Source organism: Pseudofrancisella aestuarii, assembly GCF_003574475.2.
Lineage (GTDB): Bacteria > Pseudomonadota > Gammaproteobacteria > Francisellales > Francisellaceae > Francisella > Francisella aestuarii.
Genome location: NZ_QLIS02000003.1, coordinates 229,540 through 344,882, shown reverse-complemented (window position 1 = coordinate 344,882; position 115,343 = coordinate 229,540). Strand labels below are relative to the sequence as shown.

The following is a 115,343-nucleotide window of genomic DNA, read 5'->3' as shown; positions in this document are numbered from 1 at the left end:
GGAACTATTTAGCTAGGTTGGTTTTTCCTGAGAAGACTGATGAATTTAGTATTGATGTTGAAATTATAGCAGACATGATTACTATTAACCCTTTTGATTTCTTCGTAGAAGATGGAGCTAAAGATTATCCTTTCCAATATAAGAAAGATCTAAAAAAAGAGCTAGCACCATATTTAGAAAAAGAAGAAGATTCTAAGGAGTTACAAGACTTCGTAGCATCAATAGATACATCGAAAAAATCAATAATAGACTTTTTAGTAGATATTAACCAAAAAGTTTATAGCTCTCTTAACTATACTGTTAGGCTTGAGCCAGGTGTGCAAACCCCTAAAGAAACTTTAGACAAAAAACTTGGTAGTTGTAGAGACTTTGCTTGGTTGTTTGTACAGGTATTAAGACATCTTGGCTTGGCTTCAAGATTTGTTTCAGGCTACTTAGTGCAATTAAAAGCAGATGTAGAGTCGTTAGATGGTCCTAATGGACCAGAAGCTGACTTTACTGACCTACATGCTTGGACTGAAGTTTATGTGCCGGGAGCGGGCTGGATTGGTTTAGATTCTACTAGTGGACTTTTTGCTGGTGAAGGACATATTCCTCTAGCTTGTACTCCTCACTATAATAGCGCACATGCTATTGAGGGAGCTTCAGATAAGTGTGAAACCGAATTCTTCTATGAAAATAAAGTAACAAGAATTTTTGAGTCGCCAAGAGTAACAAAACCTTACACTGAGGAACAATGGGAAGGTATTTATAATTTGGGTTTCAAAGTAGATAGAGATTTGGTTGAAAATGATGTTCGTTTAACTATGGGCGGAGAACCAACGTTTGTATCTATAGATGATATGGAGTCAGCTCAATGGAATACAGCTGCTGATGGCCCACATAAAAGAGAGTTGGCTAATAAATTAGCTAGAAAATTATTAGCATCTTCAACTAATGGTGGATTATTACATCACGCTCAAGGCAAATGGTATCCTGGGGAGCCTATACCTAGATGGCAAACTACAGTTTATTGGAGAAAGGATGGTAGTCCAGTATGGAAAGATCCTGATCTATTAGCAGATATGAATAAGTCATATCCATATAAAGCTTCAGATGCTAAGAAGTTTCTATCAACTCTTTCTCTAGTTTTAGGAGTAAGTGATAAAAATATAATTCCAGCTTTTGAAGATCCTATTTACTACATAATGAAAGAAGCAGAGCTTCCTATAGATGTAGATCCAATGAAGTATAATTTAAAAGATCCTTTAGAAAGACGTACTATTGCTGAAAAACTTAGCCTTGGTTTAGGTGAGGAAGTTGGTTATGCTCTACCACTAGATTTTGGAAAAACAAAATGGATTAGTTCTAAATGGGAATTTAGAAGAGGAAACCTATTCTTATTAGCAGGTAATTCTCCTTTAGGATTTAGACTACCTTTAGATTCGTTGACTCTTAAACCACATGTGGAAATAGAGAAATCTTTTGAAACAGATTTGTTTGCGTCACATCCTAATCTTGGAGACTATATAACACCAGTTGAACAGAGAGCAAAAGATATTAGCTCTAAGACTACACCGCATAATAGTTATAGTGCTTTCGTTAGAACGGCAATCTCTACAGAAATTAGAGATAAGAAACTTTGTATTTTCTTACCTCCTATCAAAGATACAGAGGTGTTTTTAGACCTTATAGCATCTATTGAAACAACTGCTAAAAAATTAAATATGGCAGTTATTATAGAAGGCTATGAACCACCTCAAGATAATAGAACAGATAGAATAAAAGTAACTCCAGATCCAGGTGTTATAGAAGTAAATATTCAGCCAGCACACTCTTGGAAAGAGCTAAGTGATAACATCTTAGGTTTATATGAAGATGCTAGACAATGTAGGCTTGGTACAGAGAAGTTTACTATAGATGGTCGACACACTGGTACTGGTGGAGGAAATCATGTAACAATTGGTGCAGCAGAACCAAGTGACTCACCATTGTTAAGAAGACCTAACCTACTCAGAAGCTTAATAACCTTCTGGCAGCATCACCCTGGTCTATCTTATTTGTTCAGTGGCGCATTTATTGGGCCTACTTCTCAAGCACCAAGAGTTGATGAGGGGAGATTAGAGAACTTATACGAGCTAGAAATAGCATTTTCTCAAATACCTGAAGATGAAGAAGTTCCATTCTGGTTGGTAGATAGATTATTTAGGCATATGCTTACTGATATTACAGGTAATACTCATAGAAGTGAGTTTTGTATAGATAAGCTTTATTCTCCAGATAGTAGTTCAGGAAGACTAGGTATTTTAGAACTTAGAGCATTTGACATGCCTCCTCATTCACAGATGGCTCTTTTACAAATGCTACTAGTTAGAGCGTTAGTATCTTGTTTTTGGAAAAAACCATATAAGCATAATCTAGTGCGTTGGGGAACAAGATTACATGATAGATTCTTATTAGAATATTATGTAAAAGAAGATATAAAAGAGGTCGTACAATTTTTAAATGATGAAGGTTATGAGTTTAAACTAGAGTGGTTTAATCCTTTCTTTGAATTTAGATTCCCTCTTTATGGTATGACCACTATAAATAATGTTCATTGTGAAATAAGAGCTGCTATAGAGCCATGGCATGTATTAGGTGAAGAATCTAGCTCTCAAGGAACTGCTAGATATGTAGACTCCTCTATTGAAAGGTTGCAGTTGAAGCTAGAAAACTTTGATGAAGAAAGATATCTAGTAGCTTGTAATGGCGTTCAGATTCCTTTAACAAGAACAAATGTTGAGGGTGAGTATATTAGTGGCGTAAGATATAAAGCTTGGCAGCCATGGTCAGCATTACATCCAACTATAGGTGTAGATACTCCTTTAACTTTCGATATAATCGATAAATGGAATAATAGATCTATTGGTGGATTTAATTACTTTGTCTCTCATCCGGGTGGAAGAAGTTATGATACATTCCCTGTTAACTCTTATGAGGCTGAATCTCGTAGGATTAATAGATACTGGGATTTTAACCACTCTCAGGGAGATATAGTTAATCATGATCCTATTGTATCTGCTACAGATAATGCTACTTTCTCTAATGAAACAAAAAGAGTTATAGTTAATAAAAATGGTGGATCTAAGCAGTTTAAATATCATGCGATGCCTAAAAATAAAGAGTATCCATTTACTTTAGACTTAAGACAAAGATGGGTAAGAAATCCTTAAAACTTTTACCCATTTTATTATTCTGATTTAAAAAAAAGAAAAACTGAAATATTCTTTAAGCTTTTTGCTTTGTAGCAGCAATAACTATTTCTCTGATACAAACATTTTGAGGTTGTTGATAAGCATATAATATAGCATCTGCTACATCATCTGCTTTTAATACACCACCCATTTCTTTTTTCCAGTTTTCATAACCATCTTTTATCTCTGTAGATGTAGTATGACTAAGTAGTTCTGTATCTCCAGCACCAGGAGCTATCGTTATTACACGAACATTTTTATCAGCTACTTCTTCACGAGTGTTTTCACTAATAGCATGTACAGCAAACTTAGTTCCACAATAAGCAGGATGATCAGGGAATGTTTTACGGCCAGCAATAGAGCTTAGGTTTATTATTGTTCCAGTATTACGCTTTATCATACTAGCTAAAACGATATGCATACCATTTAAAACACCTTGGACATTTACATCTAACATTTGTTTAAACTCTTTAGGGTCTTGTGTAGATATATTTCCAAGAAGCATTACACCAGCATTATTTATTAAGCAGTCGACAGGTCCAAACTTTTCTTCAGCTTTTAATATAGCTTTCTTAAAAGTCTCATAATCTGTTACATCAACCTTTTCGCATAACGTGTTTGGTAGATTCATTTCTTCTAAGCGCTCGACTCTTCTAGCTAATAAAAGCAATGGGTGACCTAATGCACTTAGTTTTTTAGCTGTAGCCTTACCAAATCCAGAACTTGCTCCAGTAATTACGACTAATTTTTTCATATATTAATAATCCTCATTAATTTTTTGTATAAAAGATTATAACATTATAGAGAGACAAAGTGTTTTATATAAAGGATTTAAATATGAAAATATTGATAGTTGGAGCAGGCCCTACAGGACTTTCTTTAGCAACAGAGTTAGCTAGACAAGGTGTTGTTTCTAAGCTTATAGATAAGAGAGAAAATATCTCAAATTTTTCTAGAGCAGTGGGTATAGTTCCATCAACTTTAGAAAAATTTAAACTAATTGGTATACACGATGAAGTAATAAAAGAAGGTGTGCATATAAATCATGCTAAGATTTTTCATGATGACAAACTACTTCTAGATATATCTCTAGAAAAAGCTAAGACAAACACAGAATACAATTTTATTATTTCATTACCTCAAGATAGAACAGAAGCTCTTATAGAGAAAAGATTTGAAGAGTTTGGTGGAAAAGTTGAATATGGTGTGGAGTTACTTAGTGTAAAACAAAACTCTAATAATACAGCCACAGCTATATATGCTAGTGGTGAAGAAGAAACTTTTGACTATATAGTGGGTGCAGATGGCTCAAGAAGTAAAGTAATGCAAAGCATGGATGTTAAAAAAGTAGGATATGACCTTCCTGAGACTTGGCATATAGCGGATTTTTATACAAAAGAAAGTGATGAAATAAATACAGCAACTATTTCTAGAAGTAAGAATCTGTTTTTTATGATAAGGATGGCTGAAAAAAGATATAGAGCTGTTTCAAATGCTGAAATAGATTTGTCTCGCTTACCATATGGTTTAACAGTAGATAGAGTTTATAGAGAAGGTAGTTTTAAAATATCTATTAGACAGGCAGAAATCTACTATAAAGGTAACATTATCCTTTGTGGAGATGCAGCTCATACGCATTCTCCTGTTGGTGGTAGAGGAATGAATTTGGGGATAGAAGATGCTTTTGAGTTGGCAGAGGCTCTTATAGGCAATAACTTAGATGGTTATAATAAAAAACAACATGCTAGAGGCAAGCAGATTATAAAAGCGACTGAAGAAGCAAGAAAAATGTTTACAGCTAAAGATTTTTTCAGGAAAAATTTATTAAATATGATTCTTCATGTAGTAGCAAAAATTCCAAAGCTACAGTCTAAAATAGCAAAAGGACTTTTAACCTTTTAAATACTTATTTGCTTTTTTGTATATATATCTTCTGTCTCCGCAGAAAAGCTCTAATTCTTTAGACTTGTGATTATAAACCCCGCCAGAATCATGGCTCATAGGAAGAGCGAAGACTATTTTAGTATGATCTTTATTTATTATAATGTGACCAGTGAAAGCATGTTTTTCACCATCGAGTAGATAATAGCCATTTAAGCAATCACCTGTTACCTCTATAAACATTTTGACATTTTGTCTATTTCCCCAAGGACCTATCCAAAAGCCATTTAATTCATTTATAATCTGCATTTTATTTAAAATAAAAGATTGGGTTTATTAAATTCTAAGTAATTTTTTAATGAAAAAAGTAAAGCTCCCCAGCGAGCAAAACAAAAGCTCATTTCATCATCATTAAGTTCCCAATTATTATGAATTAGGGATACTTTTGTTTGATTATCTATCTCTTCTAGTGAGTAAATAGCTTCTTTATTTTTAGCATTTTTAGGGCCGTTTACACATTTCCATATAATGTCGTCATTAGATTCATGGATTTCCCAATCAAACTCTATATTATTTGAATATTTTAGCTTTAAAATATTGTCTTGTAGATTTACGTTAGAAGTATTCCATTTTTGAATATCATTTTTAGTTGTAAGGGCATGCTTAACTTTATTTTTATCAGCTTTTATTATTACCGCTAGTTTGATATGTTCGTTATCCATCAAACTTCCTTAAAGCTTTACACAATAAAATCAGTATAACATATGGATTTTGTAGATATTAAAAGTGTTATTGCAAAAATATTAGGTATAAATTAATCCATAAATTTATATGGATACCAAGGAGATTGATTTTCTCTATTTAGTTTATTCCTTAAGTTTCCAAATGCTCTATAAATATTAGGATAAGGTTGTCCATGGTAATGTTTTAAAATGTCATACCATGCTCTAGGTTTTTCACGAATAAAAGCCTCCATATCTATAGTTATTTCTTCTTCTGTCATGGTTTTTATATCTTTAGGAGGTTCACCTAAATTTGTTAAGCTGCTTTTTTCAAATTCATCATGATTCCATTCAGGTCCATAAGGAATAGTACAATCTAAGCCTATTTTAGAGGCCACTCCAGCTGGTTTAGACTTTGGATCAACGGTCATGGTATTACAGCCATTAATGATGACAGTATCTCTATCAGGCATATAGCAGAATGCCATAGCCGAATTAATAGCATCATCATCCCAAATATCAATATTTTCACTAAAAACCATAGCTATTTTAGGAAGAGACTGTTTTGAGCAAGTTAGCATTATTCCTAAAGCTTGTTTAGCATCACCAGCACCTCGAGGAGATATCTTTGCATATGCGATATTTGATAAACCGCCTTTTGGGCAACGGACTTCTTTGACATCTATACTAGCGGCTTTTAACCCATTGTATATGTCAGCTTCTATAGCTGGTAGTTGTAACATATTGTCAGAATACCATGGTCGTAATCCACCGATTGTTACATGTTGGTATATTCCATTTTTCACATATGTCATTGCTTTTACCTTCAAGCGGTAGTTTTGCTTTAAACCACCTCCATATGTTCCAGTGAACTCTCCATAAGGACCTTCATCATATACTAGACCTTCTGTTGCCATCAGCTCACATTCTAGAACAATTTCTGCATTTGCAGGAACTAGTATATCAATAGTCTCACATTTGATTAATTTTGCAGGAGCTTCATAGAAGCTACCTAATACTTCAAAATCATCCGTATCAACGGGTACTCCAGAAAGAGCTGCAAGCTTATCTAAAGTTGGACCACCAATTACTATCGCAACCTCTAGATTTTGCCCTTTTGCAGCAGCAGCCATAGCATTTAGCCTCTGTCTGTGAGAGGTACAAGTCATATCTACTGATTTTTCATTTTTTGTACGAAACATTGAACGGTAAATACCCCAGTCATAAATACCGGTATTAGGATCTTTGCTTATAAATAAATTATCATTTGTATAAGCATGACCATCTCTGTCATGATGTAAAAAATGAGGTAGTTTAGTTAAGTCGACATCCTCACCTTTTAGAATGACTTGCTTACATGGGGCATCATCAACAATTATAGGTTTGATTCGGCCTTTTGATTTTTCTGTTAATTTTATAGGGACTTCAGTTTTGTCACACTCCATTGCTTGAGCATACATCTCATGATTAGAGTAGGCATTTGTTAAAACAGAAAATTCTGAATCAATTATTTTTTCAATAAATATAGCTTTAGTAGGGTTTTGCTCCATAATTTGTGGAATTTGATCTACTCGTTTTGGTTCTTTTATACGAATTAATAAATTTGATTTTTCGAGAGATTGAATGAAGCTTGATAATGATTGCTGCTTTGACATAATTAATCCTTTTTCACTTCTAGTAAAAACTAGACTTTATATCTATATGATAGTTTTATAGAGAATTATTAACAAAGAGATATGCAGCAACTATTTTTAAAGATATTAATCTATTAGATCATTCCCTTTCCATCTTTTGTTAGAGTCTAAATTAATTCCCATCAGATCAAGAGCTCTAATAACGGTATATTCTAAAAGTTCATCAATAGATTGAGGCTTTATATATAAAGAAGGTACCGGAGGCATAATAATGCCACCAGCAAGAGTTACTTTTTTCATATTTTCTATATGAATCAAACTTAAAGGAGTTTCTCTTGCTAGAAGGATAAGGGGTTTTCTTTCTTTTAACATTACATCTGCTGTACGTGATATAAGATTATCAGCAATGCCATTTGCTATTTCTGCTAATGTTTTCATAGAGCATGGAGCTATTAGCATGCCAGAAGGTCTATATGATCCGCTAGAAAGACATGATGCTAGGTTATTTACATGATTTACATGTGTAGCTAATGCTTTTACTTCATCTAGAGTGTAATCAGTCTCCATTGAACGAGTAAGCTCAGATGTTTTAGAAAGAATTAAATGTGTTTCAATATTATGTTGTTTCAATAACTTTAGAGCGATTACACCGTATTGGTATCCACTAGCTCCTGTTATTGCAATAATAATTTTTTTAGGTTCCATAATTAATAAGTCCAACACTGTTATATATAATCAACTTTATCTAAATCTTTAGGCAAGGAGCGTTTAAACACTTCTTTTTGACCTTTAATTGGTCCATTGCATGGTGTAGTTGCATCAATTCCCCACTTATCCATAGTTATTAAGTTTAAAGGAGAAGGATATATTAACACATCCTTGCTTGCTGTTGTTCTTGTAACTATAGCCCAATTCACTTCATCACAATTATAGATATCAATATCGTCATCGACAACTACAACTTTGGTTATAATAGGTATAGTTGTTATAGCATGGATAATTCTCTTAGCCGTATCCATATCTGCATTTTTTATTGAAACGACGGCATATTCTCCATGCATTACATTAGCTGCAACAAAATCATCTTTACACTTTAGTTGTGTGATAACTATATTACGTATAGCCATAGTGGTGAAATATTTGCAAAGAGACCTATCTTCAGCTTCTCCAAAAGCAGTTGTCATTGCTAAATAAATAGGTTTTTTCCTATGAGTAATAGCTTTTACTTTAAAAGTATATCCTACCAATTTCGTAGAACTATTGTCATTAGTATATTGGCTTTCTAAGAGAACATAATTTGCTCTTTCTGTTCCCCACTTACCTTGAAGCACTCTATCTTTAGTAACTACACCTTCTATTATTACCTCTGAGTCTGCAGGCACATATAAATCTAGAGTTTCACACTTTATAACGTTTACGGGTTCTCCTTTTATTCCGCCTGCAAGCTCTAAGCAGCCAGCTCCTTTTTTATTGGGAAATTGACTTGTAATATATATTTCTGGATCAACGCTTATAGCAATTGCAACTTCGGTATCTTTGTTGTTACGTTCATTTTCATATATTAAACGAGAAAAATTACTATATTGAGAGGTGTATATTCCCATAGTATTAGAGTCTAATACTTCGACTCTCTTTATAGTTCCTTTATTGATATTATTATCATTATCTTTTGTAAAAATAATGCCTGAGTGATGGTATGAGTTTTCATCATCTTCACAGTATGTTAAAAATGGAATAGTTAATAAATTGACCTCATCATTTTTCATTATTACATCTTTAACAGGACTTGAATCTACTCTATTAGTCTTTATAGGTTTATTACTTATATCTAAATAAGTATTAAGTAAATTATCTTCTCTAGTATTGAGGGCTAATGCAAGTAGAGAATCTGTTGCAAAAACTCCTCCAGCAACACTCCAATCAGGAAAGTTTTCTACTGAATTAAATAAAGTGGCATAGCCATTATCTTTTGTTGAAGCTTTATAAATACCCGCAGATATTTGATTATCCGTATTCAATTTCTTAGAAACAGTTATTAGTTTATTCTTTTCTTTTAATTTTTCGAGGTGTTTTCTAAAACTACTCATATATGTGCTCTCTTAATTTTTAAATTAAACTATTTTTAGTTTAAGTGAAATGTTTAAAACATTTATTTGTAAGCAAAGAAAAATGGAATGTAACTAAATTAAAAATATATAATTAAATTAATTTAGCTTAATTAGCATTAATCAATGCATTAAGAAAGACTCGTTAAGGAATGAAAAGGCTCTTTTTTTTAATAGGTTTTATAGAGTTATCAAAGTAATACATGTTAATTAAAATTAACCTGCTAATATACAAATTTAAGCATAAGGTTAGTTAATAAGTCAACGCCCCAGTTTAGAAAAACCTGTTTTTAACAAGACTTATAACGTATAGTCCACAAATAATAGATGTAATAAAGAAGCTTATAGGAACATCAATATAGTAAGCCGCTATTATGGCTGACCAAACAGATATAATAGATATAATTGTGCTTAGTATAATAGGTTTGTAAAAACCATCTACCCATTGAGTAGCTATTGCTGCAGGACCTATTAGTAGAGAGAAAACTAATAATATACCCACCACTTGGCATGCCATTGATACAGTTATAGCGATAGCAACAAAAAGAAGTATTGATAGAAACTTGTTTGGGATATTTTTAGATTCCGCAAACACTGGATCAAGTGATGATATAAATAGTGGTCTAGCAATAGAAATAAGTAAGATAATAGTAAAAATAGCTAGTCCTAATAGTATATATATTTGCTCAAGTGTAACGGTTAAAATATTTCCTACTAAGATGCTCATAACAGAGCCAGAGTAACCGGTTTGGTATAAAAATAAGAAGTATGTACCTAGTCCAAGAAAGAATGTGAGTACTATACCTATTGCGATATCATTCTTTTTTATCTTATCTCCAAAAGCACCCATTAATAGCCCAGCTATGAGGTTGATAAATAACTGGCCTGTCATAGCAGAAATGTTAATAAGAACCGCGCCAGCTGCTCCTGTAAGGCTTATATGACCTAATGCATGAGAGGCAAAAGATAATCTACGGATTATTACAAAAAAGCTAATAATTCCGCAAATAAAAGCAATAATGGTTCCGGCAATAAAAGCATATTGCATAAAAGTATAACTAAACACAGATATCCTCCTGTAAGCAAGGAAACTCATCACAATAATGGCATGTTTTATTTTTGAAATGTATGAAAGCATCAAGTTGATCACTAATCTCTTTCATATCATGCGAAATCATTAATAGAGTGATATTTTCTTTTTCATGAACTTCTTTTAAGCAAGCAATGAACTGTTGCTTAGCTTCAGGGTCAAGATCAGATAATGGCTCATCTAACAGTAATATTTTAGGATCATTTATAAGAGCTTGAACTAAATAGATACGTTTCTTTTGTCCTCCAGAGAGCTCTTTAAAAGGTCTTTTTATATATTCACCTGTTTGTGTTAGTTTTATGAGGTATTCAAGTTTCTCTTTAAAGTTCTTGTTAAACCAAGGTAAGCCAAAACAATTTGCTTTATAACTGTATTTAATAAGCGTTAAACCAGAAGTTTTCTCTTCATGGTTTATTTCCCTTTCTTGGGGGATGTAGCTAATTAAATTTGTGTCTATCTGCTTTTTTTCATTAATTAGAATTTCACCAGATATAGGAGGGATTTTTCCTAAAAGAGTTTTAAATAAGGTTGATTTACCAACACCATTTTTCCCAACTATACCAATCCACTTATTAGCAGGTATATTCAAGTTTAGAGGGTAACTTATAGGATCGTTTTTATACCCTATAACAAGATTAGAGCATTTTATCATAAATCTACTATTGGTTATTTTGAGTTTTTTCTAAGGCTTCTTTTGTTTTGTTTAATGTATCAATCATCCAGCTGATAGCATTTTTATCTGTAGGCATAGTTTCTGTCAGACCTACTATTTGGATATTGTTTTTCTTCGCTAAACTTAATATGTTTTTAGTAATGTTATCGGTTACTTGTTCGTTGTAAAATAATACTTTGACAATATTATTGTTGAATAATTCTTGATACTCAATCATTAATCTTGGGCTTGGTTCAGAATCGTTCATAATGACCCATTGGAAGTTTAAGCCATACATGTTTAAGCCAAGAGCATTTGCCATGTACCCAAATAAAGGTTCTGTAGCTGTTACAGGAGTATCTTTATATTTTTCTTTTATTTCATCTACAAGACTATATACACCATTATACTGTTGTTGAAAATTTTCAAGATTATTTCTGAAGTACTCACTATTTTCTGGATCTAGAGAAGAAAAAACATTTGTGAGTTTTTCAGCCATCTTAGGGAATGTTTCTGGCTGATACCATAAGTGAGGGTTTATACCATACTTATCTGTGGATATATAATTAAGTAAATCTTGAGCAGCCACAATCTTAGCTTTTTTATTATTTTTTACAATTGAGTTTATCCATGTATCATAGTCTGCACCGTTATATATGATAACGTCGGCATTTTCTAATAGAGTTGCATTTTTTACAGATGCTACAAAAGAGTGAGGGTCACCATCAGCATTGGTTATAATGCTTGTGACATCTACTTTATCTCCACCAATCATTTCGGCAACACTACCATATTGGTTTTCTGCAGCTATAACACTTATTTTTGCATTAGCAATGCTAATCATGCTTATTAGAGATAAAAAGCCAATTAATATTTTTTTCATAATGTATTAAAAAGAATAATATTTTATAGTGTTATATTGTAACAGTTCAGTATGGTTAAGAATAGATAAATTTTAGGGTTTTATTTATATTGCTCTTCTTTTATAGGATATAATGTTATTGTTGAGAACTTAAAATAAGTTATATGAATGTCATTTATTAAAGTTGCTAAAAACTTTTGTGATGAAAATAAATTTCGCTTCACAAAGCCAAGAAAGCAAGTGCTAGAATTACTATTATCTAGATCTAATCCAATGGGTGCATATGACATTTTAGAAGAGTTATCTACAGAAAATCATAAGCTAAGTCCACCAACAATTTATAGGGCGATAGATTTTTGGGTTGAGCAGGGGTTTATTCATAAAATAATGTCTTTAAACTCATATATTGCTTGTAAGGATAGACATACAACAAATCATATCATCTTGTTTATTTGTGATAGCTGTAAAAAAGTAAATGAAGTTCATATAAAAGAAGATATAGATTTTTTTAATATCAATGATTCAATTAAGAATTTTCATCCAAGGCAAGCATTTACAGAAGTGAATGGTCTATGTGCAGCGTGCACTAACTAAAAAATAAATCTCGTGATAAAATCAAAATTAAATGATAATTGTGTTATTTAGTTATGAGAAAAATAATTTTCCTTCTTTTTACGATCTTTTTTTTGACTAGTGCATTTTCAGAAACAAAAGAGCTTAGTTGTCCAACATTTAAGTCAGGAGCGCTTTGCCTAAGTGAAAAACCTTTTTGTGGTGATACTTGTAGCAATACGCCCTTTTGTCGTACAAACTGTTGGCCTACAGAACATGGTTCCGCTTGGTCAGGAGGAGGCGTAGATAGTCAAACAAAACAGTTGTATTGTGAAGAGGCAACTTACGCAAATTGCCATTTTTCAGGACCTCCATATCCTACAGGATCAAATTTAGATAATCCTAGCCTGCCTTGTAAGGTGAGTGAAGATGGTAAAACAGCTAACTGTAGATGTAAGGTTTTTAAAGGTCATAATTATGTAAATATAGATGGCATTATGAATCTAGGTGTCTATTATGAGACTGTGAAAGTTTGTGGTGAAGATGGTTCAAAATGTAAAAATCTATCGACTTGCTTACCAGATGGTAGTGGTAAGTGTGAAGGAGTAGAAGCCCCTGTTTGTAAGTATATAGCAGCACAAAATAGTAAAGATGATGATGTTTCATTTATACCTGGAGCAGATTTAATTTCAACTTATGGTTTTGGGATGAATGAAGCCTATGCTGCGGCTGGCCCTAAAGGCGGAACTCAATGTAATAATATAGATGTTGCAGGTTGTATGGCTCAACCATGTAAATATGAAGAGGGATCAGATAATAAATATGCTATTTGTAGCTGTCCGATTACAAAAGGAGCTTCTTTGAATTTACACCAAAAAGGTGCATCTTGTGATATCCCTAAAGGCTATGTTTGGGAGTAATAACTAATCTTTTACTTTATCTTTTATTAATAAACCTATTATAAAAGATAATACCATAAGAGCTGGTACAAAAAGCATAGTTACTTGGAAAGCATAAAGAGGATCATTCGTTTGTTTTAAGTGTCCAATAATAGCTCCTGTTATTGGTTGTAAAACTCCTCCACTTAATGGTAGGAATAAATTAACTAAAGCTAAACCTGTAGCTATTTGTGTAGGAGAAACTGTATTTCTAAGAGCAGAATAGTTTAAAACATGTACAGCTTGTACACCGCCAAACAAAATACACAGAGCATAAGCAATGTAAGGATTAGAGTTTAGGTATAAAAGGGTAACAACTATAAATAAACCAAATATTGGAGCTATAATTAAAAATCTTCTTTCTCCATTAAATATGGTTGCTACAACTCCCCATATAGGACTGAATATTGCAACACCAATAAATATCATTGATGTACATAGTCCAGCGCTAACTTCTGAAAATCCTGATAGCTGTAAGTATCTTATTCCCCATAGATCAGCAAATAAGACTGTTGTGCCATAGATAGTGAAGCAATATAAGCCGTTCAACCAAATTTGTTTATTCTTTAATATTTCAGTTAGATTTTTTAAGACATTAACCTCAGGTCTATCTTTTTTATTTTGTTTGTTAAAGTCAGGGTGAATTTTGATTACAAAAATACTAAACATCAGCAGTATTAATGAAATTATAAAAACTCCTTGCATAATTGTAGAGATACTATAATGTCCAACAAGGATAACTAAGGGAGCTGCAGAAAGAGTGGCACCTATATATAAAAGCAATTGGGTAAAGCCTGTAAATAAAGGGAAAGCCCTATTTGGAAGCCATATGGAAATAGTTTTTAGAGTACATAAAAAGGCAAACCCTCCTCCAAACCCCGCTAATGCTCTGTATATAGTAAGAGAGTGTACGTTTGTTGCTTTTGATGCTATAAGTATCGCAATAGAAAAAATAAATGTACTAACTATCATTACTTTCTTGACACCAAATTTATCAACCAATATTCCTGCTGGAATTTGTGATGCTACATAGCTCCAATAAAAAGCTGAACTAAATAAAGCTATAGATGTTGTATTTAATTCGTATGGAGCGAGCATGAAATTATCTAAAAGAGCACCTGTTGAGGATCTAATAAAATATTCTAAGGAATAAAAGAAAGCACATGTGAACCAAATTATTAGAGCTAAAGACGTTATTTTCTGCTTATGCATAATTACTTTTCTCCTATTAGTTTTAAAAAAGAAAATATGAGAAAACTCTCATATTTAGCTTATTCTAAATCAGTTTTTATAGCAATTAAATTATTGCATTGAGATCTATCAAGGCTATATAATATAAAAGGTTTATTTAATTTGATTTTTTGTTTTTTTGAAGGAGTCTCTTATGAGGGTTAGTAAAATAATTGTAATCGCTATTTTAGGGTTTTTTCTTTTTATAAGTGGCTGTGCAACTACTGATCAAACGGATGCTACATATGAACAAGGAAATTACACTGTCAATATAGATAGTAGTGTGAAGCAAGTTTATGATGCAACATTAAGAGTGATAGAAACTGGGCAAACTTATGATTATCAAGGAAATCCTTATGTTATAAGTGTAAATAAAATAAATGATAAATCGGCTTTGATTAAAGCCCAAAGTAGTGTAGAGAGTTCAGAGTATTTATATATTGTAATTGGTAAAATATCTGATGATTCATCAAGGATTAGAATAAAATATGGGCAAGGTGGAGATGAAATAAGATCATCAGCATTGATCCCAATTATTAAAAAGAATTTAAATAACTTTAATGTTGATAAAGTAAATATAGAACCAGCGCTTTAAAGGCTTGTGGAGAATATGGTGAAACTTAGTAAGTTTGTTTATGTAGTATTTATAGGGATATCAATATTATCTTTAAGTGGTTGTATTACGGCTGCAGTTACTGGAGATGGAACAAAAGCATATCTTGATGGTACATATACTATGAATGTCAAAGGTAGTATTACCCAGGTTTATAATGCTGCATTAAAAGCTGTGAAATCTAATGATTCCTATGTGTTGGTATCTAAATCACTTATTGATTCAAATGCAGAAATTATTGGCGCTACAAAGTTAGATTCTACAGACTTTTATGTTGATATAGATAAACTCGATAGTAGTGCTTCGAAAGTTTCTATAAAATTTGGCCATTTTGGTGATCAAGCTCAATCTTCGACCTTGATGGATGAGATTCAAAAAAATGTAGTTTCCGTTTCAAAACTTTAATTAATAAATTGTTAAGAGCATTATGAAAAAAATATGCTTAGTGTTTTTTGCTTTTCTTGTAGCATTTTCTCTAAATAGTTGTATTACGGCTGCTATATTGATTGGAGGAGCTGCTTTAGCTGCAGGAGGAGTTTATTATTATCAGGATGGTAATTATGTAATTGAAGTTCCTAATACAATGAGAGATGTGTATAGTGCAACAATAAAAACATTTCAAACAAACTCAAGCTTTTATACACTTAAAGATAAGTCAATTGGGTCTGAAAGTGCTACAGTTACTGCAGAGACAAAAAATGATTCTGACAAAATTACTGTTACTATAGAATTATTGGGACCAAAATTAACAAGTATAACAATCAGATATGGCATTTTGGGGGATGAAAAACTTTCTGCAAAAATTGCTGATCAGATAAGTGGTAATTTAGTTAGAAGTTAAACTTTAGGTATAAAAACTTCTTTTGTAATATTTTAGATGTATAATTTCAAATATTATTTGCAGACATTAGCGCTGTTTTTATGAAATTTATCATTTACAAAATCCTAGATAGGTATTATACGCAACATAGGCACATATGGGTTCTTGTTTTCTTAGGAGCTTTATGCGGACTTATCATAGGCTTTGTTGGAACTTCATTTCAGTTAGCACTGGATAAAATATTTGAGTTAAAAAAAGAGATATTTAAATTGGCTAACGGTAACGTTTGGTTGGAAATTATCTTATCTATTTTTATAACAACTATTATGGTTTGTATCTCAATTTGGATTGTAAAAAAATTCGCTAAAGAGGCTGGTGGTAGTGGTATTCATGAGGTTGAAGGTGCATTAAAAGGATGTCGTAAGCTTAGACCAAGAGTTGCTCCAGTTAAGTTTGTTAGTGGTATTTTTTCTCTTGGATCTGGTTTGAGTCTTGGAAAAGAAGGTCCGACAGTTCATATGTCAGCAGTTATTTCTCAGATATTTATTGATAGATTCAAGTTAACAAAAAAATATGCAAATGCCTTAATATCTGCGGGTGCTAGTGCTGGTTTAGCAACAGCATTTAACACACCTTTATCAGGAATTGTTTTTGTGATTGAGGAGATGAATAGAAAGTTTAGATTTAGTGTGACTGCAATAAAATGTGTAATTATTACAACTATAGTAAGTATTATTGTTTCTAGGATGATGGTTGGTAACCCTCCGGCTATCAAGGTAGAAACTTTTTCATCAGTTCCTCAAAACACACTATGGTTGTTTTTAGTGTTAGGAGCAATATTTGGTTATTTTGGATTATTGTTTAGTAAAGGTCTTATCAAAGTAGCAGATTTTTTCGCAAATGGATCAAGAAGACGGTTTTGGGTATCTGTTGTTTCAATTTGTATAGTGTTTGGTGTGGGTGTTGTGCTTATGCCAAATGCTGTAGGTGGGGGTTATGTGGTTATAGCAAACTCATTTAGTGATAACTTAACCCTAAAAGGCTTAATAATTCTAATAATTTTAAGATTTATTGGGGTTATCGTATCTTATGGAACCGGAGTTTCAGGTGGTATTTTTGCACCAATGGTTGCCTTAGGTACAGTTTTTGGTTTAGCATTTGGAATAATAGTTACTAATCTTTTTCCCCAGTATAATATTGCACCAGAAGTTTTTGCTGTGGCTGGCATGAGTGCTTTATTTACCGCTACTGTTGGAGCTCCTTTAACGGGGATAGTTTTAGTTATAGAAATGACTTGGAATTATCAGCTATTGTTACCTCTTATGATAACGTGCTTTAGCGCCTCAATGGTTACGTATATACATCATCAAACCCCTATTTATGATACTCTTTTGAGAAGAGTATTAACTGCTGAAAGAAAAGCAAAAATGAAAGGAAATTAAAAAACAGTATGGATACAAAACAAGCATTAAAAAGTTTAAATAATATTTTAAGTGAGAAGAAAAAATATAATCATGCAATTTCGTTAATGCATTGGGATTTAGAGACAGGAGCTCCAAAAAATTCAGTTAATACGACGTCAGAGGTTATAGGCTTCTTCTCTCAAAAAATTTATGAAATAATGAATTCAGAAGAGCTTGATAAAAGCTTACAAGTTTTAAATAAAGATATTGGTGATTTAGATGAAGTTAGTAAGCGCATTGTTTACTTAACAACAAAAGATAAGGTTAAGTTAAATAAAGTTCCAAAGCAAGAATATGTTGAATATACAAAACTAATATCTCAAGCTCAGAATATTTGGGCAGAAGCAAGAAAGAATGATGACTTCGCTACATTTGCACCATATCTTGAAAAAATAATAAAGTATCAAAAAAAATATGTAAATTATATAGGCTATGTTAATCATCCTTATGATGTGCTGTTAGATGATTATGAGGAAGGGATGACAGTAGCAAAGCTAGATCCTTTTTTTAATGGATTAAGAGAAAAAATAGTTCCCTTGTTAGATAAAATAAAGAAACAGTCTCAAGTCAGAGTCGACTTTTTAAAAAAAGGTTATTCTGTTGAAAAACAGAAGCAGTTTTCTAGAGATGTAGCAAAATACTTGGGGTTTGATTTTGATAGTGGATTATTGAAAGAGAGTGCACATCCATTTACGTTAAATTTTAATAAATATGACGTAAGAATGACAACGCGTTATATGGAAAAATTATTTGCGTCATCTATTTTTAGTACAATCCATGAAACTGGTCATGCTATGTATGAGCAAAATATAGGCGATAATATTTACAATACTATTCTTGGGACGGGGGTAACATTAGGCATCCACGAATCTCAGTCTAGATTTTACGAGAATTTAGTTGGTAAAAACAAATCCTTTTGGATAAATCAGTATTCAAATCTTCAGAGTATTTTCCCAGATAACTTATCAAAAGTGTCCTTGAATGAGTTTTATAAAGGAATAAATTGTGTTGAGCCTGGGTTTATAAGAGTAGAAGCTGATGAGTTAACTTATCCCTTACATATTTTAATTCGCTATGAGATAGAGAAGGAAATTTTTGAGAAAAATATTTCAATAAGTGATCTACCGACTTTATGGAATAGTAAATATGAAGAATATTTGGGAATAAGCCCAAGAAACTTCAAAGAAGGGGTATTGCAAGATGTTCACTGGTCAGCAGGATTATTTGGATATTTTCCAACTTATGCGCTAGGAACTGTTTATGCCTCTCAAATATTTAGTGCGATGAATGAAAAAATTGATATTAATCAATGTTTAGAGAAAGGCGAGTTAAGTAGTATTTTAAAGTATCTGAATGAAAATATTCATCAATATGGCTCATTAAAAACAGCGGATGAAATTATATACAATCTATCAGGAGAATATTTGAATCCTAATCATTATATAGAGTATCTAGAAAAAAAATATAATAGTATTTATACTGATAATTAAGAATATCAATAATAGAGAGATACGATAATGAAGAAAGTTTCTAAAATTGGTTTAATAATAACTATGTTCATAAGTGGTATAGGTTTTGTATTTGCAGCAGACGATACAAGTACTTCAGCAGCGCAACAGATGACAGTTGATCAAGAAAAAACATTAGTAGGGAATAATCCAGCAACTCAAACACCTGGCTATTTAAGTGTTAAAGGTTTTAAAAAATGTCTTCAAGTTGAAAATATGAGAGGATGGAGTGGGTACTGTATGCCAGAATCTAGACCAGAAAAATGTCCAAAAGACTCATGGAAAGAGCTTAGTAAGATAAATATAATTGATTGCAGTAAAGAGGCTAAGGAGAAATCATCATGGTTTTAAACTTTCTTATGTTATTTATAACAGCTATATGTATTTTAATAAAAAAAAATAGGTGGGCCGTTCTTTTTTTCTTGCTTACAATATTAGTTCTTGAGCTAGAATTTATACATCATGCTACAGATCCTTTAGGTCTGCAATATTAAGAGGTAGTAAATATGACAGAAGCTTTTAAAAGAAATGAATCTTATATGTTGAGTGCTCTTGGATTGCTTGGTATTACCGGTATTTCTTTAGGAGCTGTAGTAATCCAAATTATACTTCATGAATTACCATGCCCATTATGCTTGCTTCAAAGAGCAGGGATTATGGCTATAGGCATTGGCTATATGATGAATATGAAGTTTGGTAATAAATCAAGATATTATGCGGTGTCAACATTTGCGTGTTTGTTCACAATGATTTTTGCTGTCAGACAAGTTCTTATTCATATAGAGCCAGGTAGCGGCTTTTATGGAGATGCAGTTTTTGGGCTACACTTGTATACATGGGTAGTAGTTATAGCTGGATTAGCTATTGCATGGAACTGTTTAGTTACGTTATATTTAGATGATAAATATGATGTTCCTGAAAAAAGCCTTATGACAAAAATAGGAAATATTATCATTTGGCTTTATGTTTTGACAATTGCTTTAAATATAGTTTTAACCTTTTTAGAGTGTGGAGTTGGACAGTGTCCAGATTCACCAATGAATTATTTGTTGTTATCTTAAATTATCACTTTTTTTTGTTATTTTATACATAAACAGTATTACCATCCCAACAAATATCGGTAAAAGTATTGAAGGGAATAACATTAAAGTAAAAAGGTCTCCAGAAATCCTAACCCATATTACTCCAGCAGCATTACCTAATGTGAAAACAATAATACATATAGTAAAGAAAGGGATTTTCCATATATTTTCAAAGCGACCATTTAGTGCTCTTCCTATTTCTATGCCAAGGTCTGTTGTTGTGCCTGTCATATGAGTCGTTCTAGCGAATCCACCAAAAAACAATGTTGTAAAGCTATTTTGCATACCCATAGATACAGCTAAGAATATATCATCAATAACTATGTGATTGTGGTGAATGTCAATAAAAATAGCACCCATAAGGACTATGTAGCTTTGCAAAACTAAGGCTTTTGTATGATTTTTGGAAATGATGTAGCTGTCTTGTTTTATAATAGCTCCATTTATAGCTGATCCTATTATAAAACCTATGATAAGAACCATTACATGGTAAGCAAATACCCAGTCTGAGTCTGATATGCTATGCCCTAGAATTCTATAGTTTCCAGTCATCGCTGCAACAGAGGCACCAAAAGATTTATATAGAACTATACTATCTATCCATCCGGAATTAAAAATGAGTATTATACAGACAAAGTATGTAAGTATTAATTTCTTATTTAACATTTCTTATCTAAGTAGACCTCTTTAAAAGCATTATTTTAATATATAAATAGGTAGATGTGGAGAGTTTAAAGTAGATTAAGATTATTTTTTCTGATTATCTTTAGAGCTAGAACTATTTAAATCTGTTGTTTTCACAAAGCTATTTAGAGAGACTTTCTTACTAAAAGATTTAGATAAAGAAGGTCTTTTAGCTAATATTTTTGATAATTGTGTCATTTTATTGCCTCCTTTTAACGTTAAAATTATATTGTTTTTTGCCGTTAAAGTAATTTATTTAACGGGGAAAGATCAAATTATAGGTCTTTTTTTATATAAGTCAATATTTTTTCTAACCACTTAAAATAAGATATGTGCTATAATTTTTTTTAGGTTTTTAGCTTAGGAGGTCCAGCTTGCATATGGGTAAAAATAAAGGTGTATTTAGTAATTATAATCCTTATGAAAATGTATATGATGAAATATTCTTAAGTAAGGGAATTATTAGGAGTGAAGTAGCCCCTTTTGTAGAGGTGCTAGGTAGTTTTTCAGCTAATAAGTTATATGAAAAGCAGAAATTTGTTGATGCTTCTTTCTTGAAAAGTGGTATTACATTTACTGTTTATAGCGATAATCAAGGTACTGAAAAGATATTTCCTTTTGACTTAATTCCTAGAATAATTTCAGAAGAAGAGTGGACTCAGTTAGAAAAAGGATTAAAACAGAGATTAAAAGCACTTAATGCTTTTTTAAATGATATTTATGGGGATCAAAATATACTTAAGGATGGTGTGATTCCTAGAGAGTTAATCGAGTCATCAGATGAATATTTACCTGAAATGAGAGGAATAAAACCTCCTCATGGTGTTTATTGTCATATAGCAGGGTTAGATCTTATTAAAGATGAAAATGGATTTATGGTTCTAGAAGATAATGTTAGAACTCCATCTGGCGTTTCTTACGTATTAGAGAACCGTCAATCTTTAATCAAAGCTATTCCTGAAGTTTTCTCTGACTTAAATGTAAAAAGAGTTCTAGATTATCCAACAGAGTTAAGAAAAGCTTTGGCAAGTATTTCTCCAACAAAAGAAGTAAATGGCAAGAAACAAAGAGGTCTAACCGTAGTACTAACTCCTGGTCAGTATAATTCCGCATACTTTGAGCATAGTTATTTAGCTAGGAAGATGGGGTGTGAATTGGTACAAGGCTCAGACTTATTTGTTCATGATGATCATGTGTATCTAAAAACTACAAAAGGTCCTAAATTAGTATCAGTTATATATAGAAGAATAGATGATAAATTCTTAGATCCTGAATTTTTTAATCCAGAAAGTATGCTTGGTGTTCCAGGAATAATGAAAGCATATATAGCTGGAAATGTTGTCTTAGCTAATGCTGTAGGTAATGGTATTGCTGACGATAAAGCAATATATCCATACGTTCATGATATGATTCGTTACTATTTAAAAGAAGAGCCATTACTTGCTCAAGTAAAAACTTATTTTTGTAGTGAAGAAAAAGATAGAGCTTATGTTATAAATAACATCCATAAACTTGTTGTTAAAGAGGCTAATGGCTCAGGTGGTTATGGTATGTTGATTGGACCTCAAGCAACTCAGGAAGAATGCCAAGAGTTTGTAAATAAAATAAAAGCTAAGCCAAGAGCTTATATCGCTCAACCGTTGGTTGAATTATCGACAAGCCCGACATTTATTGATGGTAAAGTTGTACCTAGAAGAGTTGATTTAAGAGCATTTTTAGTGACTGGAAAGGAAACGTGGATTTTACCAGGAGGCTTAGCAAGAGTAGCTCTTAAAGAAGGTTCTTATGTTGTAAATTCTAGTCAAGGTGGCGGTTCTAAAGATACTTGGGTTTTAGGGGGTGACAAATGATTTCTCGCACGGCTGAAAACTGTTTTTGGTTAAGTAGAAATATTGAAAGAGTTCTGATGCTAACAAATGCTATAGATGTAGCGTATAACGTTGAGTTAGAAACTTTTAAAGATGCAAAAGAGGTTTGGTTTCCTTTAGTAATTGTTACAGGAGGAGAGAAACTTTTTATTGAAAAATATGGAAAAGAAGCTAAAACAAATAGCAGAAAAATCCAAGAGTTTTTAATTTGGGATAAAGAAAATCCTTCTTCAGTTTATGCTTCATTTTCTTTTGCTAGAGAGAATGCAAGAATTGTTAGAGATTTAATTTCTGCAGATATGTGGGAAGAGATGAATGAGATTTGGTTATGGATAAGTAATCCAGAGACTCAAAAGATTTCTATGATAGACCTTTTAAACTTTGGTAAAAGAATAATTAAATTCTGTTTTACATGGATAGGATATTATCACAACTTTATCTTAAGAGATGATCCATATAATTTCATGAAGTTAGGGATGCTTATAGAAAGGGCTGATTTTACACTAAGATTAGGCGATGTTTACTATCATAGAAATATAAATTTAGGGTCTATGCACAAATCAATGAGTGAATCCCAATATTGGCAAGAAATGTTACTTTATAGTATGTCAAATGATGCTTTTATGAGGAAGTCTGAGCTTGAGTTGACAAGAGCAGATGTTGCTAAGTTCTTATTAAGAGAGAGTGATTATCCTAGGACAATACCTTTTTGCCTTAAGGACGCACTATTTATTTTGAAGAAAATGTCTAGAGGAACTTCAGACGTTGGATCAGAATCAAAAGAAAGATTAACAGAAATTGTTGACTATATTGAAGAAACTCCAATAGAGGAGTTATTGCAAAATATTCATAATTTCGTTACACATGTAATAGATAAATTAAGTGAACTATCTTCATGTATATCAAAAGAGTTTTTCGTTGCAGATGTTAGCTATTATGTAGCCATGTTAGAAAATGATGAATAATTTCCTATAAAAGTGTAAAATTCCTTCTTAATATAAGGTGAAAAATCATCTTAAATATTCTCTACGAATTATTTATATAAAATTATTAAGGCCTAAAGTATGCTTAGTAAAATTATTGCTATATCTTCAGACTGCCCCATTACTCCTAGGATTGGTTTTTATAACCCTAATCCAAGCTTAAAGTTTGATAAAGATTTTATGTGGGGAGTGGGTTGGTACCATACAAATTATAATGCTGCTACTGTGATAAAAGATACACAAGTAGATAATGTATATGCACTAAAAACAATGTTTGAGAAAAACTCTAATTTTTTATCAAATACATTTCTTGGGCATATTTATGATACTAATCAATCTCGGACTGATTTAAATATTCAGCCATTCGTTAAGCCATATGCTGGAAAAGAATGGACTCTTGTACATAACGGGGATCTGAATCATGGATACAAAAACACACTAACATTAGATGCTAATGATTTTGAGCCGGTAGGGACAACGGATTCAGAATATATTTTATGCTGGTTTTTATCTCAGCTAAAGAAAAATAATATTAGAGAGTTAGATGTTGATGGTCTTTATTTTGCATATGACTTATTAAAAAAAATAAATGAAACAGGTCAGGCCAATTTATTCATATCCAATGGTGAAAATACAATAATATACCAAGATGTTGATGACTATAATCCGATATATTATTCTAGATTTTTTCCACCAAGTAATTACTGCTATTTGAATTTAAATAAAGTGTATATCTCTACAGGTGCAAATGATGACTCCTTGAGAACATATATGATTTTCTCTACTAGTTATTCTGAAAATACTGGGGATTGGAGGAAATTAGAGCCAGGGAAAATGGTTGTTGTTTCTAGAGGGCTAGTGATCTGGAGTAGTGATGCGCTAAACTATAATTATAATTTCCCAGGCACAACTAATAATAATTTAAATAATTTTAATGCCCCTAGGGAAAATAGCGAATTACCTATTTTGCAAAAAGATGAGATAGTTAGGGTTAATAGAAATTTATCTGCGCCACCAAGAATATTGCATGTGACTCATGAGACTAGCTACAGCTATCTTCAAGCAGTTAATTTAAGTAAACATTCTATTAGAATGAGACCTGTTGAGGATTCAAATCAAAAGATAATAGACTATTCATTAAAAGTATCTGTTGAATGTGATAGTGAGCATTACAAAGATGTTTTTGATAATGAAGTGACTTTCTTTAAAACAAATGAGCCTTATAAAGAGCTTACTATAAAAATGGAGTCAAAAATTGCACTAAGCTCTTGTCCATTAAAGAAAAATTCTGTGCATCGTCGTACAACGATGCCACTTCCTTGGATGCCTTGGCAAAGACAGATGATGACGCCTTATTTATTACCAACAGAACTCCCTGAGACTCAATTAGAAGAATTAATGGAATATGCTATTAGTTTTGTAAAAAGGAATAATAGTGATGTTATATCTGTTTTAGAAGATATAAATAAGACTATATATTATGAATATAAATATGTTCCTAATGCAACAAACTTTGGTACTACAGCTTATGATGTATATATAACAAGAGAGGGTGTTTGTCAGGATTTCTCGAACTTGTTTATATGCCTATCAAGGCTTTTAGGTATACCAGCAAGATATAGAGCTGGATATATATTTAACGGCGGTAAATATGAAAACACTCAAATGAGTGATGCAACACATGCATGGGTAGAAGTTTATTTACCATGGGTTGGCTGGGTTGGTTATGATCCAACAAATGGTTGTGAGGTTAATACAGATCATATTAGAATTGCTTGTGGACGTAACTATATAGACGCTACACCAACTTCAGGAACTATCTATAGAGGTGGAGGAACCGAAACCTTGGGAATTAACGTTAAAGTATTTGATATTACTGGACAAGAATAAAATACTTTATAATATTCCACCTTTAGTCATTTTGTATGGATTAGCTACTTTCTTAAATTCATCTTCAGATAAAAATTTTAGGTATTTATTTGCTTCTGCTAAAGAGATATTTTTTTGATCAGCATAATGAGCCATTTTAGAGGCTTTATCATATCCTATAACGGGACTTAGAGCTGTAACAAGCATTAAAGAGTTTTTGAGATAATAATCTATTTTAGCTTTATTTGGTTCCATTCCTTCTAAAAGATATTTCGTAAAATTAATACAGCTGTCGGATAATATTTTTATTGACTGAATTATGTTAAAAATCATTAAAGGCTTGTAAACATTCATTTCTAGATAACCAGAACTTCCACCAATACCAACAGCCACATCATATCCAATAACTTGAGCAGCAACCATCGCCATTGCTTCACATTGAGTAGGATTTACTTTTCCTGGCATAATTGATGACCCAGGCTCGTTTTCAGGAAGTAAAAGTTCGTGTAGACCAGCTCTAGGGCCACAGCTAAGTATTCTAATGTCATTAGCAATTTTAAATAAGGAGTTAGCTAATGTTTTTAGTTGACCCATAATAGCAACTAAAGCATCATGAGATCCCTGAACCTCAAATTTATTTTTAGCTGAAACAAAAGGCAGGTTAGTAATATTAGATATGTGTTTGGCAACTTTTTCAGAAAAACCTTCCGGCGCATTTAAACCAGTTCCGACTGCTGTACCGCCTAAAGCTAACTCATATACATCGTGTAATGAATGTTTAATTCTTTGAATATTTTTTTTTAATAGAGCGGCATAGCCAGAGAACTCTTGTCCTAAAGTTAAGGGAACGGCATCTTGCATATGTGTTCTACCTATTTTTGTTATATTTCTCCATTTTCTAGCTTTTTTATTTAGATCTTTGAACATATATTCAACAGCTGGGAGCAGTTGATTTTTTATTTCATAAGCTGTAGCTATGTACATTGCTGTAGGAAAAGCATCATTAGATGATTGAGACATATTTACATCATCGTTTGGATGGATAGGGTCTTTGCTTCCCATTTTTCCACCTAATAGCTCAATAGCTCTATTTGAAATGACTTCATTAACATTCATGTTAGATTGAGTTCCACTTCCTGTCATCCAAACATGGAGAGGAAAATGATTATTAAGTTTTCCTTCTATTATTTCATCAGCTACTTTGACTATAATATCTTTTTTATTTTTAGGCAGTATTCTTAGCTTATTATTGGCTATGGCAGAGGCTTTTTTTACAATAGCCATAGCTTTTATAACTTCTTTTGGAATTAAGTCTGAACCTATAGAAAAGTATTGTAAAGATCTTTGGGTTTGAGCTCCCCAGTAATAATTATCAGCAACCTCAATTTTTCCCATGCTATCTGATTCAACTCTCATAAAACTCTCCTTTGGGATATGAAATGAAAAGTATTCTCAGATTTAGAGTAACATTTATTTTCTGTGATAAAAACTTAAGATATTGCGAGAAATAAGAAAAGTGTATGTATAGACATATTATTTATTATAAATCTTCGTTAAAATTTTATTATTAGTAAAATTTATAATTTTATTTTATGACAGTTATTGAATCTTTAAAAACACGTAAGTCAGTCAGGGCTTTTTTAGATAAAGATATACCTAAAGAAACTTTAGAAAAAATGTTTGATGCTGTTAAGTGGACTCCTTCAGCTAAAGACACACAGCCTTGGAAAATAGCTGTAGTAAGCGGAGAAAAGCAGAAAAAAGTAACCAAGAGAATATTAAAAGCCTTCGAAAGTGGACAAAAACCTAAAATGGAATATGAATATGAGGGTGGAGCTTTAGAGGGAGAATTAAAAGCTAGAGCAATTGCATGTGGAGCTGCTTTATATGATGCTTTAGATATAAAAAGAGATGATAAAGAAAAAAGAATGGAGCAATGGAAGAAGAATTATTTATCATTTGATGCACCTGTAACTTTATTCTTTTTCAAATACTCAAATACTGGAGCAAGCGCATATATTGACTGTGGTATGCTTTTACAATCAGTTATGTTGGCTGCAAATGAACTTGGCTTAGCTACTTGCCCACAAGCATCTTTGGGACAGTATCCAGAAATAGTAAAAGAAGAGTTAGGATATGATGATTTTGTTTTACTTTTTGGAGTTTCTCTTGGATATGAAGATAAAGGTGCCGTAGTAAATAATTATCGCACAGCCCGAGAAGATATAGATAGTTTTGTGACTTTATTTAATTAGGCGTAGAATCTGTTTTTGTTGTAGGGTTACTAGAAATAATTCTTGTATTATTTCCAGATAGTAAAATAGTAACATTATCTCCAACTTTTAAATTGCTATCATCTGTTTGTAGTACTGATATAGTCTGGCCAGAAGGTTTTTTAATTATAAACTGATATGCTTCACCAGATGTTAAGACATCTTGTGTAGCTGCTCCAGCTAGTCCACCAACTACAGCTCCACCAATAGATCCTGCAATATGTGTTAACATGCTGCCGCCACCAGCAAAAGCGCCACCTAAACCACCTGCGATAGCTCCGGCTCTTTCACCTGTTTCATGAGTGCCTTTAATATTTACCTTTTCTATAGCTATTATGGTTCCGGATTCTACATTAGATACTTGACCAATAGAGTTTCCAGAATAAGTTGGCTCAGAAGTTGATGAACATGCTGTTAATGATAGGCTTATTAAAGAAAGTAAAATGATAAAGTATGTTTTCATTTTCATACTCCTTTATTTAGTTTGATTGTTTTTTTGCTATTTCAGCTATCCTTTTGCCAAGGGTTTTACAGATTTTTATTTCATCATCAGATAGCGTTTTTTGCGGAGAGAAAGTATTTAGATGAGAAGCTCCGTAAGGAGTACCACCTGTTTTAGTTTTTTCTAAAGCTTGCTCACTATATGGTATCCCTGTGATAAGGCAACCATGATGTAGAAAAGGAATCATCATCGATAATAAAGTGCTTTCATGACCAGCATGCATACTAGAGGCAGAAGTAAAAAAGCCAGCTGGTTTACCAATTAAGCTTCCCTTGAACCATAAATCACTATGTTTTTCGAGGAAAAATTTTAAAGCTGCTGCCATATTACCAAAATATGCTGGACTACCAATTATTATGCCATCACAGTTAGCAATATCTTCTTTAGTTGCATATAGATCACCATCTTTAGGTATCTTTGGCTCAGTTTGCTCTGTATTATGAGAAATATTTGGCACAGTTCTAAGAATGGCATTAGCACCAGCTGATTCAACACCTAAAGCGATAGTTTCAGCCATTTTCTTTGTACTTCCACCTTGTGTATAGTATAGTATTAATATGTTTTTCATTGCACTTCCATTATGCCTAATACAGCACTTTTAAAAAAGTATATTTTAATTTTTAAAAATTATTGGACTTGGGTATTTAAAGAGTACTTCAAAAAGGAATGTCCTACTGCTGTTTCAGCTCTTACTCTTACAAGTCTATTTGCTTTTGTTCCTACTTTTTTAATTATAATAAATATTTTAAATACTTTTGAAGTATTTACTCCGCTGTCTCAAAAAATTCAACAGTTTATATTTGATAATATGCTACCTTCGACAGCATCTACCGTTCAAGATTATATAGTTTCTTTATCGAGAAAAGTATCTTCATTACCAATACTTTCGGTAATTTTCTTATTAGCTATTATTTTCTTTATGATAAAGAACTTAGAAATTATTTTAAATAAAATCTTTTATGTTAAAAGAGCTAGAAGTATTTTACAAAGCTTTTTAGTATATTGGGCTTTAATGACTATAGGGCCAATATTTTTTGGCTTTGTATTTATCTCTAGTACTTATCTACTCTCGATGTCATGGGTAGTTACAGATATGGGAGTCGAACAGTATATAATAAATTTCACATCTTTCTTATTTCTCGTGGCGGCATTTTTTGTTGTTTATAGGATATTACCTAATACAAAAGTAAGCTCAAGATCAGCCTTTATAGCTTCTTTATTTGTGGCCGTAGTTTTCACAATAGCAAAAAGACTTTTTTCTCTTTATATATTTTATGTTCCAACATATTCAGTGATATATGGTTCATTATCATTGATACCTATTTTTATTCTTTGGGTTTTTATCACCTGGCACATTACATTGGTCGGGGCTGTAATGATGAAAGGTTTAGAATTACTTTCAGTAAACGTTCATTTTACTAAAGAGGTAAAAAGAGATAACTTAACTATAGTTATAAATCTTTTAAGAGAGCTTTATGAGCACCAAAGAATGCTTAAAGGTGGAGTTGCTCTTTCAAAACTATATTCGAAACTTGCTATAGCTGATTATGATAAAGTTAAATTAGTTTTGCATAGATTAGATGATGCTAATATCATTAGAATTGATTCTAATGAAATATGTTATTTAAACTGTGATATTAAAAATTTGAAATTATTAGAAGTTTATAATTTGTTTGTTGATACATTAAATTTTAAAACAAGTAATATTAGGAAAATAAATCAGATCAAAGTAGAATTACAGAAAAATCTAAATATAAAAGTTTACGACTGTTTCTAATAGATAAAGAGGTTAATATGTTAGAGTTTTTGGATTGGTCTGCTCTTATTATCAATGTTCTTTATACTTTTTATCTTGCTCGATTAAAAATATGGTCGTGGTCTTTAGGTATCGTTGGAGCTGTACTTTTATTAGTTTTATTTGCATATAAAGGAATATATTCATTAGTTTTATTACAAACTGTTTATGTTGTGTTTTTTAGCTATGGTTGGTATAGCTGGTATAAGCAGGGTGTTACAAATGAATTTGCTAATGTTAAATGGATGAGACCTTTTGATTATGTAAGATATATATTTTACATAATATTGCTATGTATATTTTCTATAGGCTTTAATTATATTACAAGCTCTCAAGATATAGTCTCTACAGGTCTTTTAACAGGTATTACCTTTGCTGCAATTATAATGACAATAGAAAAGTTTATGGAAAATTGGGTGATCTGGATAATTTCAGATCTATACTTTGTGGTTGTTATGTATGATCAAGAGTTATATGGCCAAGTTATACAAAACTTTATCTTCTTTTTAACAGCTGTATATGGTTTTTATTTCTGGCATAAATACGGTAAAGTTAATACTGAAAAATAATGATAGTCAAAGTTGCTCTAGCTGTTCCTCCTTTTTACTTGTTAGATTATTCAATAGATACCGAAATAAAATTATTTCAAAGAGTTTTAGTTCCTGTTGGTAATAGAAAACTTATAGGTTTTATTACTGATATTAATGTGGAAGTAAACTATGATCCCTCAAAGATTAAAAGCATAATCAGAGTTTTAGATAATGATAACGTCTTAATAAGTAAAGACATTCAAAAACTAATAGAATGGACAGCAAAGTATTATCATTCAGATTTATATAGTGTAATAAAATTAGCCTTACCGAATGATTATTTTAAAAAGGAAATTGTTAATCCAAAAGAGGAAACTTTCTTATCTGTAGATATAGATATATTATCAAATATAAAATTAACAGCTAAGCAACAACTATTAGTAGAAGAGATTGGAGATAATACTTATTTATTAAATGAAATTAAGAATTTAGGATATTCAGATGGCATTATAAGAGCTTTATTAAATAAGAATATTTTAGTTAAAAGCACAAGAATAAAAGCTTTAATACCAAGTTCTAAGACAAAAGAAAATAATAAGAAATTAACAAATGAACAGTTAGAAGTCTTAAATAGTCTTTTAAAGACCAATAGATTTAATACTTTTTTATTATATGGGGTTACGGGTAGTGGTAAAACGGAAGTTTATTTACAGACCATTCAGAATTATGTAAGTGAAGGAAAACAAGCGCTAGTTTTAATACCAGAAATAAATTTAACACCACAGACTTTAAAAAGGTTTAAAGATAGATTCTCTAATCAAAATATTGTTTCTCTTCACTCAAAGCTGACAGAAAACGATCGATTAACAAACTGGCACTATATAAAAAAAGGTATAGCGAATATTGTTATAGCGACTAGAAGTGGAGTGTTAGCTGATTTTAAAGATCTAGGAATAATTGTGGTTGATGAAGAGCATGATAATTCGTTTAAGCAACAAACATCGACTATTCGTTACAGTGCAAGGGACTTAGCGATATTGAGAGCTAAATTTGCAGATATTCCTATAATTTTGGGAAGTGCTACACCATCAATAGAGAGTTATTATAATGTTATTAATAAAAAATATAATCTATTAAAGCTTACAGAAAGGGTTTCAAAATATGCGCCTGCTCAGGTAAAAATCATAGATTTAAGGTCAGCTATAGTCAGCAATGGATTAAGCAATATTTTAGTTTCTCTCTTAGAAAAAAATATTCAAAAGCATGAGCAATCTTTACTCTTTGTGAATAAGTTGGGATATGCAAAAGCATTAGTATGTAATAGTTGCGGAGAGGCTGTTGAGTGTAAAAAATGTGATAAGCCATATACTTTACATACATATCCTAATCAATATTTGGCTTGCCATTTTTGCGGAGATAAAAGACAGATAGTTATACAGTGCAATAGCTGTAGCTCTACAGAGCTTTTTCCTTATGGCGTTGGTACTGAGAAAATTCAGTCTGCTTTGAAAGAGAAATTTCCTTACAATGAGATAGTAAGGTTTGACAGAGAGAATATTAAAAATAATAGAGATTTAGATAAAATAATTGATGAAATAACTAATAATAAAATTGATGTTATAGTTGGTACACAAATGGTAGCTAAGGGTCATCATTTTGAAAATATTACTTTAGTTGGGCTAATTAACGCTGATGCAGGGTTTTACAGTACAGATTTTCATGCAGTTGAAAAAAATGCACAATTGATTATTCAAGTGGCAGGTAGGGCTGGTCGAGGTGACAAAGAAGGTCGTGTGTTACTGCAAACCTATCAACCAGAAAACCCAATTTTACAGAAGCTCATACAAACTGATTATTTGGAGTTTTTAGATTATTTATTAGAACAGAGAAAGGCTCTTAATTATCCGCCATATACATATCAAGCACAAATAATTGCTGAAGCAAAAAAAGAAGCTGATGTGTTAAATTTTTTAAATAACTTATATGATACTGTAAGTAGTTGTGAAAATATTTTTATTACAAAGCCACTTCCAGCAACACATCTTAAAAAAAATAATATTTATAAATATAGTTTATTGATAACAGCATCAGAAAGAAAAGATATAAATAGTTTTATCAATTATGTAAGAAGGCTTTTGGAAATTAGTGAAAATAAAGTTATAAAAGTTTATTTTGATGTAGATCCCATAGGTCTAGTGTAATTTATTTTACATATTGCTTTGATAGAATTATTAGAAAGATGAGTGTGGTTAAAATTTACTTATTATCTTCTTTTTTATCAATTCGACTTGCTACAAAGCAACCAACACCAACTGCTAAAAACGCAGCGCTTATCCAAGCTAAATAAAACATATATTTAATCTCCTTATATTAATACATATCATGAGAATGTTGTTCAACTTCTTCAGCTGATATTCTACGCCCATTTGCCCACATTTTCTTATATACAAAGAATGTGTAAGAGAAAATAATAGGAAGAACAACAACCGCTGCAACTAGAATTCCTATAAGAGAAGTTTGGCTACTACTAGCATTCCAAACAGTTAAGCTATATTGGTAATCACCAGAGCTTGATGCCATAACAAATGGGAATAATGCAAATCCAACTGTTAAAACAGCTCCAAGAATAGAGACTAAACTAGCTAAAAATGCTGACCAATCTTTATCTTGCTTGTTAAATTTAATGATGAATAAAGCCCCAACAACAGCCATTATAGGTGCAAACCACATCCAAATATGCGCTTGGCAGAAGTTATAATACCAAGAATGATCTCTGGTAATAACAGCTGAGCTAAAAGGTTGATATAGAGCATCAGATTGGTGAACTAAATCAGCATTTGGAGTATATTGATATCCAGGGATAAATATTAACCAAATAGCAGCAACTATAAATAATACTATATAAATAATAGTTGTAACATTGGTAATAGCTCTAAATCTATCTCTTAAAACTCCAGCAGTTCTAAGTTTACAATAAGTAGATCCATGCATTAACGCCATGTTTAAAGCAAATACACCGAATAGTAAAGCAAAAGGTGTTAGCAGGCTAAATAAAGTAATCCACATAGATTGATAATGGCCATTAACTATATCACCATAAATTAAGCGGGCAGTATCGTCATATGCGATTGGAAAGCCAAGGTAAAGGTTTCCTACAGCAACTCCCATTACAACCATAGGAATAACGCTACCTAATAAAAGCATCCAATCCCAGAAGTTTCTCCACTTTTGATTATCTACTTTTTTACGATATTCAAAAGCAGGAGGTCTTAAAAATAGGCCCCATAATACAACTAAGATAGCTATATATAAGCCAGAGAAACTAGTGGCGTATACTTGAGGCCAAATAGCGAATATGGCACCACCAGCTGTGATAAACCAAACTTGGCTACCATCCCAAGTAGGAGCTGCCACATTAATTACTGCTCTTTTTTCTGAATCTGTTTTACCAACAAATTTTGATAGTATACCAACTCCAAAATCAGAGCCAACTGTAGCGGCAACTAAAAATATTAATACACCAACTACTAACCAAGAGATAACTTGCAATGTACTGAATAACATAATCTATCTCTCCTCTTTATTTTCTTTTTTTTGTTCAAAATGATACTTCCCTGTACCTAAACTACTCGGTCCAAGTTTTGCATATTTGAACATTAGGAATATTAACACAGCAAATAGAGCAGTATCTATAAGTAAGAATATAGCCATAGATGTAGCAACATCGACTGATGTTAACGCTGATGAGCTTAAGTCAGTAGGAAGCTGATTATATACAGTCCAAGGTTGACGACCATGCTCAGTAATAAACCATCCAAGTAAGCAAGCAATAAATGGTAAAGGAATAGACCATTCCATAGCTCTTAGGACATATATGCTAAATCTACTTTCTGTTAGAGCATTTCTAGCTAAAAGAATTAGTCCAAGAACCATTAGAGCAAACATGTAGATACCTATACCAACCATGAATCTAAATGACCAGAAGATACTAAATACATCAGGAACCATATTTGTAGCAACTTCTTTAACTAGATTTTGATCTGAAGCTGCTTTTGCTATTCTTTCTGACATAGGCATAGTAGAGTCAGCATATTTTTCATTAGCAGGCTGCACTAACATTTTACCAAAGCCCATATACTGTCTATAGTCAGGGTTTGTGTAATAACCATAATCAGAACCTGTTGGCTCATTACCTTTATGACCAGATTCTCTCCATTTTAATAGATCAGAGTATGCAAGAGCTCCTTTTTGAATCATCACAACAGCAGAAGGTATCGCTACGAATTCATCAGGGTGTGCTGCTATATATTCAGGAGATGCATGAGCGGTCTGTCCTGTTTTAGTTGTATAGTATGCAACGTTAGGATTTCTTTCACCATTCGCTTGCATTTTTCCATATAGTATAGATTTCACACCTGGTATTTCTATATCAGTAGAGTGCGTTGCAATAAGACCTAGGACAGCTGGGATTTCAATTTCAGCATAGTTTTTTTGACTGTTTTGGCTAGGGAAAGCAACTGCATTAAAAGCGGCTGGAGCTTTTTGTGTTTCCCATTCAGCTTCAATGGCAGCCATTTTTAGAGGCTGAACTTCAAAAGCATCTATACCATTAGCGTCACCAAAATACATAACAACAGAAGTGGCGATTACTCCAAATCCAAGACCAATAGAAATAGATCTTTTAGCGAAATCAACGTCACGATTTCTGATTAAGTAAAAAGCACTGATTCCAACCACAAAAATAGAAGCTGTAGAATAACCAGCAGTAACCACGTGAGCAAAGTTTGTTTGAGCTGTATGATTTAGGAATAAATCAACTAAGCTAATAGTCTCCATCCTCATTGTAGAGGCAACGAATTCTGAGCCTACAGGATGTTGCATATATCCGTTTGCTACAAGAATTAGTAACGCTGAAAAGCTAGAGCCTATAGCTAAACAAAAAGTTGAAGCTAAATGTTGCTTCTTACTAAGTTTGTCCCAGCCAAAGAAGAACAGGCCAGCAAAAGTAGATTCAAGCATGAATGCCGCTAAACCTTCAATAGCAAGTGGAGTACCGAAAATGTCACCAACTGATTGTGAATAATAAGACCAGTTAGTACCAAACTCGAACTCCATAGTTAAGCCGGTAATAATACCTAAGGCAAAATTTATTCCGAGTAACTTACCCCAGAACTTTACCATATCTTTATATACTTGCTTGCCTGTTCTAACATACATAATCTCCATAGCAAACACAATCCATGTCAAACCAAGAGTTAGAGGAACAAATAAGAAGTGAAAAGATGCCGTTAAACCAAATTGCCATCTAGCAAGATCAACAGACAAGAGTGTGGGTAACATATGATTTCCCCCTGTTTTAATTAAAAACGTTTATAACGATCAAACTTTAAAATTTCATAAATTTTATTGAAAGTTTTGTGTATATGAATACACACTTACATTTTATATCAAAGGGATAGTTTTGTATATATAAAATAGGAAAAAAATAAATATTTGTATAGTACCGAAAGCCTTGAAAATACTGGCTTATACTATACTAAAATAGTGTAGTATAGTGGTTAGATATTTAGAGGATTACAGTTTTATTATTGTATATAAAAACTCGATCTCTTAAGACTAAATCAAGGGCGTTTGATAATACTATTTTTTCAACATTTTGGCCTGCATCTCGCATAGCTTGCCAAGAATATGTATGGTCTACTCTTATTACATCTTGGGCAATAATTGGTCCTTCATCTAAATCATTTGTAACGAAGTGGCTAGTTGCACCAATTATCTTAACACCTCTATCATAAGCTTGTTTATAAGGATTAGCACCGATGAAAGCAGGTAGGAATGAGTGATGAATATTTAGTAATTTACCTTCAAATAGCTTTACAAAGTTTGGTGATAGAATTCTCATATATTTGGCTAAAACTATTAATTCATGACTATATTTATTTATAGCATGACTAATTTTTTTTTCATGCTCTTCTCTAGATATATTCTCATGAGAAATATATTCAAAAGGGATATCAAATTTCTCTACAAATTCTTTTAGACTATTATGATTTGAAATAACAGCTTTAATATTTGCTTTAAGCTTTCCTTCAGTATGTCTGATTAAGAGATCGCCAAGGCAATGCATTTCTTTTGTTGCAAGGATTACAATATCTTTATTGTCATCATTAGTTAATTTAATCTCAGCATCTTCTGGTAATTCTCTTTTTACATCGGCTAATAGTTTTTCTGGAATAAAATTACCAGTAACTACAGTTCTCATAAAAAATTTATTTTCTTCTTTATCAACATATTCTGAGTTTCTTTCAACATTTAGATTGTGTTTAAAAATAGTTTTTGAAACTTTGTAAACAAGGCCTTTCTCATCATTAGTCTCAATTAGTAAGCGATATTTTTCCATGATCTGCTAAATAGTAATAACTTAGCGATTGAATATATATTAGAAAAATTAGCTGGTCAAATATAAGTGTTAGATAAATAAAAATATTATAATGGTATTGTGAGAAACTAGATTAAGAGATTGACACTATGTTAGATACTCAAAATTATTATTCAATTGGAACCTCTGGAATAAAGTGGGGAGAGAAAGAAAAGAAAGAATGGTTTGCCCAACAAAAAGTAAAACGTTCTTATGAAAAGGAAGTTGTTTCAAAGATAGAAAAACTTAGAGCGCATTTTAATATAGAAGAGTATGGTGAGTTAGAATATTTATCTAATTATAAGCTTTATGCAGTGAAATCTATTAATTGGGATAGTTCTAAGCCAAACATTTTAGTTACAGGAGGTGTTCATGGTTATGAAACAAGTGGGGTCCAGGGAGCACTAAGGTTTCTTAAAGATGAGGCGCAAAAATATAGTGATAAATTTAATATATTAGTTTTGCCAAGCATTAGTCCATGGGGATATGAAACTATAAATCGTTGGAATCCTTTGGCAATAGATCCTAATCGTTCTTTTTATAAAGATAGTCCTGCAAAAGAGTCGAGCTTGGTTATTGATTATATTGGTTCACTAGGGACTAAATTTTTAGCTCACATAGATCTACATGAGACTACAGATACGGATGAGAGTGAATTTAGACCAGCTCTTGCTGCTAGGGATGGTGTTGATTATGCAGCAGATGGAGTCCCTGATGGATTTTATTTGGTTGGTGATACGGAAAGACCGGAACCTGAATTTCAAAAAGCAATAATCGATTCGGTAAGAAAGGTAACTCATATTGCGCCTCCAGATGCTGACGGAAAGATTATAGGCAAGTTAATAGAGCAAGAGGGTGTTATAAATTACGATACAAAAAAACTAGGTCTCTGTATTGGTTTTAGTGATGCTAAATTTAGTACAACAACAGAGGTTTATCCTGATAGCCCAAGAGCTACTGATGAAGAATGTATTTTAGCTCAGGTTGCTGCAGTTACAGGCGCTTTAGACTTTCTAATAAAAACTAATCAGAAATAGAACCAACTCCAAAATCTTCAATATTGTAAAGTATCTCAAATTGAGGATCATTTTCTAGATATTTATATTCATTCATAAACCAGTTTCTAAGCTCAGGATTAGCCTTTATAGGAGTGGTGTTATCAACATATAAATTAAGAGTTGTATGTGAGAAGTGCTTTTTAGCTATTTTAATATCTTTCTTTATGATTTCTTTAGTTTGCCCTTTAACACCAATTAATAAACATACTGAATTATAAAGGTTGCTTAATTGCTCTACAGAGTTATAATAAAAACCTTTCTTTAGGAGGTTTTCTCTAAAATTATAGTCAAAGCTTTCTAGACCAGTTTTTATAAATATTTCAGTTTCAAAAAGATCTTTGATTTTATGTAAGTGATCTTTATACATCCAATGAGCTTCGACAAAAAGAAGTCTTATATTCTTTTCTTTTATTATTTTTTTTATTTCTGTTTTTGTTGTGTGTGGAAGTTCAAATATATTTCCTGAATTGATGACTTCTAAAACTCCAAATTCACCAGTTATATTTTTCAGGACTTCTAAATTTATAGTATTTATTTCATCTATGTTTTTTGAATTGTCTAGGATATAGTCACAAAAAGTACATTTACCATAAGCGCAAGGACGGCTTTTAAGTAAGACTATTTCTCTTTTATATTTATGGACATTTGTTATTTTGCTGTATCTTTGCATATCATTTAATGTAGTCTTGAGCCTGTATTAGAGCTAGTTCTTCCGTATTTAGTTTTGAGGTGGTTTTGAAAATTCCATCTAAAGCTTTAATAACATTTTCTATTGAAGTTTTTATGTCTAATCCTTTTAGTATATAGCTTAAAAACATTGCTGCGGTAATATCTCCTGAACCACTAACTTTACTCTGAACCTTATATTTAGGAGTTTCCATGTAAAAAAAATAATCTTTATGAAATACAGCAATACCTGTTTTAGATTTATCAAAAGATGTACTAGTAGTTACGATTATTTGATTTGGGTTATTATTTTTCTCTACAAGAACTGCACAAGCATTTTTTAATTGCTCATAATTATTAATATTTTGTTCTGTAAGAATTGATAATTCAAATAAGTTTGGAGTAACAATATCTGCTAAAGGTAGAAGGTGTTCTAAAAACATCTTTGGGTGAGCTGCGGTTGCAAAAATGGCACCTTTTTCTTGATAATCATAAAAATCACCGAATACTGGGTCACAACAGTAAAGAGTATTATCATTTACGGATTTCATTTTCTTTACTGTATTTGCAATAACTTCAGCTAAGTTAGGATTTCCTATGTAGCCCGAAAGGACAGCGTTGTGCTTCATTAAGAAATTATTTTCTTCTAAGCCGCTTATCACTTCTTGAATATCTTCAGCGCTAAAAAAAGAACCCTTGTAGCAAGGATATTCTGTATGGTTTGAAAGTTGGACGGTATAAATTGGTGAAACTTCGATACCAAGTTTTTGCATTGGGAAAACAGCTGCTTTATTGCCAGCGTAACCAAAAACTACATGAGATTGTATTGATAGGACTCTAAGTGTCTCCGTATATAACATTATTCTATTCATCAGCTCCTAAAGTGTCTCTTAATTGATCAAGAAATGCTACTGATCTATCTCTATTGCCGAGTAAGCCATATTTTATTTTTATGTAAGATGAATCACTCGTTTCTGCCGATAAGCTTATATTAAAAGAAGTTTTGTTTCTCTTTGTTTGCCCAGAGATTTCTGCACTAGTATCATCTTTTCTGTCTAAAGTTATAGTGTAATCTTTATATGCTATAACCTCTTTAGTTGCTGCATAGACATCAGCTAACTTTTTATCTATTTGAGCCTCAAATGAACCGTTTAATGAGCTATATCCTGGGTTAAAGCTAGAGCAAGCGCTCAACGTTGTTATAATAAGATAAATAGTGAAAGTTAAAAAAATCTTACTTCTAAATAGCATTCCAAGAACTCATTTTTATTAATTAAAGCTACTTTTCAAAAGTATATAGTAGTTATATTATAGTGTAAATTGCTATACTTATTGATTAAAGGTTATAGCTTAGCTGTATAAAAATAATTTTGACGACTTAAAGGGAGAACTTATGTCGGCGCATAAAGAATTTAGTCAACTACTTGAATATCTAAACAATAGAGTTGTTGGGCAAGAGAATTTAAATAAACGTCTTTTAATAGCACTTTTAGCTGGAGGGCATCTTCTTGTAGAGGGGGCGCCTGGATTAGCAAAAACTACAGCGATAAAAACACTTTCTGAATGTATCGACTGTTCTTATCATAGAGTTCAGTTTACTCCAGACCTCTTACCGGCTGATTTAACGGGCACAGAAATATATGTCCCTCAGAGACAATCTTTTGAATTTCAAAGTGGACCCTTGTTTCATAACTTACTATTAGCTGATGAGATAAATAGGGCTCCAGCAAAAGTTCAGTCAGCATTGTTAGAAGCTATGGGCGAGAAGCAGATAACAGTTGGTAAGAAGACTTATCCATTATCAGATCTATTTTTAGTAATGGCGACTCAGAACCCTATTGAGCAGGAAGGAACATATCCTCTACCAGAAGCTCAACTGGATAGATTTATGATGTTTATCAAAATAGGTTATCCAGACCCTAAAACAGAAGCAAAAATTTTGGCAATAAATAGAGGTGAGGCATTAGGTCATAAATTTGACAAGTTAAGTATTCGTCAGAAAACTATATTTGATGCTCAAAACCAGATACTTAAAGTGAAAATGTCTCAAGCTGTTGAAGACTATATAATTCAGCTAGTTTTAGCAACTAGAGATCCAGGGAAATATGATGCTAATTTAGCTAAATGGGTTTCATTTGGTTCGAGCCCAAGAGGAACTATAGCTTTAGATAGAACAGCAAGAGCGCATGCTTGGTTAAATGGTGCAGACTATGTGTCACCATATGATATTCATGCTGTTATTCATGAAGTGTTAAGACATAGAATTTTACTCACTTTTGAAGCAGAGGTTGATGGTGTCTCTAGTGATGATGTAATAAATACTTTATTAAAAGCAGTACCTATTCCTTAGATTGATTTTTAGATATGAAAAGCTATAAGGGCGTAAAGCCAGATCTTCAAAAGCTTTTAGATTTGCGTTATCAAGCAAGAGGCATTACTTTTTTCAAAAAACAAACAGCAAATGCCGTAAATGCAGGAGGTAAACTTTCTAAAGCAAAGGGCCGAGGCATGGATTTTGATGAAGTTCGTCACTATCAAGCGGGAGATGATATTCGTCTAATGCACTGGTCTTTAACTGCGAGACTAGGAAAGCCTTATACAAAAGTTTATAGAGAGGAAAGAGAGCGTTCTTTATATTTTATTTTAGATCAAGGTTTTTCAATGAGGTTTGGTACTAGAGAATGTTTTAAGAGCGTTAAAGCAGTTGAGGCTCTTGCACTACTTGGATTTGGCGCTATTTCAGAGAATGAGAAGGTTGGTGGAATTGTTTTTGATGAAAAGGGCTATAGTTTTTTTCCAGCTAAGCAAGATAAAAGCACATTAGTTAGAATTTTTAATCAAACAATAGAAGATAATAAACATTATCAAGTAGAAAGTTCTAATGGTTTAGAAGAGGCCCTTAAGATCTTATATAGTAAGGTTAAGTCAAACAGCATAATAATTATATTAAGTGACTTTAGTCAGTTGACAAAAGAAGCACAACTTTATCTAAAACTTTTAACAAAGAATCATGAGGTTGTAAATATATTTAATTACGATCCAATAGAAAAACAACTTCCAGATCTAGGAGCTTATTTTTTTAGTGATGGAAAGCATAGATTAGAGATAGATGGAGCAAATAAAAAGCTTAGAGAAGGCTATAACGCACTTTTCACAGATAGAGAAAATAATATAAAAGATTTCTCTAAAAAGCATAAGATGATTTTTTTAACTTTGGCGACAAATGATGATTTAGTTAAAGCTATAAATTATGGGATGATGAATGATGCAAGAAGCTAATCTTTTAGATAATTTAAAAGATATTTATCTACCAAAAGAAGTTCCTTTTTGGCCAATAGCCTATGGCTGGTGGGTCCTATTAGGATTAGTAGTTTTTATAATTATTTGTATTTTCATTTTTAGAGAAATTAGAAAAAGCATAAAGAGACGAAAAGATTTAATAATTAAAGATTTCAGAGATAAGGTTTTTGCACAGAAGCCGGAAGAGTTTGTTTTAGCTATTTCTGTTTATTTAAAGAGAATGGCTATGGATAAATTTCCTAAAGATAGCCCTCATACGTTACATGGAGATAAGTGGCTTGAATATTTAGATAAAAGATTAAAAACTAAAGATTTTACTACAGGTTCTGGAAAAGTTTTATTAAATAGCTATGCTCCTAGAGTGTTAAATACACAAGAGCAAGAACAGTTACTAGCTGTAGCAGAAAAGTGGCTTAGGACGGTTATATGATACAAGTAGCATACCCTTGGATTTTTGTGTTGTTGCCGTTGCCTTTGTTGATTTACTTTATAGTGCCAAAGGCAAAATCAGATAAGCAAGCAGCTTTAAAAACACCATTTTTTGAGCAATTAAAAAGTAAATTGTCATATGGTAGATCACGAGTCTTTTATAGAGCAAGTTTTTTGAAATATTTGCTGGCGTTGATTTGGATACTTGTAGTTACTTCAGGTTCTGGACTTCAATGGCTTGGTAAACCTATAGCAATGAAACAAAGTGGTAGAGATTTAATGATGGCCATAGATTTGTCAGGAAGTATGGCTATAAAAGATATGAAAAAAGACAATGATATGGAATCTAGATTTGATTTAGTAATGAGGGTTGCAAATCAATTCATAGAAGAAAGAAAGGGGGATCGGGTAGGACTTATATTATTTGGAACTAAGGCTTACTTACAAACTCCTTTAACTTTTGATACAAAAACTGTCCAAAACATGCTAAATGATGCAACTATAGCAATAGCTGGGCCACAAACAGCTATTGGGGATGCTATCGGATTAGGTGTCAAAAAGCTTATGGAATATCCAAGTAAATCCAAAGCACTAATATTACTCACGGATGGGGAAAATAATGCGGGTGTTATTCACCCTATACAAGCTGCAGAGATCGCTGAACAGCAGGGGATAAAAATATATACTATTGCTCTGGGTGGTGGGAATATGGTGGTGAACACACCTTATGGTTCTCAAATGGTTAATACATCAGAAGATCTTGATACAAAAACACTAGAAAGAATAGCTGAAATGACAGGTGGAAAATACTTTAGGGCTAGAGATAGTGAAGATTTACAGCAAGTTTATGGTGATATAGATAAGTTAGAACCTATAAGTTCAGATAAAGCAGTTTTTAGACCGATTACTTATTTTTATCCATGGACAATGGGAGTGGCATTAGTTATAAGTTTTGGCTTTGCTTTAATATGGCTTTATCGTAGGAGAGGGTATTAATGACATTTATTCATTTTATTCGACCTTGGTGGTTTTTGGCTATAATTCCTGCACTAGTTATTTTTGTTTTACTTATAAGGTATAGTCATAGTAGCAATACATGGTTAAAGCATTGTGATAAACATTTATTAGAGTATGTTGTAGTTGGTAATAAGTTGGGGAAAAAGAAACTTATTATTCCTTCATTTTTTCTTTTAATATGGGGTCTGGCAATATTTGCTTTAGCAGGCCCAGCTTGGTCATATCAGGATGTTCCAGTTTATCAAAAAAGCATGCCTAGGGTTATAGCATTAGATGTTTCAGACTCTATGGATACAACTGATGTATCTCCAAGTCGTTTACAAAGAGCTAAATATAAAATTCTAGATTTGTTAAAAGAAATTCGTGAAGGACAAACTGGTATGATAGTTTTTTCCAGTGAGCCTTTTGTTGTTTCTCCATTAACTACAGATGCAAAAACAATCTCTAATTTAGTTCCTGTATTGAAAACAGATATAGTACCAGTCCAAGGTCATGATATAGCTAAGGCTTTGACTAAGTCGGCTGAGCTAATAAAGCAGGCTGGATTTAATGAAGGTGAGATAATATTAATTACAGATTCAAAACCGACAGAAGAAGCATTTAAAGAGGCTAAAAATTTAGAGGATGAGGGAATAAAGGTTACAACTTTTGCAATAGGTACAGCAAAAGGAGGAGTTGCTCAAAATACAGCAGGATCATACATAAAGGATGATAATGGCAATATTAAATACTTTGGTGTTGATTTGGCGGCATTACAAAAGCTTGCTAAAGTTGGAGGAGGAATATTTGTTGCATTAACGCCTGGTAATGATGATATAGACAGGATTTTAGCTGATAATGGTCAACTAACAAATGAAGATAAGACAGATAATGAAGCTGCAAGTAGTTCAGTTTGGTTGGATCGAGGTGTTTGGTTTATTTGGGGGTTAATAGTACTTTTAGCAATCCTTTTTAGAAAAGGGTTATTGGAGAAAGTATGTCGTTAAAAAAAATATTTATAGGTATTTTATTTTTTATGCCATGTTTAGTTCTTGCGAACACATGGAATGATTTATGGCAAACAAGAGATCAGCAGGGAATGAGCTATTTTAATAGTGATGAATATAAAGAAGCAGCTAATAGCTTTGAGAATGATCAATGGAAAGGTGCTGCCAACTATAAAGCAGGAAATTATCAGCAGGCATATAATGAGTTTAAAAAAGATGATTCTCCAGTGGGATTATATAATCAGGGTAATGCGTTAACACAAATGGGAAATTATTCAGAAGCTATAGAGGCCTACAAAGAAGCAGTAAAGCAAAGGCCTGATTTTGAAGATGCTAAAAATAACTTGGAAATAGCAAAAGAGTTGGAAAAAGAAAAAGATCAAAACCAAAATAACGGCGGAGACAACAAAGACAACAAAGACAACAAAGACAACAAAGACAACAAAGACAACAAAGACAACAAAGACAACAAAGACAACAAAGACAACAAAGACAACAAAGACAACAAAGACAACAAAGACAACAAAGACAACAAAGACAACAAAGACAACAAAGACAATAAAGACAATAAAGACAATAAAGACAATAAAGACAATAAAGACAATAAAGACAATAAAGACAATAAAGACAATAAAGACAATCAGGCGCCACCACCGCCTCCTAGTGAGCAACAGCAACAACAGCAGCAATCTGTTAAGGCAAGACAGGAGCAGTTGGATAAAAGGCAGGCTGAAAACTTATTGGCTAGGATAGATGATGATCCAGGCGGTTTATTAAAACAAAAGTTCTTGAGAGATTATAAAAATAGAGTCGGGAGTGGGCAATGATAACTAAAATCTCTAAATTTATTATCATTAGTTTTATACTTATATTTTCATTAACGCAGATAAGTTTTGCTAAGGTGTCTGCAAGTGTAGATAGAAAAAGTATAGGCAAGGGTGAGAGTGTCGTTTTAAGTATTAGTTTGGATGATTTTAATCAACAGCCAGATTTGTCCCCCCTTTATAAGAATTTTACAGTTTATGATACTAGTACAAGTAGTAAAGTGACCGTTGTAAATGGTAAGCAAACAGCTAGCTATGTTACAAATATAACTCTAATGCCAAATAGAGATGGAAGGGTAATTATTCCTGCTTTAGCTATAGGTAATGAACGCACAAACCCAATCACCATACAGGTTTCTAAAAATTTAACAAACGTTGAAGAAACAAAATATAGTCAAGTTTTTGCAACAGGAGAGCTTTCTTCTAATATTGGGTATGTTAATTCACCAATTGTTTATACTTTGAAAATCTTTTTCGCAACTCCTTTAGTTAGCTTACAACTAAAACCATTTGAGATAAAAGGAGTCGATATCAGAGAGACTGGACATAATGCGAAATACCAGAAGCAGATGAATGGAAAACTATATGATGTTATAGAACAAAGCTTCTTAATTATTCCTAATAAAACTGGTGAAATACATATTCCAGCAATAATTCTACAATTAAATGTAGCAAATGGATTTGGCCAGTTGGGTTATAAGCCTGTAATTGTTTCAACAAACAATATGGTACTAAATGTTAAGCCTATCCCTCATGATGTCAATATTGATGACTGGTTGCCATCAACCTCTGTTGAATTATCGGATGACTGGTCAACCACTAAAGATTTAAAGGTGGGTGAGCTTGTAACTAGGACAGTTTCGATAGCAGCTGAAGGTATGCTGGGTACGGATATTCCAAAACTATCTTTTGAGTCAACTGATGAGTTTAATATATATGCTGAGAAGCCACAATTTAAGGATTCTGAAGAAAATGGAAAAATGGTTGGTACGGCTACATATAAAATAGGTTACATGCCAACAAAAGAAGGAGCTGCAACAGTTCCTCCAGTCAATGTTAAGTGGTACAACATTAAGACAAGTAAACTAGAGACAGCTTCGATAGCAGCCAAAAAATTTAATGTTAAGCCAGGTTTTGTGCCAGCAATAATGCCTTTACAACAAGCTGGAGCTATAGCACAGAATGTATCAAGTCAAGTCTCACAAGATAATATGTGGAGATATACAGCTTATATTTTTATAATATTATGGTTAGTCACTTTAACAGTACTAGTATTTGTTCTTAAAAAAAGGAAAGTGATCGTAGTAGATGAGGAGAGTTTCAAAGAGCAAGATTCAGTAAAAGTCGGCACATTATCCGAAGTAAAAAAGGCTTGTTCTAAAAAAGATATTTTTGCATTAAAAGAAGCAATAATAGCTTGGGCAAAGACTAGATATAAGTCTCAAATATTTTCACTACCAGATGTTGCTAGATTTAATGATGATTTGAAAGATAAGCTACAAGAATTAAATAGAGCTATTTATTCAAATGAGGATTTTAGTAATTATAAAGAGCTTCTCGAGCTTCTGACAAAAGCAAATAAGAAAGATAAAAAACTAAAAAAATCTAAAGATAAAATAAAAGGTCTTTACGAATAAGGAATATAGGAAATTATATGAAAAAAATATTAACAGTAGTTACCTTTCTTTTTTCATTTCTTGCATTTTCTACAGCTTTTGCAAATGAGAATAGTATAAAAAAAGTTCTAATAACTGGTTTTGCACCGTTTGGAGGAGAAGCAACAAACCCTTCTTTTGAAGCAGTAAAAGCTTTACCTGATAATATTGATGGAGCTCAAATTATTAAGAAAGAGTTACCAGTAAGTTTTGAGGAGTCTATTGCTAAGCTTAAAGAATATATTAAAGAGTATAATCCAGACTTAATTATTTGTGTTGGTCAAGCTGGTGGGCGTTATAATATCTCTGTAGAAAGAGTTGCTATCAACATTGATGATGCGAGAATTCCAGATAATGATGGCAATAAACCAATAGATACCAAAATTTTTGCTAATGGTGAGAATGCATATTTTTCGAAATTACCAATCAAAGCAATAGCTCAAAATATTAATAAGTCAGGAGTTCCGGCAGAGGTCTCAAATACAGCAGGAACATATGTTTGTAATCACATAATGTATGCTTTGTTATATGAGTTAAATAAAAACTATCCTAATAAGAGTGGAGGATTTATTCACGTTCCTTATTCAACAGAGCAGGCTGTTGATAAGGTGAATACTCCTAGTATGTCTATAGAGGATATGACTAAAGCTTTAGCGGTAGCTATTAAAACTTCTATAAGTACAGGAATGGATATAAAAGTCACAGCAGGTAAAGAGAGTTAGGAAAATATTATGAGTGAAGTAAAAAAAGATTGGAAATATTATTTAGGAATAGTTTTATTTTCAGTTTCTTGGCTACCATATATTTTTGTATTTGGGGTATTACCTTTCTTAGGATTATCAACCGCAATGGCATTATCTGTTGCTTCGGTGGCTCTTGTAAGTGCAGAAGTAATGTTTGCTTTGTCAGTAGTACTGTTAGGCAAGACAATTATTGATGCTATTAAAAAAGCAATTAAAAGTATCTTTGGGAACTATTTTTCTTATAGTAAGCCGATTGGCAAAAAAAGATATACATTAGGAATAGTAATGTTAATAACAAGTCTTATTTATCCAACTCTTGTAACAGAAATTATATTACTTTTCGATTTGTTACCAATGGTAGGTAAAGTAAATCTTATATTAATTTTATTTAGTGGAGATGTGTTGTTCGTGGCAAGTTTCTTTATATTAGGAAGCAATTTTTTCCAGAAAGTAAAAAGTATTTTTGAATGGCCAAAGGAATAACACTATGGCAAGGATATTGTTAGAATTTATTTTAAGTTTTAGGGGTTTATTGATTTCATGAAAGTTTCTTTTCGTATTTTAAATACTAATACAGATGAAGAGTTAATAAACTACATCGTAGACTTTGTTGTGAAAGAATATTCTTCAGAAAAAAAGATAGCTATTTTAGCAGAGCAAAGTGTAGCTAAAATTGTTGATGATAAGTTATGGAAGGATGGCGAAGATGTCTTTATCCCTCATTTCTGTGCAATAAATAGTACAGAATATAATAAATATCCTAATGTTCCTGTATTTATAACAGATAATATGTTTCTAGTTTTAGATCATGATTTATTAATAAATATAACCAATTTACCAGTCAATATAGCAAAGAAAGCTCCTAAGGAAATTATAGAAGTTGTTGATCAGGAGGAAAATAGATTGGCAGTTTCTCGGAAAAAATATGTTTATTACAAGCAGTTAGGTATACAGCCAACTCATGAAAAAGGTTGATTTATATGAATGTGGACAAATTAAAAAAAGCTGAGCAAAAATTCCTTTCATTATATCCAGATGGTTTTTTTGACCCTACTATGCAAGAGATAGCTAAAAAACATAAAATGGATCAAAGGACAAAGCAAGCACAAGAATTTTTTAAAAAGTCAGCTTTTAGTGATGTAAGTAAAGTTTGTGAAAATATGGTTAAAATAGTAAGCCAGTCATCATTAATATCAATATTTGAGAAACCAAAGTTTAGAGATGTTGTGAAAAGTATGGGACCTACAGAAGAAAAGGCACTGTCTCAATCTTTGAAACTTATATTACATGGAGATCAGCAAAAAGGCTTTGAGCAAATGGTAGAAATATTAGGGCAATATAAGTTAGCTAAATGGTCTTTAGTAACGGTAATTCCAAATTATTATAAGCCAGATGAAGAAGTATTTATTAAGCCGACTACTACAAAAGGTATTATATCTACCTTTGAATTAGATGGAGTAGTTTATAATCCAAAACCAACATGGGATTTTTATAAAAATTATCGTAGTCAAATATTGGATATGAAGAGCCAAGTAGATGAGACTCTAGCTATCAATAATGCCGCATTTTGTGGTTTCTTAATGATGAGTATGTAAATTCTATTTTTTATTTAGGAGTGCTAAATTGAGTAGTTTAAGTAATAGAAAAGTAGTTGTTCTATCTGGTATAGGAGCAGTGCTGGAGTTCTATGATTTCTGTTTATATATGGTTTTCTCTAAAGAAATTTCAGCAACTTTTTTTAGCGGAATAGAATCTGAGCTTATAAAAAGTATTTTTACAGTTATTATATTTTCAATAGCATATCTTATTAGACCATTTGCTGGAATGATATTAGGATCTATAGGGGATGTAATAGGTAGAAAGAAGCTTTTTACTTTTACAATTATGCTAATGGGTATTTGTTCTTTCCTCATGGGAGTGTTGCCTGGGTATGAAACTCTAGGACTCACAGCAACAGTATTGTTCGTTACATTGAGAATTTTACAAGGGGTTGCGTTGGGAGGGGAGCTTCCAGCAGCTTATGTAATTGTTTATGAGTCAGTTCAGAAAAACTTTGGCGCTGCTTTCGGATTATTGTTTACATTTGTTACTTTTGGATTTTTATTTTCAGATTTGGTTTCGTATGTTTTTGGGGCTATTTTTGGTGATTATGCTTGGAGAATGAGTTTCATTTTCGGAGGGGTATTAGCATTTTTTGGTTATTATGTACGTTTGAATTTACATGAGACACCACAGTTCTTAAATTTACAGAAAAAAGATAAAGTACCTTTCTTAATACTATTTAATAAATATAGTTTAAGAGTTGTTGCAGCAACTTGCTTATCTATAGTCATAGCATTTGGTGGTGTAATGCTGACACTATATATGCATGATTTTGTTGGAAGATTAATAGATCTACCATCTTCAGAGATATCTTTTATATTAGCACCAAGCTTATTGGCTTTATCAATAGCTACATATGTATTTGGTTATAGGGCTGATAAAATAGGATTGAGAAAAACTTACGCTATTGCATGTGTTTTGTTATTAATATTAGCGTTACCATGCTTCTATATAATAGCAAATATTAAGACACCATTAGCTGTGATCTTTGGTACTAGTATTTTAACTATACTATTTGGTATGTATGTATCTGTAGCATTGTATTTTATCTGTGACTTATTTCCTACTGATGTTAGGCTATCAGGAGTTGGATTAAGCTATAATTTAGCATTTGCCTTAGTTGGTGGATTAGCTCCGTTAACTAGTCATTCTGTAGGTATGGTATCTGGACAGGCATACTTAGGGTTTGGTGCAGTAGCTTTAGTATGTGCTCTATTAGGATTATTAGGTTTATTTTTGTATAGTAAGCATTTGAATAAACTATATAAATCTAAAATTATTTAAGATAAAGGTGCAATAAGCTTTAATAATTTTTCAGGTATTAGGCTAATCAAATTTTTCTTAGGAAGTTCTCGGATTGAATCTTTTTTTAAATCCTCTGCAAAAATATTAATTTTTCTAAGTAATTCTTTTTCATAAAAAAGGGTAGAGATCTCATAGTTAATGAATAAGCTTCTATAATCTAAGTTTGCTGATCCTATTAGAGCCACTTGATCATCAATTAATATTATTTTGCTATGTAGCATGGATTTATTATATAGAAAGTAATTAACCCCATATTTTTCCAAATCTCTGACGTAATTATAATTAAGAAGAGTGGCGACCATTTTATCCGCTACATAGGGAATTATAATGGTTATATTCACGCCTCTTAAAGCAGCATTTTTAATTAGAGAAAATATTTGATCAGATAGGATGAAATAAGGTGTAATGATCGTTATCTTATCTTTAGCCGTTGCAAATAAGGAAATTAAAGTGTTATAAAATATTTCACTCTGTATATCTGGACCAGATGGAACAATATATGCGAAATCTTTAATATTTTCCTCGATATTGTATTCTTCTTTATTAAAATTTAGAGGGTATTTTTTAGAGGCATAGTTCCAGTCAGAGATAAAAAGGTTAGTATAGCCTTTAGCAATTTCACCTTCTATTTTTAGCATAATATCTTTCCAAGGATTTTTATTTTTTGCTAAATAATCATCACTTATATTTATCCCGCCTATTAGAGTAACTTTATTATCAAAAATGTAAATCTTTCTGTGATTTCTAGGATTGAAGTGATTCTTAAATAATAAGCTTCCCAATAAAGGGTTGAAGATTGCTATATCAATACCTTTCTTGCGAAGATTATTAATTTGCTTTCTTTTCTTAAAAGAAAAAATCGTATTTGAACCTAAAGCATCTACGATTATTTTAACTTTTACACCTTGCTTTATTTTATCTTCCAGCTTATCCATAAGCTTACTTCCGATGGTATCTAAATCCCAGATATATGTGACTAAGAAAATAGTTTCTTTGGCTCTATCTATTTGTTCAATAAAACATTTATATATGTTTTTAGTTTCATAATAAAAGGAAGTATCTGAATATGGTAATGGTGATAGCTGATAGTAACTCATTAATTTAGAAAGAGAGTGTTCAGGAGTATTTACTTTATTTTGAGTAGTTAAGAATTTGATCGGGAAACAGTCCATTTGTCCCCTTTTTTTTAATTGAGCAAACCAATATATTATCACTCCCAGTATATTTGGTGCTAAGCAAACAATAGCAATCCAAAATAGCTGAACTCTTAGAAAGCTTTTTTTATATAGAATAGAGAGGACTGTTAAGCCAATAAGTGAGTATATAAAGAAATATTCAATAATTGTCATAACATGGACCTATAAATAAAGTGCTTCGTATTATTATGCTATACTTTTAATAATATTTCTTTAGATTGGGCAGTAAAAGATGTTTAAGAAAGCTTTTATTTTATTTGGTTTATTTATAAGTACACAGTTCGCTTTCTCTCAAGATATTCCAAATAGCTTTGTGAATGTTAAAGATGTTATACCTTCTATACAGTTAGATATGCGATATGCAACAAATTTTAACTTCGTTGGAAAAAAGATAGATGGCTATAATGAAGGTAAATGTTATCTGACAGATCAAGCAGCAGAAGCCTTAAGCCAAGTTCAAGATAAGCTTGTACCAATGGGACTGTCATTAAAAGTTTATGATTGTTATAGACCACAAAAAGCAGTGGATAATTTTGTTAAATGGGCAGCAGATACTAAAGCCACTCAGATGAAAACGACTTTTTATGAAGAGGTTGATAAAAAGAATCTCTTTAAAGATGGTTATATTGCTGCAAAGTCAGGGCATAGTAGAGGTAGTACTATGGATCTAACAATAGTGCCGATAGATAGTAAAATTCCTGAACATCGATCAAAGCAAGTGTCATGTACTGCACCATATAGTCAAAGAGATCCTGATAATAGTTTAGATTTTGGTACTGGATTTGATTGTTTTAGTGAGAAGTCTCATCCTGATTATGTTGATATCCCAGCACAGGCTAGAGCTAATAGATTATTACTTCAGAGATTAATGGAAGATGCTGGATTTGTACCATTAGATACAGAGTGGTGGCACTTCACACTGAAAGATGAGCCATATAAAGATACCTACTTTAATTTTGAAATCTAGAAACTATATATATAGTGCTATATACTTTTATTAAAACATCTTTCAACTGATTTAGTGAAATATTATAAACATATAGATGGTTTAAGAGCATTAGCAGTAATAGCTGTGTTATTTGCACACTTAGACTTTCCAGCTTTTAGAGGTGGGTATGTTGGGGTAGATGTTTTTTTTGTAATAAGTGGTTTTTTAATAACTAATATTATTATTAAAGAGTTAGAAGAAACAAAGCGATTTGATTTTATAAATTTTTACACTCGTAGAGCAAGGCGTATTATGCCTGCGTTATCTTTTGTATTAATAATATCTTTTATTTTAGGTGTTTGGTTACTGGATTTAGCAAAATTTCATATATTTGGAGGATCGCTGGTTTCAACAGCTCTCTCTTTTTCTAATGTATATTTTTATAAGCAAGCAAGTTATTTTGATATATTGTCTCAATCCAATCCTTTATTACATACATGGTCTCTAGGTGTTGAAGAGCAGTTTTATATTTTCTGGCCTGTTATTTTATTAATTACATTTAGATTCTTTAGAGAGCATTTGTTAAAGGTCTTATTTTTACTGTTTATTATTAGTTTTATAAATAATATTTATGATCAAGATAATTATATAACAGCATTATATTATTTAGTCCAGTATAGAGCTTTTGAGTTTCTAATAGGAGCTTTTCTTATTTGGATCTTAAAGATTAAAATTAAGGATAATTATAAAAAAGAGTTACTTTGTGCTTTAGGCATATTATTTATTCTATATCCAATTTTTACCTATAAACAAGATACACTCTTTCCGAGTTATAATGCATTGCTACCATGTATAGGAGCTGCACTTTTGATTTATGCTGGTGAAGCAAAATATCTAGGGTTTCTTTTTAGAAATGAAATTACAAGATTTATTGGTCTAATAAGTTATTCTCTATATTTAGTGCACTGGCCTCTTATAGTTTTTATAAAAACTTATAATGAAGATGTTGGTCAGCTTTTTGAGTTATCGTTATATGTAAAAATAATAATATTTTTTGTTTCTATATGTGTGGCGACTTTTATGTATTTTTTTATAGAGCAGCCTTTTAGAAAAAATATTCCTAAAAATAAGGAAAAACAAATTTTTCTATTATTTAGATGGTTAATAGTTGTCATATTTTTTATTGTATTGGGTTTTTCTATTTATTGTAACAATGGTTGGGCGTGGAGAGCGAAATCTCCTGAAGTGATAGAGACTATTTCAGATATTTCTAACTATAATTTAGAAAATTGGGGAGGAGCTGATTTTAAAGAAGATTATATTCATATAGGTAAGACAACATATCCAAACATTATTATAATGGGAGATAGTCATGCGGGGATGTTAGATTTTGGTATTATTAAAGAAATCGCAATACCATATGACTTAACTATTTTTACAGTCGCTCATAGAAATATTTCAACTTTGTTGTTACCGGGGGTTATAAGATTATATCCTAAGAGCCAAAAGTCCTTTGATTACTTATCGAAGAAATCTTACTCAGAGGCAATTACTGCACTTAAAAAGTCTAAAGACTCAGTGCTTATTTATTCTACATGGCTGTCCGGACAACTTAAAATGGCGGGGTCGATAGAGACTCATAAAAGCTTTAATATAGATACATTAAAAATAGTTGATTATAACGATTATGAATTATTTATTAATGCTTTGGATAAATTAAGAGCTGATATGGGAAAACATAAGTTAATTCTTATAGGAGACTTTCCTGGAGCATTAAATTATAAACCTTTAGAGTGTATATCTGAACTTAAGTGGTTTAAGTTTGATAAAAAATGTAATAGTGAAGATAAGGCTAGTGAGAATATGGCTGCGATAAATGTGAATGGTATTTTAAAAGAGTATGCTAAAAGGTATGAAAATGTTTATTTTATTAATCCTTATGAAGTTTTTTGTGAAAAAGGATATTGTAAAAATATAGATAGTAAAGGAAAATCTTTTTATTCAGATAGTAAATATGAGGAGTCCATAATGATAACAAATAGTCACTTATCTAAAATAGGGTCTTTATACTTTGCTAAGCATATAAGAGATCAACTTATTCGTATCATTAATGAGCCGATAGCTAATAACCAATAAGCACTCTTTCTATATTTTTTCTACTAATCTTGCTAAAATTATCCTCATTAAATTTTTCTAAGTTTTTTGCAATTTATATAGGTTTTAAGAATGACTCAAGAGATGAATAAAAATTATAATCCTAAAGAGATAGAGCAATCTAATTATCAAAAATGGGAAACCTCAAACAAGTTTGCTTGTGGTAACACTGACTCAAAAGATACATATACAATAATGTTGCCTCCTCCAAATGTAACAGGGACGTTACATATGGGGCATGGTTTCCAGATGTCTCTAATGGATATTTTGATCCGTTATAACAGAATGTCTGGTAAAGATACTTTGTGGCAACCAGGTACAGACCATGCAGGTATCGCTACTCAAATGGTTGTAGAGAGACAGCTTAATGCACAAGGTATTTCTAGGCATGATTTAGGGCGTGAGAATTTCGTAAGTAAAGTTTGGGAATGGAAAGAGCTTTCAGGCGGAACTATAACTTCTCAAATGCGTAGAATAGGAGCTTCTCCAGATTGGAATAGAGAAAGATTCACTATGGATGATGGTCTTTCTGACGCAGTGAAAAAATGTTTCATTAAACTATATGATGATGGTTTGGCATATCGTGGAGAGAGGTTAGTAAACTGGGATCCTAAGTTAAAAACAGCAGTATCTGATTTAGAAGTTGCTCAGAGAGAAGAAAAGGGTTCGCTTTGGCATTTCATTTATCCGATAGCAAATAGTGATGAGAAAATTATTATAGCAACAACACGTCCAGAGACGATGCTTGGCGATATGGCTGTTGCAGTTCATCCAGAAGATGAGAGATATGCTCACCTTGTTGGTAAGATGATAAATCTACCACTTACAGATAGACAGATTCCTATAATAGCTGATGACTATGTTGAGAAAGATTTTGGTACAGGATGTGTGAAGATTACGCCAGCTCATGACTTTAATGACTATGAAATGGGTAAAAGACACAATTTGCAGATGCTAAATATCTTAACTGATGATGCCGCACTAAATACTAATGTACCGTCAAAATATCAAGGATTAGACAGGTTTGAAGCACGTAAGCAAATAGTTGCTGATATGGATGCATTAGGCTTGTTAGACAAAATAGAGCCTCATGCGTTAAAAGTACCTACTGGAGATAGAACTGGGGAGGTTTTAGAACCGTATCTAACTAAGCAATGGTTTGTTAAGGCTGATGTACTTGCAAAACCAGCTATAGAAGCTGTAGAGACTGGTAAGGTTAAGTTTGTTCCAGATAACTGGAAGAACACATATTTTGCTTGGATGCGTGATTTACAAGATTGGTGTGTATCTAGGCAGCTTTGGTGGGGACATAGAATCCCTGCTTGGTATGATAGTGAAGGTAATGTATATGTTGGTGAAAATGAAGCTGATATTAGAGCAAAATATAACTTAGCAGAAGACTTTGCTATCAAGCAAGATGAAGATGTATTTGATACATGGTTCTCATCTGCATTATGGCCATTTAGTACACTAGGCTGGCCAGAAAAAACTCCTGAATTAGAGAAATATTATCCGACGAGCGTTCTTGTAACTGGTTTTGATATTATTTTCTTCTGGGTTGCTAGAATGATGATGTTTGGTATGTACTTTATGAATGATGTGCCATTTAGGGATATTTATATTACTGGACTTATCCGTGATAGTGAAGGTAATAAAATGTCAAAATCAAAGGGTAATGTGTTGGATCCTGTGGATTTGATAGATGGTATTTCTCTAGAAGATTTACTTGAAAAAAGAACCACTGGTTTAATGCAACCACAGATGAAAGCTAAGATTGAGAAAGCTACAAGGAAAGAATTCCCAGAAGGCATTAGCGCTTATGGTGCAGATGCTGTGAGATTTACTTATGCAGCGTTGGCCTCTACATCTCGTGATATCAGTTTCGATACAGCTAGAGTTGAAGGGTATCGTAACTTCTGTAATAAACTTTGGAATGCTTCAAGATTCGTAATGATGAATTTAGATGATTATAAGGTTTGTAATAATTATGAGTTAGGTGTTGCAGATAAGTGGATTTGGAGTGTTTTAAATAATGCTGTTGCAGATATACATAAACACCTTGCGAATTATAGATTTGACTTGGTAGCAAATACTATTTATGACCTTGTATGGAATAACTATTGTGACTGGTATGTTGAGTTTGCAAAAGTTACTTTAAAAGATGAGTCTTTATCTGAAAAACAGAAAAATGGGGTTAAGTATACCTTAACTAAAGTATTGGAAAACATTCTAGCTTTAGCTCATCCTCTTGTGCCATTTATCACAGAGAGTATCTATCAGCAGTTAAAAGTTCATTTAAATGATGCTAAAGATACTATTATGGATGTGTCCTATCCAGTAGCTAAAGAAGAGCTTGTAGCTAAAGAAGATGAGGTTGTTATCTCATGGTTACAAAATGTAGTTACAACTCTTAGAAATATGCGTAGTGAAGTAGGTATTAAACCATCTTTAGAGATAGACTTAATTATTAAAGATATAGCTGAGAAAGAAGAAGGCTATTTAAGACAGACAGAGAATTTTATAAAAGCTTTAGCTAGAGTTAAAAATATTGAATTTAGTGATAATCCTCCGACATCTTTATCACAAGCTATAGAAGGTTTAGAATTAAATATTCCTCTAGAAGGTTTAGTTGATGTTGAACAAGAGGTTGTAAGGCTAGATAAAGAGTTGGAGAAACTACAGAAAGAAGTTGAAAGGGTTGAAAACAAACTTTCTAACCAAAAGTTTGTGGCAAATGCTCCAGAAGCTGTGGTAGCTGTCGAAAAAGAGAAGCTAGCTAAATATCAAGAGCTTTATGCGAAAACGCTTGAGAAAAAGGAGGCTTTAGTTTAGGTTTTTTGGGAAAAGAAGGCTGAATATATTTTGCTTGTCCTGTAAGTTGCTTTATCTTTTTTAGATTTTTTTCTTCTCGTAATAAAAATACTTTTCTGTGAGTTTTATTTTTAACTAATAAGTGAGACTCTTTTATTATTACACCTGTTATATCTCCAGTTTTAGAATAGCGTAGTTTGCTTCTTTTTATTTGGTAATCTGACTTTTTTAGTATTTTTTTTATCTCATAAATCACATCAGATTTCTTGAAATCTTGTGAGCTTGAAAATGTCATATCATCAACATATAGGGAAAATGTTAAATTATATTTATTTGCGATGATATTTATTTCTTCAAACATCTCATAATTAGAAAGGTATGATAGTAGTTGGCTTACGCAGCTTCCTTGAACTAACTGGTTATTAAAAGTAAGCATTTTAGCTAAAGTATCTGCAATATCTGGAGAGCATTTAAACATTTTATAGAAAAGATAGAATACTTTTTTCCTTGTTGTTGAAGGAAAGAAGTTTTTGATATCTATAGTTAAAAAGAAAGAAGATGCAATATGTTTTCTTGCATTGCAAACATATGATCTTCCTTTAACTCCTGAGAACAGAAAAGTGTGAACTTCTATTCTTGATAAAAGAGAGAGTATTCTCTCATGAATTTTTTTTGTAATGTTAATAGGAGGCTGTATATTTCTTGTTTTACCATTTATTTTCTTATTAAAACTATAGTGTGCTGGAAACTGTGTGGCTTGCTTAAGTTTTTTTTCATCTATATAAAGAATCTCTTTGAGCTTTTTTTTTGAAGATAGCTTATATATAGGAGACTGATCTATGCTGTATTTTTTCATTTTAAATGAGAAATGTTTGACGGCATTAAACATTCTATCACACTTTTAAAACCAGTATTTAAACTGGATTTTAAATGTACTAAGCAATATAAATTGCATGAACATTTATGTCAGCATCAATATTGATACTATCCGAGCTCAAGCATAAGCATAGAGCTATGATAATCAAACATTCGATGATATTTTTTGTTTTTTTATTCATAGAGGTTTCTCCCTAGTTAAAAAGAGAGACGAACACAAAATGGTCTCTCTTTCTCTCGCAAAACTAAGGATGCGGAAATATCATCGATTAATCTCATCATAAATGGAGTGATAGCTCTCGCATCACTCCAAAATCTCTAGCAATGTATATTAAGTAAAACAAAATTATACAAATTGCTTAGGGATTCGAGTTAGGCTTGTTAACCAGGCCCTCATGAAGCAGGAGCTTCATAAATTTACACGAGAATCGCATTAAACCTCGGTAGACGATTATATATAACTATCCTAAGTTGTCAATATAAAATTTTTGTTTATAAATTCTTCTAATAAAAAGAGATCTGATGAGAGTTTAAGATATTTGATAATAATTAATTATTTTAAAGTTTAGTATTCTGCTCTTAGATATTATCTCTTAAAGAGATACTTTATATTGAAACAATTAACCTTCTAGTTTAATCTTTAAACAGTTTTATTTTCTAAGTTATTTAGATTTTAGAAGAAATATGGGATTTAAAATATGAAAAAAGCATATGTATTACTTGATTACTTTCTAAAGATTTTATTTTTAGTAATATTTTGGTTTGTTGCAGGTATTTTCCTAGGCTATGCAACAGTATTTTTGACATCATCTGATAGTGTTTACAACCTTTTACACGCAAATGGATTTGTATGGACAACCGTATATGGTGCAACTGAGCTTGCTTGTTATGTTCCAATGCTTTTTGCGATAATATTTGTAGCATTTGGCAAAAATAAGAAGCTATTAGTTATACCAATGGTTGTTGTCCTTATACTTTTACACCTAATTCAATATGTTATCTGTGCAGGGATATTAGATTATTTGACTAGATAATCATGTTAAGAGAGTTATCAGAAAATATATGGATCTCAGATGGAGATGCAGTCCCTTTTTTTACAATTCCATATACTACAAGAATGACTGTTATGAGACTTAAAAATGGTGACCTGTTTATCCATTCACCAATTAAGCCAAAGTCTGAATTATTACAAGAAGTTTCTAAACTTGGAAATGTAAAATATTTAATATCTCCAAACAAAATACATCACCTTTTTTTACAAGATTGGATAAAACTTTTTCCTGATGCAAAAGTATATGCTTCTCCAGGACTTAGAAAAAAAAGAAAAGATATAAAATTTACTGCAGATCTAAAAGACTTTCCTGAAGTTGATTGGGAGGATGAGATTGGTCAATTAATTTTTAAAGGTAGCAGTATTATGGAAGAAGTTGTATTTTTTCATAAAGCATCTAAAACGCTTATACTTACAGACTTAATTGAGAACTTTGATGAGAATTATTTTTCTGGAATTAAAAAAATAATAGCTAAGTTTTCAGGTATTGTAGCACCTAATGGCAAAACTCCAATAGATTGGAGACTATCATTTTTCTTTGGTAAAAGAAAGGCTCGTAAATGTTTCGATAGAATATTGAGTTGGAATCCAGAAAGAATTGTTATAGCTCATGGAAAAAATGTTGAAAATAATGCAGTAAATTTTCTTAAAAAATCATTTAAATGGTTAAGTAAATAAAGTTTACTAATGAGGTTTTATTAATATAGATTTATTTACTTGATTAATATCAGTATGGCCACAAAATGCCATAGTTTTATCCATTTCTTGATAGAAAATTTCTAATACTCTTTGGGCTCCTTTTTCTCCATAAGCTCCGATACCATAATTTAGTGCTTTACCTATCATTCCAGCTTTTGCACCTAGAGCTTTTGCCTTAAGCAAATCTTGTCCTGAGCGAATTCCACTATCTATAATAACCTCAAGTTTGCTATCAACAGCATCAACGATTTCTTCTAATACAGAGATGCTTGAAGGAGCTCCATCTAATTGGCGACCTCCATGGTTTGATACAACAATCCCTTCTGCTCCAGTATTTTGAGCGAGGATTGCATCTTCAATATCCATAATTCCTTTAATAATCATAGGACCATCCCATTGATTTTTGACCCATTCAACATCACGCCAATTTAAGCTTAAATCAAACTGCTCACTTGTCCACTTACCTAAGGATGCTAGATTATTAGCATTTTCAATATGATTTGCTATATTTCCAAAGGTTCTGTTTTTTGTTTTTAACATACCTAAACACCAGCGGGTTTTCGTGCTTATGTTAATTAGGTTTTTAATAGTTGGTTTCGGTGGCACGGTCATACCATTTTTCACATCAACGTGGCGCTCGCCAATCATTTGTAAATCGGCTGTTAAAACTAGTGTGCTACAGCCAGCATCTTTTGCTCTAGCTATTAGATTAGCCATAAATTTTCTGTCTTTCATCATGTATAGCTGGAACCAAAAAGGCTTAGTAGTATGTTTAGCAACCTCTTCTATAGAGCAGATAGACATGGTTGACATAATATAAGGAATACCAAACTTTTCAGCAGCTCGAGCAGCATGAATTTCGCCATCAGCATGTTGCATTCCAAGTAAACCAGTTGGAGCGAACATTAGTGGCATATTGAATTCTTGACCTAGTATTTTTGTTTTTAGAGAACGTTCTTGTATATCTGTAAGTACTTTTTGTTTAAATAGATATTTGCCAAAATCTTTTTGATTACTCTCTAAAGTTTGTTCTTTCCATGAGCCTGACTCACAATAGTCAACAAACATTTTAGGAACTCTACGGTGATATATTTTACGCATATCTGCTATTGATGTAATTTTCTCTAAATTACTACTCATCGAATCATCTCCAATGTGATTTAAGGGTATTAAGTATCGGGTTAAATTTCCGTAAAAATCTTTTCTTCAGGAAGTCTAGATTTAGGCAATTTGGCATTAAAATCATCTTCTGAACTGTAGCCAGCAGTTACAACCACAGAAGCTGAGAAACCTTTTTCTTTTAAATTAAATTCTTCATCTATGATATGAGGTTCAATACCTTCCATTGGAGTAGCATTTATTTCTAAAGCAGCTAGACCAAGTAAAATAGCACCTAAACTTATGTAGACTTGTTTTTCAGCCCAGTGTTTAAGGTCTTTGGGATTATATTTATGTAGAGAGGTAAACTTTCTACGAGCAGCTTCTTGTAGTTTTTCAAACTCAGCAGAAGGGAATCTACCATCTTTTCTTTCTTGAGCTAATAGTTCTTCTAAATAGCCATCACTAATATCAGTTCTTAGGCAAAGAACAATAACTAAAGCAGCATCTTTAATATTAACTACATTTTTAGGGTGGATATTCTCAGCAGATTTAGCAATTTTAGCTTTTGCTTCATCTGAAGTAGCTAATATAAAATGCCAAGGTTGAGAGTTTACACTAGATGGAGTAAATCTAAGAATATCTTTTATTTGCTGGATTTGTTCATTAGTAAGTTTTCTTGAAGGGTCATAAGCTTTTGTTGTATAACGAGTTTTAGCATATTCGACAATATTCATATTATAAAATCTATGGAAAAGTTTTAGTCAGTATATTTGATTAAGAAATATTGGACAATGTTTTTGGGTAGAGATATTTTTATTTTTTTGTAATCATATCTTTTATTAAAAAGCATATTAAGATTTTATATGATCTATTGTTCTGCTCTTCTAGCTGTTGAAGATAATAAGATTCTGCTTGTACGAGTTAGAGATAACACAATCTGGTATTGCCCTGGTGGTAAAATTGAACAAGGTGAAGAACCAAAAGAGACTCTTATAAGAGAGTTAAAAGAAGAGCTTAATTTAAATATGCCTCCAGAAAGTTTAACGTATTTAGGTAAAACTATTACAGATAATCATGATAGGACAGATACGGTTATATTAGAGTGCTTTACAGGCAATATAGATCAAGAAATAAAACCATGTGCAGAAATTTCTGAAATTAAATGGTTTGATTTTAATGATACTGAATTTATGGCTCCTGCTGCTATGGAAGGTATCAGAAGATGGTTCTCTTAAATATTAAGGTTGACTTAACTCTTTATATTTTTTATTATTTGAGCCGTTTGTATACTGATCCTATCAGGATGTAACAAAATGTGGTTTACTATATTTAGTAAATTTAATTTAAACCTCAAAAACTAAGAGTTTTTATTATGAAAATTATGTTCTCTGCTGATGGTATATCTGAGTCAGAATTAGAAAAAACATCAACTATTGCTAAGCATGTTGATTGTGTGAAAATAGGGCATATTTTATGCTCTACCTTATCATTTGATGAGATAAATAAGCTTGTTGGAGATAAAGACATATTCTTAGACTTTAAATTTCATGACATTCCAAATACTGTTGCTACAGCTATTGAGAATTATTCAAACTCAATTAAAAATCTTAAATATTTTACCTTTCATGGCACAGCTAGTGACAAGATGATTAAGGCAGCGATTACTGCTAAAACTAATGCTATTGCCTTAGCAGTTATCACACTTAGTAGTGATGCTGATTTTGATAAAGAGGATTCTTTAGAAAAGTTTGAAAGATGTTTTAATCTAGGTGTTCGTAATTTTATTTGTCATCCATTTCTAGTAGCAGATGTGCGTAAAAAGTTTGGTAAAGAGGTTAAGCTATATGTTCCAGGTGTAAGGCTTGAAGAAGATTCCTCAGACGATCATTTTAATGCATTGACTCCACAAAAAGCAAAAGAGTTGGAAGTTGATTATATTATAGTAGGTAGACCTCTTCTTAAAGCAGATAATATTTTAGAAAAGCTATCAAAATATGATTTTTAAAATATAGCTTTATTATTTTAGATTTAGAGTATTTAAATTCTACTCAGAAGTTCAGTTTTTTTATTATTAAACTCTTCCTCAGTCAAGATACCAGCGTCCTTAAGTTTTCCTAACTGTTCTATCAGAGAGATTATCTCGTTACTAGTAAGAAGACTATTTTGTGAAGATTTTTCTTCAATAGTTGAGTTAGGTGTTTTTATATCTTCGACTAAAGAATGGTGATTTTTTATTTTATTGTTATTTATTATTTCTTCTATAGGCTTTGATATATTTTCAGAAGGGTTACTTTTCTCTAAGCTTGTTTTCTGACCATTTATACTAACTATAGGTAGAGATGAAATATTAACAGTACCATATTGGCTAGTAAAAGTTGCTGGAGAGCCTTGTTGTTGTGATACACCATTAATTTGGTGGTCTAGGGTATTATAAATTTTTATTTCATTATTAATATCAATGACTAGTCTATTAGCATTAGCAAAGTATGCATAACGGATATTATTTTGTGCACCAGTAGAGTTTGGAAAACCTAGTTCTGCGGGCCACCAGTTGTTGCTATTATGAGAGGATTTACTTACAGCTTTTTCATAAACTTGGTGGTTAGCAGCTAAATTGGAAAGTTCAGTACATAGACTATCAACAGTTGCTTTTAGCCCATAGTTGAACATATCACCAACCATAGTCATGCCACCTTGCATCCATTGTCCATTACCACCTAATTCAGGACAGTTGAATTGAGCCATTACTCCACCACCAGTTATTACACTGTCTAGCATATGTAATACGGTTTCTTGACTTAGGCCATAGCGACTTGCTATTTCTACAATAGCCTCTTGACCTTGTTGTGTTAGTTTATGCATAAGTAATAGTCCCCTTAATAGCTAATATATTTTTTTAATGCTTGTAGAGTCTATTTTATAAATTGGGGGTTTTCAACCTTTAGGTTATTAAGAGTGTGTTGTTATCTTACTTTTATGTTAAAATGCTTTTCTAAGCTCATATGATATCAGCTTATAAGCAAGGCTAAGATGCAAAATAAGAATCTAAAAAATATTATTGTTTCTCCTCCCTTCGGAAAATACTTAAAATTTAGAAGTACATCTAACGTTTATGGCTCCTTCACAATTCCTCAAAGAAAAGGACTTATCAAGCAGGCTATTAAGACTATTCGTAAAATAGATAAAAATGCTTGGAGAAATAAAATCGGACTTAGAAATCCTGGTTTAGCTAATATTAATCCTCCTAGGAGAGCTCAAGATATAATATCTCTAGCAGCTCTAGAGATGGGAGATTGGCAGAAATTCGCAGATATTTTAAACTCCGAAAGATTTAATAATAATAAAAATATAGAAATAAATATTGGCTGTCCAAATGCTCAGATATGTGACTTTCCAAGTGAGAATGTAAAACTTTTCAAAAAAGATAAAAATCTAATTGTTAAATTTCCTCCAACTATAGATGCAAATGAAAAAATAAAAGAATATCTAGCTGTTGGAATTAAAACCTTTCATCTTTGTAATACAATCCCTACTGATAAGGGTGGTATATCTGGTTATCCATTACAAGAGTATTCTTTAAAAGCTGTAAGGGAAGCTAGAAAAGAGTTTGGTAATAGTATAACTATCATAGGCGGTGGTGGTATTTATACTTTAGAAGATGCTCAGAAATATATTGAAGCAGGAGCTGATCATTTATCAATGAGTTCGATTTTCTTTAATCCTTTTAAAGGAACAAAATTAGTTAAGAGTATTTCAAAGAATATTTTTTCATAATAAATTGCTATAAAAGTATTGATCATAATTTTTAGTCATTTAAGATGTCTTAACATAGCGCTGATTTAATTCAACTTGCGAGCGCTTTATAAATTCTGCTAAAGCGATTCGTATTATATTTTTCTTTTACGTTTTAGCAGGCTTTTTGTTTAACTAAAACTTTGAGGAATATAATATGACTATACAAAAAGCTCATTTTGAAACACTATCTGTTCATGCTGGTAATCCTGGTGAAGATTCAACTGGGGCTATCATGACTCCAATTTATACCACTTCTATATATCGTCAAGAAACTCCGGGAGAGTATAAGGCTTTTGAATATAGTAGATGTGGCAACCCAAGTCGCCTTAAATATGAAAATGCTGTTGCAGAGCTTGAGAATGGAAAAGCCGCTTTTGCTTTTGCTTCAGGCATGGCCGCGATAAATTCTGTAGCTGACATATTAGATGTGAATAGTCACATCATAGCTTTTGATGCTATTTATGGAGGCACATATCGTTTGTTTGAAGAAGTTAAAAAGAAAACTAGTGGTTTAAGTGTAACTTATCTAGATTTTAATGATTTAGATCAGTTAGAAAATAGTGTCCAAGAAAATACTCGTATTGTGTGGATAGAAAGCCCATCAAATCCTTTGCTTAAAGTTCTCGATATTGGAGAAATTAGTAAGTTTTGTAAAAAGCATAATTTATTATTAGCAGTGGATAATACTTTTGCTTCTCCATATAACCAAACACCAATTTCTCTAGGGGCTGATATAGTAGTCCATTCAGCATCTAAATATATAAATGGGCATTCAGATGTTATAGGTGGGATAGTTGTAGTAAAAGATGATCCAGAACTTATTGAGAAAATAAAATTCATTCAAATATCTGGAGGAGCTGTGGCAGGTCCTTTCGATAGTTTTCTTGCTGCAAGGGGTTTAAAAACTTTAGCTTTAAGAATGAAGCAGCATAATGAGAATGCTTTACGTTTAGCTAAATGGTTAAATAAGCATGATTTAGTTAAAGAAGTTAATTATCCTGGTTTAGAGAGTTCTCCAACACATGAAATTGCTAAAAAGCAGATGAAAGGCTTTGGAGGTATTATAAGCTTAGAATTAAATGGAGATATTAATACCGCAAAGAGATTTTTAGAATCATTAAAGCTGTTTTTTATTACAGTGAGTGTAGGAGGGGTTGAGAGTTTATCTTCAATCCCCGCTCTTATGTCTCATTCATCTATGCCAAGAGAAGCCCGTTTAAAATATGGAATTACAGATACTTTAGTTAGACTTTCTATTGGTATTGAGAGCCCAGAAGATTTAATAAATGATTTAGATCAAGCGCTAGAAAAGGCTAGAGGAGAGCTAGCATGGAATTGGTAGCTCCGACACAAACCAAATTTCCCAAAGGAATGGTTTATCTATTCTTAACAGGGTTGTGGGAAAGATTTAGCTACTATGGTATTACGGCTTTATTGATTCTATATTTATTTAAATTTTTTGGGATGTCTGATGCTAAAGCATACCTTATCTATGGGGCTTATGCTTCCATGGTTTATGGAACTCCTATAATTGGTGGGTTAATTGCTGATAAATACATCGGGCAATATAGATCAATAATAATAGGTGCTTCTCTTATCGCTTTAGGCCATTTTGTGATGATTGTTCCAGATAGCCATAACTACTATTTTTTTTCTGGTTTGAGCTTTGTTATTGTTGGAACTGGGTTATTCAAGCCAAGCATAGGGGCTATTACTGGAAGCTTATTTGTAAATAGTGAGTATAAAAGAAATGAAGGTTTTACTCTACTATATATAGGGATGAATTTAGGAACCATAATTGCACCAATAGTGTGCTCATATATTGCAATAGCAATCAGCTGGAATCTGGCATTTGGAGTAGCGGGTGTTGGGATGTTAGTGGGACTAGTAATTTTTATAAAAGGAGGCAAACACTATAAAGATATAAAAACCAGCAATATAAAGAAAACGGCCTATAATTATCCTTTTTGGGTAATTTTAAGCACATTTATTTGTGGTCTAATTTTGTTTGTTTTTGTTTTATTAGTTTATCCAGTATGGGCTAGTAGAATTTTATATTTGATAGGTTTATCTACATTATTTCTAATTTCTTATTTTGTTTTTAAATCTGAAAAATATGATAGAAGCAGAATATATATTACAGTTACTCTAACCTTTTTTTATATGATTTTTATGATCCTGCTACAACAAAGTGGTGGGATGCTAAATGTTTTTACAGAGAGAAATGTAAATAGAGAAATACTTGGATTTGTTATTCCTACAAGTGCGTATCAGTCAGTGGAGCCATTTTTTATAATATTTTTTGGTCCAATATATGCTTTGCTAGGTAGACGATTTAAAAATAATACTAATGCATATCCTGCTAAGTTCGCTACAGGCTTGTTAGTTATGAGTACTTCATTTTTGGTATTGGTCTTAGCAATTTCATTAACAGCTAAAGAGGGATTTATCTCATCTTGGTGGATAAATTTAAGTTATATGTTACAAGCGGCAGGAGAATTATTTATTGGTCCGATAGGTTTAGCTATGGTTAGTGCAGTAGCTCCTAAGAAAATGGTAGGATTTTTTATGGGAGTCTGGGTTTTAAGCTCTGCTTTTGCAAATTTCTTAGCAGCTAGTTTTGGAGCTTTAATTAGTGGTAGTCAAAAGGCTGGCTCAATAGCACCAACAGAAACTATAGACACTTATTTCCAAGCTTTTATTTATTTTACCTTATTAGGTTTAGTAGCTGCTTTAGTATTATTTGCTTTATCACCATATCTAAATAAAAAACTTAGAGCTATAACGATATAAGAATATAGAAAAAATACTTAGCCTTTACGTTTTAGATCATATAGATCTTTACGTCTATCTCTTAAGTTTCTAACGCTTCCGAACTTGTTAAGTTCACGTAATAAATTAATATCAACATCAACGATTAGAATCATTTCAGTATTTGGAGTTGTCTCGGCCTTTATTCCTGTAGGGGGGAAGGCAAAGTCACATGGAGTGAATACCATAGATTGAGCATATTGAATATCCATGTTATGCACATTCGGTAAGTTACCAACACTACCTGCAATAGCAACATAGCACTCATTCTCAATAGCTCTTGCTTGGGCACAGTTTCTTACTCTAGAAAAACCATTTTGAGTATCTGTCAGATATGGAACAAAAAGAATATCCATTCCATCTTCAGCAAGTATTCTACTTAGTTCTGGGAATTCAGAATCATAACAAATTAAAATCCCGATTTTACCGCAATCAGTATCAAAGACTTCAAGTTTACTACCTCCTTGTAGACCCCATACTTTAGCTTCATCTGGAGTTACATGGAGTTTTTCATATCTTTCTACAGTACCATCTCTACGACACAAGTATCCTACGTTGTATAAACGACCATTTTTCATTTCTGGCATGCTTCCAGTTATGATGTTTATATTGTAAGAAATTGCAAATTCAGAGAATTTATCTGTAATTAGTTTGGTATGTTTAGCAAGTTCCCTAATTGCTTCCGGCTCTGATAGATGGTTATTCTCTGCCATTAACGGAGCGTTAAAAAATTCAGGGAATAAAGCAAAATCTGATCGGTAATTAGAGACTGCATTCACAAAGTACTCAGCATGTTGCATCAATTCATCTAATCCTCTATAAGGACGCATTTGCCATTGGATTAATCCTAAACGAACATCTTTCTTGATTGGGGCAGCATCTTTTTGCTCTTCCTCATAGTAAATGTTTGTCCATTCTAATAGAACGGCATAATCATTAGATTCAGCATCATCTAAGTATGATTTAATTATTTTGACAGGCTGAAAATCATTACTTAGTTGAAAATGTAAAACAGGATCGTGTAGCTCTTGTCTTTTTAATTTAGCGATATATTGCTGAGGAGTCATTTTATCAGCATATTCATGATATCCTGGAATTCTTCCGCCAAAAATTATGCTCTTTAGGTTAAGCCTTTCACAAAGATCTTTTCTATAGTCATATAATCTACGACCTAAGCGCATACCTCTAAATTCTGGCTTAACAAATAGGTCAATACCGTACAGTACATCACCCTCATCATCGTGAGTGTTAAAGGTATCATTACCTGTTATTTTTTTATAAGTGTGCTTATGCCCAAACTTTTTATAGTCAACAATAATAGATAGTGCACATCCAGCTAATTGATCATTTACTCGGATGACAACTTGACCTTCAGGGAATTTTTTAATTAGAGAGCTTATTTGGTGAGTTTTCCAGTAAGGATCTTCAATGTTGTAAACTTCAATCATTGCTTCTTTAAGTTCTTGATAATCATCTAAACTTAAAAAGTCTAATTTTATATTTTCTATGTTTGCCATAATTTTAAAATAATTATATTGATTAATACAAATTACATTATGGGTAATACTTTGTAAATATTTAACTGGATGCTAATCACACGTTACAATTATTTTATTTTTGTTTATGTAGCTTAGTCTTCTTGAATATTTCTTGCTATAATACAATGATTAAATTTTGTCTATGACTTTTATAAAAACTTTTGAAGGAATTATTTTGATATGAGAACACATTATAGTTCAGATATAAATGAAAAATTAGAAAACCAGAAAGTTACTGTTTGTGGTTGGGTACATCGCCGTAGAGATCATGGTGGAGTTATATTCTTAGATATTAGAGATAGAAGTGGTTTAGTACAGTTAGTATTTAATCCAGATAATAAAGACTTTAAATTAGCTGATAGCTTAAGAGGAGAGTTTGTAATAAAAGCCTCTGGAGTTGTTAATTTAAGACCAGAAGGTCAAGAAAATAAAAATCTAGCTAGTGGTAAAGTAGAAATTATTGGTGAAGATCTTGAGATAATAAACAAATCAAAAACTATACCTTTCCAATTAGATGATTTTCAAACTACAGGTGAAGATGTAAAGCTTAAGTATCGCTATATAGACTTAAGAAGGCCTGAAATGCAGAATAAGCTTATTACAAGAGCTAAGGCTGTTAGATATGTAAGACGCTTCCTAGATGATAATGGATTCTTAGATATAGAGACTCCATTTTTAACAAAAGCAACGCCAGAGGGTGCAAGGGATTATTTGGTACCAAGCCGTAATTTTAATGGTAAGTTCTATGCTCTTCCTCAGTCACCACAGCTTTTCAAACAGATTCTTATGGTTTCAGGTTTTGACAGATATTATCAAATAGTTAAATGTTTTCGTGATGAAGATCTAAGAGCAGATAGACAGCCAGAATTTACACAGATAGATATCGAGGCTTCATTTATTGATGAAGCTTTCATTATGTCTACTATGGAAAAAATGATAGCAGGACTTTTTGAGTCAACTATTGGTGTTAAGTTTGAAACTCCTTTCCAAGTTATGACTTTTGCAGAAGCTATAGATAAGTACGGTATTGATAAGCCAGATCTAAGAATTCCTTTAGAGTTTGTAAATATTAAAGAAGATATGAAAAATGAGGAGTTTAAAGTATTCTCAGGTCCTGCTAATGATCCAGAAGCAAGAGTTATAGCTTTAAGAATACCTGAAGGTAATGAAAAACTTACTAGAAAAACGATAGAAGACTATACTAAGTTTGTTGGCATTTATGGTGCTAGAGGTCTTGCATATATTAAGATTAATTCATTATCCCAAGGTAAAGAAGGTTTACAATCTCCTATAGTTAAAAATATTTCTGAAGAAACTTTATTTAAAGTAATAGAAAGAACAGGTGCTAAAGAAGGTGATTTATTATTCTTTGGCGCTGGTAAGACTAAAGTAGTTAATGACTCTATGGGAGCATTAAGAGCAAAAATTGGTGAAGATCTAGAGTTGTTTACTAAAGAGTGGGCTCCATTATGGGTAATTGATTTCCCAATGTTTGAAAAGGATGATAATAGGTTATATGCAGTACATCATCCATTTACTGCACCTAAAGTAGAAAGTACAGAAGAGTTAATGAAAAATCCTGAGGCTTTAATCTCTAGAGCCTATGATATGGTTATTAATGGTTATGAAGTTGGTGGAGGATCTATCCGTATTCATAAGCAAGATATGCAAGCTAAAGTGTTTAATTTATTAGGAATTTCTGATGAAGAAGCTCGTGAGAAGTTTGGCTTTATGTTAGATGCTTTATCTTATGGTACTCCAGTTCATGGGGGTATAGCTTTTGGTGTTGATAGATTAATTATGCTTCTTACAAATACTACAAATATCCGTGATGTAATAGCTTTCCCTAAAACACAAACAGCAAGCTGCTTGATGACGGAAGCTCCATCTACAGTTTCTTTGGAGCAATTAAATGAGTTGGGAATAGCGGTTAAGAAAGAAGAGAAGTAGAGCAGCTATTTTTGTAAATCAAAATATTTTTTCATGACTAAAAGAGAGATTAACTCTTCTCTTTTTTTATCTTTAAATTGGTTAACATATTCATTAGCATTTTTTATTATTTCTAAAGCGCTATCTGGATTCTTATTATAAAATGCTATTTTTTCTTCTAAATCAGAATAATCATCTTTTAGCATTACATAATGATAACCTGGAGTAAGTATTCCTTCCATAAACCATGTTTCACACTTTGGCTTTGTCATAAAACATAAAGAGTTAGAATTCATTATCCATTTTAGATTTGTAGCAACATCATTACCTTCAACACTAATAATATATTTATACTTCATTTGTTCATAAGGTGACATGAAAGACTTATAATAAGGCTTACTCTTTTCACTTTCTCTGGTATCTCCAAAATTAGTGTTAGGAATGTTGTAACAAGTAGATATAAATTTTTGTCTATGTTCTTGGTGGCAAGGTCCTCTAAATACAGCTACATTTTTTTTAGTTATAAAGTCATTAGGATCTTTTAGAAAAGTAAAATGCCTAGTTTTATCTAGTTTAAGTATTACGGCATTTTGGTTATCTTTTGAGATATTTCTACTTTTTACAAAAGATGGTTCATTGGGTATATCTCTAAGATCACAAAATATAGTATTAAACTTATCTTTCCTAGAAAAATAAATCATGTGCTCTCTAAAATCAAAGAAGTATGCAGATATTTGTTTTTTTCTTTTATAGTGTCCTAAATCGATAGGTGTAGATAGTTTAAATGTTTTATATGTTTCAAATCTTGATAAAATAAAAGGCGAAGATAGTTTGTTGTAGTAATTTACTCTGTTTATAATATATTCTCTATCATATAATTTTATATCCTCAAGTTTTGAATTAAGTCGAGCTTCATATAAAATTTTTGGGATTAAGAATTTACTAAAATTTTTAAAATAGAATATTATTTTTTTCATTTTATTAATTACTTATTTGTTTAAAAAATTAACCCAATATTTTTGAATCCAGTCATATATCCACAAACATTTATATTTCTTATTTGCTAAAATTACCTGATTTTTCTTAAATGCTACAATATTTTCTGGTTTTAATTCATCTCCGTCAAAAGTTATCGCAATAGTTTGCTTTTTCGCATAAGAATTAAGGAGCTTATTTTTAATTATAAAAAGGAGTAAAGATTTTTCCATAAACTTGCGTGTAAATTTACCAGCATATCTTTTACTAATAATATGTATCCTATCTTTAGCATACCAGCTGACAAACCTTTCATCACTTCTTATATGTTTTGGTAATGAAAAATGATCGATATCTGGATTATTTTTATATGACTCGTGTATTTGCTTTTCAAACTCTGGAATAAGGTTTGTAAAATCGCAGGGGTAAAACAAAACAAAGGAACCATTACAAAAATAATACTTATTTATATTAATAACTCTATTAATATAAAGGTATAAAGGAATCATATGGTTGGGATACATATATATACCTCTAGTTTTCGCTAAAATATCAGCAAAAATTTTGACATCTCCACAAATTAAGCTATCAATATCAAAAAATACTGTTGGAAGATCAGGGTCAAGAATACCTTCTTTAAATATTGATAGCTTTAATCTACAACCCTCTTTCATTTTTTCGAAAGGTAGTCTGAATTCAGGAAATTTTTTAATAATTATGTTCTCATCAAATTCTTTAGGGTCTCTGTCGGTAATGCAAACAAAATGGATATCGCATGAAGCATTATCAACAATAGCTTTATACATCTCGTTTATATAGTTGGTAGAATACTTTGTACCCCACATGACAGTTGCTACTTGTATCATTAAAATTTTGATTTGAGCTTTTGTATATGCTAGTTTAACACATATTTATTAGTTTTTTTTATCCTTTAAATGCAAATAAACAGCTTAGTAATCTTTAAAAGTAAACCAGCAAAAGTATTAAAGACATTAGATAAAAAAGTTGAAATAGAAACCTTGGATGGTAAAAATATAAAGCTTCCTCCTAAGAATGTTGATTTATTAATACAGAGTGAAAAAGATTTTAGTCTTCAGGATTTGAAACAACTTGAGGTGTCCGAATTAGAAACAACATGGGAGCTTTTACAAGGGCAAGAGCATACTTCTATAGAAGAGCTCGGTGAATTATTATTTGATAAGCTTAGTATTGATGAAGCTTATACAGTTTGGCTTCTAGTTTCAGAAGGAGAGTATTTTAGTTTTAATGAAGATTTATCAATAAATATCCATTCAGAAGAGAAAAAGAAAAAAATAATAGCTGAGAAGCTTGAGAAACAAAAAAAAGAGCAAGAAATAAATAGCTTCCTAGAAAGACTTAATAATAAAACTTATCTCCCAGAAGATGAGAAGTTTATAAAAGAAATTGTTAATCTAGCTACTTTAAAAAGCACAACCTGCAGATTCTTTAAAAATATATCTATGGAAGAGAATGAGAGTAACGCTTATAAGCTACTTTTAGAAATTGGCTACTGGAATGAATATAATAACCCTTATTTGCAAAGATATGGTGCTGAATTAAAAGATAATCCAGCAGAAATTGAATTTAATGACTCTATAGATAGAGTTGATTTAACTCATTTACAAGCGTATGCAATAGATGATGAGGATAGTCATGATCCTGATGATGCCATTAGCTGGGATGGACATAATAATAAAATGTGGGTCCATGTAGCAGACCCAACATCCATAATAGATTTTAATAGTTCAGCAGATTTAGAAGCAAGAGCAAGAGGTTCAAATTTATATGTTCCTGAAGCTATCGTCTCTATGTTACCTAAAAGAGCAACGGATAACTTAGGTTTAGGACTAACTGAAATTTCTCCCGCATTATCTATTGGTTTTAAAGTAGATGAAAATGGGGATATTAATAGTATAGAAATTTGTTTTAGTAATATAAGAGTATCTAGACTTAGTTATGAGTATGCTGAAGCTAATTTAAATGCTTTGGATTTGGGTGAAATACTTTTATATGCTGAGAAGTTTACAAAGAAAAGATTAGGTAATGGTGCTGTAGAGCTAGATTTTCCAGAAGTGAAAATAAAGCTTGAGGAAGGAAACATAGTTAAAATTTCTGATCTTCCAAGGCTAGGCTCTAGAATTTTGGTACGAGATACTATGTTGATGGCAGGTGTTGCAGTAGGGCAATTTTGTCTTAAACATAACATTCCAGTTCCTTTTTCAACTCAGGCTGAACATAGTCTTACAGAAGAAGAGATAAATAATTTAGATACCTTATCTAATATGTTTTCCACAAGAAAAAAATTGCAGCGAGGACAATACTCTGTCTTAGCAGCTAGACATGCTGGTATGGGTTTAGAAAATTATGTACAAGTGACAAGCCCTCTTAGGAGATATTTAGATTTATTGGTTCATTATCAATTAAGAAGACATTTAAATCATTTGGAATTAATTTCTTCAGAAGAGGTTAGTCAGCTAATAGCAGAGGTAGGTATCCCTATTAAAGCTAATAGACAAACAGAAAGAGCCTCTAATTTACATTGGAAGCTGGTATTTTTAATGCAGAATGAGAATTGGTCAGGTGAGGCAACTGTGGTAGAAAAAATTCAGAAAGGAAAAGTGTTTGTCTCAATTAATAAATTAGCTATGATGAAGAAGTTAGTTGTTTCAGATAGCTATAAAGAAGATGATAAAATTTTTCTACAGAATACCTCTGTAAACCTTGTGGTGCAAGAGGCTTTTTTTAAGGTTTTAGAAACAATTAACTAAGTTTTCACAAAAAATACACAATTTTATCCACAGACTATTGATTTTTGATTATTTTTTATTTCCATTTTTTCTTAAGGTATCTTAAGTCCTTTGTTTATAAGGGGTTTCTAGGTTTCATAAATTATTGATTATTATAAGTAATTAGCATTTATAACAAAAAATTTACATAGATATAAACATAGTTATCCACAGATGTGAAAAATTGGTATTTACTTTTGTTTAAGGTATTTAATAACATTATGGTGTAAGGACTTCGTAACACTCTTGTTAATTCAAAGAGGTTAAATTTTAGGTAAATTAATGTATCATTTGTAGAAATATATTCAAAATTTTATCCTATGAAATATGAGTTAATAGAAGCTACTAAAAAACCTGAATTTTGTATAATATGGCTTCATGGTTTAGGTGCTGATGGTAATGACTTTGTAGATATAGTTCCTCACTTAAACATTCCAAAAGAAAATGTTCGTTTTATCTTCCCTCATGCAGAGGTTATGCCTGTGACTATTAATATGGGAATGCAGATGAGAGCTTGGTATGATATTAAAAGCTTGGATGCAAATAGTTTAAATAGAATTGTTGATGTTGAAGGGATAAATAGCTCTATAGCAAGATTAAATAACTTGCTTGATAAGCAGATAGAAGACGGAATAGCTTCTGAAAAAATTATTCTAGCGGGATTTTCACAAGGTGGGGTTATAGCAACATATACATTTATAACTAGTAAAAAGAAATTAGCAGGGCTTATGGCTTTATCTACTTATCTACCTGCTTGGGATGATTTTAAGTCTAAAATAACAAAAGAAAATAAAGGAGAGCCTGTTATTGTTTGTCATGGTACGCATGATCAGGTTTTACCTTCATTGCTTGGTAAAAATCTTTCGAATATACTTGATGAAAATGGTTTTGATAATGACTATAAAGAATATCAGTTTATGCAACACAGCATTTGTCCTGAAGAAATAAAAGATTTATCGGTTTTTTTGAATAAGGCACTAAAAAGATAATGAAAAAAATAATTCTAGCCAGTCGAGAAAGTTTGTTGGCTCTTTGGCAGACTAATTTTGCAAAAGCTGAAATAGAAAAGCATTTAAGTATTGAGTGTGAAATTTTAACCATGAAGACTCAGGGAGATATTATACTTGATAAACCTTTAAATAAAATTGGTGGTAAAGCACTATTTATGAAGGAGTTAGAGGTAGCAATTAAAGAAGGAAAAGCAGATATAGCCGTTCACTCCTTGAAGGACATTCCTTATGATCTACCAGAGGGGTTTTGCTTAGCTACTTTCTTTAAAAGGGAAGATCCTAGAGATGCCTTTGTTTCTAATACTTATGGTTCGATAGACAAGCTTCCCGAGGGTGCGGTAATAGGGACTTCGAGTTTAAGAAGAAAGTCTCAATTGCTTAACTATAGACCTGACTTAGTCATAAAAGACCTAAGAGGAAATGTACAAACAAGATTAGGGAAGCTCGATTCTGGGATGTATGATGCTATAGTTTTAGCAAGTGCTGGTTTGATTCGTCTAAATTTAAAAGATAGGATAACGCAGTATATTTCAAAAGAGATCTGTTTGCCTGCTGTTGGGCAAGGAGTGGTGGCAATAGAATTATTGGAAAAGAATGAGTCATTAAAGACAGCTTTAAATAAACTTACTTGTGAAAATACATACAAATCTATAGCTGCTGAAAGAGCGTTTAATAAAGAGTTGAAAGGTGGATGCCATGTGGCAATAGCTGCACATGCAACGATAGAGAAAGAGAAAATATTTTTACAAGCTGTTGTAGCTAGTAGTGAAGGTAAAGATTTATTAAGAAAAAGTGCCTTAGGTACAGATCCTGTGAGATTGGGTAAAGAGTTAGCTCTAGAGATGATTAGTCTTGGGGCATATAAAATATTGGAGAGATAATATAAATGGGATTATTAGTTTTATTAGTTGGCATAGGTGGAGGCATCGGGGCTATTTGTAGGTTCTTAGTAACACAGTTAAGCTCTAGTATTTCTCATCAAATTCCTGTGGGAATATTTATTTGTAATATAGTTGGTTCTCTTATTATCGGTATAGTGGCAGCATTTTTGATAAAAACCCAAATTTTTACGGAAGTAATGTCTGCTAATGTTAGAGCTTTATGTGTTACAGGGTTTTTAGGCGGCTTTACAACATTCTCTAGTTTTAGCTTAGATACTTTGAACTTGTTTCAAAGGGGAGAAGTATGGTTAGCTTTTGGATATATTTTAGCTAGCGTATTTATTTCTTTATTTGCAGTTATATGTGGTTTTTACGCCATTAGCTATATAATGAGTTTTAAATAAAAAAGGATGTTTTATGAAGAGAGTTATTAGGGTTTTATTTGTTAGCTTATTAATGCTTAATTTAAGTGGTTGTATCTGGGCTGTTGGTGATTTAGCAGCTAATGATGGAGCTATTGAGTCAAATGATGGAGTGTATAATGTTGAAGAACAAGGTGTGACAGTTAAGCAATTATATAATGTATTTATACAAGTTATTGAACAGAATCCGGAGAAATTTAAGTTAATAGCAAAGGATTATAGTCCAGAGAAAGCTGTAGTTTATCTATATACTTACGATGATAATAATAAAAAAGTTCAGATTGAATTTTATGCTTTTGATCATGGAAATGGCAACTCATTATTAGGTATAAAAATAGGTAATGATACAGCTACTGCTGAAATGGATATGCCAAAAATTCATCAATTAGAGAATATGATTCTTAATGTTTTAAACCAATCTAATCCAAACCAATAGCAGTTTTATCAATTCAACTTATATAGTTTATAAAAATTACTTGTTTTACTTATATATTCTTTTGCAACATAATTAGCCTCCAAAGTTAGATCGGGAGATTTTTTATGAAAAAAAGAGTTTTGTTACTTTCAATTTTATTAACATCATGTGCTACTACTAAGCCAGAAACAACGCTGCTTGGTAAAGGAACGGTTCAGTCAGAAGTTCAATTGGAATCTAAGTCAGATATAGAAAAATCAGATGCTCTTAAAGGTGCTGGAGTGGGAGCTGGTGTAGGAGCTGTAGGTGGCGCTGGAGTGGGAGCTGCTGGAGGAGCAGTATTTGGAGGTTTAATCGGAGCTCTTTTTGGAGGTATATGCACAGTTGCCACATTAGGTATAGGATTTGCGCCTTGTATGGCAGCAGGTATAGGTGGAGGGGCAGCTATTGGTGCTGGAACTGGAGCAGTTGGAGGAGCTGTTGTAGGTGCTACAGGAGGAGCCCTTGTTGGTGCTGGTGGAGGTTATGTATATGTTGCGAATAAAGATGATCTTATAGGTAAGTATCAATATGAGGTGCTACAAGAAGGAAAATCAGATCCTATAACCTTTGAGGAGTATCCTAGTCAAAATTTCCCAGAAGGAACAAGAGTTAATATCTATGATACGGAGTATAAAGGTGAGCATACCTATCATATCGAAGGGACTGAAGATAAGGAAGCAACCAATAAAGATGGGTCTGCTAGTTCTGAATCTTCTGATAAATAGTTTTTAAGACCATATCTGGAGTTAAATCCATCATACATTTAAAATGTCCTAAGTGGCAAACTCTATCTTTACATGGATGGCATTCTAGGTTTGGAATATAAAGTCTAGTAGCATTATCACTAATAGGTGGAGCAACTATAGCACCAGCTGATGATCCGTATAGAATAGTTGTTTCAAGTTTTAGTGCGCAAGAAATATTAGAAAGACCGGAATCATTACTTAAAACATGTTTTGATAACATAAGTAAGGCAATAACTTCAGAAATTGAGGTATCTCCAGTAAAATTTAATAAATTATTGTCATTAACTTGATTTTGGATTTCTTTAGATATTTCTATATCACCAGGACTACCTAGGATAAATACTAAATACCCTTCTGCAATTAAGTTTTTAGCAGTTTCAGCAAAGTATTTTGCTGGCCATTGTTTAGAGGGGCCATAGGCTGCTCCAGGACATAAAGAAATTATAGGTCTGGATATGTCAATTTTAAATTTTTCTTCTACTTGGTCTATTTCGGATTGAGGAACTAGTAAGTTTGGGAGGGGAGCTTTAAGATTTTTTTCTTTCTTAGAAAATCCTAGAGCATTATATCTATCAACCATCAAGGGGAAGGCTTTTTTATCTAGCTTTCTATGGTCATTTAAAAGTATATATCTTTGTTCACCAAGCCAGCCAGTTCTTTTCTTTATTCTAGCAAGAAATGGAATTAGAGCCGATTTTAAAGAGTTGGGTAAGATGATGCATTGATCATAACCCCTTTTCTTTATTTCTTTTGCTTCTTTTAGTCTTGTTTTAAAGCTAACTTGTCCATGCTTTAGGTCTAGTACAAAGGTGTCATTAACCTCAGGCATAAATTTTGTTAGCTCTAAACATGGCTTAGGACCTGCTATATCTATAATGCAGTCAGGATCATTTTTTTTGAGTGATATAAGTAGAGACTGAGCCCCAACCATATCTCCTATCCAATTTGGAGCTATGACTAAAAAATTCTTATATTTTGACATTTTCTACTTCTCTACCTTAAAAACTGTTCCGCAATAGGGGCAAGTATTTATATCTTTATCTTTAAGATCAATATAGACTCGTGGATGAAGATTCCACGCTTCACGATGTTTTGTTGGACAGCTGACACGCTCCCCTTTTTTTACTTTGATTATTCTTTGTTCTTTTTCCATTATTTAAAGGCTCAGGATAAGTCGCTTAGATATAATTTGATTATAGCAAAAAACACTTATTTATTTAATAAAATAGAAAAATCAAGCTCTCAATTGTTATAAAAAGAGTGTAATATAAGACTTTAGAAGTCAAAAATAAAGCTTTAACCACGATAGCTTTAAAGTGAGAAAAGTTTATGAAAAAGATATTCTATAATAATGTAACTAGTAAAGTTACTCGCACTAAATGGGATTTATTTGCTATTTTGGTTGTGTTACTTTTAATATCAGTAATTGCCTGGACAACAAGTGGTTTAGGTGGAAGTATAGATTATAAAGATCAAACTAGCGTACAACAGTATTCAGAGATTTCTTTAAGTTTGTATCATTTACCATATTATGCTGCTGAAACGACAATGAGGATGTTTATTGCATTAGGATTTTCATTGCTTTTAACTTTCATTTTTGGCGCATGGGCCGCTAAAAGTAAACGAGCTGAGAGCATACTTATCCCAATAGTAGATATATTACAGTCGATTCCTATACTAGGTTTTTTAGCAATAACAATAACAGGTTTTTTGTTACTTTTTCCTCATTCTCTATGGGGTGCTCAGGCAGCTGTTATATTTGGAATAATAACGGCACAAGTTTGGAACATGATTTTAAGCTTTTATCAGTCACTGAAGACTATTCCTAAAGAATTAAAAGAAGCTGCAGATATGTATCAGCTATCAGCGTGGCAAAAATTTTGGAAGTTAGAGGTTCCTTTTTCTATGCCTGGACTTATATGGAATACTATGATGTCAATGTCTGCAAGCTGGTTCATGATAGTAGCATCAGAAAGTATAGTCGTTAATTTTGGTGCAGCGATGTCAGTCAATGTGAATCTTCCTGGAATAGGGTCATTTATTGACGCAGCAAATAGTAATAAAGATTTTTTAGCGGTTGGCATGGCTATTTTGACAATGCTAATTGTTATTGTACTTTATGATCAACTTTTGTTTAGGCCTTTAGTAGCATGGTCAGAAAAATTTGGCCTTAGTGAAAATCAATCAGAGGTTTATTCAGACTCCTGGTTCTTAAAAGCATTGCAAAAGTCGGTTCTAGTTAGGGTTTTTAATAATTTTTTAAATACTCTAGCGAGTAGAATAGTAAATATTAAGGCTTTTAAAAAGGATTTAGAGAAATCTTTTGATCAGCAAAAACACCAAAAAACCGAGATAAAGGAAACTATTTTCCAAAGAATTATCTGGCAAATTGCTTTATGGGCTGTGATAGTTGCACTTTGTTTTTTTGCTTATCAAACAATATATGGCGGTGATAGTAATATTGGTTTAGAAGAAACGGCAAAAGTTTTTTATTATGGTCTTCTGACTGGTTTAAGAGTAGCTGCACTTATTTTGATTACTTCAGTTATTTGGGTGCCTATTGGTATATGGATTGGTATGAGGCCCAAGATTGCTCAAAAAGTTCAGCCATACGCTCAAATGGCAGCGGCATTTCCAGTTAATGTTTTATATGGAGTATGCGGAACGGTTGTAATTGCATTTAACCTGAATTTTAATATTTGGTGTATTGTTTTAATGGCTCTGGGGACACAGTGGTACATTTTATTTAATGTAATTGCTGGAGCTTCAGCAATACCTAATGAACTTAAGTTGGCAGCTAAAAATATGCAATTAAAGGGAGTTATGAAGTGGTCTAAATATTTATTTCCTTCAATTATGCCTTTCTATGTAACAGGAGCTATTACAGCTGCAGGTGGAGCATGGAATGCTAGTATTGTATGTGAATACATTAATTGGGGTACGGATTCAACTATACAAGCTTCGGGTATAGGAGCTTATATAGCACAACAATATAATTTAGCAGGAGATCATACGGCTAATGTTTTATTAGGTGTTATAGTTATGTGCATTCTAGTAGTGCTTTCAAATAAGCTTTTCTGGAGAAAATTATATAATTATGCAGAAAATCGTTTCAGTATGAATATGTAAGGTAAAAGGGAGAAACGAGAATATGTCAAAAGAGATTATAAAAGTAGAGAAAGTTTCAAAATCATTTCAAATTAAAGGTGAGCAACCTTTAAAAGTTTTAGACACTGTTGATTTTACCTTGCATGAAGGAGAAATAGTTGCTCTTTTAGGTAAATCAGGCTCAGGTAAGTCAACTTTGCTGAGAATTATCGCAGGGCTTATGGATGCAACAGATGGTAAAGTTACTTATCGCGGAAAGAAAGTTAGTGCACCAGTTCCAGATATTTCTATGGTCTTCCAAAGTTTTGCTCTTATGCCGTGGCTTACGGTCATGCAAAATGTGGAGCTAGGATTAGAGGCAAGAAAAGTTAGTGCTCAGGAAAGAAAAATTAGAGTTTTAAAAGCAATTGATATGGTTGGTTTAGACGGTTTTGAAAATGCTTATCCTAAAGAGCTTTCAGGAGGTATGAGGCAGCGTGTAGGTTTTGCAAGAGCTCTTGTTTTGGAACCGGATGTTCTTTTAATGGATGAACCTTTTTCTGCTCTTGATATCCTTACAGCTGAAAACTTAAGAGAAGACCTACTTGATTTGTGGCAAAAGAATGAAAGTATGAAAGGTATTTTATATGTAACTCATAGTATTGAAGAAGCTGTCCTTACTGCTGATAGGATTATTATCTTTGGAAGTAATCCAGGGTTCATTCGAGGAGAGCTTAAAATTAGACTTCCTCATCCAAGAACAAGTCAAGATCCAGCTATTGCTGATCTAATAGACGAAGTTTATCGTATGATGACAACGGCTCAAACAAAAGAGCTTGCTGAGAGAATGAATAAGAAAACAGCAATGACTATAGGCTATAGAATCCCTGATGTTGATATTTCAGAAATGAATGGTTTATTGGATGAGATGTATGATATTAAGGATGCAGAAGCTATTGATTTGCCTCAACTTGCAGATGAACTTCATTTAGATATTAATGACTTATTCCCGATCATAGAGATATTGTCAATTTTAAGATTTGCTGAAGTGTCGGAAGGTGATATTAAAATGACAGCATTGGGACGTAAATTTATTGATGGAGAGATTGAAGAGAGAAAATTTATTTTCGGTAGATTGTTTTTGAAATATATTCCTTTAGCAAGACATGTTGTTAAAGTTCTAAAAGAAAGAGAATCTCATACTGCACCAAAATCAAGATTTTTAGCAGAGCTTGATGATCATTTTCCAACTGAAGTTGCTGAAAGAGTTTTTGATACATTTATTGATTGGGCTCGTTACGCAGAGCTTATCAATTATGACTCAAATACAGGAATCTTATCTTTAGATGATAATGCTTTTGAATATATTAAGAAGATGTGATTAGAAAGTGATCATTTTTGAGTTCTTATAAATGTTATATTTTTTAGTTAGTTTATCTATATTACTAGATATTAATTTAGATTCTTGATCATCAAAAGTGTTGTTCTTTTTAATTTTTTCTAAGGCATCGGAGGTATTTATATCTTCATTTGTTGCTAGGTTGTATATTGCTAATTGATCAGCCGCATTAGCAATATATAGAGCTTCATTCTCATTATTTATAACGTATACTGCATCCAGATAGTAATAGCTATCATCATTATTTAACCAGCCACCAGCATAAACTTGCTCTTTAGACAGGCTTGCGATTATTTCTAAATTTCTAATATATTCTTTTAAATGCTTACTATCTATCTGCGAATATTTTATCTTAATCTCAGCATCTTTAACTGGAGCGACAACATAACCATTTGATGGAGACTCTTGTGTGTATGGGTTTATAGTAAAGCCATTAGGGTGATTTTTAATATGCTCAGTAAGTAGATTTATATCCTCATAATCAATATGTGTTTTTGTAAAGCTCACATCTGCAAATAGAGGAGAATAGACCGTAAAAATAGATAATATTAGTAACTTAAAAAAAAGTTTCTTCATAATTAGACTTATCTGGTAGTTCCAAATTTAGAATTTTAAACTAAATATTGGTAAAATCTAGTCTGTTAGAAATTTTTCATGTAAGCTTTGTTTAAGTTTTTTAAAATTAAAAAAGGAAATAATTATGGCTAAAGGAACAGTTAATAAGGTTATATTGTTAGGTAGGCTTGGTACTAATCCTGAAGTTAGAGTTACTCAAAATGGAACTTCAGTTGCTACATTAAGTTTAGCAACTAATGATGGAATTGGAGATAATATAACTACTGAGTGGCATAGAGTTGTCGTTTTTGGCAAGTCTGCGGAAGCAATACAAAAATATGCTACTAAGGGGTCTCAGCTTTTCGTAGAAGGTAGGCTAAGAACTAATAAGTGGCAAGATAAAAATGGAAATCCTCAATATACAACGGAAGTTGTTGCTAGTAATTTCCAATTTGTTGGTGGCGGTAATGCATCTGGTAGTGATTCTGGCTTTCAAAGTAATCATCAGCCAGCGCAAAATAAGAATTTTAACCAGCAGCGTCCTCAGCAAAATAATGTACCGGATTTTGCAGAAATAAACTCTACTAATTTTGATGACGATATCCCATTCTAGTATAATACTTTATTAGATAGAAAATATTCTTAAAGGAATCGCACATGAGTAATGTGTTAGTATTAAATTGTGGTAGTTCTTCAGTTAAATTTGCTCTTATAAATCCTCTGGAAAATCAGACAGCTTTTAGTGGGTTGGCCGAAAATATTTCTCAAAGAAACTGTAAAGTTAGCTTTAAAGCAGATAGAAAAATAGAAATTGCTATAGAGAATGGAAAATATGAGGATGTTTTCTCACAAATAAAAACTTACATGCAGGATAATGGCCATCTAGAGGCTATTTCAGCTGTTGGTCATAGAGTTGTGCATGGTGGACAATATTTTGATAGTTCTGTGCTAATTACTGAAGATGTTGTTGAAAAAATTAAGAAATGTATTCCTCTCGCACCGTTACATAATCCAGCAAATGTAGATGGTATAGAGTATTGTAGGAAAATTTTTCCAAAACTACCTCAAGTTGCTGTATTTGATACGGCATTTCATCAAACTATAGAGAAATATGTTGCAGAGTATGCCATTCCCAGAGAATTAACTGATAAGTACCATATAAGAAAATATGGTTTTCATGGTACTTCACATAGTTATGTTTCTAAACAAGCAGCAAAACTCTTAAATAAAGAAAAAGGAAATTTTATAGTTGCTCATCTAGGCAATGGCTGTAGTTTATCTGCTATTGTTGATGGAAAAAGTGTAGATACTAGTATGGGATTTACTCCTCTAGATGGTCTTATAATGGGAACTCGTTCGGGTTCAATAGATGCTGGAATATTTAGCTTCTTAGCAAAAAATCTTGGCTGGAATGTTGAGAAAATTTCTAGTGTTTTAAATAAAGAGAGTGGTTTACTAGGTATATGTGGCCATAATGATATGAGAGAGATTCGTGAGTTAGCAGCAAATGGGCATGCGGATGCTAGCCTTGCTATTGAAATGTTTTCTCAAAGAGTAGCCAAGTTTGTGGCAAGCTATATGATTTATTTTGATACTTTAGATGCATTAGTCTTTACAGGTGGTATAGGTGAAAACGCTAATACAATTAGAAAGAGCATAGTTAATAAACTATCTAATATTGGATTTGAGATAGACTCTGCTAAAAATGATACCAAGGATCAGGTTTATATAAATAGTGATAAAAGCCATAAAATAATGGTTGTGCCAACTAATGAGGAGTTGATGATAGCAAAAGATACATTGCAATTAGTTTAATAGTTTAGTTCTTAAAAAATTTGGAATCTTAATAATATGAATACACCAATTTTTATTTTACCATCATCTAAATTCACAGGCTTAAGAATGTTGGCAAGCAGTATTGCTTATGCACTTCAGCAAAAAGGTCTAAAAATAAAAACTTTTCATCCTGTTTTTGATATGGATATGACGATTGAAGAGATAGAGAAATATTTATTAAATGATAGAGTTAAAGATTATGTTGAATTAGTCTTACAAAAATTTTATAAGAAAGCTCAAGGATATGATTTTGCAATAGTATGTGGATTATTTAGACAAACTGACTACACACATAAACTATATTCTTTAAATGGTAGTTTATTTGAGTTAAATAGAGAGTTGATTAAGGCATTATCAGCAAAAGTAATAATTTCATCTTATCATGGCAACAAGACTCTACAAGATATTAACGATGAAATGGAATATAAATATAGGACTTTACCTAAAAAAATAGAAGTGCTAGGAGCTATTATAACTAAGGTAAATGCTCCTTATGATGAGGATGGACATATAGGTTTTAGTTTGACTGATGAAGAGGCTAGAGAGTCAAGCGGGACAGTAAAAATAAGTTCCGAAGAAGTAAGTAGGTTACCAATATTTTCAAAACCAGATGGGATAAGATTTCTTGGTTGTGTTGATTGGTCAAAAGAGAAAACTTATCCTAGGATATTGGATATCAAAAACAGATTAAAGTTAGAGCTTATTACAGATGTAACCTTAGATACAAGAGTCCATAGAGTGACTATGTGTTCTCGAAACATAGAGAATTTTATAGAAGATTTGGAACCAAATACAATGGTTATAACTTCTGCTGATAGATCTGATATATTGATGGCAGTTTGTTTAGCTGCTCATAAAGGTATGAAAATAGCAGGGATAGTATTAACTGTAGGAAAGCGACTTAATGATGATGTTAAAAGGCTATGTCTGGAAATTGCTGAGAAGAGTGGATTAGCTATACTTACTACAGAAAATAGAAGTACTAGTACTATTGTTAAAATAACAGAATTAGATTTTATGGGTATTCCTAAAGATGATTTTGAAAGGATCCAGAGAGTTAAAGATTCAATAATAGCAAATGTTAATATTAAAGAGATATTAAAAGAAATAACGAAAGATTCTATAGCAAAAAATAGAATCATGTCACCACCAGCATTTAGGTATCATTTGTTGAAAATGGCTCAAAAAGCTAAGAAAAGAATAGTATTGCCAGAAAGTTATGAGCCAAGAACTTTGCAGGCAGTTAAAAACTGTTATGAACAAGGTATAGCAGATTGCGTGCTTATTGGCGATAAAACTAAAATTAATGAGGTTGCTCAGCTAAATGGTTTTTCTTTGCCAGAAGGTATAACAGTAATAGAAATAGATGAGGCTTCAGAAAAAAGATATTTAAAAACTCTACTAGATTTAAGAAAGCATAAGGGACTATCTGAAAATATTGCTAAAGATGCGATAAAAAATCCAATAATTTTAGCAACAATTATGCTTTATCTTGGAGAGGTTGATGGTCTTGTTTCTGGTGCTGAGCATACAACAGCAGATGTTTTAAGGCCTGCGTTGCAGTTAGTTAAAACAAAACCTGGAATTTCGCTGGTTTCATCTGTGTTCTTTATGTGTATGCCAGAAGAGGTCATTGTTTTTGCTGATTGTGCTGTTAACCAAGATCCTACAGCAGAACAGCTTGTTGAAATTGCTATACAAAGTGCAGAATCTGCTCAAAAGTTTAGTATTGAGCCAAGAGTCGCAATGATAAGCTATAGTACAGGAACATCAGGCTCTGGAGAGCAAGTGGAAAAAGTTCGCAAGGCAACTGAAATGCTGAAAAATAGACAGCCAGAGTTACTAGTTGATGGACCATTGCAATATGATGCTGCAATGATAGAGAGTGTAGCGAAGAAAAAAGCTCCAGGTAGTCCTGTGGCAGGTAAAGCAACAGTTTTAATATTTCCTGATTTAAATACTGGTAATACTGTTTATAAAGCCGTTCAGAGAAGTGCTAATGTTTTAAGTATTGGACCAGTTCTTCAAGGTATAAATAAACCAGTAAATGATTTATCTAGAGGAGCAACTGTAGATGATATTACGTACACAATAGCTATAACGGCTATTCAGGCAATATAAATGAGAAAAAATTATTTAAGAGACTTTTAACCAAGAGACTTGGATGAATATGAAGAAAGCTGTATAGATGCCAACAAAAATGAAAGGCATGTATATTTCAAGTATTCTGATAGGTTTGAATGAGCCTTTTTGATTTGCAATATATTCTTCAGTTAACCAAGCTTTAGAAGGAAGCCTTCTCTCTATGGAAGGCACAATAGTGTTTTTTATCTGTACATGATGTCTAAAAAATCTCACGATTTTCCACCATGCATAACAGAAAACTATGCCAGCAAAGAAAGGTATAGCAATTAAAGTTGGAGATGGTGGGTTGTTAATATTCATATTATTGCTTACAGCAAGAGCAACTATTCCAACAATAAAAAGGTTCGTTACTAGGAAGAACAAATTGATAACGATTCTTCTAAAGCTGGTTCTGTCAGCAGACTCGACATACATCCTATATTGTTCTATAAGTAGAGTATTATACTGTTCATTCGATAAGTTGGTTTCATCATCATGGCTCCAAAGCTTATCTTGAATATCTTTATGATCTATTTCTTTTGATTTCTTCATTTTTTTCCTTTTACAAAAGTCTCGGGAATTTTATTACACACTGATATGCTATTACATTTTTATATTTTTATCAATTTTATTCTAGTTGAAAAATTATCGTATTTGTATACCTTTTATTACATCTATAATTTTTGATGGTTTAGTATTTGTATTTTTAGTTGCTTCTAATGTTTTTATGTTTGGAAAGATGTCATTTATCATAGATGCAGTAGGTAGGCTTTCATCACCAGATAAGTTTGCACTAGTTGAGATTATTGCTTGATTTAAATTAGATGTTATTTCTTTTATAATCTCGTTATTTGTAAGTCTAATAGCAATGGTGTCCTTTCCTCCGGCTATCCATGTTGCCTCATCTTTAGCTGGGACTATCCAAGTAGTAGGTTCTAAAGTTTCAGAGAATATTTTGTCAAGCTGTGCTTTTGATAATATTTCAAGTTTAATAAAATTTGCTAAATGTTTTGGGTTTGATGATATGATTATAAGACCTTTGCTTGGATCTCTTTTTTTTAGAGAAAGAATAGATCTGATTGCTGATTCATTTATTAAACAACTAAAGCCATAAATAGTATCTGTTGGAATAGCTACTATATTGTTTTTTTTCAAGTCTTTTATTATTTCAGAAATTTTAGATGTAAGCACAATATAAAATATAAATATGTGTAAATGGTTGATATTCTACTTTATTTTTAAGAATAAAAAAGCCCATAGGTCTTTTGACTTATGGGCTTATTAATAGATAGAAGTTTAATAATTAACTAAAATTATTTTTTACTTAGTTGTTCTTTGATTAGATCGCCAAGAGTTGTAGGAGTCATTTGCTCAACTTTATAGTTAGATTTAGCTTTAGCAACTTCACCTTCTTCTATCGCTTTTATAGATAAAGCGATACTTCTCTTTTTAGGGTCTATATTTACTATACGAGTTTCAATTTCTTGACCTTCGCTTAGCTCATCTCTCGCATCTTTAGTATGGTTGACAGAAATTTCAGATATTCTAATAAATCCATCAATATTATTAGTTTCATCAAGTAAAACAACAGCGCCATTTTCTTGAACTTTAATAATTTTACCTTTAACTAAAGATCCTTTAGGATTAGCTTCTGCAAATTGTCTGAAAGGATCTTCAGATAATTGTTTCATGCTAAGAGCTATTCTTTCTAGGTCAGTATTAACAGAAACAAGCACAGCTTCAACATCATCACCTTTTTTAAGCTCTTTAATTGCTTTTGCAGGATTATCCCAAGCAACATCAGATATGTGAACTAGACCGTCAATGCCACCATCAAGACCAATGAATACACCGAATTCAGTAATGGATCTGATTTTACCATGAACTTTGTCACCAACTTGGAAATTAGTTTCAAACTCATTCCAAGGGTTTGCTCTACATTGTTTTATACCTAAAGATATTCTATGGTTGTCTGCATCTAGCTCAAGAACTATAACTTCAAGCTCTTGACCAATGCTTACAGCTTTATGAGGATTAACGTTCTTATTTGTCCAATCCATTTCAGATGTATGAACTAAGCCTTCAATTCCTTCTTTAAGTTTTACGAAACATCCATAATCAGTGATGTTAGTAACTGTGCCCATTAATTTAGTGCCAACAGGTAGTTCTCTAGCGATATTTAACCAAGGATCTTCACCTAACTGTTTTATGCCTAGAGATATTCTTTGCTTCTCTTTGTCGAATTTAATCACTTTAACATCAATTTCTTCACCAATAGAAAGAACATCTGTTGGATGGCTAATTCTGCTCCAAGAAATATCTGTGATGTGTAATAAACCATCTACACCACCAAGATCAACGAAAGCACCGAAGTCAGTAATGTTTTTAACAATACCTTTAACAACGCTTCCTTCAGAGATTTTTTCAAGAAGAGCATCTTTATCACCAGAGTTATTTTCTTCAATAACAGCTTTTCTTGATACTACTATGTTGTTTCTCTTAGTATCTATTTTAACTACTTTAAGCTCTATATCTTTATCTTCTAGATGAGCAACATCTTTAATCGGTCTTACATCAACTAAGGATCCTGGTAAGAAAGCTCTTAAACCTTGCACTTCCATAGTATAACCACCTCTAACATGATTAGTGATTCTACCAAGTACAGTTTGGTTATTTTCAAAAGCTTGCTCAATATTTTGCCAAAGCTCAATTTTCTTAGCTTTGTCTCTAGAAAGTCTAGTTTCACCATGACTATTATCTAAAGCATCTAAAACAACATTTATTTTATCGCCAACAGAAACTTCTAATTCTCCGTCGTTATTTTTTAATGAATCAGTAGGGATGAAAGATTCTGATTTCAATCCAGCATCAATCATAGTGAAATCTTTATCTATGCTAACAACAGTAGCTTCGATTATTTTACCTACTCTCATTTCTGTTTGTTTTAAAGACTGTTCAAATAGTTCTTTGAAATTTTCTGACATATGTGTGTTTCCATTTTCCAGTGTGGTTGGTTAAACAATAATCTGACACTATCCACTGGTTATTAAAAAAATAGTGGCAGACAAAATTGTAGTCTTTAATATTAACTTATGATATGGTGGGACTTCAAGTAAAAAATTATTTAGTTATATATTTTTGATGCTTTTTAATGAATCTGATATTTTTTTTATGAGAGAGGCTTATAGTCAATCACTACGGGCTAAGGAAAAAAACGAAATTCCAATAGGGGCGGTTTTGGTGAAGGATGGAAAGATAATTGGGAAAGCTCATAATTGTACTATAACAAATAATGATCCATCGGCACATGCTGAGGTGCTCGCTATAAGAATGGGAGCTGAAAAACTAAATAATTATCGTTTAAATGATACAAAATTGTATGTAACATTAGAGCCGTGTATAATGTGTTTGGGTGTTTTAGTTCAGGCTAGAGTGCAGGAGCTAATTTATGCAACACCTGATAGTAGGGTTGGAGTTTTTTCTCGTAAAAAATACTATGAAGATAAGGATTTGAATCATAACTTAAGTGTTAGATCGGGATTGATGCAAAAAGAATGTAAAAACCTTTTGAAAGATTTTTTTTTAGAAAGAAGAAGTAAATAAGCATATGAAAAAAGAAAAAATTGTTGTTTTATATGGGGGAGACTCTCCAGAAAGAGAAGTTTCTTTGAAATCGGGCGGGGCGGTGTTGACAGCTCTGCAACAGGAAGGTTTTGATGTTTGCGGAGTTGATGCCTCATCTAGAGAACTTGTTGAGGAGATTTTAAGAATTTCTCCTGATATTTGTTATATAGCATTACATGGTGAAGATGGTGAAAATGGACGTGTTCAGTCACTATTAGAGATATTAAAAATTAAGCATACTGCATCTGATATTCGAGCAAGTGTGATTACTATGGATAAAATGCTAAGTAAAGAAGTGTGGGAGAGAAATGGTCTCCTTACTCCCAAAGCAAAGCTTCTTACAGAGAGTCTAAAAGAAGCTAAAGAACTTAAGTTTCCAGTTGTGATAAAGCCTACTAGTACGGGGTCGAGTATTGGGATTACGAAGGTGAATCTTGAGATGGAGCTTGAGTCAGCCTATAAAGAAGCTGCTCAATATGGTGAGGTGATGATAGAGGAATGGGTTACTGGGAAGGAAATGACTGTAGCTGTTCTAAATGACGAGGTTTTTTCATCTGTTTGGATAGAACCTAAAAATGAGTTCTATGATTATGAGTCGAAATATGGTGGCCAATCCATATATCATAGTCCAAGTGGGCTGCCAGATGATAAAGAGTTAGAGATAAGAGAGTTGGCGAAAAGAGCGTATGATGTCCTGAGTTGTAAAGGACATGCAAGAGTCGATTTTATTTATTCGGATGGTAAATTTTATTTGATAGAGATAAATACTTCTCCAGGTATGACGGAGCATAGCTTATCGCCAAAATCAGCTAAGGCTCTGGGTTATAGCTTTAATGATTTAGTTAGAAAGGTTGTAGAACAAGCTAAATGATAAAGATTGTAAAAAGATTTGTTTTATTTTTGATTTGTGTAGCTATTCTATTAATAATTTTATTTTTTGCTACGAGAATTGATGAGAATATATCTAAAGTTGATGTTGTCTCAAATGATCAGCTTTTTTATATATCTAAACAAGATTTGATAGATAAGATTTTAGAATCAAGTAACAAAGGTTGGCTTAATTTCAATGCTGAGTCTTTGGAGTATTATATTTCCGACCTTCAAGGAACTGATTATACTTTGGTGAAGAAAATATGGCCATCAACATTAGTTGTTTATATTTATGAAAGAGAGCCTATTGCATATTGGGGCGAAAAAAAAGTTCTTTTAGATGATATGACTATTATTTCTCCAGCTGTCTTTAATTATGATAAATATTTACCTCGCATCAATGGTCCAGATAAGAATAAAGATTATATATACGGCGAATATTTAGATCTGGAAAGAATTGCTCAGAAAAACAATGTTGAAATAATTGATATGGATTATGAGGGAAACTTATTTTCAGTGAAGTTGTCTGATGGTTTCTATGTAAAGCTTGGTTCAAAAGATCTTATTAAAAGATTTGAGAAATTTTTCAAATTTTATAAGCAAGTTAAAAATTATGAGAATGTAAAATATTTTGATATGCGATATGATAATGGCTTTGTTGTGAAATATTAGATATATTATTTTATTATGTAAAGCAATTGGTTTTTTTTAGCTAAACCTTTATAATTGTATACTAGATTATATTAACTTTGCCATTAATGGTTAGGATAGTGGGTATTGTATGGCTTTTGAAAGTGGTAATTTCTGTGCGCTTGATTTAGGTTCTTCAAAAATTACAGTTGCTATTGGTCAATTGGTTGAACAAGGAACGATAAAAATACTTGGCGTAAGTCAGAAGAGATCGAAAGGTGTTAAACAAGGCGCTATTATAAATCTAGAAATGGCAATGGAAGCTATAAATGCAGCTTTAGATGAGGCTAGAGATATAGCAGGAGTTGATATTAATAGAGTAACTTTAGGTGTGAGTGCACCCAATGTTGCTGGTTTTAATTCTTACGGGTTAGCTGCTGTTGAGGGCGGTGAAGTTTCTATGACAGATTTAGCAATGGCAATTAAAACAGCAAAAGCTGTTCCTATGTCAGCTGATACCGAAATGTTGCATGTTTTGCAGAGAGACTATGTTGTTGATGGGCAGCCTGGAGTTACAGAGCCAATAGGAATGTTTGCTGTAAGATTAGAGTCAAATGTGCATATAATCGTTGTATCATCAAGATTATTGCAAAACATAAGAAAAAGTATTGTCGGTTGTGGCTTTGAGATTTCTGATATTGTTGCTGAACACTTATCTAGTAGTAGCTCTGTGCTTACATCAGATGAAAAAGATATGGGTGTGTGTTTAGTTAATATAGGAGCAGACTCAACTAGTGTTACTGTTTTTTCTGAAGGAAGCATTTGTTTCACTGATACATTAAAGGTTGGTGGAAATAGTATTTCTTCAGATATTTCTAAAGTGTTTAGGCTTCCTGTTGATGCTGCTGAGAGTCTTAAGTTGCAGTATGGGTATGCTACAAGCAAGCATTTGAAAAATCCGGATGAAAAAATAGATATTCCTAATGCTCTAGGTAATGCAAAAAAGAGAATATCTGTACAAGATCTCTCTCTAGTAATTGAAGCAAGAATGGAAGAGGCTTTTGAGATGCTTTATTCTAAGCTAGATGAAAACAGACTTTTAGAAATATTATCTTCAGGTATAGTTTTTACAGGAGGAGGATCAAAATTAAAAGGTTTGGCTAGATTGGGGGAGGAAATGTTTAGGCTTCCAGTAAGAGTAGGGGGTCCTATTGATGTGTTAGGGGCTAATGAAGTGGTTCATAATCCTTCTTACTCAACTGTTGTGGGACTTTTAAAATACGCGGCAATAAATAGTGTAGATTCTCCATCATCTGTAAGTAGCAGTAAAGAAGTTGATGTAACAGAAGATGAGAGTAAGCTTGATAAAAAAGGTTTGGTATCTTCTGTTAAAGGTTGGTTTTCCAATAATTTTTAAGAATTAATTTATAAAGGTAATAAAAGGAGATTGAAGAATGTTTGATTTTAATGACTCAATGGTGTCGAATGCTGTTATAAAAGTTGTTGGCGTTGGTGGTGGCGGTGGTAACGCTGTGCAGCACATGTGTGAAGAGGTTGAGGGTGTTGAGTTTTACGTAATGAATACTGATGGTCAAGCATTATCTAGATCTAAAGTGGAAAATGTTCTACAAATTGGTACTAATCTTACAAAAGGTCTTGGTGCTGGTGCAAACCCTGAAATAGGTAAGAGAGCTGCTACAGAAGATAGAAGTAAAATTGAACAACTTTTAAGTGGTGCTGATATGGTATTTATTACTGCTGGTATGGGGGGTGGTACTGGTACTGGCGGAGCTCCAATCGTTGCAGAGGTTGCTAGAGAAATGGGTATTCTTACTATAGCTGTTGTTACAAAGCCTTTTCCATTTGAAGGACCAAGAAGAATGAAAGCAGCAGATTTTGGTATAGAGGAATTAACTAAGCATGTTGACTCAATAATAACTGTTCCAAATGAGAAGTTATTAAGTGTACTTGGTAAAGGAGCTAGCCTTTTAGATGCATTCAAAGCAACTAATGATGTATTAGGAAATGCTGTTAAAGGGGTTTCTGAGCTTATAACGAAGCCTGGTTTAATAAACGTCGACTTCGCTGATGTCAGAGCTGTAATGACTAATATGGGTATAGCAATGATGGGTATGGGCGAAGCTTCTGGAGAAAATAGAGCTAGAGAGGCTGCTGAGGCTGCTATATCAAGCCCATTACTTGAAGATGTTAATTTAGATGGCGCTAAAGGTGTTATAGTTAATATTACTGCTGGTATGGATATGTCTATTGGTGAGTTTGAAGAAGTTGGTGAAGTTATTAGATCATTTATTTCTGATGATGCTATAGTTATAGCTGGTACAGTTATTGATCCTGATGTAACAGATACTATGAAAGTTACTGTGGTTGTTACTGGTATAGAAAAAGTAGCTTCTAAGAAAGGTTTTGGTTTAGAGAAAAGTTCTTCAGCTAGAGAATCTTCTAGTTCATCTGCACCATCTTTCTTAAGAAAAGAAACAGAAGTAGCTTCAAATAACTCACAAGAATCGACTAAAGAAACTAGTCAAGCAGATATTCCAAGTTTCTTAAGAAGAAGATAATTTCTTTTGCAGAAGAAAGGGGAGAGTATGCATCAAAAAACAATTTCAAAATCTTTTAAAGTTACAGGTATAGGTCTACATTCGGGTGTTGATGTATCTATGACCGTTATTCCAGCGAGTGTTGATCATGGAATAGTTTTCCGTAGAGTAGATTTAACTCCTAGTGTTGATATAAAAGTTGGTATTTCTAACATAAAAGAAGCTATCATGTGTACTTTGCTTACTAAAGATGGAAATGAAAAGCTTTCTGTTTCAACTATTGAGCATCTTATGTCTGCTTTCGCGATGTATGAGATTGATAACGTCTTGATTGAAGTTAATGCTCCGGAGCTACCAGTTATGGATGGTAGTTCTTATGAGTTTACTCAGCTTTTAAGTAAGGCTGGAGTGATTGAGCAGGATAGTAAAAGAAAAGGCATTAGAATTTTAAAACCTGTAAAAGTTGAGCATGAAGAGAAGTTCGCAGAAGTTTTACCAAGTGATACTCTTAAGTATGAATTTAAAATTAAATGGGATCATCCAGTAATAGCTGCAACTAATGATCATATTGTATTTGAGCATAATTTGGATGCTTATATAGAGATGGTTTCAAAAGCTAGAACATTTGGATTTTATGAGCAACTTGCATATTTGCATCAAAATAACTTGGCTAAAGGAGCATCATTAGATAATGCTGTTGGTATTACTAATGAGGGTGTGTTGAATGAAGGAGGCCTTCGTTATGAAGATGAATTCGTAAGGCATAAACTTCTAGATGCTATAGGTGACTTTTATGTTGGCGGTTACATCTTAGGACATTTTAATTGTTATAAATCAGGACATACTTTGAATAATAGACTTCTACATGCTGTTTTTGCTGATAAAAGCGCGTGGGAATATATTAGTTAGTTAATACAATATTTTGATCTTGAATTTCTAAATCCAAAGTTTCTTTAATTATTTTTACATTTGTATCGTTAAATACTTTATTTACAGCATTTTCCCTCTTTATTTCAGAGGGCGTTCTTTTTGCATTCTTAGAGTTTTGAGAATGGTTATCCATTATGATTTTTATATTTTCATTTTCTGAGTGAGTTCTAATAGATTCTTGTAACTTCTCTAAACTGTTTGGATTAAGCTCAAGAATTTTTTTAGCATCTTCATTTAGACTTATTCTTATTTCTTCTTTATCTAAGCTTATTAGGTGTGTATTAAATGCAAAAGTTTTTGTAAAGCCTTTTAGCTTAATTTTATTTAAAATAGAAAACCACTTTTGATCATTATTTATATCTGAATGATTTTCATTATTTTGCCCAGAAGTTTTTTGGTGTTTTGGAGAGTTAACTTTTTCAGAGGGAGGATTTATTTGTTGTTGAATATTTGGCTCAACGATTGTTTTTTTTAGAATATTGGTAGTTTCACTCTCAGTTAAGTTTTTTTTTTGAAAAGCTATCAAGCGGAGTAAAGCCATTGTTACACCAGTTTCAAAATTTGGTGCTAAATGGATGTCCTCTTTAGAGGAAATTGTTAGTTGATATAGTAGATGAACCTCTTCAACTGAAACTTTGCCTAATATATCTTTAATAACCTCTAAGCTTACATCATTGGTTGTATCTAGGCTATTCGTGAAATGATAAAGACAGCAGCTAAACCAGATTTCAGAGATTCTATCTAAAATAGCTTCAGCATTACTTTCTGTTAATGATAAGTTTTTAATAGCTGGTAATATGCCTTGAGGGTCATTATTTATTATTGAATAAATAATGCTATATATCTCTTCATTATCGACAATGCCTAGCATCTCTCTGATTTTAGCTTGATGAAGAGTACCATTGCAGAAACTAATCGCTTGATCTAGGATGCTTAAAGCGTCTCTTAAGCTACCTTTTGCATGGTATGCGATATATTCTAGAGATTGTTCATCTGAATCAATGCTTTCTTTTTGAAGTATTTCTTTAAGCTGAGCTTTAATATCTTCTTGTGAAATATGTTTTAGATGCAACTGTATGCATCGAGAAAGTATGGTTACTGGTATTTTGTGATAATCAGTAGTGGCAAGAATAAACTTCACGTATTCAGGCGGCTCTTCTAAGGTTTTTAGCAAAGCATTAAAGCTCTGTTTAGATAGCATATGTACTTCATCTATTAGATAAACCTTATATCTACCTTGAGATGGCATATATTGGATATTGTCTAAAATCTCTTTAGTTTCTTCGACGCCTGTTCTAGATGCAGCATCAATCTCAATAAGATCTATAAATGTCCCATTGTTTATGGCTGTACAACTTTCACAAACATTACATGGATCTGCAGTTACTCCAGATTGGCAATTTAGACATTTAGCTAATAGTCTACCTAATGTTGTTTTTCCAACACCTCTTGTGCCAGTAAAAAGATATGCGTGATGAACTTTTTGTGTTTCTAAAGCATGGACTAAACTGTTTAGAGCATGCTGTTGGCCACATACTTCTGCAAATGATTTAGGTCTATATTTTCTCGCTAAAGCTTGGTATGACATATTGGCTTGTGAAAATTAAAAATAATAAAAAACTTATTAACAATGATAGCAAAGATATTCTAAAAGAATAAGAATTTATTTATAGCCTTTTATACTATAGCAGCTTTAATATTATTGTATTGCAAAGGCTAAAAAGTTAAAATCTAGAAACAAATTTTTATAAGAATATATAAATGGAAACTATAAACTATAAATCTCAATTAAAAGATCTAATGGCTCGTATTGAATCTTTACGAGGTTATCTTTGACTATGATGCAAAGAAAGAAAAACTAACAGAAGTTCTAATGGAGCTCGAAGATGGCGCTATATGGGATGATCCTGAATATGCTCAAAATCTTGGAAAGCAGAAGGTTGAGCTAGAAAATATCGTTATAAACTGTGAGCAAATTATAGGAAGTCTAGAAACTTTATCTGAGCTTTTAGAATTGGCAGAAGAAGATGAAAGCTTCTTAGAAGAAGTCATAAAAGATATTAAGCAAGTTACAACGGATATCGAAAAGCTAGAGTTTAGAAGAATGTTTTCTGGTGAAATGGATGCCAATAATGCATATTTAGATATTCAATCAGGTTCTGGTGGTACAGAAGCGCAAGATTGGGCGCAGATGATCATGAGAATGTATATGCGTTGGGCAGATGATCATGGCTTTAAAGTAATAGTTGATGATGTTTCTGATGGAGATGTGGCAGGTATTAAAGGTTGTACTTTAAAGATTGAGGGAGAATATGCTTATGGTTGGCTTAGAACAGAGACAGGAATCCATAGACTAGTTAGGAAATCTCCTTTTGATTCAAATAATAAAAGACATACATCATTTGCATCTGTTTTTATTTCTCCAGAAGTTGATGATGATATTGATATAGAGATTAATCCAGCTGATTTAAGGATTGATACTTATAGAGCATCTGGAGCAGGTGGACAGCATGTTAACCGTACAGATTCTGCTGTTAGGATTACACATATTCCAACAAACGTGGTGGTACAATGTCAAGCAGATAGGTCTCAGCATAAAAATAAAGATCAAGCAATGAAACAGTTGAAATCTAAATTGTATGAACTTGAGTTGCAAAAAAGGAATGCAGAGAAAAATGCTTTAGAACAGTCAAAATCTGACATAGGCTGGGGAAGTCAGATTCGTTCTTATGTTTTAGATCAGTCTCGTATTAAGGATTTAAGAACAGGTGTTGAAAATACAAATACACAAGCAGTGCTTGATGGTGATTTAGATAGATTTATAGAAGCAAGTTTAAAAAGTGGTTTATAAAGGTGTATTGAATGAGTAGTAAATTAAAAGATTTAATTAAAGCATCAATAAAAGAATATTTAGAGGCTAATGATATAGTCATAAAAGATGCTGTGAGAGGTAAAGTAAGAGAGCAGGTTGAAAAAACTTTAGCTGAAAAAGATTTGCATGAGCATAGTTTAGATATTCATGAGAGAATACCTGAATTTGTAAGAAAGCATATAGAAGAGATGCAAGAGAATTCACAAATAGCTTTAAGAAAAGAAAAGCTACAAACACTAGCTGGACAGAACAATGGTATAAGCCATCCGAATAAGTTTAAAAGGGATGTGGTTGCAGCGTGTCTACAAGCTCGATATGCAGAGAAAACAAAGCAAGAGTTAGAAGAAGCGGAAGATAAAAAAACTTATAAAGTATCAGGTAGGGTTGTTTTAAGAAGAGTGATGGGTAAAGCTTCTTTCTTTACACTTCAGGATATGTCTGGAAGAGTACAGATTTATCTAAAAAAAGATGACTTACCTGAAGGGCAGTATGATACTTTCAAAAACTTATGTGACTTGGGTGATATAGTAGCAGTTTCAGGGAAAGTATTTAAAACGAATACTGGTGAGCTTTCTGTCCATGCAGATCATTTTGAAATACTAACAAAGGCTATAAGGCCATTGCCTGACAAGTTTCATGGGCTTGCGGATCAAGAGATGAGATATCGTCAAAGATATGTTGATCTTATTACTAATGAAAAATCGCGTGAAGTTTTTAAAGTTCGTTCAAAAGTGGTGAGTTTTATTCGTAGATATTTTGATGATCATAAGTTTATGGAAGTTGAAACACCAATGATGCACGTTTTACAAGGTGGTGCAGCTGCGAAGCCTTTCAAAACACATCATAATGCTTTAGACATGCCATTATATTTGAGAATAGCTCCAGAACTTTATTTAAAAAGACTAGTTGTTGGTGGTTTTGAAAGAGTATATGAAATAAATCGTAATTTTAGAAATGAAGGGGTTTCATCTCGTCATAATCCTGAATTTACAATGCTTGAATTCTATATGGCTTATGCTGACTATAATGATTTAATGGATTTGACAGAAGATATGTTACCTAAATTGGTACAAGAAATAGCGGGTACTACAGAACTAGAGTATGGGGAGTTTAAAGTAAACTTCGCGGCACCGTATGAAAGAATCTCTATGGTTGACTCTATAGTTAAGCATAATGCGGATATTTCAAAAGATGATTTAGCAAGTTTTGATAAAACAAAAGCTATTGCTGAAAGGTTAAATATTAAGGTTGAACCATTTCATGAATTAGGTCATTTAATTAATGAGATATTTGAAGAAACTGTTGAGACTAAGTTAATTCAACCTACATTTATTACAGACTATCCAGCTGTTGTTTCACCATTAGCGAGAAGAAGCGATGGTAATCCAGAGTTTACAGATAGATTTGAATTCTTTATTGGTGCACGTGAAATTGCTAATGGCTTCTCAGAGCTTAATGATGCAGAAGATCAAGCAACTAGATTTAGAAAACAAGTAGAAGCAGCAGCCTCTGGTGATGACGAAGCTATGCCATATGATAAAGATTATATAAGAGCTTTAGAATATGGGATGCCTCCAACAGCGGGACAAGGCATAGGTATTGATAGGCTTGTGATGTATTTGACAAATTCTCAATCGATAAGAGACGTTATTCTATTTCCTCATATGAAGCCTGAGTGATTAAACTTAAAATGTTTAGCGGGAATGTTAAATATAGATTTAAATTTGTAATCGCATGGTCTTTCTTACTTTTAACAGCTCTATGGCCTTTGCCTTTTTTATTAATTCATGGAGTTCGTGATTTTTTAGTTACGTTAGGCTCATTGCTTTTCGTTGTTATTGGAGGTGGGGGATGTGGATGTTTTCTTACTTTTTTAATTTGGTGTATGGTTTTTGGAGTTTTTGGGCCATTTATATTGCTTTATGGTTTAATAGTTATGTTAGCTTTTCTTTCTTTAAAAGAGTTTTATGAAGAAAATCTACCTTAAGTTAAATGGTTTTTAATTTTGAATCAGCAAAAATTGAATTAAGAGATCCTAAAAATTCTGAAGAGATTTTCTCTTGTGATGTTGCTGAAGGAGAATGTTAAAGATAAGTATTTTTTTATTTAGCCTAGTATTTTTAATCCTCATCATAACTAGGCTTGTGAGACTTACCTTCTATATAAGATGTGATAGCTATTAATAGGGCAGATAATACAAAAATAATATGAATTACTGTTCCCCATAAAAGTTCTCTATCTGTCGTTTGAGATATTTCTAAAAACTTCTTTAATAAAGATATTGATGAGATAGCAATTATAGATCCTGCAATCTTTATTTTAACAGCATTTGGAGATAGTTTCTTAATCCATAAGGGTTGACCATTTTGTTTTCTCATATTTATTTTAGAAACAAAATTCTCATATCCACTAATTATTACTATGACTACTAAGTTTGCCACAAGAACAGCATCACACAGGGTTAGAGTCAGGATTATTAACTTTTCTTCATTAAATGAAGATAGAGACATGAATAGATGTTTTAATTCGTTAAATATCTCATAGATAAAAGCTATAAGAATGAAAGATAGTAGTATATAAATAGGTGCTTGTAACCAACGAATGCCAAATATAAATTTTTCAAGAGCTATTGCTAATTTGTTGTTCATCTATAATCCATAAGATATTTCTTTCTGCTATCTCAAGCAAAGATATACAACTAAATAGTTAAAATCAATAAGAAGAGTTATAATGAGTTATCAATGTCTATTTTTTCAGATTTGTAGCCATAGCAGAAATATTTGTTTTCAATAGAGACTTCATACTCACAAGAAAGTAGTCTAAGAGTTTCTTGATCATCTAGCCTCATAGCATGAGCTGATGATAGTAGATGGTTTAAGATAACAAGAGTTAATTTTCCGTAAACACTATTTCCTGAAACATCTAATAAAGGATTGTATGAGCAACTTGCCCCCCTAAATGGATCTATGTTAATAATGAATCCACCCACGCCACTTTTACATGACAAGGCTCTTGTTCCAGAGGCTAGTAATGATAGTGCTCCTGTATTTTCATATAAACCAAAAGAGTTCATAACATTAATAGCGCGAACAACATTATTTTGGCTTATAAGTCTTTTTCCATTCTTTACACCTCCGCTTGCAAAAACAAGGGATGCTTGAAGTAATTCAGAAACATTCAGTCCAATAGAGCAAGCTTTAGTATAGTTATCTAAAGCCTTAATGCCACGAGTTGCGGATCTAAATCTACCAGTATCTACTAAGCGATACATCATTGCACGATTATTATAATTAGTAGAGCTTTCAGAAAGATAAATATCTTCTATTATATTTAAGTCAGGTGATCCAGTCAGCGCTCTCATAAATTCTAAGAAGTCATTGAAATTTTCTATTGCTCCAGCAGAAGAAATTGCTCCAGCATTATTTAGAGGGTGGCCAGGTCTAGTTATTCCAGAATTTGGTTGCAATACTTTATCAATATTAAATTGTAAAGAAGTAGCCTCAATAGAAGAAATCTCATCAGGAGGAGTCCCTTTTTCTAAAGCATAAGCATACAGAAATGGTTTTATAACAGATTGGATACTAGCTTTAAAGGTTGGGGCGTTCCCTGCAGTTAAAATATTACCGTGTAAATCTCCAACTGCAAGAGCTGTATTTTTTATATCATATTTTAAAAGCTCAGGTATATAGCTTGCAGGTTTTCCATAATTAGTTTTTGATCTGGCCCACTTATCTACACCATTTAGAACTTCTTGTGTAATACCAATAGCTTCAAGCGTTGGCGCTTCATTTCTGTCTTCAGTATTATCATCAGTGAATCTCAAAATTTCTTTAAGCAACATAATAGAAAGAATCTTTTTTATCAAAAGGATTTTATTATATCCCATAAATAATGAATTGATAATGATTTAGTCTAAATGTTTCACGGTTTTTATAAAAAATATGTGGGCTGGTAGCAATTAGCTATTTAAGAACATACAACAGTTAATTATAATGAGCAGTATTTAGAGTTCGATTATGAACTTTCTTATTTTAAAAAATTGCTTAAAGGTTAATTTAAATATGTATCAAATAATAGATTTTATTACTAAAGAAAAAGTTTCTACAGATGACTTCGTATTTGCTGGGGAGAGTACTCCGTGGGAAGTGCAAATGGATATGGTAAAAGTTAGAAGCAAAATTAATTTAGATTATTTCACGCAGGCGGTTCCTTGTTTATCAAAATACTTGTCATTAATGCCAATTAAAGAACCAGCTAATTTTGTTTCTTTAAGAGAAAATGCAACACCTCTAATTAAAAGTAAGGTGATTGGAAAAGAGCTAGGTATAGAACTATATTTTAAAGTTGAGGGTAAAAATCCAACAGGATCGTTTAAAGATAGAGGATCTGCTGTTGATATCACGATAGCTAAAGAGTTGGGGGCAAAAGGTATTATACTTGCTTCAACTGGTAACATGGCAGCATCTTGTGCTTGTTATGCAGCAGCAGCAAAAATGCCTTGTTTTATTGTGGTTCCTGAAGGTGTTTCAATGTCAAAGCTGGCGCAGGTTATGTCTTTTGGTGGAAAAATTATTCAGGTAAAAGGAAGCTATAATGATGCAGCTAAACTGGCTTATGACATAGCTAAATCTAAGAAGTTTTTCTTAGCAGGGGATTATGCATTTAGGGTGGAAGGACAGAAGACAGCAGCTTTTGAAATAGTTGATCAAATGCTTTTTCAAGTACCTGATGAGGTAATTATTCCAATTGGGTGTGGAACTAATATGACAGCTTATTATAAAGGATTTATTGAATATAATGAGCTTGGATTGATTGATAAAATGCCAAGATTAACAGGTGTTCAATCTACAGGTGCAGATACCTTGGTAAGGGCTTTTGAGAAGAATCAAAATAGAGTAGAAGCTTTAACTAGAGCTGACACTATAGCAACAGCAATAGCAGTTCCATATCCGATAGATGGAGATAAAGCTATAGATGCTATTTACAATACGGCTGGTGAAGCATCTTCAGTTACTGATATGAAGATGTTAGAAGCTCAATATATTTTATCTACAAAAGAAGGTTTATTCGTTGAGGTGGCTTCTGCGTCAACAGTGGCCCATTTGCTTAAAAAGCATAAAAATGGCGAAATCAGGAAAGGTGAAACAGTTGTATGTGTACTTTCTGGAGAAGGGCTTAAAGATCCTAGCGTTGTGCTTAAATCAGCAATTCAGCCACCAATTATTTATCCTAGTGAAGCAGATTTTAATAAACTGTATGATAGTAAATTCTTTGATAATAAGATGATGATATTTGTAGAACAAAGTCAGGTTATATTTGATAAGTTGCCTACAATTGAGGAAATTAAGAAAGTATTAGCTGAAGTTTTTGGAGCAAATTATGACGAGAGTTTCATTACTAGAGTTAGGGAACAAATTGAAAGATTTTTAGCCAAAGGTAAAGCAATTTATATTTCAGATTTGCAGGACGTTATTCAGGATGCTACAGAAATGGTTGATCGAACAAGTAGTGATGTGCTTGAGGTCGAGTCTTTTAAAGTGGCTGTTGAGCAAGATCAGCAATCTAAGGCAGAAGTGATTGTAAAAATAGATGGGCAGAAATTTTTTGCTTCAAGTATAGGTGTTGGTCCAGTAGATGCTGTGTTAAATGCCTTACGTAAGGCGTGTCCAAGCAGTATCGATTATCAATTGACTGATTATAAAGTTAAGATTAGAGGACAAGGTGCTGACGCAGTTGTTTATGTTGAAATGAGCTTGAATAAGGCTGGCATAAAGACTATAGGGAAAGCCGTATCCCCTGATATTATTCAGGCTTCTGTTGAGGCATTTATAGATGCATATAATATTGCATATCCATAAACATTAAAGGGTAAAATAATGAGTAAAGATAAAATTTTAAATAAATATAGTAAAGTTCTTACACAAGATAAATCTCAAGGCGCATCTCAGGCTATGTTGTATGGTACAGGCATGACTGATAATGATATGAGTAAGCCTCAAATAGGTATAGCAAGTGTTTGGTATGAGGGTAATACTTGTAATATGCACCTTAACCAACTAGCACAGTTTGTTAAAAACAGTGTAGAGGCAATTAATTTAAAAGGTATGAGATTTAACACAATAGGTGTTAGTGATGGTATATCTATGGGTACAGATGGAATGAGTTACTCTCTTCAATCTAGAGATTTAATTGCGGATTCTATAGAGACAGTAATGTCTGCGCATTGGTATGATGGCCTGGTTTCTATTCCTGGATGTGATAAAAATATGCCTGGATGTATGATGGCGTTGGGCCGTCTAAATCGTCCTGGTTTTGTGATATACGGTGGAACTATTCAGGCGGGTGTTCTTCGTGGTCAACCTATAGACATAGTAACAGCTTTCCAAAGTTATGGAGCATGTCTTGCCGGTAGTATTACAGAGTCTGAACGTGTAGAAACTATTAAAAAGGCTTGTCCTGGTGCTGGAGCATGTGGTGGTATGTATACGGCAAATACAATGGCTTGTGCTATAGAAGCTATGGGTATGAGCTTACCATTTAGTTCATCTACGCCAGCAACATCGCCTGCAAAAGTTAAAGAATGTGATAGAGCTGGTGAAGTGATTAAGAATTTATTAGAGCTTGATCTAAGACCAAGAGATATCATGACTAGAAAAGCATTTGAGAATGCTATGGTTGTAATTACAGTACTTGGTGGATCTACTAATGCTGTGCTTCACTTATTAGCTATAGCTAGTTCTGTAGGTGTAGATTTAAATATCGATGACTTTCAAGAAATAGCTAATAAGACCCCATTGTTAGCTGATTTTAAACCAAGTGGAAAATTTGTTATGGCAGATTTACACGCTATAGGTGGAACTCCAGCAGTTATGAAAATGCTTCTAAGAGAAGGTATGATTCATGGCGACTGTATGACTGTTACAGGTAAAACTATGGCTGAAAATTTAGCTGAAGTTGCTGATTTGCCTGAAAATAATGAAATCGTTAGACCATTAAGCAATCCATTAAAGAAAACAAGTCATTTACAAATATTGAAAGGTAACGTGGCTCCTGAAGGTTCAGTAGCTAAAATTACTGGAAAAGAAGGTGAAGTATTTACAGGGATGGCTAATGTTTTTGATTCTGAAGAAGATATGGTTAAAGCAGTAGAAAAAGGTCGGGTTAAAAAAGGTGATGTAATAGTTATACGTTATGAAGGCCCTAAAGGTGGTCCTGGTATGCCTGAGATGTTAAAACCAACTTCTCTAATAATGGGAGCGGGCCTTGGGAAAGATGTGGCATTGATAACAGATGGACGTTTTTCCGGAGGTTCTCATGGGTTTATTGTTGGTCATATTGCACCAGAGGCTCAAGAAGGAGGTGTGATAGCTTTAATTGAGAATGGCGATAAGATCACAATTGATGCAACGAAAAATGTGATAAATGTAGATTTATCAGATGAAGAATTGGCTAAGCGTAAAGCTGACTGGAAAGCTCCTGCTTATAAAGCTACTAGAGGAACGTTGAAAAAGTATATTATGACAGTTTCTTCAGCATCTCAGGGATGTGTAACTGATTTAGACTAATTTTACTTGATTTATAGTTTTTTCTTTATTTTATTATTTTAAACGATATACTTTTTTTAAAAGCTGAAAAAAGTAGCTTCTTTTTATTACGATTAACGCTTTAAAACTCATATAAAAATATTTACACAAAATGCAGAATGAGTGTTATAAATTTTTATAATGGCTGGTGAGCTATAAAATCTCTAAGGCTAGAAAAGAAGTGTACAGAATCAATAATAATATCTCTAATTTAGTGGAGGGTGAATAATAAATGCAAATTACCGGCTCACAAGCTATAGTAAAAAGCTTAGAAGCAGAAGGTGTTGATTGTGTATTTGGTTATCCAGGTGGAGCAATCATGCCTACATATGACGCTTTACATGATGCACATGATACCGTACACCATGTGTTAGTAAGGCATGAACAAGCTGCTATTCATGGAGCAGTAGGATATGCAAGAGCAACTGAAAAAGTAGGTGTTGCTATTGCCACTTCGGGACCTGGTGCTACAAATCTCATTACAGGAATAGCGGATGCTCAAATAGATTCAGTCCCTGTGGTTTGTATTACGGGACAAGTTTTTAGCTCTCTTTTAGGAACTGATGCTTTCCAAGAGGCTGATATTATAGGAATGACTGTTGCAGCTACTAAATGGAATTATCAAATTACGGATCCTAATGAAATTCCTTATATATTTAAGAAAGCTTTTGAAATAGCTAAAAGTGGTCGTCCAGGACCTGTTCTTATAGATGTCACAAAAGATGCGCAGGTTGGAATGATGGAGTATAAAGAAGCAGAAAGCACTCCTAATTCAAAATGGACAAGAAAACCTGTTATGAATATGGACAGTGTATTGAAAGCTTCAGAGCTTATAAATAATGCAAAAAAACCAATATTGATAACTGGACATGGTGTTATGTTATCTGGTGCCGAAGAAGCTATGCTTGCATTAGCAGAGAAAGCAAGTCTTCCGGTAGTTAGTACTTTGTTGGGATTGTCTTCTTTCCCTGTTGAGCATCCTTTATATAAAGGTATGCTAGGTATGCATGGTAATTATGCAGCAAATGTTTTATGTAATGAAGCTGATGTTGTTATTGCTGTAGGCATGAGATTTGACGATAGAGTTACTGGCGATTTAAATAACTATTTACCAAATGCGAAGATTATACATATAGAAATAGATCTTTCAGAGATTAATAAAAACGTTGTGGTTGAAGTTCCTATTCATGCGGATGCAAAAGAAGCTTTATTGGCGCTTATTCCTTATGTATGCAAAAATTCTCACGAAGACTGGCATAAGCTTTTCTCAGAAATGTATCAAAAAGAAGTTGATGCTATAATAAAGAATGAAACAAAGCCTAAAGATGGTCAGTTAAAAATGGCAGAAGTGGTTAATCTTCTTTCAGAAAAGACTAAAGGCGAGGCTGTTATAGTTTCTGATGTTGGACAACATCAAATGATAGCGGCTAGATATTATAGATTTATGGATACTAATTCCCATATTAGTTCAGGAGGCTTAGGAACTATGGGCTTTGCTCTTCCTGCAGCTATTGGAGCAAAAATGGGAGTTAAAGATAAAAAAACAGTTATAGTTGTTGTTGGTGATGGCGGCTTCCAGATGAATATCCAAGAGCTGGCAGTGCTTAAGCAAGAAAATATAAATCTTAAAATAGTTGTTTTAAATAATAGTTTTCTTGGAATGGTTCGCCAGTGGCAAGAAATGTTTTTTGATGGGAGATATTCATATACTAAAATAAGTTCTCCAGATTTCATAAAAATAGCGGAAGCCTATGATATTGGAGCACAAAAAGTTGTTGAAAGAAAAGATTTATCTAATGCGATAGATGAGATGTTAAGCTCAGATGAGTCTTATTTGTTAGAAATAGTGGTTGAGCAACAGGAAAATGTATTTCCAATGGTTCCAGCAGGAGCTTCTATCAGTGATACCAGATTAGGAATAGAGGAGTAATAGATTATGAACGAGAATATTTATTTTATTGCAATAAATACGGAAAATACTCTATGTGTATTACAGAGAATTTCATCTATATTATCACGTCACCGTGTAAACATAGAGCAAATGACGGTTTTTGAAACTGCAAATAAAGGAATTTCACATTTTAATTTAGTGGTTCATAGTACAGAAATTAAAATAGAGAAGATTATAAAAAAATTAGCAAATATCATAGAAGTGATAGATATAAATATAACAAGTTCTATTCCAAAGAATGGAGTTGCTTTAGCTAGTGGTTACGAAGGTATTAAACCAACTCTTGAAAGAGTCGCATAAGCCTGTTCTCTAGATTAGAGTAGTATATTTTAAAACTTTCTATTTGATTAAATCAAAAACTATTTCATTTAGCATTATTTTCACGTTTCCTTTTTTTACCCCTTTTATACAAAGGTCAGTATCAAGGCATTTTTGTAGATTTGAGATAATGTTTTTGCTATGAACTCTATTTATTAGTGATGAATAATATTTTTGTTTGGACGGCCATATATTATTTTCTCTAAATACTTTTTGATGATAGGAAGGGTTAGTTTCTTGTAGTTGGGAAATTATTCTAAGCTCTCTTTTGAGTGTCCATAGTATAAGGGTAGCTTTATCTTTTTCTAAGAGTATATGGTTTAATATAGTTAGAGCTTTTGCTTTTTTCTGTTCAATGATGGCGTCAGATAAGTCAAAGACATTATAGTTTGTGTGTTCATGTAAAAATGGTTTTATAGTTTGTTCATCAAAGGTTTTCTGATTCTGTCTTCCTAATAATTTTAGTATTTGTTTTGTAGCAATTAAATTACCTTCAGTTTTTTGTGCCAGCATTTGTATGGCTTCGTCAGAAAGTGATAGATCATTTTCTTTAAGTATTTCGCTTTTTATTATTCTTATTGCTACATTTATGTTTGGGTCATATATGTGTACATGTATGGCATTTTGACTCAATGATTGAAACCATTTGGTAGATAGATTTTGCTTTTTTAACCCGCTGAAGATGACAAGGTATGAGTTATCACTAGGTTTGCAGAGATTGTCTATTAGAGCCTTTTGTAGATTTTTCTGAGGCGGTTTATCTAGGGTGAACTGGATGAATTTGTCCATGCTAAATAGGCTTAAACTATCTGCTTCATGGTATAAGACATCATGGTTTTGTTCACTAATATCATAGCGAGCTATTTCATAGCTTTTTTCTTTAAAAGAATTATTTATTTTCTCAATAATATTATGTTTTTGTAATGGTTCATCACCGCTTATAAGAAATAGTTTATAATCAGCTATATTCGGCTTATCCATGAAGCCAAAGTAATCTAATTCCATAGTAGATAATTATTGAGTTATATTTTAGCTACAAATATTATATAGCTTATTGATGTTAATTTTTATAGTTGTATTATGAAAAGATTTTTTATGTTGTTGATTACTGTTCTTCTTGTTGGCTGTGTTCATAAGCCAGATAATATTCAGCCAGTTGAGAATTTCAATCCTCAAAATTATTTAGGTAGGTGGTATGAAATCGCGAGGTTTGATAATAGTTTTGAGAAAGGGTTGATTAAGGTTTATGCTGAATATGGCTTAAATTCAGATGGAACAATAGAAGTTGTTAATAGTGGAGTTAATCCTATAACTGAGCAAAGAACTTATGCTAAAGGCGTTGCTAAGTTTGTTGAAAAAGATAATGTTGGCTACTTAAAAGTTTCTTTCTTTAAGCCATTTTATGGAGCTTATGTAATATTTGATTTAGAAGATGATTATAAATATGCCTATATTGCAGGTAATAATTATAATTATTTATGGTTGTTATCTAGAACTCCAACTGTACCAGACTCGGTTAAAGAAGATTTTGTAAAAAAAGCAAAAGGACTTGGCTTTGAGACAGATAAATTAGTATGGGTTAAGCAGTAGTTTATTATTTTTGTTTAGTTTTTTCTTTGTAAGTTATCCATATTAGAGGTATGCCTATTATTACGGCATCCGCTATAAGCATATATGTAAGATATTCATGAATCGAAATTGTTGAGCTTATTGAGCTTGAAGGGAATAGTCCCATTACAAAAGCTATTGAACATGCTGTAATACCTGCTAAACAAATAATCCACGCACCAAGTTTTCCAAATGGTATATTAAAACCATTGTTATTAGGGTGTGTGTATTTTAATCTAATAGCTGAAATAAATATCAGAATAAACATCATTACAGTAAATTGTGAAGTCAATGCTATGAGTAGACTAAAGGCATCCTGTAATGTTGGGGTGAATAGGTATAGGCTAGAAAATATTGTGCCAATCACTCCTTGTAGTAATAAAATGTTTACAGGCATTCCTGCTTTATTCTGTTTAGCTAAAGGTTTTGGTAAATAGCCTTCTTGAGCAACAACAAGGAGTGATCTAGCAGGTCCTAGCAACCATGCTGATAAGCTTGCCGTTGCACCAATTACTATACAGATAGCTAATATAGGTGTTAAGAATTTTAGATGAAATATCGAGAAGAATCTTGAGAATGAATCAATAACTCCATTCGTTATATTTAGCTCATTGTGTGGTATTACTGTGGCGATACTCAGAGCTGACATTGTGCTAATAAAAAGAATGATTATAGCGCTAATCAAGATTGCTCTGGGGATTGTGGTGGTAGGGTTTTTGGCATTTTTGACATGGAAGGCTAATAGCTGCATACCTGAATAGCTTGAAAATGCTATTACTAGTAAAGATAAATTTGAAGGGGTAAAAGAGGGTATTATTTGGTCATTTAAATTTATGGAGCTTTGATTTCCCGCAAGCACCCATACTATGCCTAAGCCGATGATTAATATTCCTGGTAAAATCGTGCCAAATAATGCCCCAATAATGTTTAATTTAGTGGAGGTTTTAATCTGATTTAAATTAAAAAAAGTACATCCCCAGAATATAATCATCATAGTAAAGAACATTAGCGATTTGCTGTTTTGTAAAGAAGGTATTCCAGCAAAGACTAGAGTTGCTACGATGGTTACTAGAGTTGCAGGGTAAGCAATAACGTTATTAAACCATTCAAGCCAAATAGCTATGAATCCTAATTTCTCTCCTAGGGCTACTTTTACCCATGAGTAAACTCCGCCATTGGTTGGAATCTTTGTTGCTAGTTCAGCACTAACCATTGATGTTGGAATTAGAAAAAATAAAGCTGCAATAGTGTAAAAAAATATAGCTTCTAGTCCTAAAGAAGCCATTACTGGGATGTTTCTTAGATTTAATATGGCTGATACACTAAGCATTGCTAGTGTGAAAATGCCGATAGTTTTTACATTGTTAGACATTTGGGTATCTTAAATACTGGGAGGGTTAATTGGAATTTTAGTTAAAATAATGATTAAAAACAAATCCTTATAAGATTTAAATAAAATATTCAGAGGCGCTGGGACGTAAATTATACTGGCTTGATAGAACTTTTGCATAGGCACCAGTTGAGTATATTACTATTAAATCATTTCTATTTGTTTCTGGGAGTTCTATATTCTTAGCTAAGATATCGCTAGACTCACAAATTGGCCCCACAACATGGTATTTTTTTATATTTTTATTTATGCTTAGTGATTCAATATGATGTTTTGCTTGATAAAGTGCTGGGCGAATTAGCTCAGTCATTCCAGCATCTATTATTAAGAAATTAGTTAGGTGAGTAGTTTTGTTAAAAAGTACATTGGAAACAATTATTCCTGATTGTGCAACAAGAGATCTTCCAAGCTCAAAATGTATTTGAACGCTGTTTTTAAATTTAAACCCTTTTGAAAAAGTTTCAAAATAATTATCAAAATCAACTATAGGGTTTTGGCTTGGGTTCGTATAGTCTATTCCAAGTCCGCCACCAAAATTAATATGTTCAATTTTTATACCAATGTTGAGTAAAGTTTCAAAATGTTTGTTGACTGTATTAGTTAATGACTCAAACACGGTTCTATCTAATATTTGAGATCCTACATGATAATGTAATCCAATAAATTTAATATTTTTAAATTCGCCTAATTGGCTTTGTAGAAACTCGGAGGTAGTTGAAAAAGCTATACCAAATTTATCATCAAATTGTCCAGTGCTTATATAATGGTGAGTTTTTGCATCAATATTTGGGTTTATTCGTATGCAAATAGAAGCAATCTTATTTTTATTCCTAGCTCTCTCATTAATCACCTCAATTTCTTGGATAGACTCACAGTTGAAACTAAAAATATCCTTTTCTAAAGCAATATCTATTTCTTGGTTGGTCTTGCCAACTCCTGCAAATACAATATTACTGGGGGGGATTTTATTATCTAGTGCTTGTAGTATTTCTCCTCCACTTACACAATCTATTCCCATGCTATATTCTTTTGCTAATTCTATTATTTTAGGATGGGTGTTTGCCTTTATTGCGTAATGAATATGCGCATTGTTAAAATTTTCATTTAAAGCCTTGTATGCTGCATGGAAAGTGTCTTTTAGGAGGCTTGTGTCATAGATGTAGCAAGGAGTATTTTTGTTATCTAGAGTTATAAAATCTTTTATATACTTATTGTTAAAAATTTTGTAAGTCACTTTGTATTTTAATTATTTAATCTAATTGAAGTTATTGTATTAGAAAAAAAAATAGAAGCAATCTAGTTTTTGTTTATAGGTATTTTGAGCTTATTAAAAGCTTTTTGACACTTGTTTTGGAGCGGCTTTTATTTATATACTGACTTTGTAGTTGCTTCCTAATTATGTTATCATTTGCGTATTAATTGTGCATATATTGATTTGGCTTATGACAAATAGTGTCTACGAGCAATTTGCTCCAATTTTAATTTTCCTAATTATTTCGGTAGCTATAGGTGTTGCATTCGCTATGATTGGTAAGATTTTGTCGATTATAGTTGGTGTTAATAAACCGAGTGAAAGTAAGGGTGAAACCTTCGAGTGTGGTTTTCCTACTTTTGGTGATGCAAGAGAAAAGTTGGATGTTAGATTTTATCTGGTGGCAGTTTTATTTTTAGTTTTTGATTTGGAATTGGCATTTATTATTCCATGGGGAATAAACTTAAGAGCTAGCGTAGATTCTCCAGCTATTTCAAATGGTGCGTTCGTTGCAATGATAATATTTTTGGTAGTTTTGTTTCTAGGCCTTATTTATGGCTGGAAAAAAGGAGCTTTGGAATGGGAGTAGGTGGCGAGAATAAAGGCTTTATTACGGCCAGTGCTGATGCTTTGATTAACTGGGTTAGAACAGGGTCTTTATGGCCAGTAACGACTGGTTTGGCTTGTTGTGCGGTTGAGATGATGCACGCGGGAGCTTCGAGGTATGATTTAGATAGGTTCGGGGTTGTTTTTAGACCGAGTCCTAGGCAATCTGATGTATTGTTGGTGGCTGGGACTCTTTGTAATAAGATGGCTCCTGCATTGAGGCAAGTGTATGATCAGATGCCTGATCCAAAATGGGTTATCTCTATGGGATCTTGTGCAAATGGTGGCGGATATTATCATTATTCTTATTCGGTTGTGAGAGGGTGCGATAGAATTATTCCTGTTGATATATATGTTCCAGGTTGTCCACCAACAGCTGAGGCTCTAGTCTACGGAATTATTCAGCTTCAAAATAAAATAATTCGAACCAATACTATAGCGAGGAAGTAATTGTGAGTAATTCTTTGCAAACACATTTGGATAATATTTCTAACCTGTTTAAAGGTTGGGCAGTTTCTTGCTATATTGCAAATAGGGAAATAAATATCTCTATAAGTGATCAAAGAGATATTTATTTGGTGTTAGATGCTCTTAGGAAGAGATACTCTTTTGAGCAGCTAACTGATATTACGGCAGTTGATTATCTTACTTATGGTCAAACTGATTGGGATACTGGTAATGTTGTTTCTCAAGCAGGATTTTCTAGGGGAAGAAAGCAAGATACTAAAAATACTGATGCGGATGATAGATTTGAGTTGATATATCAGTTATTGAGTTTTAAGAAGAATGTTCGTATAAGGGTTAAGTGTAAGCTCAAGAATGCTCAAATAATCTTGGTTGATTCTGTTTCTGATATCTGGCCTTCAGCGAACTGGGCGGAAAGAGAAGTTTATGATATGTTTGGCATCTACTTTAGGAATCATCCAGATTTAAGAAGAGTGCTTACAGATTATGGCTTTGTTGGACATCCTTTAAGAAAAGATTTCCCTCAAACAGGTTATGTTGAGATGAGGTATGATGAAAACCTAGGAAAGGTTGTTTATGAACCTGTGGAAATAGATGATAGAGTAAATTCTCCTAGAGTTATTC

At 32.4% G+C, this 115,343-nt stretch carries 114 protein-coding genes and 1 pseudogene (2 of these 115 only partly in view); 72 read left to right on the top strand and 43 right to left on the bottom strand.

Features of this window, described 5'->3' with window-relative positions; translation table 11 throughout:
- A protein-coding gene (locus tag DNK87_RS08530; protein ID WP_119331138.1) for a transglutaminase family protein crosses the window boundary here: on the top strand, positions 1 to 3,194 show its 3' portion. The gene continues 178 nt to the left of window position 1, outside the view; 3,194 of the gene's 3,372 nt are visible here — the last part of the coding sequence; its start codon lies off the left edge, out of view; the stop codon is at positions 3,192 to 3,194.
- A 55-nt stretch (positions 3,195 to 3,249) separates the two neighbouring features.
- On the opposite strand, the gene DNK87_RS08525 is transcribed toward DNK87_RS08530, so the two are convergent.
- On the bottom strand, positions 3,250 to 3,969 hold the full coding sequence (locus tag DNK87_RS08525; RefSeq protein ID WP_119331137.1) for an SDR family oxidoreductase: 720 nt from the start codon (positions 3,967 to 3,969) through the stop codon (positions 3,250 to 3,252).
- A gap of 83 nt (positions 3,970 to 4,052) precedes the next feature.
- Between DNK87_RS08525 and DNK87_RS08520 the strand changes: the two genes are divergently transcribed.
- Positions 4,053 to 5,117 carry an FAD-dependent oxidoreductase gene (locus DNK87_RS08520; protein ID WP_119331136.1) on the top strand — a complete coding sequence of 355 codons (1,065 nt, stop codon included), beginning with the start codon at positions 4,053 to 4,055 and terminating at the stop codon, positions 5,115 to 5,117.
- Here the strand turns inward: DNK87_RS08520 and DNK87_RS08515 are convergent.
- The 8 genes from DNK87_RS08515 to DNK87_RS08480 form a co-directional block, all read right to left on the bottom strand.
- Positions 5,106 to 5,405, bottom strand: coding sequence for a hypothetical protein (locus DNK87_RS08515; RefSeq protein WP_119331135.1), 300 nt, complete (start codon positions 5,403 to 5,405; stop codon positions 5,106 to 5,108). The genes DNK87_RS08520 and DNK87_RS08515 overlap by 12 nt on opposite strands.
- 5 nt (positions 5,406 to 5,410) lie before the next feature.
- Positions 5,411 to 5,818: an SRPBCC domain-containing protein gene (locus tag DNK87_RS08510; protein WP_119331134.1), complete on the bottom strand. Its 408-nt coding sequence runs from the start codon at positions 5,816 to 5,818 to the stop codon at positions 5,411 to 5,413.
- 92 nt (positions 5,819 to 5,910) lie between these two features.
- Positions 5,911 to 7,473, bottom strand: coding sequence for a UbiD family decarboxylase (locus DNK87_RS08505; protein WP_119331133.1), 1,563 nt, complete (start codon positions 7,471 to 7,473; stop codon positions 5,911 to 5,913).
- 105 nt (positions 7,474 to 7,578) lie between these two features.
- A complete protein-coding gene (locus tag DNK87_RS08500) occupies positions 7,579 to 8,157 on the bottom strand; it encodes a UbiX family flavin prenyltransferase (RefSeq protein ID WP_119331132.1) in 579 nt (192 codons plus the stop codon).
- A 20-nt stretch (positions 8,158 to 8,177) separates the two neighbouring features.
- On the bottom strand, positions 8,178 to 9,539 hold the full coding sequence (locus DNK87_RS08495) for a UbiD family decarboxylase (protein ID WP_119331131.1): 1,362 nt from the start codon (positions 9,537 to 9,539) through the stop codon (positions 8,178 to 8,180).
- 292 nt (positions 9,540 to 9,831) lie between these two features.
- On the bottom strand, positions 9,832 to 10,695 hold the full coding sequence (locus tag DNK87_RS08490) for a metal ABC transporter permease (RefSeq protein WP_162523394.1): 864 nt from the start codon (positions 10,693 to 10,695) through the stop codon (positions 9,832 to 9,834).
- On the bottom strand, positions 10,616 to 11,299 hold the full coding sequence (locus tag DNK87_RS08485; RefSeq protein WP_119331130.1) for an ATP-binding cassette domain-containing protein: 684 nt from the start codon (positions 11,297 to 11,299) through the stop codon (positions 10,616 to 10,618). Before DNK87_RS08485 ends, DNK87_RS08490 begins: the two co-directional genes overlap by 80 nt.
- A gap of 7 nt (positions 11,300 to 11,306) precedes the next feature.
- Positions 11,307 to 12,143: a metal ABC transporter solute-binding protein, Zn/Mn family gene (locus DNK87_RS08480; protein ID WP_342212435.1), complete on the bottom strand. Its 837-nt coding sequence runs from the start codon at positions 12,141 to 12,143 to the stop codon at positions 11,307 to 11,309.
- A 186-nt stretch (positions 12,144 to 12,329) separates the two neighbouring features.
- Between DNK87_RS08480 and DNK87_RS08475 the strand changes: the two genes are divergently transcribed.
- Both DNK87_RS08475 and DNK87_RS08470 read left to right on the top strand, forming a co-directional pair.
- Complete coding sequence (locus DNK87_RS08475; RefSeq protein ID WP_071663444.1) at positions 12,330 to 12,755, top strand: Fur family transcriptional regulator; 426 nt, start codon at positions 12,330 to 12,332, stop codon at positions 12,753 to 12,755.
- 53 nt (positions 12,756 to 12,808) lie between these two features.
- Complete coding sequence (locus DNK87_RS08470) at positions 12,809 to 13,633, top strand: hypothetical protein (RefSeq protein ID WP_119331128.1); 825 nt, start codon at positions 12,809 to 12,811, stop codon at positions 13,631 to 13,633.
- 3 nt (positions 13,634 to 13,636) lie between these two features.
- On the opposite strand, the gene DNK87_RS08465 is transcribed toward DNK87_RS08470, so the two are convergent.
- A complete protein-coding gene (locus DNK87_RS08465) occupies positions 13,637 to 14,863 on the bottom strand; it encodes an MFS transporter (RefSeq protein WP_119331127.1) in 1,227 nt (408 codons plus the stop codon).
- 172 nt (positions 14,864 to 15,035) lie between these two features.
- Here DNK87_RS08465 and DNK87_RS08460 point away from each other — a divergent pair, with 172 nt between their 5' ends.
- The 8 genes from DNK87_RS08460 to DNK87_RS08425 all read left to right on the top strand — a co-directional run bounded on the left by DNK87_RS08460 (position 15,036) and on the right by DNK87_RS08425 (position 20,346).
- Positions 15,036 to 15,476, top strand: coding sequence for a DUF3568 family protein (locus DNK87_RS08460; protein WP_119331126.1), 441 nt, complete (start codon positions 15,036 to 15,038; stop codon positions 15,474 to 15,476).
- A 15-nt stretch (positions 15,477 to 15,491) separates the two neighbouring features.
- Positions 15,492 to 15,899 (top strand): DUF3568 family protein, encoded by a 408-nt coding sequence (locus DNK87_RS08455; RefSeq protein ID WP_119331125.1) that lies wholly within the window; start codon positions 15,492 to 15,494, stop codon positions 15,897 to 15,899.
- 22 nt (positions 15,900 to 15,921) lie between these two features.
- Positions 15,922 to 16,335 carry a DUF3568 family protein gene (locus DNK87_RS08450; protein ID WP_119331124.1) on the top strand — a complete coding sequence of 138 codons (414 nt, stop codon included), beginning with the start codon at positions 15,922 to 15,924 and terminating at the stop codon, positions 16,333 to 16,335.
- An 89-nt stretch (positions 16,336 to 16,424) separates the two neighbouring features.
- Positions 16,425 to 17,756, top strand: a complete 1,332-nt coding sequence (gene clcA, locus DNK87_RS08445) for a H(+)/Cl(-) exchange transporter ClcA (protein WP_162523397.1) — start codon at positions 16,425 to 16,427, stop codon at positions 17,754 to 17,756.
- Positions 17,757 to 17,764: 8 nt separating this feature from the next.
- Entirely contained in the window at positions 17,765 to 19,267 is a 1,503-nt protein-coding gene (locus tag DNK87_RS08440; RefSeq protein WP_119331122.1) for a carboxypeptidase M32, read from the top strand.
- Positions 19,268 to 19,294: 27 nt separating this feature from the next.
- Positions 19,295 to 19,636: a hypothetical protein gene (locus tag DNK87_RS08435; protein ID WP_119331121.1), complete on the top strand. Its 342-nt coding sequence runs from the start codon at positions 19,295 to 19,297 to the stop codon at positions 19,634 to 19,636.
- Positions 19,627 to 19,779, top strand: a complete 153-nt coding sequence (locus DNK87_RS08430; RefSeq protein ID WP_154401852.1) for a DUF5993 family protein — start codon at positions 19,627 to 19,629, stop codon at positions 19,777 to 19,779. The genes DNK87_RS08435 and DNK87_RS08430 overlap by 10 nt, the downstream gene beginning before the upstream one ends.
- 12 nt (positions 19,780 to 19,791) lie before the next feature.
- Positions 19,792 to 20,346, top strand: a complete 555-nt coding sequence (locus tag DNK87_RS08425) for a disulfide bond formation protein B (RefSeq protein ID WP_119331120.1) — start codon at positions 19,792 to 19,794, stop codon at positions 20,344 to 20,346.
- Here the strand turns inward: DNK87_RS08425 and DNK87_RS08420 are convergent.
- On the bottom strand, positions 20,338 to 21,033 hold the full coding sequence (locus DNK87_RS08420; protein ID WP_119331119.1) for a YoaK family protein: 696 nt from the start codon (positions 21,031 to 21,033) through the stop codon (positions 20,338 to 20,340). The two genes, DNK87_RS08425 and DNK87_RS08420, sit on opposite strands and share 9 nt — an antisense overlap.
- 81 nt (positions 21,034 to 21,114) lie before the next feature.
- A complete protein-coding gene (locus DNK87_RS09045; protein ID WP_280177134.1) occupies positions 21,115 to 21,249 on the bottom strand; it encodes a hypothetical protein in 135 nt (44 codons plus the stop codon).
- Between the two features lie 182 nt (positions 21,250 to 21,431).
- On the opposite strand from DNK87_RS09045, the gene DNK87_RS08415 reads away from it, so the two are divergent.
- The 3 genes from DNK87_RS08415 (at position 21,432) to DNK87_RS08405 (ending at position 25,792) form a co-directional block, all read left to right on the top strand.
- Positions 21,432 to 22,901 (top strand): circularly permuted type 2 ATP-grasp protein, encoded by a 1,470-nt coding sequence (locus DNK87_RS08415; protein ID WP_119331118.1) that lies wholly within the window; start codon positions 21,432 to 21,434, stop codon positions 22,899 to 22,901.
- Between the two features lie 56 nt (positions 22,902 to 22,957).
- Entirely contained in the window at positions 22,958 to 23,884 is a 927-nt protein-coding gene (locus DNK87_RS08410) for an alpha-E domain-containing protein (protein WP_342212433.1), read from the top strand.
- 99 nt (positions 23,885 to 23,983) lie between these two features.
- A complete protein-coding gene (locus DNK87_RS08405) occupies positions 23,984 to 25,792 on the top strand; it encodes a class II glutamine amidotransferase (protein WP_119331116.1) in 1,809 nt (602 codons plus the stop codon).
- Positions 25,793 to 25,798: 6 nt separating this feature from the next.
- Here DNK87_RS08405 and fumC read toward each other — a convergent pair whose 3' ends face one another.
- Positions 25,799 to 27,187, bottom strand: coding sequence for a class II fumarate hydratase (gene fumC / locus DNK87_RS08400; protein ID WP_119331115.1), 1,389 nt, complete (start codon positions 27,185 to 27,187; stop codon positions 25,799 to 25,801).
- 176 nt (positions 27,188 to 27,363) lie between these two features.
- Between fumC and DNK87_RS08395 the strand changes: the two genes are divergently transcribed.
- Positions 27,364 to 28,026, top strand: coding sequence for a nitroreductase (locus DNK87_RS08395; RefSeq protein ID WP_119331114.1), 663 nt, complete (start codon positions 27,364 to 27,366; stop codon positions 28,024 to 28,026).
- Here the strand turns inward: DNK87_RS08395 and DNK87_RS08390 are convergent.
- Entirely contained in the window at positions 28,019 to 28,507 is a 489-nt protein-coding gene (locus DNK87_RS08390; RefSeq protein ID WP_119331113.1) for a hypothetical protein, read from the bottom strand. The genes DNK87_RS08395 and DNK87_RS08390 overlap by 8 nt on opposite strands.
- A 16-nt stretch (positions 28,508 to 28,523) precedes the next feature.
- Positions 28,524 to 29,114: an NAD(P)H:quinone oxidoreductase gene (gene wrbA, locus DNK87_RS08385; protein ID WP_119331112.1), complete on the bottom strand. Its 591-nt coding sequence runs from the start codon at positions 29,112 to 29,114 to the stop codon at positions 28,524 to 28,526.
- Positions 29,115 to 29,126: 12 nt separating this feature from the next.
- Between wrbA and DNK87_RS08380 the strand changes: the two genes are divergently transcribed.
- Genes DNK87_RS08380 through priA form a run of 3 tightly spaced genes read left to right on the top strand, consistent with a single transcriptional unit; the run spans position 29,127 to position 33,072 of the window.
- Complete coding sequence (locus DNK87_RS08380; protein WP_119331111.1) at positions 29,127 to 30,323, top strand: YihY family inner membrane protein; 1,197 nt, start codon at positions 29,127 to 29,129, stop codon at positions 30,321 to 30,323.
- A gap of 17 nt (positions 30,324 to 30,340) precedes the next feature.
- Positions 30,341 to 30,910 (top strand): nicotinamide riboside transporter PnuC, encoded by a 570-nt coding sequence (gene pnuC / locus DNK87_RS08375; protein WP_119331110.1) that lies wholly within the window; start codon positions 30,341 to 30,343, stop codon positions 30,908 to 30,910.
- Positions 30,910 to 33,072 carry a replication restart helicase PriA gene (gene priA / locus DNK87_RS08370; RefSeq protein ID WP_119331109.1) on the top strand — a complete coding sequence of 721 codons (2,163 nt, stop codon included), beginning with the start codon at positions 30,910 to 30,912 and terminating at the stop codon, positions 33,070 to 33,072. The genes pnuC and priA overlap by 1 nt, the downstream gene beginning before the upstream one ends.
- Before the next feature lie 55 nt (positions 33,073 to 33,127).
- On the opposite strand, the gene DNK87_RS08365 is transcribed toward priA, so the two are convergent.
- From DNK87_RS08365 to purU, 4 genes are all read right to left on the bottom strand, one after another.
- The gene (locus tag DNK87_RS08365; RefSeq protein ID WP_119331108.1) at positions 33,128 to 33,223 is read right to left on the bottom strand and encodes a cytochrome bd oxidase small subunit, CydX/CbdX family; all 96 of its coding nucleotides are present in this window, start codon (positions 33,221 to 33,223) and stop codon (positions 33,128 to 33,130) included.
- A gap of 18 nt (positions 33,224 to 33,241) precedes the next feature.
- Positions 33,242 to 34,435 carry a cytochrome d ubiquinol oxidase subunit II gene (cydB, locus tag DNK87_RS08360; RefSeq protein ID WP_119331107.1) on the bottom strand — a complete coding sequence of 398 codons (1,194 nt, stop codon included), beginning with the start codon at positions 34,433 to 34,435 and terminating at the stop codon, positions 33,242 to 33,244.
- A 3-nt stretch (positions 34,436 to 34,438) separates the two neighbouring features.
- On the bottom strand, positions 34,439 to 36,211 hold the full coding sequence (locus DNK87_RS08355) for a cytochrome ubiquinol oxidase subunit I (protein ID WP_119331106.1): 1,773 nt from the start codon (positions 36,209 to 36,211) through the stop codon (positions 34,439 to 34,441).
- 226 nt (positions 36,212 to 36,437) lie between these two features.
- Positions 36,438 to 37,271, bottom strand: coding sequence for a formyltetrahydrofolate deformylase (gene purU / locus DNK87_RS08350; RefSeq protein ID WP_119331105.1), 834 nt, complete (start codon positions 37,269 to 37,271; stop codon positions 36,438 to 36,440).
- Between the two features lie 128 nt (positions 37,272 to 37,399).
- Between purU and DNK87_RS08345 the strand changes: the two genes are divergently transcribed.
- Positions 37,400 to 38,326 carry a M14 family metallopeptidase gene (locus tag DNK87_RS08345; protein WP_119331104.1) on the top strand — a complete coding sequence of 309 codons (927 nt, stop codon included), beginning with the start codon at positions 37,400 to 37,402 and terminating at the stop codon, positions 38,324 to 38,326.
- Here the strand turns inward: DNK87_RS08345 and DNK87_RS08340 are convergent.
- From DNK87_RS08340 to DNK87_RS08330, 3 genes are read right to left on the bottom strand one after another with little or no spacing between them, the layout of a single operon-like run.
- Positions 38,313 to 39,017: a radical SAM protein gene (locus DNK87_RS08340; protein ID WP_119331103.1), complete on the bottom strand. Its 705-nt coding sequence runs from the start codon at positions 39,015 to 39,017 to the stop codon at positions 38,313 to 38,315. The two genes, DNK87_RS08345 and DNK87_RS08340, sit on opposite strands and share 14 nt — an antisense overlap.
- 1 nt (position 39,018) lies before the next feature.
- On the bottom strand, positions 39,019 to 39,885 hold the full coding sequence (gene pdxY, locus DNK87_RS08335; RefSeq protein WP_244614641.1) for a pyridoxal kinase: 867 nt from the start codon (positions 39,883 to 39,885) through the stop codon (positions 39,019 to 39,021).
- Positions 39,878 to 40,264, bottom strand: coding sequence for a DUF3568 family protein (locus tag DNK87_RS08330; RefSeq protein ID WP_119331102.1), 387 nt, complete (start codon positions 40,262 to 40,264; stop codon positions 39,878 to 39,880). Before DNK87_RS08330 ends, pdxY begins: the two co-directional genes overlap by 8 nt.
- A gap of 142 nt (positions 40,265 to 40,406) precedes the next feature.
- Between DNK87_RS08330 and DNK87_RS08325 the strand changes: the two genes are divergently transcribed.
- From DNK87_RS08325 to DNK87_RS08270, 12 genes are read left to right on the top strand one after another with little or no spacing between them, the layout of a single operon-like run.
- Positions 40,407 to 41,363, top strand: coding sequence for an AAA family ATPase (locus tag DNK87_RS08325; protein WP_119331101.1), 957 nt, complete (start codon positions 40,407 to 40,409; stop codon positions 41,361 to 41,363).
- Between the two features lie 14 nt (positions 41,364 to 41,377).
- Positions 41,378 to 42,292: a DUF58 domain-containing protein gene (locus DNK87_RS08320; protein ID WP_119331100.1), complete on the top strand. Its 915-nt coding sequence runs from the start codon at positions 41,378 to 41,380 to the stop codon at positions 42,290 to 42,292.
- A complete protein-coding gene (locus DNK87_RS08315; RefSeq protein WP_159240252.1) occupies positions 42,279 to 42,743 on the top strand; it encodes a DUF4381 domain-containing protein in 465 nt (154 codons plus the stop codon). The genes DNK87_RS08320 and DNK87_RS08315 overlap by 14 nt, the downstream gene beginning before the upstream one ends.
- Positions 42,740 to 43,738 (top strand): vWA domain-containing protein, encoded by a 999-nt coding sequence (locus DNK87_RS08310; RefSeq protein WP_119331098.1) that lies wholly within the window; start codon positions 42,740 to 42,742, stop codon positions 43,736 to 43,738. The genes DNK87_RS08315 and DNK87_RS08310 overlap by 4 nt, the downstream gene beginning before the upstream one ends.
- Positions 43,738 to 44,745 (top strand): vWA domain-containing protein, encoded by a 1,008-nt coding sequence (locus tag DNK87_RS08305; protein WP_119331097.1) that lies wholly within the window; start codon positions 43,738 to 43,740, stop codon positions 44,743 to 44,745. Before DNK87_RS08310 ends, DNK87_RS08305 begins: the two co-directional genes overlap by 1 nt.
- Positions 44,736 to 45,572, top strand: coding sequence for a tetratricopeptide repeat protein (locus tag DNK87_RS08300; RefSeq protein ID WP_159240250.1), 837 nt, complete (start codon positions 44,736 to 44,738; stop codon positions 45,570 to 45,572). The genes DNK87_RS08305 and DNK87_RS08300 overlap by 10 nt, the downstream gene beginning before the upstream one ends.
- Positions 45,569 to 47,206 carry a BatD family protein gene (locus tag DNK87_RS08295; protein WP_119331096.1) on the top strand — a complete coding sequence of 546 codons (1,638 nt, stop codon included), beginning with the start codon at positions 45,569 to 45,571 and terminating at the stop codon, positions 47,204 to 47,206. The genes DNK87_RS08300 and DNK87_RS08295 overlap by 4 nt, the downstream gene beginning before the upstream one ends.
- Positions 47,207 to 47,223: 17 nt before the next feature.
- Positions 47,224 to 47,946 (top strand): pyroglutamyl-peptidase I, encoded by a 723-nt coding sequence (pcp, locus tag DNK87_RS08290; protein ID WP_119331095.1) that lies wholly within the window; start codon positions 47,224 to 47,226, stop codon positions 47,944 to 47,946.
- A gap of 9 nt (positions 47,947 to 47,955) precedes the next feature.
- A complete protein-coding gene (locus DNK87_RS08285) occupies positions 47,956 to 48,450 on the top strand; it encodes a transporter suffix domain-containing protein (protein WP_119331094.1) in 495 nt (164 codons plus the stop codon).
- A gap of 57 nt (positions 48,451 to 48,507) precedes the next feature.
- Positions 48,508 to 48,942 (top strand): DNA polymerase III subunit chi, encoded by a 435-nt coding sequence (locus DNK87_RS08280; protein ID WP_119331093.1) that lies wholly within the window; start codon positions 48,508 to 48,510, stop codon positions 48,940 to 48,942.
- A gap of 5 nt (positions 48,943 to 48,947) precedes the next feature.
- On the top strand, positions 48,948 to 49,562 hold the full coding sequence (locus DNK87_RS08275) for a hypothetical protein (RefSeq protein ID WP_119331092.1): 615 nt from the start codon (positions 48,948 to 48,950) through the stop codon (positions 49,560 to 49,562).
- Between the two features lie 28 nt (positions 49,563 to 49,590).
- Positions 49,591 to 50,853, top strand: coding sequence for an MFS transporter (locus tag DNK87_RS08270; RefSeq protein ID WP_244614640.1), 1,263 nt, complete (start codon positions 49,591 to 49,593; stop codon positions 50,851 to 50,853).
- On the opposite strand, the gene DNK87_RS08265 is transcribed toward DNK87_RS08270, so the two are convergent.
- The gene (locus DNK87_RS08265) at positions 50,850 to 52,223 is read right to left on the bottom strand and encodes a phospholipase D-like domain-containing protein (protein ID WP_119331091.1); all 1,374 of its coding nucleotides are present in this window, start codon (positions 52,221 to 52,223) and stop codon (positions 50,850 to 50,852) included. The genes DNK87_RS08270 and DNK87_RS08265 overlap by 4 nt on opposite strands.
- A gap of 79 nt (positions 52,224 to 52,302) precedes the next feature.
- Between DNK87_RS08265 and DNK87_RS08260 the strand changes: the two genes are divergently transcribed.
- From DNK87_RS08260 to DNK87_RS08250, 3 genes are all read left to right on the top strand, one after another.
- On the top strand, positions 52,303 to 53,037 hold the full coding sequence (locus DNK87_RS08260; protein WP_119331090.1) for a M15 family metallopeptidase: 735 nt from the start codon (positions 52,303 to 52,305) through the stop codon (positions 53,035 to 53,037).
- A gap of 54 nt (positions 53,038 to 53,091) precedes the next feature.
- Positions 53,092 to 55,134: an acyltransferase family protein gene (locus tag DNK87_RS08255; RefSeq protein ID WP_159240248.1), complete on the top strand. Its 2,043-nt coding sequence runs from the start codon at positions 53,092 to 53,094 to the stop codon at positions 55,132 to 55,134.
- Between the two features lie 90 nt (positions 55,135 to 55,224).
- Complete coding sequence (locus tag DNK87_RS08250) at positions 55,225 to 57,984, top strand: valine--tRNA ligase (RefSeq protein WP_119331088.1); 2,760 nt, start codon at positions 55,225 to 55,227, stop codon at positions 57,982 to 57,984.
- On the opposite strand, the gene DNK87_RS08245 is transcribed toward DNK87_RS08250, so the two are convergent.
- Both DNK87_RS08245 and DNK87_RS09040 read right to left on the bottom strand, forming a co-directional pair.
- Complete coding sequence (locus DNK87_RS08245; RefSeq protein ID WP_119331220.1) at positions 57,929 to 58,819, bottom strand: reverse transcriptase family protein; 891 nt, start codon at positions 58,817 to 58,819, stop codon at positions 57,929 to 57,931. The two genes, DNK87_RS08250 and DNK87_RS08245, sit on opposite strands and share 56 nt — an antisense overlap.
- Before the next feature lie 79 nt (positions 58,820 to 58,898).
- On the bottom strand, positions 58,899 to 59,021 hold the full coding sequence (locus DNK87_RS09040; protein ID WP_280177133.1) for a hypothetical protein: 123 nt from the start codon (positions 59,019 to 59,021) through the stop codon (positions 58,899 to 58,901).
- A 516-nt stretch (positions 59,022 to 59,537) separates the two neighbouring features.
- Between DNK87_RS09040 and DNK87_RS08240 the strand changes: the two genes are divergently transcribed.
- Positions 59,538 to 59,873, top strand: coding sequence for a hypothetical protein (locus DNK87_RS08240; protein WP_119331087.1), 336 nt, complete (start codon positions 59,538 to 59,540; stop codon positions 59,871 to 59,873).
- A 2-nt stretch (positions 59,874 to 59,875) separates the two neighbouring features.
- Complete coding sequence (locus DNK87_RS08235) at positions 59,876 to 60,568, top strand: DUF4336 domain-containing protein (protein ID WP_119331086.1); 693 nt, start codon at positions 59,876 to 59,878, stop codon at positions 60,566 to 60,568.
- A gap of 6 nt (positions 60,569 to 60,574) precedes the next feature.
- On the opposite strand, the gene DNK87_RS08230 is transcribed toward DNK87_RS08235, so the two are convergent.
- Positions 60,575 to 61,729 (bottom strand): alpha-hydroxy acid oxidase, encoded by a 1,155-nt coding sequence (locus DNK87_RS08230; RefSeq protein ID WP_119331085.1) that lies wholly within the window; start codon positions 61,727 to 61,729, stop codon positions 60,575 to 60,577.
- A gap of 41 nt (positions 61,730 to 61,770) precedes the next feature.
- Complete coding sequence (gene nfsB / locus DNK87_RS08225) at positions 61,771 to 62,424, bottom strand: oxygen-insensitive NAD(P)H nitroreductase (RefSeq protein WP_119331084.1); 654 nt, start codon at positions 62,422 to 62,424, stop codon at positions 61,771 to 61,773.
- Positions 62,425 to 62,553: 129 nt separating this feature from the next.
- Between nfsB and DNK87_RS08220 the strand changes: the two genes are divergently transcribed.
- Entirely contained in the window at positions 62,554 to 62,925 is a 372-nt protein-coding gene (locus DNK87_RS08220) for an NUDIX hydrolase (protein ID WP_119331083.1), read from the top strand.
- A gap of 137 nt (positions 62,926 to 63,062) precedes the next feature.
- On the top strand, positions 63,063 to 63,695 hold the full coding sequence (gene pyrF, locus DNK87_RS08215; RefSeq protein ID WP_211360961.1) for an orotidine-5'-phosphate decarboxylase: 633 nt from the start codon (positions 63,063 to 63,065) through the stop codon (positions 63,693 to 63,695).
- 32 nt (positions 63,696 to 63,727) lie between these two features.
- Here pyrF and DNK87_RS08210 read toward each other — a convergent pair whose 3' ends face one another.
- On the bottom strand, positions 63,728 to 64,552 hold the full coding sequence (locus DNK87_RS08210) for an SHOCT domain-containing protein (RefSeq protein ID WP_119331082.1): 825 nt from the start codon (positions 64,550 to 64,552) through the stop codon (positions 63,728 to 63,730).
- Positions 64,553 to 64,720: 168 nt separating this feature from the next.
- Between DNK87_RS08210 and DNK87_RS08205 the strand changes: the two genes are divergently transcribed.
- The 3 genes from DNK87_RS08205 (at position 64,721) to DNK87_RS08195 (ending at position 68,278) form a co-directional block, all read left to right on the top strand.
- Positions 64,721 to 65,464 (top strand): diguanylate cyclase, encoded by a 744-nt coding sequence (locus tag DNK87_RS08205; protein WP_119331081.1) that lies wholly within the window; start codon positions 64,721 to 64,723, stop codon positions 65,462 to 65,464.
- Between the two features lie 175 nt (positions 65,465 to 65,639).
- Complete coding sequence (locus DNK87_RS08200; RefSeq protein WP_119331080.1) at positions 65,640 to 66,827, top strand: trans-sulfuration enzyme family protein; 1,188 nt, start codon at positions 65,640 to 65,642, stop codon at positions 66,825 to 66,827.
- Positions 66,815 to 68,278 carry a peptide MFS transporter gene (locus DNK87_RS08195; protein WP_119331079.1) on the top strand — a complete coding sequence of 488 codons (1,464 nt, stop codon included), beginning with the start codon at positions 66,815 to 66,817 and terminating at the stop codon, positions 68,276 to 68,278. The genes DNK87_RS08200 and DNK87_RS08195 overlap by 13 nt, the downstream gene beginning before the upstream one ends.
- 17 nt (positions 68,279 to 68,295) lie before the next feature.
- Here the strand turns inward: DNK87_RS08195 and DNK87_RS08190 are convergent, their stop codons facing one another.
- Positions 68,296 to 69,813: a bifunctional GNAT family N-acetyltransferase/carbon-nitrogen hydrolase family protein gene (locus DNK87_RS08190; protein ID WP_119331078.1), complete on the bottom strand. Its 1,518-nt coding sequence runs from the start codon at positions 69,811 to 69,813 to the stop codon at positions 68,296 to 68,298.
- Positions 69,814 to 70,014: 201 nt separating this feature from the next.
- On the opposite strand from DNK87_RS08190, the gene aspS reads away from it, so the two are divergent.
- Positions 70,015 to 71,784: an aspartate--tRNA ligase gene (gene aspS, locus DNK87_RS08185; protein WP_119331077.1), complete on the top strand. Its 1,770-nt coding sequence runs from the start codon at positions 70,015 to 70,017 to the stop codon at positions 71,782 to 71,784.
- Positions 71,785 to 71,789: 5 nt separating this feature from the next.
- Here aspS and DNK87_RS08180 read toward each other — a convergent pair whose 3' ends face one another.
- A complete protein-coding gene (locus DNK87_RS08180; RefSeq protein ID WP_119331076.1) occupies positions 71,790 to 72,740 on the bottom strand; it encodes a glycosyl transferase family 90 in 951 nt (316 codons plus the stop codon).
- A 12-nt stretch (positions 72,741 to 72,752) separates the two neighbouring features.
- Positions 72,753 to 73,604, bottom strand: coding sequence for a hypothetical protein (locus DNK87_RS08175; RefSeq protein WP_119331075.1), 852 nt, complete (start codon positions 73,602 to 73,604; stop codon positions 72,753 to 72,755).
- Between the two features lie 69 nt (positions 73,605 to 73,673).
- On the opposite strand from DNK87_RS08175, the gene DNK87_RS08170 reads away from it, so the two are divergent.
- From DNK87_RS08170 to DNK87_RS08145, 6 genes are all read left to right on the top strand, one after another.
- Positions 73,674 to 75,527, top strand: coding sequence for a ribonuclease catalytic domain-containing protein (locus DNK87_RS08170; RefSeq protein WP_119331074.1), 1,854 nt, complete (start codon positions 73,674 to 73,676; stop codon positions 75,525 to 75,527).
- Positions 75,528 to 75,865: 338 nt separating this feature from the next.
- Entirely contained in the window at positions 75,866 to 76,534 is a 669-nt protein-coding gene (locus tag DNK87_RS08165) for an alpha/beta hydrolase (RefSeq protein ID WP_119331073.1), read from the top strand.
- Positions 76,534 to 77,436, top strand: coding sequence for a hydroxymethylbilane synthase (gene hemC, locus DNK87_RS08160; protein WP_119331072.1), 903 nt, complete (start codon positions 76,534 to 76,536; stop codon positions 77,434 to 77,436). The genes DNK87_RS08165 and hemC overlap by 1 nt, the downstream gene beginning before the upstream one ends.
- A gap of 5 nt (positions 77,437 to 77,441) precedes the next feature.
- Positions 77,442 to 77,840, top strand: coding sequence for a fluoride efflux transporter CrcB (gene crcB / locus DNK87_RS08155; protein ID WP_119331071.1), 399 nt, complete (start codon positions 77,442 to 77,444; stop codon positions 77,838 to 77,840).
- Between the two features lie 13 nt (positions 77,841 to 77,853).
- Entirely contained in the window at positions 77,854 to 78,294 is a 441-nt protein-coding gene (locus tag DNK87_RS08150; protein WP_119331070.1) for a DUF3568 family protein, read from the top strand.
- Positions 78,295 to 78,398: 104 nt separating this feature from the next.
- Entirely contained in the window at positions 78,399 to 79,040 is a 642-nt protein-coding gene (locus tag DNK87_RS08145) for a hypothetical protein (RefSeq protein ID WP_119331069.1), read from the top strand.
- On the opposite strand, the gene waaF is transcribed toward DNK87_RS08145, so the two are convergent.
- A complete protein-coding gene (gene waaF / locus DNK87_RS08140; RefSeq protein WP_119331068.1) occupies positions 79,015 to 80,043 on the bottom strand; it encodes a lipopolysaccharide heptosyltransferase II in 1,029 nt (342 codons plus the stop codon). The genes DNK87_RS08145 and waaF overlap by 26 nt on opposite strands.
- 3 nt (positions 80,044 to 80,046) lie before the next feature.
- Positions 80,047 to 80,214 carry a zinc-finger domain-containing protein gene (locus DNK87_RS08135; RefSeq protein WP_071663515.1) on the bottom strand — a complete coding sequence of 56 codons (168 nt, stop codon included), beginning with the start codon at positions 80,212 to 80,214 and terminating at the stop codon, positions 80,047 to 80,049.
- 176 nt (positions 80,215 to 80,390) lie between these two features.
- Between DNK87_RS08135 and DNK87_RS08130 the strand changes: the two genes are divergently transcribed.
- Both DNK87_RS08130 and DNK87_RS08125 read left to right on the top strand, forming a co-directional pair.
- Positions 80,391 to 82,190, top strand: coding sequence for an ABC transporter permease (locus tag DNK87_RS08130; protein ID WP_119331067.1), 1,800 nt, complete (start codon positions 80,391 to 80,393; stop codon positions 82,188 to 82,190).
- A 22-nt stretch (positions 82,191 to 82,212) separates the two neighbouring features.
- Positions 82,213 to 83,529 carry an ABC transporter ATP-binding protein gene (locus tag DNK87_RS08125; RefSeq protein WP_119331066.1) on the top strand — a complete coding sequence of 439 codons (1,317 nt, stop codon included), beginning with the start codon at positions 82,213 to 82,215 and terminating at the stop codon, positions 83,527 to 83,529.
- Here DNK87_RS08125 and DNK87_RS08120 read toward each other — a convergent pair whose 3' ends face one another.
- Complete coding sequence (locus DNK87_RS08120; protein ID WP_119331065.1) at positions 83,530 to 84,123, bottom strand: hypothetical protein; 594 nt, start codon at positions 84,121 to 84,123, stop codon at positions 83,530 to 83,532. It abuts the gene before it with no gap.
- Positions 84,124 to 84,247: 124 nt separating this feature from the next.
- Between DNK87_RS08120 and DNK87_RS08115 the strand changes: the two genes are divergently transcribed.
- From DNK87_RS08115 to pta, 3 genes are read left to right on the top strand one after another with little or no spacing between them, the layout of a single operon-like run.
- Positions 84,248 to 84,715 (top strand): single-stranded DNA-binding protein, encoded by a 468-nt coding sequence (locus DNK87_RS08115; protein ID WP_119331064.1) that lies wholly within the window; start codon positions 84,248 to 84,250, stop codon positions 84,713 to 84,715.
- 44 nt (positions 84,716 to 84,759) lie between these two features.
- Positions 84,760 to 85,917 (top strand): acetate/propionate family kinase, encoded by a 1,158-nt coding sequence (locus tag DNK87_RS08110; protein WP_119331063.1) that lies wholly within the window; start codon positions 84,760 to 84,762, stop codon positions 85,915 to 85,917.
- 36 nt (positions 85,918 to 85,953) lie between these two features.
- On the top strand, positions 85,954 to 88,059 hold the full coding sequence (gene pta, locus DNK87_RS08105; protein WP_119331062.1) for a phosphate acetyltransferase: 2,106 nt from the start codon (positions 85,954 to 85,956) through the stop codon (positions 88,057 to 88,059).
- Positions 88,060 to 88,074: 15 nt separating this feature from the next.
- Here pta and DNK87_RS08100 read toward each other — a convergent pair whose 3' ends face one another.
- The 3 genes from DNK87_RS08100 to rpsA form a co-directional block, all read right to left on the bottom strand.
- Positions 88,075 to 88,614 carry an intracellular proliferation membrane protein RipA gene (locus DNK87_RS08100; protein ID WP_119331061.1) on the bottom strand — a complete coding sequence of 180 codons (540 nt, stop codon included), beginning with the start codon at positions 88,612 to 88,614 and terminating at the stop codon, positions 88,075 to 88,077.
- Between the two features lie 93 nt (positions 88,615 to 88,707).
- Positions 88,708 to 89,253, bottom strand: a complete 546-nt coding sequence (locus tag DNK87_RS08095; protein WP_119331060.1) for an L-threonylcarbamoyladenylate synthase — start codon at positions 89,251 to 89,253, stop codon at positions 88,708 to 88,710.
- 122 nt (positions 89,254 to 89,375) lie between these two features.
- Positions 89,376 to 91,046, bottom strand: a complete 1,671-nt coding sequence (rpsA, locus tag DNK87_RS08090; RefSeq protein WP_119331059.1) for a 30S ribosomal protein S1 — start codon at positions 91,044 to 91,046, stop codon at positions 89,376 to 89,378.
- A 154-nt stretch (positions 91,047 to 91,200) separates the two neighbouring features.
- Here rpsA and tadA point away from each other — a divergent pair, with 154 nt between their 5' ends.
- From tadA to lpxC, 6 genes are all read left to right on the top strand, one after another.
- Complete coding sequence (gene tadA, locus DNK87_RS08085) at positions 91,201 to 91,665, top strand: tRNA adenosine(34) deaminase TadA (protein WP_119331058.1); 465 nt, start codon at positions 91,201 to 91,203, stop codon at positions 91,663 to 91,665.
- 4 nt (positions 91,666 to 91,669) lie between these two features.
- The gene (locus tag DNK87_RS08080; protein WP_119331057.1) at positions 91,670 to 92,557 is read left to right on the top strand and encodes a D-alanine--D-alanine ligase; all 888 of its coding nucleotides are present in this window, start codon (positions 91,670 to 91,672) and stop codon (positions 92,555 to 92,557) included.
- Positions 92,554 to 93,228, top strand: coding sequence for a cell division protein FtsQ/DivIB (locus DNK87_RS08075; RefSeq protein WP_119331056.1), 675 nt, complete (start codon positions 92,554 to 92,556; stop codon positions 93,226 to 93,228). The genes DNK87_RS08080 and DNK87_RS08075 overlap by 4 nt, the downstream gene beginning before the upstream one ends.
- Before the next feature lie 109 nt (positions 93,229 to 93,337).
- Complete coding sequence (ftsA, locus tag DNK87_RS08070; protein WP_119331055.1) at positions 93,338 to 94,603, top strand: cell division protein FtsA; 1,266 nt, start codon at positions 93,338 to 93,340, stop codon at positions 94,601 to 94,603.
- Positions 94,604 to 94,640: 37 nt separating this feature from the next.
- Entirely contained in the window at positions 94,641 to 95,765 is a 1,125-nt protein-coding gene (ftsZ, locus tag DNK87_RS08065; protein ID WP_119331054.1) for a cell division protein FtsZ, read from the top strand.
- A 27-nt stretch (positions 95,766 to 95,792) separates the two neighbouring features.
- Positions 95,793 to 96,653 (top strand): UDP-3-O-acyl-N-acetylglucosamine deacetylase, encoded by an 861-nt coding sequence (lpxC, locus tag DNK87_RS08060; protein ID WP_119331053.1) that lies wholly within the window; start codon positions 95,793 to 95,795, stop codon positions 96,651 to 96,653.
- Here lpxC and dnaX read toward each other — a convergent pair.
- The gene (dnaX, locus tag DNK87_RS08055) at positions 96,646 to 98,262 is read right to left on the bottom strand and encodes a DNA polymerase III subunit gamma/tau (RefSeq protein ID WP_119331052.1); all 1,617 of its coding nucleotides are present in this window, start codon (positions 98,260 to 98,262) and stop codon (positions 96,646 to 96,648) included. The two genes, lpxC and dnaX, sit on opposite strands and share 8 nt — an antisense overlap.
- A gap of 173 nt (positions 98,263 to 98,435) precedes the next feature.
- Between dnaX and prfB the strand changes: the two genes are divergently transcribed.
- From prfB to DNK87_RS08040, 3 genes are all read left to right on the top strand, one after another.
- Positions 98,436 to 99,525, top strand: a protein-coding gene (prfB, locus tag DNK87_RS08050) for a peptide chain release factor 2 (protein ID WP_119331051.1) whose coding sequence is annotated in 2 segments (ribosomal slippage) — positions 98,436 to 98,507 and positions 98,509 to 99,525 — 1,089 coding nt in all. Because the reading frame shifts where the segments join, the coding sequence is not laid out codon by codon here.
- Positions 99,526 to 99,536: 11 nt separating this feature from the next.
- On the top strand, positions 99,537 to 101,225 hold the full coding sequence (lysS, locus tag DNK87_RS08045) for a lysine--tRNA ligase (RefSeq protein WP_119331050.1): 1,689 nt from the start codon (positions 99,537 to 99,539) through the stop codon (positions 101,223 to 101,225).
- On the top strand, positions 101,222 to 101,533 hold the full coding sequence (locus tag DNK87_RS08040; protein ID WP_119331049.1) for a hypothetical protein: 312 nt from the start codon (positions 101,222 to 101,224) through the stop codon (positions 101,531 to 101,533). Before lysS ends, DNK87_RS08040 begins: the two co-directional genes overlap by 4 nt.
- Before the next feature lie 133 nt (positions 101,534 to 101,666).
- Here DNK87_RS08040 and DNK87_RS08035 read toward each other — a convergent pair whose 3' ends face one another.
- Together DNK87_RS08035 and DNK87_RS08030 are read right to left on the bottom strand one after the other, a co-directional pair.
- Entirely contained in the window at positions 101,667 to 102,194 is a 528-nt protein-coding gene (locus DNK87_RS08035) for a TIGR00645 family protein (protein WP_119331048.1), read from the bottom strand.
- A gap of 77 nt (positions 102,195 to 102,271) precedes the next feature.
- A complete protein-coding gene (locus tag DNK87_RS08030) occupies positions 102,272 to 103,432 on the bottom strand; it encodes a glutaminase (protein WP_119331047.1) in 1,161 nt (386 codons plus the stop codon).
- 130 nt (positions 103,433 to 103,562) lie between these two features.
- Here DNK87_RS08030 and thrC point away from each other — a divergent pair.
- The 5 genes and pseudogenes from thrC to DNK87_RS08010 form a co-directional block, all read left to right on the top strand.
- Positions 103,563 to 104,672: pseudogene (thrC, locus tag DNK87_RS09060) on the top strand (threonine synthase); the annotation flags it as partial.
- A 156-nt stretch (positions 104,673 to 104,828) separates the two neighbouring features.
- Positions 104,829 to 105,404, top strand: coding sequence for an alpha-isopropylmalate synthase regulatory domain-containing protein (locus tag DNK87_RS09055; RefSeq protein ID WP_342212432.1), 576 nt, complete (start codon positions 104,829 to 104,831; stop codon positions 105,402 to 105,404).
- An 18-nt stretch (positions 105,405 to 105,422) separates the two neighbouring features.
- Complete coding sequence (gene ilvD / locus DNK87_RS08020; protein ID WP_119331045.1) at positions 105,423 to 107,111, top strand: dihydroxy-acid dehydratase; 1,689 nt, start codon at positions 105,423 to 105,425, stop codon at positions 107,109 to 107,111.
- Between the two features lie 250 nt (positions 107,112 to 107,361).
- Complete coding sequence (ilvB, locus tag DNK87_RS08015) at positions 107,362 to 109,059, top strand: biosynthetic-type acetolactate synthase large subunit (RefSeq protein ID WP_119331044.1); 1,698 nt, start codon at positions 107,362 to 107,364, stop codon at positions 109,057 to 109,059.
- 6 nt (positions 109,060 to 109,065) lie between these two features.
- The gene (locus DNK87_RS08010; RefSeq protein WP_119331043.1) at positions 109,066 to 109,380 is read left to right on the top strand and encodes an ACT domain-containing protein; all 315 of its coding nucleotides are present in this window, start codon (positions 109,066 to 109,068) and stop codon (positions 109,378 to 109,380) included.
- Positions 109,381 to 109,419: 39 nt separating this feature from the next.
- Here the strand turns inward: DNK87_RS08010 and holA are convergent, their stop codons facing one another.
- On the bottom strand, positions 109,420 to 110,403 hold the full coding sequence (gene holA, locus DNK87_RS08005; protein ID WP_119331042.1) for a DNA polymerase III subunit delta: 984 nt from the start codon (positions 110,401 to 110,403) through the stop codon (positions 109,420 to 109,422).
- A gap of 75 nt (positions 110,404 to 110,478) precedes the next feature.
- Here holA and DNK87_RS08000 point away from each other — a divergent pair, with 75 nt between their 5' ends.
- Positions 110,479 to 110,988 carry a lipocalin family protein gene (locus DNK87_RS08000; RefSeq protein WP_119331041.1) on the top strand — a complete coding sequence of 170 codons (510 nt, stop codon included), beginning with the start codon at positions 110,479 to 110,481 and terminating at the stop codon, positions 110,986 to 110,988.
- Positions 110,989 to 110,992: 4 nt separating this feature from the next.
- On the opposite strand, the gene DNK87_RS07995 is transcribed toward DNK87_RS08000, so the two are convergent.
- Both DNK87_RS07995 and lysA read right to left on the bottom strand, forming a co-directional pair.
- Positions 110,993 to 112,378, bottom strand: a complete 1,386-nt coding sequence (locus DNK87_RS07995) for an APC family permease (RefSeq protein ID WP_119331040.1) — start codon at positions 112,376 to 112,378, stop codon at positions 110,993 to 110,995.
- Positions 112,379 to 112,454: 76 nt separating this feature from the next.
- Positions 112,455 to 113,630, bottom strand: a complete 1,176-nt coding sequence (gene lysA, locus DNK87_RS07990) for a diaminopimelate decarboxylase (protein WP_119331039.1) — start codon at positions 113,628 to 113,630, stop codon at positions 112,455 to 112,457.
- A 208-nt stretch (positions 113,631 to 113,838) separates the two neighbouring features.
- Here lysA and ndhC point away from each other — a divergent pair, with 208 nt between their 5' ends.
- The 3 genes in view from ndhC to DNK87_RS07975 are tightly spaced (at most 2 nt apart) and all read left to right on the top strand, a layout consistent with a single transcriptional unit that may run on beyond the window.
- Positions 113,839 to 114,237: an NADH-quinone oxidoreductase subunit A gene (gene ndhC, locus DNK87_RS07985; protein WP_119331038.1), complete on the top strand. Its 399-nt coding sequence runs from the start codon at positions 113,839 to 113,841 to the stop codon at positions 114,235 to 114,237.
- Positions 114,228 to 114,704: a NuoB/complex I 20 kDa subunit family protein gene (locus DNK87_RS07980; RefSeq protein ID WP_071663547.1), complete on the top strand. Its 477-nt coding sequence runs from the start codon at positions 114,228 to 114,230 to the stop codon at positions 114,702 to 114,704. Before ndhC ends, DNK87_RS07980 begins: the two co-directional genes overlap by 10 nt.
- A gap of 2 nt (positions 114,705 to 114,706) precedes the next feature.
- On the top strand, positions 114,707 to 115,343 hold the 5' portion of the coding sequence (locus DNK87_RS07975; protein ID WP_119331037.1) for a complex I 30 kDa subunit family protein. 8 nt of this gene lie beyond the right edge of the window; the window shows 637 of its 645 coding nt (coding positions 1-637); the start codon lies at positions 114,707 to 114,709; the stop codon falls past the right edge of the window.

Coding starts and splice junctions, on each gene's coding strand:
- DNK87_RS08490 (WP_162523394.1), bottom strand. CDS start 10,695: ATGCTTTCATACATTTCAAAAATAAAACATGCCATTATTGTGATGAGT.
- DNK87_RS08395 (WP_119331114.1), top strand. CDS start 27,364: ATGACAGTTATTGAATCTTTAAAAACACGTAAGTCAGTCAGGGCTTTT.
- DNK87_RS08230 (WP_119331085.1), bottom strand. CDS start 61,729: ATGAGTAGTAATTTAGAGAAAATTACATCAATAGCAGATATGCGTAAA.
- pdxY (WP_244614641.1), bottom strand. CDS start 39,885: ATGAATAGAATAATGTTATATACGGAGACACTTAGAGTCCTATCAATA.
- priA (WP_119331109.1), top strand. CDS start 30,910: ATGATAGTCAAAGTTGCTCTAGCTGTTCCTCCTTTTTACTTGTTAGAT.
- DNK87_RS08310 (WP_119331098.1), top strand. CDS start 42,740: ATGATACAAGTAGCATACCCTTGGATTTTTGTGTTGTTGCCGTTGCCT.
- DNK87_RS08320 (WP_119331100.1), top strand. CDS start 41,378: ATGAAAAGCTATAAGGGCGTAAAGCCAGATCTTCAAAAGCTTTTAGAT.
- lysS (WP_119331050.1), top strand. CDS start 99,537: ATGAGTAGTAAATTAAAAGATTTAATTAAAGCATCAATAAAAGAATAT.
- DNK87_RS08485 (WP_119331130.1), bottom strand. CDS start 11,299: ATGATAAAATGCTCTAATCTTGTTATAGGGTATAAAAACGATCCTATA.
- crcB (WP_119331071.1), top strand. CDS start 77,442: ATGGGATTATTAGTTTTATTAGTTGGCATAGGTGGAGGCATCGGGGCT.
- DNK87_RS08450 (WP_119331124.1), top strand. CDS start 15,922: ATGAAAAAAATATGCTTAGTGTTTTTTGCTTTTCTTGTAGCATTTTCT.
- pnuC (WP_119331110.1), top strand. CDS start 30,341: ATGTTAGAGTTTTTGGATTGGTCTGCTCTTATTATCAATGTTCTTTAT.
- DNK87_RS08510 (WP_119331134.1), bottom strand. CDS start 5,818: ATGGATAACGAACATATCAAACTAGCGGTAATAATAAAAGCTGATAAA.
- DNK87_RS08460 (WP_119331126.1), top strand. CDS start 15,036: ATGAGGGTTAGTAAAATAATTGTAATCGCTATTTTAGGGTTTTTTCTT.
- pta (WP_119331062.1), top strand. CDS start 85,954: ATGAATACACCAATTTTTATTTTACCATCATCTAAATTCACAGGCTTA.
- DNK87_RS08455 (WP_119331125.1), top strand. CDS start 15,492: ATGGTGAAACTTAGTAAGTTTGTTTATGTAGTATTTATAGGGATATCA.
- ilvD (WP_119331045.1), top strand. CDS start 105,423: ATGAGTAAAGATAAAATTTTAAATAAATATAGTAAAGTTCTTACACAA.
- DNK87_RS08145 (WP_119331069.1), top strand. CDS start 78,399: ATGAAAAAAAGAGTTTTGTTACTTTCAATTTTATTAACATCATGTGCT.
- DNK87_RS08380 (WP_119331111.1), top strand. CDS start 29,127: ATGCCTAATACAGCACTTTTAAAAAAGTATATTTTAATTTTTAAAAAT.
- DNK87_RS08475 (WP_071663444.1), top strand. CDS start 12,330: ATGTCATTTATTAAAGTTGCTAAAAACTTTTGTGATGAAAATAAATTT.
- DNK87_RS08435 (WP_119331121.1), top strand. CDS start 19,295: ATGAAGAAAGTTTCTAAAATTGGTTTAATAATAACTATGTTCATAAGT.
- DNK87_RS08365 (WP_119331108.1), bottom strand. CDS start 33,223: ATGTTTTATTTAGCTTGGATAAGCGCTGCGTTTTTAGCAGTTGGTGTT.
- rpsA (WP_119331059.1), bottom strand. CDS start 91,046: ATGTCAGAAAATTTCAAAGAACTATTTGAACAGTCTTTAAAACAAACA.
- DNK87_RS08410 (WP_342212433.1), top strand. CDS start 22,958: ATGCTAACAAATGCTATAGATGTAGCGTATAACGTTGAGTTAGAAACT.
- DNK87_RS08130 (WP_119331067.1), top strand. CDS start 80,391: ATGAAAAAGATATTCTATAATAATGTAACTAGTAAAGTTACTCGCACT.
- ftsZ (WP_119331054.1), top strand. CDS start 94,641: ATGTTTGATTTTAATGACTCAATGGTGTCGAATGCTGTTATAAAAGTT.
- ftsA (WP_119331055.1), top strand. CDS start 93,338: ATGGCTTTTGAAAGTGGTAATTTCTGTGCGCTTGATTTAGGTTCTTCA.
- DNK87_RS08405 (WP_119331116.1), top strand. CDS start 23,984: ATGCTTAGTAAAATTATTGCTATATCTTCAGACTGCCCCATTACTCCT.
- DNK87_RS08285 (WP_119331094.1), top strand. CDS start 47,956: ATGAGTGAAGTAAAAAAAGATTGGAAATATTATTTAGGAATAGTTTTA.
- DNK87_RS08505 (WP_119331133.1), bottom strand. CDS start 7,473: ATGTCAAAGCAGCAATCATTATCAAGCTTCATTCAATCTCTCGAAAAA.
- DNK87_RS09045 (WP_280177134.1), bottom strand. CDS start 21,249: ATGACACAATTATCAAAAATATTAGCTAAAAGACCTTCTTTATCTAAA.
- DNK87_RS08425 (WP_119331120.1), top strand. CDS start 19,792: ATGACAGAAGCTTTTAAAAGAAATGAATCTTATATGTTGAGTGCTCTT.
- DNK87_RS08470 (WP_119331128.1), top strand. CDS start 12,809: ATGAGAAAAATAATTTTCCTTCTTTTTACGATCTTTTTTTTGACTAGT.
- DNK87_RS08325 (WP_119331101.1), top strand. CDS start 40,407: ATGTCGGCGCATAAAGAATTTAGTCAACTACTTGAATATCTAAACAAT.
- DNK87_RS08480 (WP_342212435.1), bottom strand. CDS start 12,143: ATGATTAGCATTGCTAATGCAAAAATAAGTGTTATAGCTGCAGAAAAC.
- DNK87_RS08390 (WP_119331113.1), bottom strand. CDS start 28,507: ATGAAAACATACTTTATCATTTTACTTTCTTTAATAAGCCTATCATTA.
- DNK87_RS08260 (WP_119331090.1), top strand. CDS start 52,303: ATGTTTAAGAAAGCTTTTATTTTATTTGGTTTATTTATAAGTACACAG.
- DNK87_RS08180 (WP_119331076.1), bottom strand. CDS start 72,740: ATGAAAAAAATAATATTCTATTTTAAAAATTTTAGTAAATTCTTAATC.
- DNK87_RS08345 (WP_119331104.1), top strand. CDS start 37,400: ATGTTAGATACTCAAAATTATTATTCAATTGGAACCTCTGGAATAAAG.
- DNK87_RS08430 (WP_154401852.1), top strand. CDS start 19,627: ATGGTTTTAAACTTTCTTATGTTATTTATAACAGCTATATGTATTTTA.
- fumC (WP_119331115.1), bottom strand. CDS start 27,187: ATGAGAGTTGAATCAGATAGCATGGGAAAAATTGAGGTTGCTGATAAT.
- DNK87_RS08265 (WP_119331091.1), bottom strand. CDS start 52,223: ATGACAATTATTGAATATTTCTTTATATACTCACTTATTGGCTTAACA.
- DNK87_RS08135 (WP_071663515.1), bottom strand. CDS start 80,214: ATGGAAAAAGAACAAAGAATAATCAAAGTAAAAAAAGGGGAGCGTGTC.
- DNK87_RS08495 (WP_119331131.1), bottom strand. CDS start 9,539: ATGAGTAGTTTTAGAAAACACCTCGAAAAATTAAAAGAAAAGAATAAA.
- DNK87_RS08340 (WP_119331103.1), bottom strand. CDS start 39,017: ATGCAAAGATACAGCAAAATAACAAATGTCCATAAATATAAAAGAGAA.
- pcp (WP_119331095.1), top strand. CDS start 47,224: ATGAAAAAAATATTAACAGTAGTTACCTTTCTTTTTTCATTTCTTGCA.
- DNK87_RS08330 (WP_119331102.1), bottom strand. CDS start 40,264: ATGCTATTTAGAAGTAAGATTTTTTTAACTTTCACTATTTATCTTATT.
- dnaX (WP_119331052.1), bottom strand. CDS start 98,262: ATGTCATACCAAGCTTTAGCGAGAAAATATAGACCTAAATCATTTGCA.
- DNK87_RS08210 (WP_119331082.1), bottom strand. CDS start 64,552: ATGCATAAACTAACACAACAAGGTCAAGAGGCTATTGTAGAAATAGCA.
- cydB (WP_119331107.1), bottom strand. CDS start 34,435: ATGTTATTCAGTACATTGCAAGTTATCTCTTGGTTAGTAGTTGGTGTA.
- DNK87_RS08500 (WP_119331132.1), bottom strand. CDS start 8,157: ATGGAACCTAAAAAAATTATTATTGCAATAACAGGAGCTAGTGGATAC.
- DNK87_RS09055 (WP_342212432.1), top strand. CDS start 104,829: ATGATGATATTTGTAGAACAAAGTCAGGTTATATTTGATAAGTTGCCT.
- DNK87_RS07980 (WP_071663547.1), top strand. CDS start 114,228: ATGGGAGTAGGTGGCGAGAATAAAGGCTTTATTACGGCCAGTGCTGAT.
- DNK87_RS08035 (WP_119331048.1), bottom strand. CDS start 102,194: ATGAACAACAAATTAGCAATAGCTCTTGAAAAATTTATATTTGGCATT.
- DNK87_RS08355 (WP_119331106.1), bottom strand. CDS start 36,211: ATGTTACCCACACTCTTGTCTGTTGATCTTGCTAGATGGCAATTTGGT.
- DNK87_RS08525 (WP_119331137.1), bottom strand. CDS start 3,969: ATGAAAAAATTAGTCGTAATTACTGGAGCAAGTTCTGGATTTGGTAAG.
- DNK87_RS08295 (WP_119331096.1), top strand. CDS start 45,569: ATGATAACTAAAATCTCTAAATTTATTATCATTAGTTTTATACTTATA.
- hemC (WP_119331072.1), top strand. CDS start 76,534: ATGAAAAAAATAATTCTAGCCAGTCGAGAAAGTTTGTTGGCTCTTTGG.
- wrbA (WP_119331112.1), bottom strand. CDS start 29,114: ATGAAAAACATATTAATACTATACTATACACAAGGTGGAAGTACAAAG.
- DNK87_RS08245 (WP_119331220.1), bottom strand. CDS start 58,819: ATGAAAAAATACAGCATAGATCAGTCTCCTATATATAAGCTATCTTCA.
- DNK87_RS08100 (WP_119331061.1), bottom strand. CDS start 88,614: ATGAAGAAATCAAAAGAAATAGATCATAAAGATATTCAAGATAAGCTT.
- ilvB (WP_119331044.1), top strand. CDS start 107,362: ATGCAAATTACCGGCTCACAAGCTATAGTAAAAAGCTTAGAAGCAGAA.
- DNK87_RS08115 (WP_119331064.1), top strand. CDS start 84,248: ATGGCTAAAGGAACAGTTAATAAGGTTATATTGTTAGGTAGGCTTGGT.
- DNK87_RS08440 (WP_119331122.1), top strand. CDS start 17,765: ATGGATACAAAACAAGCATTAAAAAGTTTAAATAATATTTTAAGTGAG.
- lpxC (WP_119331053.1), top strand. CDS start 95,793: ATGCATCAAAAAACAATTTCAAAATCTTTTAAAGTTACAGGTATAGGT.
- purU (WP_119331105.1), bottom strand. CDS start 37,271: ATGGAAAAATATCGCTTACTAATTGAGACTAATGATGAGAAAGGCCTT.
- DNK87_RS08220 (WP_119331083.1), top strand. CDS start 62,554: ATGATCTATTGTTCTGCTCTTCTAGCTGTTGAAGATAATAAGATTCTG.
- DNK87_RS08030 (WP_119331047.1), bottom strand. CDS start 103,432: ATGGGATATAATAAAATCCTTTTGATAAAAAAGATTCTTTCTATTATG.
- DNK87_RS07995 (WP_119331040.1), bottom strand. CDS start 112,378: ATGTCTAACAATGTAAAAACTATCGGCATTTTCACACTAGCAATGCTT.
- pyrF (WP_211360961.1), top strand. CDS start 63,063: ATGAAAATTATGTTCTCTGCTGATGGTATATCTGAGTCAGAATTAGAA.
- DNK87_RS08080 (WP_119331057.1), top strand. CDS start 91,670: ATGAAAAAAGAAAAAATTGTTGTTTTATATGGGGGAGACTCTCCAGAA.
- DNK87_RS08200 (WP_119331080.1), top strand. CDS start 65,640: ATGACTATACAAAAAGCTCATTTTGAAACACTATCTGTTCATGCTGGT.
- DNK87_RS08275 (WP_119331092.1), top strand. CDS start 48,948: ATGAATGTGGACAAATTAAAAAAAGCTGAGCAAAAATTCCTTTCATTA.
- DNK87_RS08205 (WP_119331081.1), top strand. CDS start 64,721: ATGCAAAATAAGAATCTAAAAAATATTATTGTTTCTCCTCCCTTCGGA.
- DNK87_RS08195 (WP_119331079.1), top strand. CDS start 66,815: ATGGAATTGGTAGCTCCGACACAAACCAAATTTCCCAAAGGAATGGTT.
- DNK87_RS08075 (WP_119331056.1), top strand. CDS start 92,554: ATGATAAAGATTGTAAAAAGATTTGTTTTATTTTTGATTTGTGTAGCT.
- DNK87_RS08120 (WP_119331065.1), bottom strand. CDS start 84,123: ATGAAGAAACTTTTTTTTAAGTTACTAATATTATCTATTTTTACGGTC.
- DNK87_RS08280 (WP_119331093.1), top strand. CDS start 48,508: ATGAAAGTTTCTTTTCGTATTTTAAATACTAATACAGATGAAGAGTTA.
- DNK87_RS08420 (WP_119331119.1), bottom strand. CDS start 21,033: ATGTTAAATAAGAAATTAATACTTACATACTTTGTCTGTATAATACTC.
- DNK87_RS08520 (WP_119331136.1), top strand. CDS start 4,053: ATGAAAATATTGATAGTTGGAGCAGGCCCTACAGGACTTTCTTTAGCA.
- DNK87_RS08235 (WP_119331086.1), top strand. CDS start 59,876: ATGTTAAGAGAGTTATCAGAAAATATATGGATCTCAGATGGAGATGCA.
- DNK87_RS08250 (WP_119331088.1), top strand. CDS start 55,225: ATGACTCAAGAGATGAATAAAAATTATAATCCTAAAGAGATAGAGCAA.
- DNK87_RS08190 (WP_119331078.1), bottom strand. CDS start 69,813: ATGGCAAACATAGAAAATATAAAATTAGACTTTTTAAGTTTAGATGAT.
- aspS (WP_119331077.1), top strand. CDS start 70,015: ATGAGAACACATTATAGTTCAGATATAAATGAAAAATTAGAAAACCAG.
- DNK87_RS08170 (WP_119331074.1), top strand. CDS start 73,674: ATGCAAATAAACAGCTTAGTAATCTTTAAAAGTAAACCAGCAAAAGTA.
- DNK87_RS08010 (WP_119331043.1), top strand. CDS start 109,066: ATGAACGAGAATATTTATTTTATTGCAATAAATACGGAAAATACTCTA.
- waaF (WP_119331068.1), bottom strand. CDS start 80,043: ATGTCAAAATATAAGAATTTTTTAGTCATAGCTCCAAATTGGATAGGA.
- DNK87_RS08515 (WP_119331135.1), bottom strand. CDS start 5,405: ATGCAGATTATAAATGAATTAAATGGCTTTTGGATAGGTCCTTGGGGA.
- nfsB (WP_119331084.1), bottom strand. CDS start 62,424: ATGAATATTGTCGAATATGCTAAAACTCGTTATACAACAAAAGCTTAT.
- DNK87_RS08110 (WP_119331063.1), top strand. CDS start 84,760: ATGAGTAATGTGTTAGTATTAAATTGTGGTAGTTCTTCAGTTAAATTT.
- DNK87_RS08175 (WP_119331075.1), bottom strand. CDS start 73,604: ATGATACAAGTAGCAACTGTCATGTGGGGTACAAAGTATTCTACCAAC.
- DNK87_RS08300 (WP_159240250.1), top strand. CDS start 44,736: ATGTCGTTAAAAAAAATATTTATAGGTATTTTATTTTTTATGCCATGT.
- DNK87_RS08125 (WP_119331066.1), top strand. CDS start 82,213: ATGTCAAAAGAGATTATAAAAGTAGAGAAAGTTTCAAAATCATTTCAA.
- DNK87_RS08150 (WP_119331070.1), top strand. CDS start 77,854: ATGAAGAGAGTTATTAGGGTTTTATTTGTTAGCTTATTAATGCTTAAT.
- DNK87_RS08305 (WP_119331097.1), top strand. CDS start 43,738: ATGACATTTATTCATTTTATTCGACCTTGGTGGTTTTTGGCTATAATT.
- ndhC (WP_119331038.1), top strand. CDS start 113,839: ATGACAAATAGTGTCTACGAGCAATTTGCTCCAATTTTAATTTTCCTA.
- DNK87_RS08000 (WP_119331041.1), top strand. CDS start 110,479: ATGAAAAGATTTTTTATGTTGTTGATTACTGTTCTTCTTGTTGGCTGT.
- holA (WP_119331042.1), bottom strand. CDS start 110,403: ATGGAATTAGATTACTTTGGCTTCATGGATAAGCCGAATATAGCTGAT.
- DNK87_RS09040 (WP_280177133.1), bottom strand. CDS start 59,021: ATGAATAAAAAAACAAAAAATATCATCGAATGTTTGATTATCATAGCT.
- DNK87_RS08240 (WP_119331087.1), top strand. CDS start 59,538: ATGAAAAAAGCATATGTATTACTTGATTACTTTCTAAAGATTTTATTT.
- DNK87_RS08165 (WP_119331073.1), top strand. CDS start 75,866: ATGAAATATGAGTTAATAGAAGCTACTAAAAAACCTGAATTTTGTATA.
- DNK87_RS08315 (WP_159240252.1), top strand. CDS start 42,279: ATGCAAGAAGCTAATCTTTTAGATAATTTAAAAGATATTTATCTACCA.
- DNK87_RS08465 (WP_119331127.1), bottom strand. CDS start 14,863: ATGCATAAGCAGAAAATAACGTCTTTAGCTCTAATAATTTGGTTCACA.
- DNK87_RS08415 (WP_119331118.1), top strand. CDS start 21,432: ATGGGTAAAAATAAAGGTGTATTTAGTAATTATAATCCTTATGAAAAT.